Source organism: Paenibacillus sp. JCM 9796 (assembly GCF_055379675.1).
In genome coordinates, this window is record NZ_AP043723.1 from 2,356,750 (window position 1) to 2,472,092 (window position 115,343).

Annotated in this window: 116 protein-coding genes, 12 tRNA genes, 6 rRNA genes, 2 pseudogenes and 1 other annotated feature (2 of these 137 only partly in view); of the genes and pseudogenes, 12 read left to right on the forward strand and 124 right to left on the reverse strand. The window is 51.1% G+C overall.

Features of this window, described 5'->3' with window-relative positions; all coding sequences use genetic code 11:
• The 3 genes from ACZ439_RS11215 to ACZ439_RS11225 form a co-directional block, all read right to left on the reverse strand.
• On the reverse strand, positions 1-59 hold the 5' end (the start) of the coding sequence (locus ACZ439_RS11215; protein ID WP_236595706.1) for a carbohydrate ABC transporter permease. The gene continues 592 nt to the left of window position 1, outside the view; the window shows 59 of its 651 coding nt (coding positions 1-59); it begins with the start codon at positions 57-59; the stop codon falls past the left edge of the window.
• Between the two features lie 213 nt (positions 60-272).
• A complete protein-coding gene (locus tag ACZ439_RS11220; protein WP_127607701.1) occupies positions 273-1,148 on the reverse strand; it encodes a carbohydrate ABC transporter permease in 876 nt (291 codons plus the stop codon).
• A gap of 55 nt (positions 1,149-1,203) precedes the next feature.
• Entirely contained in the window at positions 1,204-2,514 is a 1,311-nt protein-coding gene (locus ACZ439_RS11225; RefSeq protein ID WP_201317659.1) for an ABC transporter substrate-binding protein, read from the reverse strand.
• A gap of 615 nt (positions 2,515-3,129) precedes the next feature.
• On the opposite strand from ACZ439_RS11225, the gene ACZ439_RS11230 reads away from it, so the two are divergent.
• The gene (locus ACZ439_RS11230; RefSeq protein ID WP_127607698.1) at positions 3,130-3,990 is read left to right on the forward strand and encodes a helix-turn-helix transcriptional regulator; all 861 of its coding nucleotides are present in this window, start codon (positions 3,130-3,132) and stop codon (positions 3,988-3,990) included.
• 77 nt (positions 3,991-4,067) lie between these two features.
• Here ACZ439_RS11230 and ACZ439_RS11235 read toward each other — a convergent pair whose 3' ends face one another.
• Positions 4,068-5,939: a beta-L-arabinofuranosidase domain-containing protein gene (locus tag ACZ439_RS11235; protein WP_236595707.1), complete on the reverse strand. Its 1,872-nt coding sequence runs from the start codon at positions 5,937-5,939 to the stop codon at positions 4,068-4,070.
• Between the two features lie 201 nt (positions 5,940-6,140).
• On the opposite strand from ACZ439_RS11235, the gene ACZ439_RS11240 reads away from it, so the two are divergent.
• Complete coding sequence (locus ACZ439_RS11240) at positions 6,141-6,986, forward strand: AraC family transcriptional regulator (protein WP_372814731.1); 846 nt, start codon at positions 6,141-6,143, stop codon at positions 6,984-6,986.
• Positions 6,987-7,029: 43 nt separating this feature from the next.
• On the opposite strand, the gene ACZ439_RS11245 is transcribed toward ACZ439_RS11240, so the two are convergent.
• Positions 7,030-8,868 carry a sigma-54-dependent Fis family transcriptional regulator gene (locus tag ACZ439_RS11245; protein ID WP_127607694.1) on the reverse strand — a complete coding sequence of 613 codons (1,839 nt, stop codon included), beginning with the start codon at positions 8,866-8,868 and terminating at the stop codon, positions 7,030-7,032.
• Positions 8,869-9,125: 257 nt separating this feature from the next.
• On the opposite strand from ACZ439_RS11245, the gene ACZ439_RS11250 reads away from it, so the two are divergent.
• Entirely contained in the window at positions 9,126-10,127 is a 1,002-nt protein-coding gene (locus ACZ439_RS11250) for a 4-hydroxythreonine-4-phosphate dehydrogenase PdxA (protein ID WP_464621024.1), read from the forward strand.
• A gap of 338 nt (positions 10,128-10,465) precedes the next feature.
• Entirely contained in the window at positions 10,466-10,657 is a 192-nt protein-coding gene (locus tag ACZ439_RS11255; RefSeq protein WP_372814734.1) for a hypothetical protein, read from the forward strand.
• A 1,122-nt stretch (positions 10,658-11,779) separates the two neighbouring features.
• On the opposite strand, the gene ACZ439_RS11260 is transcribed toward ACZ439_RS11255, so the two are convergent.
• The 13 genes from ACZ439_RS11260 to ppc all read right to left on the reverse strand — a co-directional run bounded on the left by ACZ439_RS11260 (position 11,780) and on the right by ppc (position 26,976).
• The gene (locus tag ACZ439_RS11260; RefSeq protein ID WP_372814853.1) at positions 11,780-12,079 is read right to left on the reverse strand and encodes a hypothetical protein; all 300 of its coding nucleotides are present in this window, start codon (positions 12,077-12,079) and stop codon (positions 11,780-11,782) included.
• 96 nt (positions 12,080-12,175) lie between these two features.
• Positions 12,176-12,511 carry a helix-turn-helix domain-containing protein gene (locus ACZ439_RS11265; RefSeq protein ID WP_054800317.1) on the reverse strand — a complete coding sequence of 112 codons (336 nt, stop codon included), beginning with the start codon at positions 12,509-12,511 and terminating at the stop codon, positions 12,176-12,178.
• 325 nt (positions 12,512-12,836) lie between these two features.
• Positions 12,837-13,067 carry a DUF5348 domain-containing protein gene (locus ACZ439_RS11270; RefSeq protein ID WP_054798676.1) on the reverse strand — a complete coding sequence of 77 codons (231 nt, stop codon included), beginning with the start codon at positions 13,065-13,067 and terminating at the stop codon, positions 12,837-12,839.
• A gap of 4 nt (positions 13,068-13,071) precedes the next feature.
• Complete coding sequence (locus ACZ439_RS11275) at positions 13,072-13,875, reverse strand: ExeA family protein (protein ID WP_054798675.1); 804 nt, start codon at positions 13,873-13,875, stop codon at positions 13,072-13,074.
• Positions 13,872-15,257 carry a transposase gene (locus tag ACZ439_RS11280; protein ID WP_464620503.1) on the reverse strand — a complete coding sequence of 462 codons (1,386 nt, stop codon included), beginning with the start codon at positions 15,255-15,257 and terminating at the stop codon, positions 13,872-13,874. Before ACZ439_RS11280 ends, ACZ439_RS11275 begins: the two co-directional genes overlap by 4 nt.
• Positions 15,258-15,431: 174 nt before the next feature.
• Positions 15,432-16,034 carry a DUF6431 domain-containing protein gene (locus tag ACZ439_RS11285; protein WP_464620502.1) on the reverse strand — a complete coding sequence of 201 codons (603 nt, stop codon included), beginning with the start codon at positions 16,032-16,034 and terminating at the stop codon, positions 15,432-15,434.
• 241 nt (positions 16,035-16,275) lie between these two features.
• Positions 16,276-18,105, reverse strand: a complete 1,830-nt coding sequence (gene glmS / locus ACZ439_RS11290; protein ID WP_054800318.1) for a glutamine--fructose-6-phosphate transaminase (isomerizing) — start codon at positions 18,103-18,105, stop codon at positions 16,276-16,278.
• Positions 18,106-18,765: 660 nt separating this feature from the next.
• Positions 18,766-20,106, reverse strand: coding sequence for a phosphoglucosamine mutase (glmM, locus tag ACZ439_RS11295; protein WP_464621025.1), 1,341 nt, complete (start codon positions 20,104-20,106; stop codon positions 18,766-18,768).
• 141 nt (positions 20,107-20,247) lie between these two features.
• Complete coding sequence (locus ACZ439_RS11300) at positions 20,248-21,516, reverse strand: CdaR family protein (RefSeq protein WP_054800319.1); 1,269 nt, start codon at positions 21,514-21,516, stop codon at positions 20,248-20,250.
• Complete coding sequence (cdaA, locus tag ACZ439_RS11305) at positions 21,516-22,334, reverse strand: diadenylate cyclase CdaA (protein WP_054798260.1); 819 nt, start codon at positions 22,332-22,334, stop codon at positions 21,516-21,518. Before cdaA ends, ACZ439_RS11300 begins: the two co-directional genes overlap by 1 nt.
• Positions 22,335-22,468: 134 nt before the next feature.
• A complete protein-coding gene (locus ACZ439_RS11310) occupies positions 22,469-23,080 on the reverse strand; it encodes a zf-HC2 domain-containing protein (protein ID WP_054798261.1) in 612 nt (203 codons plus the stop codon).
• A gap of 80 nt (positions 23,081-23,160) precedes the next feature.
• Positions 23,161-23,718, reverse strand: a complete 558-nt coding sequence (sigW, locus tag ACZ439_RS11315; RefSeq protein ID WP_155615828.1) for an RNA polymerase sigma factor SigW — start codon at positions 23,716-23,718, stop codon at positions 23,161-23,163.
• 465 nt (positions 23,719-24,183) lie between these two features.
• Positions 24,184-26,976, reverse strand: a complete 2,793-nt coding sequence (ppc, locus tag ACZ439_RS11320) for a phosphoenolpyruvate carboxylase (protein WP_127607608.1) — start codon at positions 26,974-26,976, stop codon at positions 24,184-24,186.
• A 369-nt stretch (positions 26,977-27,345) separates the two neighbouring features.
• Here ppc and ACZ439_RS11325 point away from each other — a divergent pair.
• From ACZ439_RS11325 to ACZ439_RS11335, 3 genes and pseudogenes are all read left to right on the forward strand, one after another.
• Positions 27,346-27,620: pseudogene (locus tag ACZ439_RS11325) on the forward strand (alpha amylase N-terminal ig-like domain-containing protein).
• Positions 27,608-28,003 carry an alpha-amylase family glycosyl hydrolase gene (locus tag ACZ439_RS11330; protein ID WP_464621026.1) on the forward strand — a complete coding sequence of 132 codons (396 nt, stop codon included), beginning with the start codon at positions 27,608-27,610 and terminating at the stop codon, positions 28,001-28,003. Before ACZ439_RS11325 ends, ACZ439_RS11330 begins: the two are co-directional and overlap by 13 nt.
• Before the next feature lie 322 nt (positions 28,004-28,325).
• Positions 28,326-28,811: a hypothetical protein gene (locus ACZ439_RS11335; protein ID WP_464621027.1), complete on the forward strand. Its 486-nt coding sequence runs from the start codon at positions 28,326-28,328 to the stop codon at positions 28,809-28,811.
• Positions 28,812-28,832: 21 nt separating this feature from the next.
• On the opposite strand, the gene ACZ439_RS11340 is transcribed toward ACZ439_RS11335, so the two are convergent.
• The 5 genes from ACZ439_RS11340 to solA all read right to left on the reverse strand — a co-directional run bounded on the left by ACZ439_RS11340 (position 28,833) and on the right by solA (position 33,950).
• Positions 28,833-30,020: an acyl-CoA dehydrogenase family protein gene (locus tag ACZ439_RS11340; RefSeq protein ID WP_054800320.1), complete on the reverse strand. Its 1,188-nt coding sequence runs from the start codon at positions 30,018-30,020 to the stop codon at positions 28,833-28,835.
• On the reverse strand, positions 30,017-30,811 hold the full coding sequence (locus ACZ439_RS11345; protein WP_054800321.1) for an ATP-binding cassette domain-containing protein: 795 nt from the start codon (positions 30,809-30,811) through the stop codon (positions 30,017-30,019). The genes ACZ439_RS11340 and ACZ439_RS11345 overlap by 4 nt, the downstream gene beginning before the upstream one ends.
• Positions 30,812-30,830: 19 nt before the next feature.
• Positions 30,831-31,631, reverse strand: a complete 801-nt coding sequence (locus ACZ439_RS11350; RefSeq protein ID WP_054798267.1) for an ABC transporter permease subunit — start codon at positions 31,629-31,631, stop codon at positions 30,831-30,833.
• Between the two features lie 69 nt (positions 31,632-31,700).
• Positions 31,701-32,759 (reverse strand): sulfonate ABC transporter substrate-binding protein, encoded by a 1,059-nt coding sequence (locus ACZ439_RS11355; RefSeq protein WP_054798268.1) that lies wholly within the window; start codon positions 32,757-32,759, stop codon positions 31,701-31,703.
• A 33-nt stretch (positions 32,760-32,792) separates the two neighbouring features.
• Entirely contained in the window at positions 32,793-33,950 is a 1,158-nt protein-coding gene (gene solA / locus ACZ439_RS11360) for an N-methyl-L-tryptophan oxidase (protein WP_196427007.1), read from the reverse strand.
• 131 nt (positions 33,951-34,081) lie between these two features.
• Here solA and ACZ439_RS11365 point away from each other — a divergent pair, with 131 nt between their 5' ends.
• Entirely contained in the window at positions 34,082-34,465 is a 384-nt protein-coding gene (locus ACZ439_RS11365; RefSeq protein WP_155615827.1) for a winged helix-turn-helix transcriptional regulator, read from the forward strand.
• Between the two features lie 50 nt (positions 34,466-34,515).
• Positions 34,516-35,020: pseudogene (locus tag ACZ439_RS11370) on the forward strand (glutamine amidotransferase-related protein); the annotation flags it as partial.
• 103 nt (positions 35,021-35,123) lie between these two features.
• On the opposite strand, the gene ACZ439_RS11375 reads toward ACZ439_RS11370, so the two are convergent.
• The 17 genes from ACZ439_RS11375 to ACZ439_RS11455 all read right to left on the reverse strand — a co-directional run bounded on the left by ACZ439_RS11375 (position 35,124) and on the right by ACZ439_RS11455 (position 42,429).
• Positions 35,124-35,197 (reverse strand) — tRNA-Gly (locus ACZ439_RS11375).
• A gap of 28 nt (positions 35,198-35,225) precedes the next feature.
• A tRNA-Pro gene (locus ACZ439_RS11380) sits at positions 35,226-35,302 on the reverse strand.
• A gap of 25 nt (positions 35,303-35,327) precedes the next feature.
• Positions 35,328-35,404, reverse strand: a tRNA-Arg gene (locus ACZ439_RS11385).
• Positions 35,405-35,424: 20 nt separating this feature from the next.
• A tRNA-Gly gene (locus tag ACZ439_RS11390) sits at positions 35,425-35,499 on the reverse strand.
• Between the two features lie 7 nt (positions 35,500-35,506).
• Positions 35,507-35,589: transfer RNA gene (locus ACZ439_RS11395), tRNA-Leu, on the reverse strand.
• 14 nt (positions 35,590-35,603) lie between these two features.
• Positions 35,604-35,679: transfer RNA gene (locus ACZ439_RS11400), tRNA-Lys, on the reverse strand.
• 5 nt (positions 35,680-35,684) lie between these two features.
• Positions 35,685-35,759, reverse strand: a tRNA-Gln gene (locus tag ACZ439_RS11405).
• 13 nt (positions 35,760-35,772) lie between these two features.
• Positions 35,773-35,848: transfer RNA gene (locus tag ACZ439_RS11410), tRNA-Thr, on the reverse strand.
• Between the two features lies 1 nt (position 35,849).
• Positions 35,850-35,925: transfer RNA gene (locus ACZ439_RS11415), tRNA-Val, on the reverse strand.
• Positions 35,926-35,929: 4 nt separating this feature from the next.
• Positions 35,930-36,004 (reverse strand) — tRNA-Glu (locus tag ACZ439_RS11420).
• Between the two features lie 3 nt (positions 36,005-36,007).
• Positions 36,008-36,083, reverse strand: a tRNA-Thr gene (locus ACZ439_RS11425).
• A 1-nt stretch (position 36,084) separates the two neighbouring features.
• Positions 36,085-36,160 (reverse strand) — tRNA-Asn (locus ACZ439_RS11430).
• Positions 36,161-36,193: 33 nt separating this feature from the next.
• A 5S ribosomal RNA gene (gene rrf / locus ACZ439_RS11435) occupies positions 36,194-36,310 on the reverse strand.
• Between the two features lie 122 nt (positions 36,311-36,432).
• Positions 36,433-39,353, reverse strand: a 23S ribosomal RNA gene (locus tag ACZ439_RS11440).
• Between the two features lie 205 nt (positions 39,354-39,558).
• A 16S ribosomal RNA gene (locus tag ACZ439_RS11445) occupies positions 39,559-41,099 on the reverse strand.
• Together the 16S, 23S and 5S rRNA genes with 12 tRNA genes alongside form the textbook arrangement of a ribosomal RNA operon.
• A 315-nt stretch (positions 41,100-41,414) precedes the next feature.
• Positions 41,415-41,633 (reverse strand): hypothetical protein, encoded by a 219-nt coding sequence (locus tag ACZ439_RS11450; protein ID WP_054797107.1) that lies wholly within the window; start codon positions 41,631-41,633, stop codon positions 41,415-41,417.
• A 184-nt stretch (positions 41,634-41,817) separates the two neighbouring features.
• Positions 41,818-42,429 carry a stage II sporulation protein M gene (locus ACZ439_RS11455; RefSeq protein ID WP_054797106.1) on the reverse strand — a complete coding sequence of 204 codons (612 nt, stop codon included), beginning with the start codon at positions 42,427-42,429 and terminating at the stop codon, positions 41,818-41,820.
• A 119-nt stretch (positions 42,430-42,548) separates the two neighbouring features.
• Here ACZ439_RS11455 and pdaB point away from each other — a divergent pair, with 119 nt between their 5' ends.
• Positions 42,549-43,334 carry a polysaccharide deacetylase family sporulation protein PdaB gene (gene pdaB / locus ACZ439_RS11460; RefSeq protein WP_054799664.1) on the forward strand — a complete coding sequence of 262 codons (786 nt, stop codon included), beginning with the start codon at positions 42,549-42,551 and terminating at the stop codon, positions 43,332-43,334.
• Positions 43,335-43,353: 19 nt separating this feature from the next.
• Here pdaB and ACZ439_RS11465 read toward each other — a convergent pair whose 3' ends face one another.
• Complete coding sequence (locus tag ACZ439_RS11465; RefSeq protein WP_127608830.1) at positions 43,354-43,953, reverse strand: KinB-signaling pathway activation protein; 600 nt, start codon at positions 43,951-43,953, stop codon at positions 43,354-43,356.
• A 138-nt stretch (positions 43,954-44,091) separates the two neighbouring features.
• Between ACZ439_RS11465 and gerD the strand changes: the two genes are divergently transcribed.
• The gene (gerD, locus tag ACZ439_RS11470) at positions 44,092-44,823 is read left to right on the forward strand and encodes a spore germination lipoprotein GerD (protein WP_054799665.1); all 732 of its coding nucleotides are present in this window, start codon (positions 44,092-44,094) and stop codon (positions 44,821-44,823) included.
• Positions 44,824-44,846: 23 nt separating this feature from the next.
• Here the strand turns inward: gerD and ACZ439_RS11475 are convergent, their stop codons facing one another.
• From ACZ439_RS11475 to ACZ439_RS11820, 70 genes are all read right to left on the reverse strand, one after another.
• Positions 44,847-45,965, reverse strand: a complete 1,119-nt coding sequence (locus ACZ439_RS11475) for an Mrp/NBP35 family ATP-binding protein (RefSeq protein WP_236595710.1) — start codon at positions 45,963-45,965, stop codon at positions 44,847-44,849.
• Between the two features lie 66 nt (positions 45,966-46,031).
• Positions 46,032-46,793 (reverse strand): N-acetylmuramoyl-L-alanine amidase CwlD, encoded by a 762-nt coding sequence (cwlD, locus tag ACZ439_RS11480; protein WP_127608827.1) that lies wholly within the window; start codon positions 46,791-46,793, stop codon positions 46,032-46,034.
• 73 nt (positions 46,794-46,866) lie between these two features.
• Positions 46,867-48,042: a sulfate adenylyltransferase gene (gene sat, locus ACZ439_RS11485; protein ID WP_054799666.1), complete on the reverse strand. Its 1,176-nt coding sequence runs from the start codon at positions 48,040-48,042 to the stop codon at positions 46,867-46,869.
• Between the two features lie 44 nt (positions 48,043-48,086).
• On the reverse strand, positions 48,087-48,779 hold the full coding sequence (locus ACZ439_RS11490) for a phosphoadenylyl-sulfate reductase (RefSeq protein ID WP_054799667.1): 693 nt from the start codon (positions 48,777-48,779) through the stop codon (positions 48,087-48,089).
• A 212-nt stretch (positions 48,780-48,991) separates the two neighbouring features.
• On the reverse strand, positions 48,992-49,384 hold the full coding sequence (rpsI, locus tag ACZ439_RS11495; protein ID WP_054797104.1) for a 30S ribosomal protein S9: 393 nt from the start codon (positions 49,382-49,384) through the stop codon (positions 48,992-48,994).
• Positions 49,385-49,402: 18 nt separating this feature from the next.
• Positions 49,403-49,840 carry a 50S ribosomal protein L13 gene (rplM, locus tag ACZ439_RS11500; RefSeq protein ID WP_054799668.1) on the reverse strand — a complete coding sequence of 146 codons (438 nt, stop codon included), beginning with the start codon at positions 49,838-49,840 and terminating at the stop codon, positions 49,403-49,405.
• Positions 49,841-49,972: 132 nt separating this feature from the next.
• The gene (gene truA / locus ACZ439_RS11505; protein ID WP_127608826.1) at positions 49,973-50,749 is read right to left on the reverse strand and encodes a tRNA pseudouridine(38-40) synthase TruA; all 777 of its coding nucleotides are present in this window, start codon (positions 50,747-50,749) and stop codon (positions 49,973-49,975) included.
• Positions 50,750-50,856: 107 nt separating this feature from the next.
• On the reverse strand, positions 50,857-51,225 hold the full coding sequence (gene rplQ, locus ACZ439_RS11510) for a 50S ribosomal protein L17 (RefSeq protein WP_054797102.1): 369 nt from the start codon (positions 51,223-51,225) through the stop codon (positions 50,857-50,859).
• An 18-nt stretch (positions 51,226-51,243) separates the two neighbouring features.
• Positions 51,244-52,188 (reverse strand): DNA-directed RNA polymerase subunit alpha, encoded by a 945-nt coding sequence (locus ACZ439_RS11515; protein WP_054797101.1) that lies wholly within the window; start codon positions 52,186-52,188, stop codon positions 51,244-51,246.
• 127 nt (positions 52,189-52,315) lie between these two features.
• Positions 52,316-52,711 (reverse strand): 30S ribosomal protein S11, encoded by a 396-nt coding sequence (gene rpsK / locus ACZ439_RS11520; protein WP_013921137.1) that lies wholly within the window; start codon positions 52,709-52,711, stop codon positions 52,316-52,318.
• 21 nt (positions 52,712-52,732) lie between these two features.
• The gene (gene rpsM, locus ACZ439_RS11525) at positions 52,733-53,101 is read right to left on the reverse strand and encodes a 30S ribosomal protein S13 (RefSeq protein ID WP_127608825.1); all 369 of its coding nucleotides are present in this window, start codon (positions 53,099-53,101) and stop codon (positions 52,733-52,735) included.
• A 15-nt stretch (positions 53,102-53,116) separates the two neighbouring features.
• Entirely contained in the window at positions 53,117-53,230 is a 114-nt protein-coding gene (gene rpmJ / locus ACZ439_RS11530) for a 50S ribosomal protein L36 (RefSeq protein ID WP_003333770.1), read from the reverse strand.
• A 159-nt stretch (positions 53,231-53,389) separates the two neighbouring features.
• On the reverse strand, positions 53,390-53,608 hold the full coding sequence (infA, locus tag ACZ439_RS11535) for a translation initiation factor IF-1 (protein WP_009676800.1): 219 nt from the start codon (positions 53,606-53,608) through the stop codon (positions 53,390-53,392).
• Positions 53,609-53,610: 2 nt separating this feature from the next.
• The gene (locus ACZ439_RS11540) at positions 53,611-53,919 is read right to left on the reverse strand and encodes a KOW domain-containing RNA-binding protein (protein WP_054797098.1); all 309 of its coding nucleotides are present in this window, start codon (positions 53,917-53,919) and stop codon (positions 53,611-53,613) included.
• A 6-nt stretch (positions 53,920-53,925) separates the two neighbouring features.
• Complete coding sequence (gene map, locus ACZ439_RS11545) at positions 53,926-54,678, reverse strand: type I methionyl aminopeptidase (protein WP_141336121.1); 753 nt, start codon at positions 54,676-54,678, stop codon at positions 53,926-53,928.
• Positions 54,678-55,328 (reverse strand): adenylate kinase, encoded by a 651-nt coding sequence (locus ACZ439_RS11550; protein ID WP_127608823.1) that lies wholly within the window; start codon positions 55,326-55,328, stop codon positions 54,678-54,680. Before ACZ439_RS11550 ends, map begins: the two co-directional genes overlap by 1 nt.
• A 169-nt stretch (positions 55,329-55,497) precedes the next feature.
• Positions 55,498-56,799 carry a preprotein translocase subunit SecY gene (gene secY, locus ACZ439_RS11555; protein WP_054799670.1) on the reverse strand — a complete coding sequence of 434 codons (1,302 nt, stop codon included), beginning with the start codon at positions 56,797-56,799 and terminating at the stop codon, positions 55,498-55,500.
• The gene (rplO, locus tag ACZ439_RS11560; protein ID WP_054797097.1) at positions 56,799-57,239 is read right to left on the reverse strand and encodes a 50S ribosomal protein L15; all 441 of its coding nucleotides are present in this window, start codon (positions 57,237-57,239) and stop codon (positions 56,799-56,801) included. Before rplO ends, secY begins: the two co-directional genes overlap by 1 nt.
• A gap of 33 nt (positions 57,240-57,272) precedes the next feature.
• Positions 57,273-57,461 (reverse strand): 50S ribosomal protein L30, encoded by a 189-nt coding sequence (gene rpmD / locus ACZ439_RS11565; protein WP_054797096.1) that lies wholly within the window; start codon positions 57,459-57,461, stop codon positions 57,273-57,275.
• A 10-nt stretch (positions 57,462-57,471) separates the two neighbouring features.
• Entirely contained in the window at positions 57,472-57,969 is a 498-nt protein-coding gene (gene rpsE / locus ACZ439_RS11570) for a 30S ribosomal protein S5 (protein WP_127608821.1), read from the reverse strand.
• A 29-nt stretch (positions 57,970-57,998) separates the two neighbouring features.
• The gene (gene rplR / locus ACZ439_RS11575) at positions 57,999-58,367 is read right to left on the reverse strand and encodes a 50S ribosomal protein L18 (protein WP_127608820.1); all 369 of its coding nucleotides are present in this window, start codon (positions 58,365-58,367) and stop codon (positions 57,999-58,001) included.
• A gap of 64 nt (positions 58,368-58,431) precedes the next feature.
• A complete protein-coding gene (gene rplF / locus ACZ439_RS11580) occupies positions 58,432-58,974 on the reverse strand; it encodes a 50S ribosomal protein L6 (RefSeq protein WP_155615614.1) in 543 nt (180 codons plus the stop codon).
• Between the two features lie 31 nt (positions 58,975-59,005).
• Entirely contained in the window at positions 59,006-59,404 is a 399-nt protein-coding gene (gene rpsH, locus ACZ439_RS11585; protein WP_054797092.1) for a 30S ribosomal protein S8, read from the reverse strand.
• A gap of 33 nt (positions 59,405-59,437) precedes the next feature.
• A complete protein-coding gene (locus tag ACZ439_RS11590; protein ID WP_113022649.1) occupies positions 59,438-59,623 on the reverse strand; it encodes a type Z 30S ribosomal protein S14 in 186 nt (61 codons plus the stop codon).
• A gap of 49 nt (positions 59,624-59,672) precedes the next feature.
• Positions 59,673-60,215 carry a 50S ribosomal protein L5 gene (gene rplE, locus ACZ439_RS11595; RefSeq protein ID WP_054797111.1) on the reverse strand — a complete coding sequence of 181 codons (543 nt, stop codon included), beginning with the start codon at positions 60,213-60,215 and terminating at the stop codon, positions 59,673-59,675.
• Between the two features lie 32 nt (positions 60,216-60,247).
• Positions 60,248-60,601 (reverse strand): 50S ribosomal protein L24, encoded by a 354-nt coding sequence (gene rplX, locus ACZ439_RS11600; protein ID WP_218029647.1) that lies wholly within the window; start codon positions 60,599-60,601, stop codon positions 60,248-60,250.
• A 94-nt stretch (positions 60,602-60,695) separates the two neighbouring features.
• Positions 60,696-61,064, reverse strand: coding sequence for a 50S ribosomal protein L14 (rplN, locus tag ACZ439_RS11605; protein ID WP_054797090.1), 369 nt, complete (start codon positions 61,062-61,064; stop codon positions 60,696-60,698).
• Positions 61,065-61,105: 41 nt separating this feature from the next.
• The gene (gene rpsQ, locus ACZ439_RS11610; protein WP_054797089.1) at positions 61,106-61,369 is read right to left on the reverse strand and encodes a 30S ribosomal protein S17; all 264 of its coding nucleotides are present in this window, start codon (positions 61,367-61,369) and stop codon (positions 61,106-61,108) included.
• Between the two features lie 24 nt (positions 61,370-61,393).
• A complete protein-coding gene (rpmC, locus tag ACZ439_RS11615) occupies positions 61,394-61,594 on the reverse strand; it encodes a 50S ribosomal protein L29 (protein ID WP_013921153.1) in 201 nt (66 codons plus the stop codon).
• A complete protein-coding gene (rplP, locus tag ACZ439_RS11620; RefSeq protein ID WP_054797088.1) occupies positions 61,584-62,018 on the reverse strand; it encodes a 50S ribosomal protein L16 in 435 nt (144 codons plus the stop codon). The genes rpmC and rplP overlap by 11 nt, the downstream gene beginning before the upstream one ends.
• A gap of 2 nt (positions 62,019-62,020) precedes the next feature.
• On the reverse strand, positions 62,021-62,686 hold the full coding sequence (gene rpsC, locus ACZ439_RS11625; protein ID WP_054797087.1) for a 30S ribosomal protein S3: 666 nt from the start codon (positions 62,684-62,686) through the stop codon (positions 62,021-62,023).
• Positions 62,687-62,699: 13 nt separating this feature from the next.
• Positions 62,700-63,035 carry a 50S ribosomal protein L22 gene (gene rplV / locus ACZ439_RS11630; protein ID WP_054797086.1) on the reverse strand — a complete coding sequence of 112 codons (336 nt, stop codon included), beginning with the start codon at positions 63,033-63,035 and terminating at the stop codon, positions 62,700-62,702.
• A gap of 48 nt (positions 63,036-63,083) precedes the next feature.
• Positions 63,084-63,362 (reverse strand): 30S ribosomal protein S19, encoded by a 279-nt coding sequence (gene rpsS, locus ACZ439_RS11635; RefSeq protein ID WP_054799674.1) that lies wholly within the window; start codon positions 63,360-63,362, stop codon positions 63,084-63,086.
• 39 nt (positions 63,363-63,401) lie between these two features.
• Entirely contained in the window at positions 63,402-64,232 is an 831-nt protein-coding gene (gene rplB / locus ACZ439_RS11640) for a 50S ribosomal protein L2 (protein ID WP_141336120.1), read from the reverse strand.
• A gap of 32 nt (positions 64,233-64,264) precedes the next feature.
• Positions 64,265-64,555: a 50S ribosomal protein L23 gene (rplW, locus tag ACZ439_RS11645; RefSeq protein WP_127608817.1), complete on the reverse strand. Its 291-nt coding sequence runs from the start codon at positions 64,553-64,555 to the stop codon at positions 64,265-64,267.
• On the reverse strand, positions 64,555-65,178 hold the full coding sequence (gene rplD / locus ACZ439_RS11650) for a 50S ribosomal protein L4 (RefSeq protein ID WP_054799675.1): 624 nt from the start codon (positions 65,176-65,178) through the stop codon (positions 64,555-64,557). The genes rplW and rplD overlap by 1 nt, the downstream gene beginning before the upstream one ends.
• A gap of 24 nt (positions 65,179-65,202) precedes the next feature.
• Positions 65,203-65,829, reverse strand: a complete 627-nt coding sequence (rplC, locus tag ACZ439_RS11655) for a 50S ribosomal protein L3 (RefSeq protein ID WP_054797084.1) — start codon at positions 65,827-65,829, stop codon at positions 65,203-65,205.
• Positions 65,830-65,880: 51 nt separating this feature from the next.
• Positions 65,881-66,189, reverse strand: coding sequence for a 30S ribosomal protein S10 (gene rpsJ, locus ACZ439_RS11660; RefSeq protein ID WP_013921163.1), 309 nt, complete (start codon positions 66,187-66,189; stop codon positions 65,881-65,883).
• A gap of 239 nt (positions 66,190-66,428) precedes the next feature.
• Positions 66,429-67,619: an elongation factor Tu gene (gene tuf, locus ACZ439_RS11665; protein ID WP_127608816.1), complete on the reverse strand. Its 1,191-nt coding sequence runs from the start codon at positions 67,617-67,619 to the stop codon at positions 66,429-66,431.
• Positions 67,620-67,653: 34 nt separating this feature from the next.
• The gene (gene fusA, locus ACZ439_RS11670; protein ID WP_127608815.1) at positions 67,654-69,729 is read right to left on the reverse strand and encodes an elongation factor G; all 2,076 of its coding nucleotides are present in this window, start codon (positions 69,727-69,729) and stop codon (positions 67,654-67,656) included.
• A gap of 35 nt (positions 69,730-69,764) precedes the next feature.
• Entirely contained in the window at positions 69,765-70,235 is a 471-nt protein-coding gene (rpsG, locus tag ACZ439_RS11675; RefSeq protein WP_054797082.1) for a 30S ribosomal protein S7, read from the reverse strand.
• A gap of 49 nt (positions 70,236-70,284) precedes the next feature.
• Positions 70,285-70,704, reverse strand: a complete 420-nt coding sequence (gene rpsL / locus ACZ439_RS11680) for a 30S ribosomal protein S12 (RefSeq protein WP_054797081.1) — start codon at positions 70,702-70,704, stop codon at positions 70,285-70,287.
• 133 nt (positions 70,705-70,837) lie between these two features.
• On the reverse strand, positions 70,838-71,089 hold the full coding sequence (locus ACZ439_RS11685) for a ribosomal L7Ae/L30e/S12e/Gadd45 family protein (RefSeq protein WP_127608832.1): 252 nt from the start codon (positions 71,087-71,089) through the stop codon (positions 70,838-70,840).
• A gap of 154 nt (positions 71,090-71,243) precedes the next feature.
• Complete coding sequence (gene rpoC / locus ACZ439_RS11690; protein ID WP_141336118.1) at positions 71,244-74,867, reverse strand: DNA-directed RNA polymerase subunit beta'; 3,624 nt, start codon at positions 74,865-74,867, stop codon at positions 71,244-71,246.
• A gap of 119 nt (positions 74,868-74,986) precedes the next feature.
• A complete protein-coding gene (gene rpoB, locus ACZ439_RS11695; protein ID WP_127608813.1) occupies positions 74,987-78,541 on the reverse strand; it encodes a DNA-directed RNA polymerase subunit beta in 3,555 nt (1,184 codons plus the stop codon).
• A 371-nt stretch (positions 78,542-78,912) separates the two neighbouring features.
• Complete coding sequence (locus ACZ439_RS11700) at positions 78,913-79,509, reverse strand: class I SAM-dependent methyltransferase (protein ID WP_464621028.1); 597 nt, start codon at positions 79,507-79,509, stop codon at positions 78,913-78,915.
• A gap of 88 nt (positions 79,510-79,597) precedes the next feature.
• A complete protein-coding gene (gene rplL / locus ACZ439_RS11705) occupies positions 79,598-79,960 on the reverse strand; it encodes a 50S ribosomal protein L7/L12 (protein ID WP_054797080.1) in 363 nt (120 codons plus the stop codon).
• A gap of 65 nt (positions 79,961-80,025) precedes the next feature.
• On the reverse strand, positions 80,026-80,535 hold the full coding sequence (gene rplJ, locus ACZ439_RS11710) for a 50S ribosomal protein L10 (RefSeq protein ID WP_054797079.1): 510 nt from the start codon (positions 80,533-80,535) through the stop codon (positions 80,026-80,028).
• Positions 80,536-80,695: 160 nt separating this feature from the next.
• Positions 80,696-80,860, reverse strand: a sequence feature (ribosomal protein L10 leader region).
• A gap of 57 nt (positions 80,861-80,917) precedes the next feature.
• On the reverse strand, positions 80,918-81,610 hold the full coding sequence (gene rplA, locus ACZ439_RS11715; RefSeq protein WP_054799676.1) for a 50S ribosomal protein L1: 693 nt from the start codon (positions 81,608-81,610) through the stop codon (positions 80,918-80,920).
• A 92-nt stretch (positions 81,611-81,702) separates the two neighbouring features.
• Positions 81,703-82,128 (reverse strand): 50S ribosomal protein L11, encoded by a 426-nt coding sequence (rplK, locus tag ACZ439_RS11720; protein ID WP_127608811.1) that lies wholly within the window; start codon positions 82,126-82,128, stop codon positions 81,703-81,705.
• A gap of 41 nt (positions 82,129-82,169) precedes the next feature.
• The gene (gene nusG / locus ACZ439_RS11725) at positions 82,170-82,703 is read right to left on the reverse strand and encodes a transcription termination/antitermination protein NusG (protein ID WP_127608810.1); all 534 of its coding nucleotides are present in this window, start codon (positions 82,701-82,703) and stop codon (positions 82,170-82,172) included.
• Positions 82,704-82,731: 28 nt separating this feature from the next.
• Positions 82,732-82,944, reverse strand: coding sequence for a preprotein translocase subunit SecE (gene secE / locus ACZ439_RS11730; protein ID WP_127608809.1), 213 nt, complete (start codon positions 82,942-82,944; stop codon positions 82,732-82,734).
• Between the two features lie 18 nt (positions 82,945-82,962).
• The gene (gene rpmG / locus ACZ439_RS11735) at positions 82,963-83,112 is read right to left on the reverse strand and encodes a 50S ribosomal protein L33 (RefSeq protein ID WP_014372565.1); all 150 of its coding nucleotides are present in this window, start codon (positions 83,110-83,112) and stop codon (positions 82,963-82,965) included.
• 243 nt (positions 83,113-83,355) lie between these two features.
• Positions 83,356-84,000 (reverse strand): RNA polymerase sporulation sigma factor SigH, encoded by a 645-nt coding sequence (sigH, locus tag ACZ439_RS11740; RefSeq protein ID WP_127608808.1) that lies wholly within the window; start codon positions 83,998-84,000, stop codon positions 83,356-83,358.
• Between the two features lie 114 nt (positions 84,001-84,114).
• Complete coding sequence (locus ACZ439_RS11745; protein ID WP_054797077.1) at positions 84,115-84,630, reverse strand: NYN domain-containing protein; 516 nt, start codon at positions 84,628-84,630, stop codon at positions 84,115-84,117.
• A gap of 37 nt (positions 84,631-84,667) precedes the next feature.
• A complete protein-coding gene (rlmB, locus tag ACZ439_RS11750) occupies positions 84,668-85,408 on the reverse strand; it encodes a 23S rRNA (guanosine(2251)-2'-O)-methyltransferase RlmB (protein ID WP_054797076.1) in 741 nt (246 codons plus the stop codon).
• A 16-nt stretch (positions 85,409-85,424) separates the two neighbouring features.
• Positions 85,425-85,910 (reverse strand): Mini-ribonuclease 3, encoded by a 486-nt coding sequence (locus ACZ439_RS11755; RefSeq protein ID WP_464621029.1) that lies wholly within the window; start codon positions 85,908-85,910, stop codon positions 85,425-85,427.
• Positions 85,911-85,954: 44 nt separating this feature from the next.
• Positions 85,955-87,370 (reverse strand): cysteine--tRNA ligase, encoded by a 1,416-nt coding sequence (gene cysS / locus ACZ439_RS11760; RefSeq protein ID WP_054797075.1) that lies wholly within the window; start codon positions 87,368-87,370, stop codon positions 85,955-85,957.
• A complete protein-coding gene (cysE, locus tag ACZ439_RS11765; protein ID WP_127608806.1) occupies positions 87,360-88,028 on the reverse strand; it encodes a serine O-acetyltransferase in 669 nt (222 codons plus the stop codon). Before cysE ends, cysS begins: the two co-directional genes overlap by 11 nt.
• 404 nt (positions 88,029-88,432) lie before the next feature.
• Positions 88,433-89,884: a glutamate--tRNA ligase gene (gene gltX / locus ACZ439_RS11770; protein ID WP_127608805.1), complete on the reverse strand. Its 1,452-nt coding sequence runs from the start codon at positions 89,882-89,884 to the stop codon at positions 88,433-88,435.
• Positions 89,885-89,924: 40 nt separating this feature from the next.
• Complete coding sequence (gene ispF / locus ACZ439_RS11775; protein WP_054797074.1) at positions 89,925-90,410, reverse strand: 2-C-methyl-D-erythritol 2,4-cyclodiphosphate synthase; 486 nt, start codon at positions 90,408-90,410, stop codon at positions 89,925-89,927.
• Complete coding sequence (gene ispD / locus ACZ439_RS11780; protein WP_054799678.1) at positions 90,407-91,063, reverse strand: 2-C-methyl-D-erythritol 4-phosphate cytidylyltransferase; 657 nt, start codon at positions 91,061-91,063, stop codon at positions 90,407-90,409. Before ispD ends, ispF begins: the two co-directional genes overlap by 4 nt.
• A gap of 150 nt (positions 91,064-91,213) precedes the next feature.
• Complete coding sequence (locus ACZ439_RS11785) at positions 91,214-92,311, reverse strand: PIN/TRAM domain-containing protein (RefSeq protein ID WP_127608803.1); 1,098 nt, start codon at positions 92,309-92,311, stop codon at positions 91,214-91,216.
• A 151-nt stretch (positions 92,312-92,462) separates the two neighbouring features.
• Complete coding sequence (gene pssA, locus ACZ439_RS11790; RefSeq protein ID WP_127608802.1) at positions 92,463-93,200, reverse strand: CDP-diacylglycerol--serine O-phosphatidyltransferase; 738 nt, start codon at positions 93,198-93,200, stop codon at positions 92,463-92,465.
• Between the two features lie 76 nt (positions 93,201-93,276).
• A complete protein-coding gene (disA, locus tag ACZ439_RS11795) occupies positions 93,277-94,326 on the reverse strand; it encodes a DNA integrity scanning diadenylate cyclase DisA (protein ID WP_054799679.1) in 1,050 nt (349 codons plus the stop codon).
• Between the two features lie 48 nt (positions 94,327-94,374).
• A complete protein-coding gene (radA, locus tag ACZ439_RS11800; RefSeq protein ID WP_054797073.1) occupies positions 94,375-95,742 on the reverse strand; it encodes a DNA repair protein RadA in 1,368 nt (455 codons plus the stop codon).
• A gap of 167 nt (positions 95,743-95,909) precedes the next feature.
• A complete protein-coding gene (gene clpC / locus ACZ439_RS11805; RefSeq protein ID WP_127608801.1) occupies positions 95,910-98,354 on the reverse strand; it encodes an ATP-dependent protease ATP-binding subunit ClpC in 2,445 nt (814 codons plus the stop codon).
• Positions 98,355-98,426: 72 nt separating this feature from the next.
• Positions 98,427-99,503: a protein arginine kinase gene (locus ACZ439_RS11810; RefSeq protein ID WP_054797072.1), complete on the reverse strand. Its 1,077-nt coding sequence runs from the start codon at positions 99,501-99,503 to the stop codon at positions 98,427-98,429.
• Positions 99,504-99,532: 29 nt separating this feature from the next.
• On the reverse strand, positions 99,533-100,051 hold the full coding sequence (locus ACZ439_RS11815) for a UvrB/UvrC motif-containing protein (protein WP_127608800.1): 519 nt from the start codon (positions 100,049-100,051) through the stop codon (positions 99,533-99,535).
• Positions 100,052-100,087: 36 nt separating this feature from the next.
• The gene (locus tag ACZ439_RS11820) at positions 100,088-100,549 is read right to left on the reverse strand and encodes a CtsR family transcriptional regulator (protein ID WP_054797071.1); all 462 of its coding nucleotides are present in this window, start codon (positions 100,547-100,549) and stop codon (positions 100,088-100,090) included.
• Between the two features lie 511 nt (positions 100,550-101,060).
• On the opposite strand from ACZ439_RS11820, the gene pdaA reads away from it, so the two are divergent.
• On the forward strand, positions 101,061-101,816 hold the full coding sequence (gene pdaA / locus ACZ439_RS11825) for a delta-lactam-biosynthetic de-N-acetylase (protein WP_236595711.1): 756 nt from the start codon (positions 101,061-101,063) through the stop codon (positions 101,814-101,816).
• A gap of 155 nt (positions 101,817-101,971) precedes the next feature.
• Here pdaA and rrf (ACZ439_RS11830) read toward each other — a convergent pair.
• The 13 genes from rrf (ACZ439_RS11830) to ACZ439_RS11890 form a co-directional block, all read right to left on the reverse strand.
• Positions 101,972-102,088 (reverse strand): 5S ribosomal RNA (rrf, locus tag ACZ439_RS11830).
• 123 nt (positions 102,089-102,211) lie between these two features.
• Positions 102,212-105,134: ribosomal RNA gene (locus ACZ439_RS11835) — 23S ribosomal RNA — on the reverse strand.
• Between the two features lie 203 nt (positions 105,135-105,337).
• Positions 105,338-106,879, reverse strand: a 16S ribosomal RNA gene (locus ACZ439_RS11840).
• A 350-nt stretch (positions 106,880-107,229) separates the two neighbouring features.
• The gene (gene lysS, locus ACZ439_RS11845; RefSeq protein ID WP_141336476.1) at positions 107,230-108,726 is read right to left on the reverse strand and encodes a lysine--tRNA ligase; all 1,497 of its coding nucleotides are present in this window, start codon (positions 108,724-108,726) and stop codon (positions 107,230-107,232) included.
• A 119-nt stretch (positions 108,727-108,845) separates the two neighbouring features.
• Positions 108,846-109,322, reverse strand: coding sequence for a transcription elongation factor GreA (gene greA / locus ACZ439_RS11850; protein WP_127610092.1), 477 nt, complete (start codon positions 109,320-109,322; stop codon positions 108,846-108,848).
• 199 nt (positions 109,323-109,521) lie between these two features.
• Positions 109,522-110,514, reverse strand: coding sequence for a tRNA dihydrouridine synthase DusB (gene dusB / locus ACZ439_RS11855; RefSeq protein WP_054800164.1), 993 nt, complete (start codon positions 110,512-110,514; stop codon positions 109,522-109,524).
• Between the two features lie 28 nt (positions 110,515-110,542).
• On the reverse strand, positions 110,543-110,773 hold the full coding sequence (locus ACZ439_RS11860) for a helix-turn-helix domain-containing protein (protein WP_127610090.1): 231 nt from the start codon (positions 110,771-110,773) through the stop codon (positions 110,543-110,545).
• Entirely contained in the window at positions 110,755-111,279 is a 525-nt protein-coding gene (gene folK, locus ACZ439_RS11865) for a 2-amino-4-hydroxy-6-hydroxymethyldihydropteridine diphosphokinase (protein ID WP_141336467.1), read from the reverse strand. Before folK ends, ACZ439_RS11860 begins: the two co-directional genes overlap by 19 nt.
• A gap of 3 nt (positions 111,280-111,282) precedes the next feature.
• On the reverse strand, positions 111,283-111,645 hold the full coding sequence (folB, locus tag ACZ439_RS11870; RefSeq protein ID WP_054797903.1) for a dihydroneopterin aldolase: 363 nt from the start codon (positions 111,643-111,645) through the stop codon (positions 111,283-111,285).
• A gap of 22 nt (positions 111,646-111,667) precedes the next feature.
• Entirely contained in the window at positions 111,668-112,507 is an 840-nt protein-coding gene (gene folP / locus ACZ439_RS11875) for a dihydropteroate synthase (RefSeq protein ID WP_054800163.1), read from the reverse strand.
• On the reverse strand, positions 112,500-113,405 hold the full coding sequence (pabC, locus tag ACZ439_RS11880) for an aminodeoxychorismate lyase (protein ID WP_054800162.1): 906 nt from the start codon (positions 113,403-113,405) through the stop codon (positions 112,500-112,502). Before pabC ends, folP begins: the two co-directional genes overlap by 8 nt.
• Entirely contained in the window at positions 113,402-113,983 is a 582-nt protein-coding gene (pabA, locus tag ACZ439_RS11885; RefSeq protein ID WP_054797902.1) for an aminodeoxychorismate/anthranilate synthase component II, read from the reverse strand. Before pabA ends, pabC begins: the two co-directional genes overlap by 4 nt.
• Positions 113,980-115,343 carry the 3' portion of an anthranilate synthase component I family protein gene (locus ACZ439_RS11890; protein WP_054797901.1) on the reverse strand. It continues 199 nt past the right edge of the window, so 1,364 of the gene's 1,563 nt are visible here — the last part of the coding sequence; its start codon lies beyond the right edge, outside the window; the stop codon is at positions 113,980-113,982. Before ACZ439_RS11890 ends, pabA begins: the two co-directional genes overlap by 4 nt.

Consider the following 115,343-nt stretch of genomic DNA (forward strand, 5'->3'; position numbering starts at 1 on the left):
GAAATGATTGTCAGTACGATTGTGTTGAACAAATACGTTTGAAACAAGCCGTTGTTCATGCCCCAGATTTCCTGATAATGCTCAAAGGTGATCGAGGACGGGATCCATTCCGGAGGAGTTTTAATAATTTCCTTTGACTTCTTCAGCGATGTGCTTAGCGTCCACGCGAACGGAAGAAGAAATAAGACAGAAAGTACGATATTGAATAAGTATTTGAATTTGTGCCGCTTCAATGTATCGAGAAAACGAATCAAAGCCATAAAGTCCCACCTTTAATAATTTACCGGATTCCGCAGTATACGCATTTGAATTAAACTTAATATAATTAGGATAAAGAGCAGAACGAAGGTCATCACCGAGCCATATCCCAGATGGAAATATTTGAATGACGTTTTATAAATCAAGTGAACGACGGTTGTCGTCGTGTTAGAAGGCCCGCCTTGAGTCATGATAACAAACTGCTCGAAAGCAAGCACCGAACCGATTACCGATAATATCAAAGCTAAGGCGAACGAAGGACGCAGCAAGGGAAGGGTAATATACCGAAGCACTTGCCAGCGGCGTGCGCCGTCCACATTAGCAGCCTCATAAATGTCCTGAGGTATAGATTGCAGTCCAGCGAGCAATATGATCATCGTAAAGCCCGAGGTTTTCCATGCGATCATAAGCACGATAGCCGGCAACGATGTGCTTGCATCGCCCATCCAAACAATAGGCTGCTGAATCAAGCCCCACTCCAGCAAATAGTAGTTCAGCAGACCATATAAGTCATTGTATATCCATAGCCAAACCAAGCTGGAGGACACCATAGAAATCACGACGGGTGTGAAATAAACGGAACGAAAGAAGATAATTCCCGGCAATCGTTTATTTATAAGGAGCGCTAGGCCAAAAGCAACAATAAAGATGAGCGGAGTTACCATAAGCGTATACTTCAGGGTGAACCATAAGGTACTCCAGTAAGTTTTATCCTTGAACAAATCGATGTAATTATCCAAACCAATAAACGTTTTTTCCCCCAGCACCGGCCAGTTATAAAAGGACATGATGAGGGAACGGATTAGTGGATAAATAAAAAAGATCAGATTCAACAAAACAGCAGGAAGTACGAATAGCAGATGGACTGGTTTGATGCGGATTTTAGTCATGTGTCCTCCACAGCAAGGAAAGGGGAGGTCTCTCCCCATTCCGTTGCATTATGTTTTATTTCTTTTGCAGGATGGCGTCCATGTCTGCAGCGGCTTTCGTGAACGCATCTTTAGCTGGTGTTTTACCTAGAAGCGCCGATTGAACGTTACTGAGAATCGGATCATATAGTTCATTGTACTTCGTGGTAAAAGGCGTTACCGCCACATCAAGTGACTGTGCGAACATCTTATACTTCGGTTCTTTATCGAAATAAGGATTGTTGTAGAAGTCCTTGCGTACCGGAATAGATCCATTTTTCGCGAACGTCTCGACCTGAACTTCTTTGGACAACGCGAACTCGATAAATTTCCACGCTTCTGGCAGCTGTTTTGAACCGGACGTGATTGCGATAAGCTCTCCTCCACCGAAGGAAGCGTGGCCTTTGCCCTCATTTTTCGGGATCATTCCGACACCGTACTCGATATTGGAAAACTTCAGATTCAAATCAGACACTCGGAAGTTACCATTGACCATCATGCTCGCCTTGCCAGACGTGAAGGCGTCAAAGGCTTGTTGGGACGTATAGGTCGGCGATCCAGGAGGAACCACTTTATCCTTATTGGTAAGGTCCGATAAAAATTGCAGCGCTTCGATCGCTTGAGACGAATTCACCATCGCCTTGGTACCATCTTTGTTGAGGAACTCCCCACCGTTGCCCCAAACGTAAGGCATGAAAGTAAACATGAGTGTACCGGCAGTACCACCGCCATACACGTATCCAAAACGGTCTTTATTCGTTAATTTTTTCGAGTACTCTTGAAGCTCCTTCCAGGTAACCGGCGGTTTTTCCGGATCAAGTCCTGCATCCCGGAAATGTGCCTTGTTGTAAATAAAAGCAGAGACGTCTGCGTTAAACGGTAAAGCGAACTGTTTGCCATCCTTCTGTCCCTGGTTCAGCATACTCTTGCTAAGCTGGTCCTTAAAGCTTAGACCATTATACTGCTGTGTGATATCTTTGAACGCACCAATTGATGAGTAATAGGGAGCCAGAACAAGATCAACGGATACGATATCCGGAACCGAATTGGACGATAACGCAGCGGTAAATTGCTGATTAAAGCTCTCGGTAGGAATCGATGTGACTTTGATTTCTACGCTTTTATTTTCCTCGTTGTATTTTTTAACTGCTGCTTCTAATAACCGGGCGCCATTCTCACGAGTCCACATCGTTACGACTTTTTTGGCTCCACCTGAATCCGGAGCAGCTTTCGCTCCGTCATTCACCTTTTCCCCACCATTCGTTGCGGCCGGTTGTCCGGAGCAACCGGTCAAAGCGAGTACGAACAAGCTGGCAAGCAGTGCTGCATTCACTAGTTTTTTTTGCATACATAAAACCTCCATTGATATATCTTTTGGGCATTTGGATTTGCTTGTTGAAAAGGATCTAAAAGCTCCCCGCTTCAATTACATCCCTGCCGATTCGATTAGCAACCGCTTACATAAGTACTTTAAGAGCGTCTCCTTATTGCAGTTCTCAAGTATATCGAAGATCGTATTTTCTTGTGTGCGAATCTCTTACCGCTCACATCAAGCAATATCTTAAAGGACGTTTTACCACAGTTCTTGCACATTGTACATATTTAGAAGCGGAGATGCACTCTCCGACTCGATATGGTATCAGTTTTTGATAATAGGCTGATACTACCATTGCACTCCAAAAACATCAATACGATAATCCGAGTTTTATATAAGAAGACGATTTACAAATTTCAACTTATTATCTTCGGTAAAAACTGACACACCCTTTTCAGCTCGATAACTACAAGGTTAGCGTTTACACTCCTAAAATGAGGAAAACTAACGATAACTCCCCCCTTTGATTCTGCTCCTTAGTTTACTAATGCTAACAATTTCAAGTATATTAATAATAGTGAATGTGAAACAGTATAATGTTGACCCAATTTTAGCACAATATGACACAATATAATTTAGGTGATAGACTTGAGTTATTTCCATTTTGAATCACCACCGTTACCTCATTTCGTCGCTTGTGGGGAAGCTACTTATGCGATTGGAAGAAGCCATGCCGAACGTTCAAACATCGGTGTGTTCGATATGATTTTCGTCACTCGTGGAAGCCTACTGATGATGGAAAGTGATACACAGTGGAGGACGGGACCGGGTGAATGTCTAATTTTGCGGCCCGATGGTTATCATTTTCAGTTGAATCCATGTGATGAAGAAACCCATTTTTATTGGCTTCATTTTCAAAGCATCGGCAAATGGATCGAAATACAAGAGCAGAATCGCGGCTTCTTAGGTGTGCAAAGCCATTTCATGCTTTCTTTTAATGTTTCGATACCCCGATATTGGAAATTGCTAAATCCGACCAATGCTTACGAGCAAATACGCAATCTACTCACATTAAAGGGCCAGCCTGCTTATTCGTCCCGTTGGGAAGAGCAAACCATTTTTCAAAAGCTGTTCTTTGATCTTCATATTGAACAAGAGCCTTTATCCTCCGCCGTCAGTAGATTGGCCGATGATACGGCCCGATATTTACGGCAAAATTCCCCAGAGCAAATTACTTACGAACAGCTCGGGAAAATTTTTAACTTTCATCCCTCCTACATCACGCGCTGTATGAAAAAAGTGTACGGTTGCACACCTGTGGAATATTTAACGATTGTTCGGCTCGACCAATCGAAAATTTTACTGCTTAATACCGATTTACCGATTGGGCGCATTGCCGAGGAAGTCGGCTTTCACAGCAGCTCCTACTTCACGAAATGCTTTTGCAAAGCCGAAAAAATTACCCCCCACAAATTTAGACAGCAATTCAGATATAAAGGCGGAAATTAGAGAATAACTCAAAAAATCCGCAAGCATCGACCGAGGTCGAGCTTGCGGATTTTTGTATAGTAATTATTGTGTTCGCGTTACTTTTGCACTACCGGGAATTCACCAATACGTAAACGGGCACTGCCATAAGGGACCAACTCCAGATCTACGACTGGCTGCGTCGGATCCAGCTTTGGCTGCATCGGCGGCGTTGCCGCGGAATGCATGTCAAAGCCCCAATTGGGCAGCAGTTGTCCTTTTAGTATTACGCGCACCGGGGCATTGGATGCCTGATAGGGTTGATAAGGTATTTCATCTTCACTGATGGTGATACGTGTGTCCGTCCCGTCAATTAGACCGTATTTCCAAGGAGAAGCTGGATATACCTCCCAATCACTGAAACGTTCCCGGTTGCGCATGCAAGTCCAGCTTTCGGTAATAGGCAGCACGTACACCAAAGGCCCTCTTTCCACGCTTGCCGCGAAGTTGCTGCGGCGAGATTGCTTTACTTCCATCGGAAGCGACAAGTCAATCTCGTCGCCGTCACCCCATTCGCGTTCGATGCGTGCATAACCATCCTTCGTGGTGAACGTTTGACTGCTTCCGTTGATCTTCAGGACGGCACCTTGGCACCAAGCTGGAACCCGCAGGTAAAGCGGGAATGTCTCGCTGCCCTGCAGCGAAAGCCGGATGTGAATGCTTTCTTTAAAGGGATAATCGGTGATCACCTCAGCAGTGATTTGCTTGCCGCTACCCGTCGTTGTACGAACGAAGCACGGTGCGTAAGCAACAGCAGCAATCCCGCCATCCTGTGTGGACATCCAAAGATGAGACACAAGCTTGGGCCAGCCTTGATGCATATTTGCTGTGCAGCATCCGAAATTCGGGGCTAGTCCGAACGTATTGGCATCATCCCGATTCACCCAGTTACGTTTGGCCACATTACACACAACCTGATTCACCTGCTGATCGTATTGATGTGAAGTCCAATCCGCCGAGATCGTAGCCGGCAGAGCGTTATAGGCAACTTTCTCCAAGGTGTCTCCGAATCTCCCGTCCCCAAGGATGCTGGCAACATGCTCCAAGCTGAACATGTACTCAACCACGGCGCATAGTTCGACCCCCTGGCTTGGATGGGTACCGGATAACCACTCATCGCCGGAGAACATCCCGTGGGCTTGCCCATGATACTTCATTAGGCTTTCCAGTCCTCTGTACACAGCCTCCCGGTGTTCCTCCTGTCCGGTCAACCGATAGAACAACGCCGGCGTTTTCAGTGCCATAGCCACATTCACTACATGTGTGCGATGATCGAACTTCCCTTCATATTTTCGCCAAAATGGGAAGTCATTGAAGATGCCTGGCCAATCCAACGTTTGCTTTCTTATTTTATCTGCAATCTGAAGCAGGAACTCTTCATTTGTCCGTTGATGCAACCAGAGTATGGACAGCATCAAATCTGCTCCGCGTGCTTGTGCCCAACCCTCTAGAGGCATCTGCTCGATCACCCCGTCAAGATACCGGAAAAACCGCGTTAAGAATGGAATGACCCGCTCATCACCGCTGGCTTCTTGATGCTGGGTCAGTACCTTCAGCATAATGGTAAAATGCCACCAGTCATGTCGTTTATTCACATCATTATTAACGGTCGTGATGTGATTGGGGCCAAACATGCCGTCTTCCCTTTGACTGGATAACGCCCATTCCACCCACTTCATGGCTTTGCGGATGAGTGTCTCATCTTCCAGTAAGTAGGCGAGCGGAAGAAGCCCGTCTACATAGTAAGGACCACGCTCCCAGCTTTCTCCTTTGCCGCCCAACCATCCATTGTCTGAACCGACGTCTTCCCAATGCTCCTCCAAATGTCCAGTTAGTCCATCTGCCTGTATGTTCAATTGGTTGCGAATCCACCCAGATGGTTTGATACTCCCCAGCGGCAAAGGGGTAAAAATCGGTTGTTTTAACATCATGCCATCCCATCCTCCCAAGAATATTGAAATCATGTCCCCCCACATTGTAGTGGATGCTAGGAGTGTCAAAAAACTACATTCCCAACTATTTTTAGTCCGATTTAAACCAACGAGCTGGATTTACAATCAAGATAATAAAGGTTACGATGAGGGGCGAAGTAGAATAATGCTAACGTTCCGATGAAGAAGGGGCCTGCTCACATGAACTCATTTCAATTGGTATGTCCGCCTTTGCCGCACTTTCTAATTTGTGGAGAAGATGTGTATGAAAGGGGACAGCGACATCCCAGCCGTCATTCCATTGGCGTGTTTGATTTGCTCGTGGTAACTCGCGGTTGCTTATATATTGGAGAAGAAGAACGCCAGTGGCGTTTAGAGGCCGGTACCTTCCTGCTGCTTCGCCCGGATCGATACCATTATGCGACACAAGGCTGTGAGGAGGAAACCCATTTTCACTGGCTGCATTTTCAACCGATGGGTGAATGGTCAGAGGTTCCAGAGGGGGCCGCTATTCCGCAGCCCTTCCCGGAAGAATCGCAGTTCGTTGCATTCATCCCCCGCTTTGGCCGACTGTCACTAGACAGCAGTGTTTATCAGCAGCTGGAGTCGTTACTTGGCATGGTGCGTCGTTCCAGTGTGCAGTGGAAGCATCAGATTGCTTTCCAGCAGCTGCTTCTGGCGTTGGGTCAGGACAAGTCGGACAGCCATACGTCTTCCGTTTACCGCATTGCCGAACAAACCGTCACCTACTTGCGGATGCATTACCGTGAGCCGTTTCGCAACGAACTGCTTGGAACGAGCCTACGCTTTCATCCGATGTACATCACTCGCTGCATGAAAATGGTGTACGACTGTACTCCGTTGGAGTACATCACAAGATACCGTATTGAACAGGCGAAGCGGATGCTTATGAATACGGATCTGCCAATCGGGCGAATTGCCGAGGAATCCGGATTTGAGACCTTTTCTTTTTTCAACAAATGCTTTCGTAGGACTACGGGTACCAGTCCGCGAGATTACCGCAAGCGAATGTGGACACCTGATTGATATTAATAACGATCAGGCGAATGAAGGAGTTTGGGACATCCCGTTATGTCTGTCCTTGTAGATGCTCTTTTATTTTTCTGTACAGAGTAGCGCGGTTAATGCCTAACCGTTTTGCAGTTCTGGACTGATTGTACTCCTCTTGCTCGAGTACCATGAGAATAATGTGTCTTTCAATTTCCTCCAGGGTCATATCTTTAGTTAAATCAGGGACAAGCTGGTTTCTAGGATTTATCGAGAATTGCTTATCAAGAATGGGCTTCGCAATTTCCATTGTAACGAACATCGAATTCGCCCTTTCAATTAATTCGCACAGGACGTGTTTTAGCTCCGTCAGGTTACCGGGCCAATGATAAGACTTTAATTTTTTAAGAACATCCGGCTTAAAGCCTATGACTTGCTTGTTTATCGTCATGCTAACTTCTGCAAGATACCAACGAATGATGTCATCCAGGTCTTCAATCCGTTCGCGCAGAGAGGGAATCGAGATACATTGCGGCCGCAATTGGTAGTAAAGCTCCATATGGAATCGGTTAGCGTGCACTTCCGAAAGTAAATCGATGGAGCTCGAAGTCACCAATCGGAAACGGGACGATTGATTTAGCAATATTTCGCTTAATTTCGACTGAGCTGTGAGTGGTAATTTACCTATTTCTTTAATGTAAAGCATTCCTTCGCGGGCCTTTTCAATTAACCCTTCCGTTTGCTGATTCTCTGTCCCGAAAAGGCGGTTAACCACTACTTCAGGTGGCGATACGAGATGCTCGTCAAAAGCAATAAAAGGGCCTCGATTAAATTGGGAGTTATGATATAAAGCCTTTGCGAGTACGCCTTTATTGGTGCCTGCCTCTCCACAAATAAGAACGGGTTTGCAAGCCCGATCCCACGCTTCTAAGTTACTCAAATCCCCCTCGGCTACTCTCAGCTTTTTCATGACCTGTTTAAGGGTTACTTTTCCTTCCGGCAATAAGGTGTCACCGTTTAGCTTTCGTCTCAGTATTCGCTCGAGATCTAAAATTTGCTCTGTCTCTTGCAAGGTAAAAATAAGTTCATCCTTTGAGGATGGGCATTTTTGAAGGATAAGCCATTTTTGATTCCAATTTATTAAACGATGCTTCCGGCTCGTGAGCCCGGCTAAGTCGTCCAACTGCCATTTTTCTAGCCACTCTTTCCATGTTAATTGGGTGATTGATTCTTTAGGTAGATTAAGTAATTCCTCCGTTTTATTATTAATCAGGATGATACGGTTATTGGAATCAATGATAAATATCCCTTGATTTAACTTATCCAGCAAGGATGAGAACCTGATATTTCCATCCTCGATCTGATTATAGAAATAATACAGGTCCGTAACTTTTTTTAAGGCACCATCAATAGCTTCCTTGCCTGATGCGATCATGACGGTTTGGATCCCTTTGGACTCGGCCAGAGAAGCCGTAAGCGCATCTCCGATAATAACTTCAACCCCCTGCCTAATGGCCTCCATGACCGCTTGCTCAAATTGTTCGAAAGTCTCAATTGTTTGCGCCAGCACCTCTATTTCCAATAACTCCGTTATCAGTTTGACATTTTGGAGCACGTTGGCGGAACCGATCATCCCCATTTTACCTTTAAATCCTTTAAGTATCGTAAGCGTGCGGAGTATGTCATAGCTTGTAATTTCTATCTCAATAACTGGAATTTGACTATGCTTCTTAAATAACTCAAAGGTTGCTCCTCGGCAAATGACGACATCATACCCGTGATACTCTACATGATTAAGAAGCTCCTCACCCCTTCGGATATTCCCAATCTCTACATCGATTCTAAAAGGGTAGTTTTCTCTTATATTAAGAATCATCTCTTTAAAGCCCTCATACGGTGCTATGACAAAACACTTAAACATATATGGTATCTCCTTTGTTTATTTCTAAAGCCGGCATTTTTACTGGATAAGTATATATTACAACCTTTTATATTTGTACATAACCATTGGAGGTCACTAATGTTTAATTTCAATAAAATTTTAGTACACTATGCTATATTTTGCATCACATCTCTCTTCTTAGCGTGTTGTATTATGAAACTTCGAAAAATATAATGATTTCAGATAGGCAAAACGAATGAGAAATTACATCCACTATATCGAAATGGGGAGATTAAATGAGCGGCAATCGCAAGGTTACGATGGGGCTTCTGTACGGTGATGCGACGGGTATAGGATCTGAATTGGTGGCAAAAGCCCTGCAAAATCAGGACTTATTTGAAGACGTTACTTGGGTATTAATTGGAGATGAGAGGGTCTTTCAATTAGGGGCGGAAATTGCTAATTGTTCGCTCCAATACAGAAAGATTGAGAGCATAGACCAGATCGACCCGAATGAAGAAACGACTTGGCTCATAGATACGGCAAACACCGATCCCCTTACGTTACCGTTAGGTAAACTTTCCGCTGAGTCCGGCAAAGCAACAGGCGATAACTTGACACTCGCAACTCGACTCGCCCAAAACAAGAAATTGGATGGTGTAGTTTACGCTCCATTAAATAAAGGCGCGCTTTATAAAGGCGGGTATCAATTTGAGGACGACATTCACTTACTTGCGTCGCTGTTTGACTATAAATCGGGTTTCGGTGAAGTCAACGTCCTAGAGGATTTATGGGTAACAAGAGTTACATCCCACATCCCCATGAAGGAAGTCGCGCAACATATTACTAAATCAAGAGTACTGGAAGTAATTCGGTTCGCGAATGTAATTCTCAAAAAAGCTGGTTTTACGAACCCGAGGATTGCAGTATCTGCATATAACCCACATGCAGGAGACAGTGGTTTGATTGGAATGGAAGAGATTGAGGAAATTATTCCTGCAGTTGAGGCTGCTCAACAAGAAGGACTTAACGTAGTAGGACCATTTCCAGCAGATACGATTTTCCTTCGTTTAAAGGAAAACCCGTTTGACTGTTTAGTATCCATGTACCATGATCAGGCACAGACGGGGATGAAGTTAATAGGATTCGATAAAGGTGTCACTGTAAACGGAGGACTTCCCGTTGTATTGGATACGCCTGCCCATGGAACGGCATTTGACATCGCCGGTAAAGGAGTAGCCAATCCTGGCGCTATGATCACTGCGATGAAATTGGCGGTTAAAATGGTTCGAGAATAAATCCCGGGGTCATGGCAAGGGCTATAAAAACATCTCCGGCCGCTTTTGGACCGGAGATGTTTTTACCCCTCGGAACTTCTGCGGAGCAATTCGAAAGCAACGAGGCCATGTTGTTTTTTCCGAAAAAATGAATAGAGGAGCCAAGAAACGGATGAGCGAATTAGGCATCATTGCCGATGACTTAACCGGGGCTTCCGACTCCGGTACGCAGTTTTCGCGGCTTGGCCGGAATGTGAAGGTTATCTGGGATATAGGCAGATTGGAGCAGTCACCGACCGGCCGAAGTGATTGTAAAAGCTTTGTCAGATCAGGTTGTTTATGAGAAGTGCAGACCTTTTGTGATTGGGGACATCAAACGGCTGCAAAAGGCGGAAGCTATATTGAAAGCGGGTTTGGTTATCCGTTCCATTCAGCCGCCGGATGACGCCGACTTCCGCTTCGGAACCGTGGACTGCCTGGATCTTGATCTGCTGCCTGTTGACCTGCCGTTCGGTGCAGTTTCCGCTGAGGCGGGGAACGCGGGGTTCTAATATTCGGTAACTGCGATGCCGCTTCCGGGGGTGACGACTCGACGGCAGCGCTGCTCTATATGCTTTATGGCTATAATGTACCAAAGGAAAAAATAACTCTTTTTCATTCTCGCGTGGATGGTCCCCCCGAAAATGAAGTCTTCTTCGGTTGGCCTGAAACCGAGTCGTATCTGGAATATCTTAGTCGTTACTTTGATTTGCCTCTTATTATTGCTTGGGGGAAAAGGGGTTTCTAAAACGAATTGAAGATAGGGGAATGTTTCCGGACAGTTCCGCGAGGTACTGTACATCTTATCTCAAGAGAGATGTGTACTTGAAATATGCGAGGACCAGGAGCGGAAACATTTTATGCGTTACTGGCGATGATAAGAAGCCTGCCATAAAGCTGTTGTTCCGACATGAGATGTTGCATTAATGTTTGCTCCTCGGTCTAGTACAAATTGTACTTCTTAAATATTCCCCCTTCTAGCTGCACCAACAATTGCGGGGCAATGTGAATCATTAAGTTCCGCTCCATTATTAATCAACAACTTTACTATTTCAAAGTCATATTCGCGAAATCCACACCAACAGTAATCTAAATATGTTCCAGTTCCTGGGGCTCAATAATTCAAATCGATCCCTGAAGAGATTAATGATTTAACAGCCACAATATCTTTATTTTTAAACGCATTTATCAACTCTTGATTCATCACTGAGTATTCACCATCCTAAGATTTATACCATACAAATGCAATATATTTGTAATAATTCCATCCTTACAATCATTATTCTGCCAGTTAGTTTAATAAAAAGAACGCTTCCCGCGCCTTCGCTTGGGCTACGTCCTCCTCATTACATTCCATTTCCAATTACCTATTATTGGACATACGCGAGTAGCATGTATTGCTTAAACAGGGGTCTCATCTTAACCTAAGCACTAAGAAAATACTTTATTTTCTCAGTCTAGAACTTTATTTTCTTCGAACATTTAGGAAAAGTAAGATTATCAGTTTTTTTTAGTCTAATGGTTTATTTTCTTTTACCACCATGAAGAAAATATTCTAGAATGACTTAGACGAACGGGCGGGGGGCAGGAAAAATAAAGAAGCACCCACATAAGCGAGTGCCTTGATAATGCTGTTATGGATTATAGGTAAATTTATTATAACCATTTTTACGATTACGAATATATTCGGACATTGCTGACTTTGATTCAGCCGTTTGCCCTCCTGATTGAGCTAAGATACCAACAGGATCAATGATCTGAGCTTCTTTAAAATTAACTGTTCCGATAGTAACACATAAAGGCTGTCCATTTGGATTTATTCGGATACCAAACAATAATTTTCCAATCATAAGACTATTATAGTATACTCTAATCCAGTGGTTTGATACAACACCATCAATGCCAAATTCTGCGCGTTGGTTTAGCTGCGCCACTTTATTTTTTCAGTCTTAGTACTTTAATTTCTTGGAACACCATTTTCTAAAGTGGACACCAGTATTATCAGGACTCCTTCGCCATCGCTACTGAGCCTAGTCAGTAGTTCTTAATCTCGCTTTCAACAGTGCAATCTCAATAATTTCCCTTTTATCATAATCATTAAGATTCCTAAAAACCTCAATTAATTTTTCTTCATAATAGTCGTCATATGTATCCCCATCATTCGAATCAACTCCGGTTAACAACCAGTTTAGGTTCACATTATATTGGGTTCTAATTGAAATTAGTGTTTCCGCAGACGGGTTACTATTTCCTTTTTCATTTTCACTCAGGTTACCTTGGGAAATCCCTATACTTTTCGCGAATTGAGATTGGTTCTGTTTGTTTTCTTTTCGGATACACTTTATTCTATATCCAATTTCATTCATACATCTCACCAGCTCTCTCTACAAAAATTAAAGAGGGTAGCCTTGGAATATTCCATCAGCTACCCTCTTCGATGTAGATAAAAAAGTTCACTTTCCGACTTTCTTAACTACTTTCCAACATTCTTTACTACTTTCCAACATTCTTTACTACTTTCCAACATTCTTTACTACTTTCCGACTTTTTGTCATCAGCCACTTTCTTTGACGGTGAATTCGGAACCGCCAATGACGGTGGCTTTTTGTTAATGCCACCGTCACTTTCTTAGCGATCGGTATTTGTCTATTGCCTAGCGGCATTAAAAAAACCTGCTCTGAGGAACAGGTTTCAAAAGATCGGCTGTACGCGGTATGTAGCCTTCCGGTGTAACCAGAACTTCGTATCGCCAAATTTCACGTACCATTCACTATCAACTTCCAGATTAGACGGGATGAAGAACTTTCCTACCTGAAACATCATCGCATCTCCGCAGTGTAGAGGGTAAAGCAACTCTGTGCCACTGTACACCCTCCATCGACGGGTTCCTTTATGGAACCGCATTTCGTATGCTTCCATCATCGCTTCACTGCTCCTTAAATTCCGTCAAGACGCGGCTTATGTGAACGGCATCAATCAATTTATCCTTCCGCAGAACAGCTTCGAGAAGGGCGGCTGTACATACGTTGTTCACCTCACGGCTAATTCCCCTCGTATGCGCATAGATCGCGTCCATCGCTTCGGTCGTAAACACCGGATGCGTGCTGCCAGCTACTTCAAGCTGGTGCCCAATGTAATCCCTCGTTTCTTGTAAAGATAGTCCTTCCAGGTGAAAGCGGATGTTCATCCGCTGGGTAATCGGCCGAAATATGCGAAGCTGTAGTGTCGCCTGCAGTTCCGGCTGCCCGATCAAAAGCAGCGCAAGCGGCGACACCGAATCCATATTAAAGTTCGTTAGGAATCTGACCTCCTGCAGCATATCGCCGGACAGAAGGTGTGCTTCATCAATTACAATAACGGTCACTTTCTGCTGGTTTTCATAGAGATCCCATACCAGGTGCTGAAACTGCCGCTTTGCTTCGCTGCGTAAAAATTTCGGTGTCAGCCCAAAGTGGTGAAGCAGTTCCCGGTAGAAGTCCCGGGGCTTCAGATTCGCGTCAGACAAGTAGAGGAACCGGTATTTGTTTGCATCGAGCTGGTCTTTTAGACAACGGACGGCTGTAGATTTTCCGCAGCCGATCTCGCCTGTGACACAGCCAATCGACCTTGTCATGACCATGTACTGCATCCGCGCAACGCACTCCTCAAAGCGCTGGGAGCGATGAAGGTGCCGGATCTCAATCTCCCTTGTAAACGGGTTTCGCTCCCATCCAAAGAAGCTTCGAATCATGGCTGTTTTACCTCCTTCATAGCGAGCGAAAGAGCCGCCCCTTGTGTTTCGCGATGCTGTCTCTTTTGTTCTTCAACCAGGAGCTCGACATAGTTCAGTCCCGTCTTGGGAGGCACCGGGTTGGCTGTTTCCATCTCAGACTTCTTTGGTTTTTGCTTCGGATCCCGGAGCTTCAGCGGTTTGGCATCCTCATAACGAACTTCATCTTTCCATACTTGGATCAAGCTCAGATCGTGCGGATCAAATCGGACCTGCACCTGGCTGCCGGCCAGCTTCGTTTCCACCTCGAACGTTTGCCCTAGTAACGAAATACAGCCGGTTTTATCCGCTTTGCGGGTTTCCTCGAGTAGAAAGACCTCCACGAGCTCATGCGGCGGGATTGTACGAATCGGGTGATCATCTTTCTGGTAGCGGTCGATCGGGCGCTGTTTGAAGCTGTTGTGAATTTTCTGGTGGTAAGCGATCTCGAGCCATGCAGAGAAAAACCGATTCAAGTCGGACAGCGTTCGAATCTTGTCTTGCTCGATCAAAGCGTAAGCTTCCGGGACAAAGCTTTGGTCAACGAACCGGAAGAACTTTTCTTGTTTTCCGCGTCCTTGGGGGCGGCCGGGCTTTGTGTGCTTGAGCTCCGTCCTTAGACGCCCGCAGATCCGCTCAAAGTGATGCGAGGAATAAATTGCACCATTGTCTACATAAATCGATTCGGGAACGCCGTGCTTCAGAATGGCCTTCTTTAAGCAGTCCTCGAGCCGGGCCACACGCTCCTCGAAGTAGAATTGCCCGTGTACGACAAACCGGGAATAATCGTCGATGAAGATGACCAGATAAGCCATTGCTTTTTTGCCCGGTTTATCCGGATGCGGCAAATGGAGCGTATGCTGTACATCACCTTGCCACATGGCGTTGCGGTGTGTTGCTTCAAATCGGCGAAACTCGCTCCAGCCACTGCTCATAAGCTGCTTTCGCGTCATGCCGTGGCGTCTGAGCTGTTTGCTAAGCGTACTTTCTTTCAGAACTCCCGGCTCTACGAACCGGGCGAGCTCCAAAATCGCGATGATCTGTCTGACGCTGCGGCCGGGATGCTCTTGCTTGAGGGCTTTCGCCTTCTCAAGCACATCGTCCGAAGTCTCTCTTGCTTGCAACTTATCTGCCCGTACCGAGGGAAGCAGAGCCTCCCAGCCACCTTCCCGGTAATCGTGGACATATCGTTCCAGCGTTCGTAAACTGATCCGCTTCTCCCGTCCGTCTGGCGTGTTGTACACGTGGCTTACAATGTCCCGCATTAAAGCCATTTGTTCGCCCGTCTCCAGTTTCCGGCTGACGAGCGGTGCGATCAAGCCATAACGAAAGTTGGCGATCGCCTGTCGTTCTTGTTCATTCATAACATTGTCTCCTCTCTATCCAGGTCTCAGACAGTATCCCATGGGCACGATGGTCTTGTGCAGGAGGCATATTTTGTGGGATTCGGGCCAAACCGCCAGAATGTTCCCTTTTTCGACAGGCGTCCATGCGGCGTTTGATGTTTTTCTGGATTTTGGCGGAGACGAAAAGGGGGGTTAGAGAAATTCAGCACCGGGCAGCCTTGAATTGAGCAGCGCAAAGACCCCTTGTCTCCAAGAATAGACAGGGAAGTAACAGGACAGGAGTTGCCTTAGCCAAATGAGGGTATCTGCGGGTTTTTTAGCTGCGCCTGGAGGATACATACGGAGAAGATCTCCTTCGACCCCCGCAGAGATAAGCTGCCCTGCGACCCATAAGGCGACAGAAGAAGCTATCCGGATGTGCCGCTTCCACCATCGCTTCATCGTACTATGGGAATAACGAAGAGCAGGCGTGGTTGTGGTTTTCCTCGCCTGTCGATACGAAAGCCCTTGGAATTTCCGGGTGATCGCCGCCTCCCGCACCCATGTCGCAAAACGGGCCCACGGTACCAAGAAATCTGGAAGAAGAGATATGGTTTTCCCGCAGTCAGGGCAGTAAAGCCGGTAAATGGGAATCCGGTAAAGGTTATGCTTCGTCGTCACCGACCGGTAGTAACGTCCGTGCTTATGAAGGGATCGCCCGCATGCTTCACAACAAAGCTCGATCTCAGGGGCTCGATCCTCGTACAAACGTAAATAGGCCTTGCAAGAACGTCCAAAATGGAGTATTTTATACATGAGTTTTGAGAGAAGTGTTCCCGGGGATCCTCGCCAAAGGTTCGGGAGCACTTTTTCTTTTTTTTAACTAAAATAGCCTAATCCTCCGTCATTGTACAGAAGGAATTAGGCTATTGGCGGTAAAACAATGGGGTAGCCGCCGCCATCCCGAATGGCAAATTGTTGCGCTTTTGCCGACAAATAATCCGGCGGCGAACAACTTTTTTACATAGGGACAAGGGGGCTGTGCCCCCTCTTCTCTTTACTCTACCGTTACACTCTTCGCCAAGTTACGCGGTTTATCCACATCATGGCCCAGCGCCAAGGACGCATAGTAGCTAAGCAGCTGCAGCGGCACAACAGTCAGCGCCGGTGCAAGCAGCGGGTGCGTCTGCGGAATCGCGAATACTTCGTCAACGGCTTTCGCCAGCTCGGTATCGCCTTCCATGTGGATGCCAAACACTTGAGCGCCGCGCGCTTTCACTTCCTTGATGTTGCTCACCGTTTTCTCAAACAGCGCGTCTTGCGTCGCTAAGGCGATAACCGGGATGCCTTCCTCGATCAGCGCGAGCGTACCGTGCTTCAATTCGCCGGCGGCATAAGCCTCCGAGTGAATGTACGAAATCTCTTTCAGCTTCAACGAGCCTTCCAGCGCTACCGCATAATCGAGCCCGCGGCCGATGAAGAACAAGCTGTGATGCGTCGAAATTTGCTCGGCTACTTCCTTGATCGCCTCGGATTGCTCCAGGATGCGCTCAACCTTCTCCGGAAGCTCCTGCAGTCCGCGGAGCACTTCCTCGATATAAGTCGCTTCTGCTGTTCCTAGCGTTTGAGCCAAGTATAGGCCGAACAGATAGAACCCGATCAATTGGGACGTATAAGCCTTGGTAGAAGCTACGGCAATCTCCGGACCGGCCCACGTAACAATCACATCGTCCGCCTCGCGCGCGACGGAGCTGCCCACTACGTTCGTGATGGCGACAACCCGAGCACCGCAGCGCTTCGCTTCACGAAGGGCTGCCAGTGTATCGGCCGTCTCACCGGACTGACTTACAACGATCACAAGCGTTTCCGGCGTAATGATCGGGGAGCGGTAGCGATACTCCGAAGCAACATCGGTTTCTACCGGAATGCGCGCCAAGTGTTCAATGACGGACTTCCCAACCAAGCCTGCATGATACGCCGTGCCGCAAGCTACAATGTGCACTTGACGAATCGAGCGAATTTGTTCCGGGGTCATCCCAATCTCCGGGAGTACAACCTTCGATGCGGCCGCATCGATCCGGGCTCCCATCGTATCGCGGTACGCCTTAGGCTGCTCGTAAATTTCTTTCAACATAAAGTGATCAAAACCGGCCTTTTCCGCCGTAACAATATCCCAATCGACATGAAATAATTCCCGGGAAATAAAATTGCCTTCCAACGTCATCAACGTAACGTCGTCTTTTGTCAGAAGAGCCATTTCCCCGTCGTTTAAAATATACACGTTGCGCGTGTATTCGAGAATGGCCGGGATGTCGGAACCGATGAAGTTCTCGCCTTCGCCCACACCGATAATCAACGGGCTGGACAAACGAACAGCGACCAATTTATCCGGCTCGTACTCGGTCAGCACGCCCAGTGCAAAAGCGCCTCTCATGCGCGTTACGGCCTTTTGCACCGCTTTAACGATATCGCCTTCGTACAAGCTCGCGATCAGGTGGGAAATAACCTCTGTGTCCGTTTCCGATACGAACACATGGCCTTTTGCCGTCAGTTCTTCTTTCAATTGCATATAATTTTCAATAATGCCGTTGTGTACGACCGAGAACTTGGACGAATTGTCCGTATGCGGATGCGAGTTCACATCCGACGGTTTGCCGTGCGTCGCCCAGCGGGTATGCCCGATGCCGATGTTGCCTTCGAGCGGCGCTTCATCGAGCTTCGATTCCAAATTGGCCAAGCGCCCCTTGGATTTCTTGATTTGCAGTCCGTCCTTCGTATAAACCGCCACACCAGCGGAGTCGTAACCGCGATATTCCAGTTTTTTCAAGCCGTCAATCAATATATTCTGGGAATTCCGTTTACCTACATAACCAACAATACCGCACATATGTCGTGATCCTCCTAATTTAGAAAAGCTCTATCGCCTTTCTTCGAAAGATGCACATATGTTTCCCACGGAAGCTTCAACTTCGTGCAGAAATAAAGCTTCATCCGCGCCCTTACAGCGCACAATATTCAGTTTTCAGCACGATCCAAAAAGCTTTCCGGCTCGGCTCTCTCGAAGATGGCGTCCCATGGAAAGAAGCTTTTCTTTCGTTTTCGATTTGTCGTTGATCCCGCCGAACATTTGTCTGTCCGGTCACCCGGACGATTTGTAGTTCGACTTACGGTTCGGATCGCACACCGGAAGGTCCCCGCCGAATGTTTCGAACACCTTCACCTCGTCAACTGGCCGAATTCAGCTGTCTTCCACCCGCTCCGCGTTGTCTGGGAAATAAGAGAAGTCCTCCTGACGGATGACTTAAGACCGATTCACAGGCAAGCTGAAAGCTGCTTCATTCCGCTCCAGTTCTGGCGCTTTATAGGGTTCCTGCCTCTGCCCACCTTTCTGTTTAGAATAAGACATAATCACATCTTATTCATTTTGACCGTAAAGTGCAACAAGTAATTTTCATTATGTTTTCAAAACACCGTCGCTTATGCAAAAATCCCCGGATGCCTGCATGAATCAGCCCCGGGGACCTCATGTTCGCTTGTTTGCCCTGCGTTATACCAGTTCGCGCTCGATCACGTCGGCAATTTGCTGTACGTACGCCTCGACCAGCTCTTTGTCCGGCCCTTCGGCCATGACGCGAATTAACGATTCCGTACCGGAAGGCCTGACGAGCACGCGGCCGTTGTCGCCAAGCTGCTCTTCCACTTTGGCGATCTCCGCTGCTACAGCGGCATTGTCCTTGAGCTTGCTCTTGTCGCCGACACGCACGTTCACGAGCTTCTGCGGATATTTACGCATAATCTGTTTCAGCTCGCTGAGCGGTTTGCCTGCTTGCACGAGCGTGTCCACCAGCTGAAGCGCCGTTAGAATGCCGTCTCCGGTCGTGTTATAGTCGAGGAAAATGACGTGACCCGACTGCTCGCCGCCAAGATTGTACCCGCCTTTACGCATTTCCTCCATGACGTAGCGGTCGCCGACGGCCGTCTTCGCCGCTTTCATGCCAACCGCTTCAATTCCTTTAAAAAAGCCGATGTTGCTCATCACCGTGGTGACGATGGTTTGCTCCTTCAGCTTACCGGCTTGGTTCAACGCATGCCCGCAAATGCTAAGGATGAAGTCGCCGTCAACCTCATCGCCCTTCTCGTCAATAGCGATTAAGCGATCGGCATCGCCGTCAAAGGCAAGCCCGATATGCGCCTTCTGCTCCACGACGATGCGCTGCAGCGCTTCCGGATGCGTCGATCCGCAGTTATCGTTGATGTTGCGTCCGTTCGGCTGCGCCCCTACCATGATGACTTCCGCGCCCAGTGCCTCGAACACTTTCGGCGCCAGCTCGTAAGCCGCGCCGTGTGCGCAATCGAGCGCCACACGAATGCCTTGGAAGGATGAACGAACCGTGGATTGGATATACTCCAAATAAGCAAACTTCGCTTCCGGATTGTCGGTCACCGTACCGATATCGCCTCCGGTTGGACGAGGAAGCTCGTCGAGCTCGGCATCCATCAGACGCTCGATTTCCAGCTCCGTCTCGTCAGACAGCTTGAAGCCGTCCGCGCCGAAAAACTTAATCCCGTTGTCTTCAACCGGGTTATGGCTGGCGGAGATCATCACACCTGCATCAGCCTTCAAAGCCCGCGTCAAATAAGCTACGCCCGGAGTCGAAATAACGCCTAAGCGGATCACATTCGCCCCGATGGACAGCAATCCCGCTACGAGCGAGGCCTCCAGCATAGGACCCGAAATACGCGTATCCAAGCCAATGACCACATTCGGCTTCTCCACTTGACCGGCCAGTACATACCCGCCGCAGCGGCCAATCTTGTAGGCAAGCTCCGGCGTCAGTTCCTGATTCGCTACGCCGCGCACGCCGTCCGTTCCAAAATATTTCCCCATTTGTTGTCCTCTCCCCCAAGCCAATACCTACTGTCAATACACTATTCTCATTATCTCTGATTCGTTACGGAGGGTCAAATTTCGACGCCGAGCCAGAATCATCCAAGCTCCTGTCGAAGCCCGTTGTTACTGGGTCGGCGACTACGGCGCGGCAGGTGTCGCCGCAGCCGGATTGACCGCTTCTGCTTTCGCACTGATTTCGACCGTTGCCTTGAAGTCCTGCGTCGGCCCCTTCTTCACGAAGGTCGGCAAGTTCCAAGTGACCGATACTTCATGCTTGCCCGGCGGCAAGTTGCTCACATCGAGAATGGCCTGCACATCCTGCGGCTTCAGCTTCTCGATGATCGAGGGCGCGCCTTCCACCGTCAAGTTGAGCTGACCTGACTCCGGCAGCACGACCTTCGTATTGAAGCCGTCATTCTGCCCGACGAACGATAACGGTATGGCCTCCAACGTTTTCGTCACCGACGGCACAATGCTCACATTGACTGTTACTTTATCCGGATCCAGCTGCTTCACGTCATTGCGCAGCGGAATCGTCAGCGTGAATTCCTCGTCCGCTTTCAAGTTCGTCAAGTCCACCTGCGGTCCTTCGTAAAACTCCATCCGATCCAGCACATTCTGCGCCCCGTAAACCGTTACCTTGTCGGTGCTTTGCCGTACAGAGGCTACACCAAACCCGCGCGGGGGCTCGCCGACCAGCTTGATCTGCAGCGGCACCAGCGTGAACGGACTCGTAATCGGCACTTCGACGTCCACGACTGCGGGACTGATCGTCGCCGTTTCGATGACATTGCCGTCTTTATCGAATGCCTGCAGCGTGGCATGTTTCGTTACGGCCGATGTCGCCTTCTCCACGTTCACATCAGCGCGAACCGAGTCCACTTTGTCATAGATGCGGCTCGGCACGGATACCGTCACCTGCTTCGGCTTCACAACCGGCTGCCCCGCTTTCAGGCCGACGCCCGGGATCCCCGTGACGTTAATCGTAACCGGCATCGATTTGTTCCCCTTCTCATCGATCACGACTCTCACCGTAGCCGGGGTTACTTTCACCGTCACATTCGACGGAAAGCCGACCGGTGTCAAGGGCAGCACATGCTCCCCTTTCCCCACCTTCGTCAGATCAAGCTCGACGGAGAAATTGCCGGTATTCATCACTTTCTTCAATACAGACTCACGCCCGGATAACGTGACCGTCACTTGGGGCGGATCGATCGATTCGACAAAGAACGTACTGTTGTCGTATTTCGGGGTCACCGAGACGTTCCCGATTTGCTGTTCGACGATCTCGAGACCGGTCGATCCCGTAACCGAGCCCCCGTCCATCCGGACGACCGCCCAGAGCAGAATGCCGATTGCCAGCGCCACAATTTTGATGACATTCGTATTGCGAAGCCACTGATCCATTAGTTTCGCCGCCTCCATTTCCACATGGAGCTTATCGCGCTCTTTTCCTTCGTCTTTGCCTTAGGCTTCAATTCCTCGAACATTTTCGATAACAAGGCATCTTCCTTAATATCCCGCAAAATGTGCCCGTTCATCGTCACCGATACTTGTCCCGTTTCCTCCGAGACGATAATGCACATCGCATCCGATACCTCACCCATCCCGATTGCCGCCCGGTGACGGGTCCCAAGCTCCTTGCTGATGAACGGATTCTCCGACAACGGCAAATAACAGCCGGCCGCCATCAACTGATGCCTGCGTATAATAACCGCACCGTCGTGCAGCGGCGTGTTCGGGATGAAAATGTTAATCAGCAGCTCCGAGCTGATGTGCGATTCGATCGCAATCCCCGACTCGATGTAATCGTTAAGCCCCGTCTCCCGCTCGAACACGATAAGCGCTCCGATTTTCCGCTTCGCCATGTAATCGATCGCTTTCAGCACCTCGTTAATCTTCCGGTTGACGTCCTGGTCTTCTTCCGGCGTCGACCGGCTGAACAGCTTGCCGCGCCCGAGCTGCTCGAGCGCGCGCCGAAGCTCGGGCTGGAAGATGATGATCACGCCGACGAGACCGAACGTGAACATCTGGTTCATCACCCACTGCAGCGTGTTCAATTTGAACCATGAGCTGAACGCCCACGTTACGACAACGACCAGAATCCCTTTCAACAACTGAATGGCCCTTGTTCCCCGTACGACCAGAATCAGTTTGTAGATCACATAACTCACAATTAATATATCAACGATATCTAAAATACGGATGTCCGTAATCCAATCCATCGCGTTAGCCCCCAAACCGTACCGCAGATGTTTGTCTCTCTAAGCGTGCTTCTTTATAATACCATATTTGCAACAAAAAACCCTCCCCTCTCTACAAGAGAACCGGGAGGATTACAGGAATGGGGTCGCATCATCTATTTAACGTCCGAGACTTGCGCAAGCCAGGCGTTCATTTTGTACCAAGCCCAACTGAATACTTCGTCGATTTGTTTGATTTGACCGGAGATGTGTGCGGTGGAAGCATAATTCACCGAACCGTCGATCACAACCACATTGCCTTTCACATCGCCGTCCACTTGCAATTTCCCGTTCTCCACCGTCAAATCGCCGGCCACTATACTGCCTGCCGGCACGTAAACCGTGTCCCCTTTGATGACAACCGATTGCAGATCCGGGCCTTTCACCGCCAGCACTTGATCGTCATTCCACGTCGATAGGAAGGACGAAAGCATCACCATGGCGAAGACCGCGGCAACCGACGCCGCCGGATGCTTGCGAATAAAGCGGTATAACGCATTGTGTCGTTTGACCGGGGGCAGCGCCCGCATAATCTTCTCGGTCAAATCGTCAGGTACGCTGGGCGGGGTCCAGGCGTGGACCAGCGCTTCCATCTTTTCGTACTCCTGCAGACGCGCCCGGCAATCCGCACATCCAAGCAAATGCTCCTTCAACTGCGAGGACTGAGCAGCGCTCAAGCCTCCGTCCAAGTATTCGTGCAACAAAGGGAGGGCTTCCTTGCAATCCATCTTGAGCCACTCCTTTCTTCTGTGTCCCTAATCCGTCGTGTAATACCATACGCAGCAGCAACGAAGTCGTTTCAAAAAAACTAAATCAGCGTTTCCAATTTTTTTCGCAAGTATTCCCGGCCCCGATGCAGTCTTGTCTTAATCGTCGTAACCGGCATCGACAGTGCCTCGCTGATCTCCTGTAGCGACAAATCCTGCAAGTACCGCAGCACGACGACCGCCTTATATTTCTCCGGCAGCGTATCGATCGAATCGCGAATTTGCGCCTGCGTCTCCGATAGCTCCACATGCTGGTCCGGCGTTTGATCGTTGCTCGCCAGCGTGGAATACCAGTCGTTGCCTTCTCCGTCGTTCATCTCTGCATCCAGCGAGTAAGTGATCTTCCTCTTGCGGAGCCTGTCAATGCACAGATTGGTGCCGATCCGGTAAATCCAGGTGGAGAACTTCTGCTGATCGTCATACCGCTCTAAATTTGTATACACTCGCAAAAACGTCTCCTGCACGATTTCCTCCGCTTCATGGCGGTTGTGCAGCATCCGGTATGCGAGATGATAAATTTTATCTTTATACAGCTCCACCAATTCGGCGAAAGCCGCTCGATCCCCGCCTCGGGCGAGCTTGGCGAGCCGGGTGTCCATATGATTCACCGATCTACCTCCACTCCGAACGTTGCCTCGTCTGAGCTCCAGGTCCGTTCAGATTGTTCAGGACGACGCCGTTCTTTCCGCGTTCACTATTCCTGTCAATATGCACAGCATACCAAACCACTATACCCCCTGTACAGTCTCATGCAAAAGAAAATACACCGACACGGCCGCAGCTGCCGCCGCCGCGGGCCTGTTCACGAAAAGCCACACTTCCGACATAATCATCAATACGGCGGTCAGGTAGCTAAGTTTCAGCCGGCGACGGATAACGATCGCGCCTATCGCACCGTCATCCAAATACATGGAAATAGCAGCACGTCGCCGGTGACACATCAAGCTTCGTCAAAGCGGTCTATACTATATGGTACACAGCATAGAAAGGCCGGGTGGCATGATGGAATCAAGCTCCCGGCCCTGTCGTATGTTATTTCAAAATGACGGGAGATCCTCCGTCGATCAACCCGTATTCCGCAAGCCGGCCGCAATGCCGTTAATAGTCAGCAGCACCTCGCGCAGCAGGAGCGGATCGTCTTCGCCGCCGTCCTCGCGCGTTGCGCGAAGCTCCGACAACAAGTCGACCTGCATGTAAGAGAGCGGGTCTACATAAGGATTACGAAGGCGAATCGACTCTTGGATAACCGGCACGTTATCGAGAATTTCCTGTTGTCCGGTAATTTGCAGGATCAAATCGGAGGTTCGCCGGTACTCCTCCTCGATCAGCTCATATATACGCTTCGCGACCTGCTGGTCCTTGATCATGCTGCCGTATTCCTTGGCAATCAACAGGTCCGCTTTCGCTAAAGCCATCTGCAAGTTGTCGATTAAGCCGCGGAAGAACGACCAGTTGTTATACATATCCTGCATGGTAGCCAAGTGTTCCGGCTTTTCCTGATAGTAGCTGTATAATCCGGTGCCGGCCGCATACCAGGCTGGCAGCAAATAACGGCACTGCGTCCATGCGAACACCCATGGGATCGCGCGTAAGTCTTCGAAACGATCGCTGTTCTTCCGTTTCGAAGGACGGGAACCGATGTTCAGCTCGCCGATCTCCGGCAGCGGCGTCGATTCCTTGAAGAACGACATGAAATCCGCATCGCGGAAAATCAAATCCTGATACTTCTGCTGCGCCTTCTCCGAGATCCCCCGCATAATGGATTCATACCGCTCCTCCGAAGCGTCTTGCTGCGGATTGCGGGCCCACAGCGCGCTCGTAATGAGCGCCGAGGTTGCCTGCTCCAAGCTGCGGTAGGCGATGCCTTTAATCGAATAACGGGACGAGAGCACTTCGCCCTGCTCCGTAATTTTGATCCCGCCGCCGACCGTGTCCGCCGGCTGGGCCAGGATGCTGCGGTTCAGCGGCATGCCGCCGCGACCGAGCGCTCCCCCGCGGCCGTGGAAGAACTTCAGCTTCACGTCGTATTTCTTCGCTGCGGCCGTGATGCTGCGGAGCGCTACGCGCAGCTCCCAGTTAGCGGTAATAACGCCGCCGTCCTTATTGCTGTCGGAATAGCCGAGCATAATTTCCTGCAGGTTGTTCCTGCTTGCCAGGCTTTTACGATACGCCGGAATTTGATACAGCGTGGACATAATGTCCGGCGCGGCATGCAGGTCGTCGATCGTCTCGAATAACGGTACGGACTGCAGCGTGCAGGTGACGGACCCGTCCGCTTCGTGCAGGTACAATCCCGCTTCTTTGGCGAACACCAGAACTTCAAGCAAATCGCTCGAGCCTTGGGTCATACTGATCAAGTAGCTGGAAATGCAAGCACGGCCGAATTCGGCTTGCGCCTTCTGAATGACGCGGTACACGTCCAGACACTCTTGCGTCGACTCGCTGTATTTGATATACGGCGATGTAATCGGCCGCGGCTCGTTCAACAGCGCTGTCAGCAGCTCGATCTTTTCCTGCTCCGACAGCGCGGCATAGTTCGGACAGATGCTCATGCCGGCTAAAATTTCCGTCATCGCCGACTCGTGCTCCTTGCTGTGCTGGCGCACGTCAAGAGTGGCCAGATGGAAGCCGAACAGCTCCACTTGGCGAATCAGTTTCTGTACATATGCATCGGCGATGAAATCTGCATAGTGATTGCGCAAGCTGCGCTCAATCACTTGCAAATCGGCCATGAATTGATCCGGATTCGTATATTTTTTCTTGTCCGCTATATTGGGGTTTCCGCTGTTGCGAATTTTCTCGATCATGAACCGCACCTTGATGCGGTAAGGCTCTTTCTCATTGCGCCAGCCTTCGTCGTTCGACAAATCTACCGTTTTACGGTCCTGCTCGATCGAGTCGAGAAGCTCGCCGGTCACTTCGACGATATTTTTGCTGAAGCTCATATGGGCCATCAGCTTTCGCAGCTCTTCCTCATATTTCTCGAGCGCCAGCTTGCGGTGCATGGTTAGGGTTTGCCACGTAATATCCGACGTCACGGAAGGATTGCCGTCCCGATCTCCGCCGATCCAGGAACCGAACTTGAGGAAGGTCGGCACGTGCCACGATTCCTCCGGATAATATTTCAACAGGCAGCGCTCCAACTCCTGATACACCTGCGGGAGCACGTCGAACAACGTCTCGTCAAAATAATAAAGTCCGTTGTTCACCTCGTCAATGACGGTCGGTTTGCGATCGCGCAATTCATCGGTCTGCCAGAGGGTGATGACTTCACCGAGCAACTGCTCGCGAAGCTGCTCCCGTTCACGGAATGTGAGATTCGGATTATCGAGCTCCTCCACGTCTTTGGCGATGCGTTGGTGAATGTCGAGCACGGCCCGTCTCGTCGCCTCCGTCGGATGCGCAGTCATCACCAGCTCGAGCGAAATGCCGGAGATCATCTCTTGCACTTCCGGGGCGGAGATGTTCAAGCTTTTCAACTCGCGCACGACGTCCTCGATCGACCCCGGCTGCACATTCTCGCCGGCGGTACGCTCATAATCGCGCTTACGGCGAATGCGGTGATTTTGCTCCGCTATATTGATTAATTGGAAATAAATCGCGAAGGCCCGAATCACCTGGTGGCGAATTTCCGGAGCCAGTCCGCTCACCGTTTCCTTTAATTCCTTGTACATTTCCGGCGTGTATTGGGCACGCAGAGCTTTACTCATCTCTCTGATTTTCTCTACGATGGTAAACAGCGTATTACCGCCCTGATGCACAAGCACCTCGCCCAAAATATGCCCCAAAAACCTTACGTCTCGGCGCAGCAAATTGTTGGACGTGTTTTTGTTGATAATTGCAGTTGAGTCCGACATGGTTTTCCTCCATCCTAAACAAGCAAGTCATAACCTCTATTTTAACACAACCCTGGACAAGCATGTAGTCCATTTATGCGCTAAAGCGAAAAAAACATCTTATTCCGATTCGGATTACCCGCACTCCCAAATTATTCGTTCTCCGATGATGACTTTGGAATGCTTACGGTCTTCAAGTTGCTTGGATAGGGTTACTTTCATGTTTTACCCATTCTCCCTGTTTATAACCACCGATCTTCGGTTTCATAAGTCCGTAGTGATTTCATATACGATGAACGCAGGGGGCTGCTATGCTGCGGGAATGTCTGTATCACGCGACTCGCAATAATTTGGGGTCATGCGTATGACGAGGAAACCGTCCACCTCCGGCTGCGGACGAAGCGCGGCGATGTCGAGGAAGCAGTGCTTATCGCGGGGGACAAGTCGAGTGGGATTTGACTTACATCGAGCAGAACATGACGCTCATCGCTTCGGATGCACGGTTCGATTACTGGGAAACCGCAGTAAAGCCCGCTTTTAAACGATTTTCCTACGGGTATCGGGTAAGTGCGGCCGATGAAACGGCATGGCTCGTGGAAACGGGTGTTCATGGTGAGCTGCCTGTCCCGTCTGGAGGCTATTATGACTTTCCGTGCCTAAATTAAACACGGTTCACCCGGAGGTCAAAGACTACTTGCTGGAAGGCGCTGATTATTGGATTCGCGAGGTCGGCATCGACGGCTGGCGTCTTGCTGTGGCCAACGAGATTGACCACCGGTTTTGGCGGGAATTTCGCACGAGGGTCAAGGATGCAAAGCCGGACGCGTTCATTGTCGGAGATGTGTGGAGCAATGGCTCGAGATGGCTTGGCGGCGATCAGTTCGACTCGGTGATAAACTATCCTTTCCGTTCTATAGCAATTGCGTTTCTCTCCGGCTCCGGGATGGACGGACAATTGTTCGCCGGCAGCATTAACGCCAGGAAATTTGACTTTCAAGTCCTGAGTCTGCATATCAAAGCGGATAAGCCTGAATATTATAGCACCTAAGTATTTTATGCCAATTATAATTTGGTATATTAACTTTCCATTTTCGGCAGCATGGAGGCAAACGTATCAGGAGTGGCCTCTAATGAAGCTGAGTGAAGCAAGCAAACGAAAGGGGATTTCGCAATCAAAGCATGGTCGGGAGATCCATGTTTCCTTGAAGCACTACCCAAACCTTGAATATGGGACACCTAATCCGACCGTGACAATAGCCCTTCATAATATGCGAGATTCTTAAAGTGGACCTTCGAACGATTGACGAGTGGAACGACCGTAGGCAACCGTCTTGACGGGCTGGTATTATCCCCTCGAAGAAGACTGGAATGTGGACAGCGGTGATGCGCTGCGCAAAAACGCCCGCGCGGCGGATATCGTAAAGGAAGCGACTCCCGCGAAGCTTCCACGGACGCCGCACGTGCTGCTGCATGGCGGAGAGAACAGAGAGCAGACGGTAGCGGCGCTTCCCGAGATTATCCGTTACTACAAGGCTCGGGGCTACCGTTTCGCGAAGCTTGACGCGGACGTAGAGCCGGTACAGTTCCGCTGTAGCCCCGGATCACTCGCAGTCCGGCCGATGACGGAGGAGCGGTTCGCTGGTCTGCTTTCGGAGGCGCGACAGGTCGCAGCGGCAAGGGAAGTCGGTACAGAGGTCCCTCTGATATCGGAGGGCTTGGAGACAGAGGGGCCGCCGCCTGCGGCTGGAGCGGCCAACGACCGGCTCCAAGGGCTCCTGTGGGCCCAAGCGGCGGTCGTGCTCGCGACGCCGGTTATCGTCGGGCTGTCTTCCTATACTGGATATCGCTCGCGATGAATATAGCCGGCTTCCCGCAGGTCATCGCCATTCCGTTTCTTCCGCTTCCCTAACGGCCCGTTTCCCGAGCTGGACAATCACCAAGTCCTCCATCGGAGGGTTGTGAAGGCCGAACCGTACGTCGCGGTATAAACGCTGCAGCGGATGAGATTGTGCAAGCCCGTGAGCGCCGACGATCCGCATCGCCTTGTCAACGACGGACTGCGCCGTCTGCAACGCGAACGCTTTGACCGCTGCCAGCTCCGGAATAAGCGTAGACGCCTCCGGTCTTCCCCGCAGCTCGTCCCAACGGGCGGCTATCGCGTATAAATAATGACGGCTCACGGATAGCTCCAAGTCAATCTGGCCCAACTGCTGCTCGACATTCGGCGCGTATAGAATAGCGTGCGGCAGCGAGTTCGGTTGATAGGCCTTGGCGAACTTCAGCGCTTCCTTGCGAGCGGCCAGCGCGATCCCCAAGTAACAAGCCGGGATGTGCAGCAGATACGGACTGGGAGACTGATGGTAAGCTTTCTTCGCTGTATAGACCAGCGCATCCTCCGGAACGGTCACATCTTCCAGGACGAGATCATGACTGGCAGTGCCCCGCATCCCGACCATCCGCCAAGTCGGATCGATCGACAGCCCAGCCGTTTCGCGCGGTACGAGGAATTCCGTCTCCGAATCGTCCAGCACAGCCGTTACGATAAAATAGTCGAGCACCGGCGACAGCGTCGTAAACGTCTTGCGGCCGTTCAACCGGTAAGCGCCGTCTGGCAGACGCTCCGCCGTCGTACGAGGCTTGCCGCCCCGTGCCGGACTGCCTGAATCCGCTTCGGTAGCAGCCCGGTTGACGAGCGCTCCGCGCTCGACCACGTCGCGGCACAGAGCGGCGTAGACTTCATCGTTCCAGGGGCGCTTCTCGTTGAGATCGAATATGACTCCAAGATGCCAGCCCATGCCCAGCGCGATCGCCGCATCGCCTTGTGCCAAGCGCTCCTGCAAAAGCACGAACTCGTACAAGGAGATATCGAGTCCGCCCCATTCGGAAGGAACAGTGTAAGCCGGGAAACCAGCCTTGCGCAGCGCATCGATGTGCGGGTAAGCGAAGCTGTTGCTCTCATCAGCTGCCTGGGCCCCTTCGATGAACGTATCGGCCAGTTCGCCGATCAGCGAGAACCGCTCCTCTTGCTCCGGCGTTCGTATAAACATCCGTTCTAGTCCACTCATATGACGTCAGCTCCAGTCGATTCGGTTGTGATTCTCATGATGCGATCCAACACCTTTTTCTCTAATTGGCTGAACACCGGATCCGCGGTCGTCCTTGGACGGGGCAGCGGATTCGCCAGATCCAGCGCGACCGCTCCGTCTTCGATCAGAATGATGCGATCCGCGAGATTGATCGCTTCCGTCACGTCATGCGTGACGAGCAGCGTCGTGAACCGCTGCTCCTGCCACAGCCGCTCGATCAAGTGCTGCATATCCAGTCGGGTTAGCGCATCAAGCGCGCCCAGAGGTTCGTCGAGCAGCAACAGACGGGGGTTGCGGATAAGCGCCCGGGCGAGGGCCACCCGCTGCTTCTGGCCGCCCGACAGAACGGAGGGCCACTCCTCGGCGCGGCCTTCCAGACCGACTTGCCGGAGCCGCGCTTCCGCCCGCTTCCGCCAATCTCCCCTCAAGCCGATGCCGACGTTGTCGATCACCTTTTTCCACGGAAGCAGTCTCGCCTCCTGGAACATAACCGTCGTGCCCGGCGATATTCCCGACAACGGCTCGCCATCGATGAACGCCAGACCCTCCGTTTGCCGCTCCAAACCGGCGATGAGCCGCAGCAGGGTGCTCTTGCCGCTTCCGCTGCGTCCGATGATAGCGACGAACTGTCCGGGCTCCAGTGAGAGATCCAGCCCGCGAAGCACTGCGGTGTCGTTAAAAACCTTGCCCAATTGCCGCAGCTCAATCTTCGCGCCCGACTTGCCGCGAGGCGCTTCCTCCGGGTAGACCGCTTCAGCTGAGATAGCCATATGCATCCCTCTTCCTTGGTTAGGGTTGATAAGCTGCATTCCAGCGCAGCAAACGTCGTTCGAGCAGCTTGGCCGCCAGATCGGCCACCTTGCCGAACAGCGCATATAGAATAATGCTGAGGATGATGATGTCGGCTTGCATGAATTCACGGGCATTCATGGCTAGGTAGCCGATGCCTTCATTTGTGGCGATCGTCTCGGCGACGATCAAGGTCAGCCACATGACGCCAAGCGCATAGCGCAATCCGACGAAGATCGAAGGCAGCGCGCCCGGCAGAAGGATGTGGAGGAAAATCTCCCAGGGCTTCAGTCCGTAGACATTGCCCATCTCGATATAATCGCCGCCAACGCTCCGGATGCCGTGATATGTATTGACGTAAACCGGGAACAGAACGCCGATCGCGACAAGAAATACTCTCGACGTTTCGCCGATCCCGATCCAGATGATGACGAGCGGAACGAGGGCCAGATGGGGGATGTTCCGAATCATCTGGATCGTCGTATCGAACAGCCTGTACGACGTCTTAAAGATCGCGTTGACAACACCGAGCAGGAAGCCGAGACCGCCGCCGATCAGCAAGCCGACCAGCGCCCTTTGCAGGCTGATGCCCATGTGATGCGACAACTGCCCCGAGGATAGCAGCTTCCAGCCGGCCTCGGCGATCGTCAGCGGCGACGGAAACAGCTTGGCAGATACGAATTGAAGCGAAGAAACAATTTGCCAAGCGATGACGATCAGGACCGGAACCAGCCAGGGGAGCATCACGTCCACCGCTATACGTCGGTAGTCCTGGCGATTTTGTCGCGAGTTCGGTTTCATGCAGATCCCTTCTTTCCGTTTATCGCATCGGTAAGTTTAAGTTCGGAATTAACCCTGATAGTAGTTTTCTTACTTGCTTACATTCGGCTTCCACGGCACGTCTACGGGCATCAGCTTGCTGACATCCAATTTTTCCGGAATCAGACCGATGCGGTAGAACGCGTCCGCCAGCTGCTGCTGGGGCGCGATGGTATCCCGCGTGATCGCTTCGACGCCGAACGTGCGCCGTCCGACCGCGGTGCGGATCGCCTGCTCGTCGATGCCGAGCTCCTGCGTCAGCAGCTTGACAACTTCCTCTTTGTTGCCGTTCGCCCACTTGTCGGAGACATCGGTTTCCTCGAGGATCATCTTGACCAGACCCGGGTACTTGCTTGTGAACTCACTGGTCGAATAGTAGAAGGTGCGGTTGGGCGAATAATCCGCGCCGTCGGTTAGCGTGACCGGCTTCAAGTCGTTTTGCACGGTGGCGAAGAAAGGATCCCAGGAACCCAAGGCATCAACCTGCTTCGTCTCGAATACGGCGCGTCCTTCGGAAGCGTCTTTGACGTACACATATTGGACGTCGTTGGCCTTCAAGCCGACTCTTTCCAGCGCCAGCACCGTCAGGTAGTGGTGGTTGCCCCCCTTGATGACAGCGACCTTCTTGCCCTTCAGATCCGTGATCGTTTGGATCGGCGAATCCTTGAGCACCATGATGCCCATACCTTCCGGGTTCGGCAGATCATTGCCCACGTAGACGAAGGTCTTGCCGCCCGCCTGAGCAAATACGCCTGAGCCGTCCGCCGCGTTGCCGTAGTCGATTTGGCCGGCAGCGAGAGCCTCCATGACGTTATTGCCGCCGGGGAAGACGTTCCATTCGACGGAAATGCCAAGATCTTTGAGCCGCTTATCGAGATTTCCGTGCGCTTTGAGGATGTTCAGCGTATTGCCTTTCTGATAGCCAATCCGGATGACCTTCGGATAGTTACTCGCCGGGGCGGATGCGCTTGGTGCGGTCGAAGCCGCAGGGGCTGTAGAAGCTGCCGATTGCGTATTCTTATCTCCTCCGCAGCCCGTCAGAGCGGTTACCAGCAGCAGGGCGGCGCCGGCAAGCAGCGAGGAAAAGCGGGATTTTTCGAAAATCGCCATTGCGATAAAAAGTCCATCGTGAATACACGCTCCTTATGAATGTAATGAGAAAGCTTGCCAATCCAACTCCGGGCTCGTCTCGCCGGACGCGAGTGTCGTGCCCAACGCTTCGCCGATCGCGCTGGCGAACTTGAAGCCGTGGCCCGAGCCGCCTCCGGCAAACCACAAGCCTGATCTCCCGGGGACTTCCCCGATCAGAAAACGTTCCCCAGGCGATCGCTCATACAAGCAGACCTGCCCGCTGCGCAAACGGCGGACGTCCGGGAGAAAACGATTCAGAGCGTAGCGCAGCTCTGATTCATCCTCGGCGTAAGCGCCGAAAGCCGGCAGCGGATTTCCATATACCGCCGTTACGCCACCGTCGTGGCGTCCGATCTTCAGACCACCGCCGTCCAGGTCCGGGAATCCGAAATACTCCTCATCCCCGCCATTATTGATAATAAATGCGGGCAGTTGCCCGCTTCCGTACTGTTCGCGGGGAGCTTCGAACCAACCGACCGCTTTGCGAATCGGCGTTACTGCCTCCAGTTGCGGAAGCAGTCTGCCGATCCAGGCTCCTCCGCTTGCCAATACCCGCTTGGCGTAATAATCTCCGCCCGTCGTCCGGATGACATAGCCATCCGGCGTCGCTTCAATCGACAGCGCCTCTGTATAGGGGAGCAGCCTCGCGCCATGCCGAAGTGCCAGCTCGCGGTAGACGCGAAGGATGCGCTCGCTGTGCAGTACGCCGGCATTCGGCTCATAGAGAGCTTCCATCGAATCGGGAACGAACAGACCTGGCCACTCTTCTCTTGCTTCTGCCGCGGTCAGCCGCCGGTGCGCGATGCCGAATTCGATGCAGCTCTCAAGCTTGCTTCGGATGAAGCGGGAGCTGATCGGACCGATACTGACGACTCCCGTACATTCGAACAACGGCCCCGAACTGAAATCCTGCTCCGTACGCAGGCTTGCATAGTCCTGCTCCAATTCATGCCAGAGAGCGTTAGCCCGCAGAGCCAGACGGACGTACGCGGCGCCCATCGTATAAGCCGCCCGGAATATCCGGGTTCCGCCATGGTGGCTGCCGAGGGTATGAGGCGGGTCGCCTGAGTCGATCATCAGAACGCGCGCACCCGCCTTGGCTGCGTAATATCCTGCGCTCATGCCGAACGATCCGGCCCCCGCCACGATCACGTCATAATCGGCATGCATGTTCATTCACCTCCGAGATGCCTCTTTACAGTTCTGATATTTAAAATTATAATTCCTATGTGAACACTTGGAAATAGCGCACTTTCTCGAAACCTGGTTTCCAAATAGATACCGATTTAGGAGGGGACGGCATGAGCTTGCCCAAAAAAACGTTCTTATGCGAAAAGGAATTGACGATATCGGTTATCAGCGGCAAATGGAAGCCAATGATTCTCTGGTACCTGGGTCAACAGGAAACAAGGCGGTTCTGCGAGCTGAAGAAGATGCTTCTGCCCGTCACGCAAAAAATATTAACGAACCAGCTACGGGAGCTGGAGGAAGACCTGCTGATTCACCGCGAAGTGTATCCGGTGTATCCAGCGAAAGTCGAGTATTCTCTCACCGAACACGGCAAATCGATTATCCCTATATTGGAAATGATGAAAAAGTGGGGCGACAACTACAAGCAGTCTGTCGTCGGCTACGAGGTGGAGATCAAGGACCCGAACTGGGAGCAGATTGCCGAGCAGTCTTAATCTCCGCCGATCTTGACGCTTTTTTCGCATTTGGATATTTAGGGAGGGTTATTGGCGGCCCGTACAACCAAATTGACCGGGTGCCGGATCCTTGACCTCGGCGTTCTACAGCGAGCTGCTGCCTTATTCGACGTCGATGGACAAGCACGCGAGTTTGAACCCAGGGTATCGTCTTCCCCGGCTGTCCATCGAGCGTCAACGGCGAGGACTCGCCGAAGGTCGATCCGGGTGTTTACGAGCTGGGCGTGCCGTTGCTCGATATCTGCTGCGGCATGCAGCTGATGTCGTACCAACTGGACGGTAAGGTCGAGTGTGCGGACAAGCGCGGGTACGGAAGAGCGGAAGGCGATTTCAAGCCGCACAGACGGCAGACGTGTATCTTTATTGACCACGGCCTGCTGCGCAATGGTGAAGCGGAAGGCGTCATGGAGACGTCTGTTTATCGGGGAGATCGATATGAAGGTCGTCAAGATCGTGCGCGACCGGTTGCTCGGCAAGCATGCCGGCGTATCCGATCCGGAGAACAAGCGCAAAATTACGGGCCACGAGTTCGTCTCCAACGTTTAAAATCCACTGATTTTATCCTCAAAGAAAGTTTGGCTCCCTGGAAAAACAAAAAAAACCTTCATCATACAAAGGTTTTTGGCGCTTAAAAGTATGGAGCGGGTGATGGGAATCGAACCCACGCTACCAGCTTGGAAGGCTGGAGTTCTACCATTGAACTACACCCGCATATTGCTTCAACATTGAAGTTAAAAAATGGTCGGGACGACACGATTTGAACATGCGACCCCCTGGTCCCAAACCAGGTGCTCTACCAAGCTGAGCTACGTCCCGTTGTAATAATCCTATGAATTGAAAATGGCGTGCCCTGAGAGATTCGAACTCCCGACCTTTTGATTCGTAGTCAAACGCTCTATCCGGCTGAGCTAAGGGCACATATACATGAGTGAAAAAAATGGAGCGGAAGACGGGATTCGAACCCGCGACCCTCGCCTTGGCAAGGCGATGCTCTACCCCTGAGCCACTTCCGCAACAATATGGTGCGCGTAGAGGGACTTGAACCCCCACGGTCTCCCGCCAGATCCTAAGTCTGGTGCGTCTGCCAATTCCGCCATACGCGCATGCGTGATCTTAATGGTGAGCCATGTAGGACTCGAACCTACGACACCCTGATTAAAAGTCAGGTGCTCTACCAACTGAGCTAATGGCTCACGCATGGCTGGGGATCTAGGATTCGAACCTAGGCATGACGGAGTCAAAGTCCGTTGCCTTACCGCTTGGCTAATCCCCATTGTGATAAAAGCTGGTGCCGCCGAGAGGACTTGAACCCCCAACCTACTGATTACAAGTCAGTTGCTCTACCAATTGAGCTACAGCGGCATGGTGGAGGCTGACGGGATCGAACCGCCGACCCTCTGCTTGTAAGGCAGATGCTCTCCCAGCTGAGCTAAGCCTCCATGATGGTGACCCGTAGGGGATTCGAACCCCTGTTACCTCCGTGAAAGGGAGGTGTCTTAACCCCTTGACCAACGGGCCTCGTGGAGCTTCCAACCGGGATCGAACCGGTGACCTCATCCTTACCATGGATGCACTCTACCTACTGAGCTATGGAAGCATGGCTCCCCGAACAGGACTCGAACCTGTGACAACTCGATTAACAGTCGAGTGCTCTACCAACTGAGCTATCAGGGAACGTTACGAATGATAATAAATTTACTTGCATCCGCTTGGCGACGTTCTACTCTCCCAGGACCCTGCGGTCCAAGTACCATCGACGCTGGAAGGCTTAACGTTCGTGTTCGGGATGGGTACGCGTGGTTCCCTTCCGCCATCATCACCAAACGGATGTTGATGCTTCTGCCGCGAAACATCAGATCTTGCCATTCAAGGCGGCTTGCACCTTGAAAACTGGATACGAAACTTAGCATGCTGAATGCTTTGACTTCACAATAGTGAAAATCTTTTTGGATAAGCCCTCGACCGATTAGTATTCGTCAGCTCCACACGTTGCCGCGCTTCCACCCCGAACCTATCAACCTCGTCGTCTACAAGGGGTCTTACGAATTGGGAAATCTCATCTTGAGGGGGGCTTCACGCTTAGATGCTTTCAGCGCTTATCCCGTCCGTACTTGGCTATCCAGCCGTGCTCCTGGCGGAACAACTGGTACACCAGCGGTACGTCCATCCCGGTCCTCTCGTACTAAGGACAGCTCCTCTCAAATTTCCTGCGCCCACGACAGATAGGGACCGAACTGTCTCACGACGTTCTGAACCCAGCTCGCGTACCGCTTTAATGGGCGAACAGCCCAACCCTTGGGACCTACTTCAGCCCCAGGATGCGATGAGCCGACATCGAGGTGCCAAACCTCCCCGTCGATGTGGACTCTTGGGGGAGATAAGCCTGTTATCCCCAGGGTAGCTTTTATCCGTTGAGCGATGGCCCTTCCATGCGGTACCACCGGATCACTAAGCCCGACTTTCGTCCCTGCTCGACCTGTTTGTCTCGCAGTCAAGCTCCCTTATGCCTTTGCACTCTTCGAATGATTTCCAACCATTCTGAGGGAACCTTGGGGCGCCTCCGTTACTCTTTAGGAGGCGACCGCCCCAGTCAAACTGCCCACCTGACACTGTCCCCGTACCGGTTCACGGTACCAGGTTAGAACTCCGATACGATCAGGGTGGTATCCCAACGGCGCCTCCACCCACGCTGGCGCGCAGGCTTCCCAGGCTCCCACCTATCCTGTACAGATCGTACCAAAGTCCAATATCAAGCTGCAGTAAAGCTCCATGGGGTCTTTCCGTCTTGTCGCGGGTAACCTGCATCTTCACAGGTATTAAAATTTCACCGGATCTCTCGTCGAGACAGCGCCCAAGTCGTTACGCCATTCGTGCGGGTCAGAATTTACCTGACAAGGAATTTCGCTACCTTAGGACCGTTATAGTTACGGCCGCCGTTTACTGGGGCTTCGGTTCACAGCTTCGGGTTGCCCCTAACCGCTCCCCTTAACCTTCCAGCACCGGGCAGGCGTCAGCCCGTATACTTCGCCTTGCGGCTTCGCACAGACCTGTGTTTTTGCTAAACAGTCGCTTGGGCCTTTTCACTGCGGCCCCCTCGGGCTATTCACCCTACCGAGGCACCCCTTCTCCCGAAGTTACGGGGTCATTTTGCCGAGTTCCTTAACGAGAGTTCTTCCGAGCGCCTTAGCATGCTCTGCTCGCCTACCTGTGTCGGTTTGCGGTACGGGCACCTTCTCCCTGGCTAGAGGCTTTTCTTGGCAGCCTGAACTCATGACCTTCGGTACTTAAATTTCCCTCCCCATCACAGCCCAGCCTTACGGTGTGCGGATTTGCCTGCACACCAGCCTCACTGCTTGGACGAGCATCCATCAGCTCGCGTCACTATCCTTCTGCGTCACCCCATTGCTCATAACGGTTCACGGTGGTACAGGAATTTCAACCTGTTGTCCTTCGACTACGCCTTTCGGCCTCGCCTTAGGTCCCGACTTACCCTGAGCGGACGAACCTTCCTCAGGAACCCTTAGGCTTACGGCGGATCAGATTCTCACTGATCTTTTCGTTACTCATACCGGCATTCTCACTTGTATGCAGTCCACCAGTCCTCACGATCCAGCTTCTACCCGCATACAACGCTCCCCTACCCCAGCGCAAGTAATTGCGCTCGTCATAGCTTCGGTGGTGTGTTTAGCCCCGTTACATTTTCGGCGCAGAGTCACTCGACCAGTGAGCTATTACGCACTCTTTCAATGGTGGCTGCTTCTAAGCCAACATCCTGGTTGTCTGTGCAACTCCACATCCTTTCCCACTTAACACACACTTGGGGACCTTAGCTGATGATCTGGGCTGTTTCCCTCTTGACAATGGATCTTAGCACTCACTGTCTGACTCCCGGGATAACGTCTGTGGCATTCAGAGTTTGACTGGACTTGGTAACCCTTGGCGGGCCCCGCACCCAATCAGTGCTTTACCTCCACGACGCATCTCCCGAGGCTAGCCCTAAAGCTATTTCGGGGAGAACCAGCTATCTCCGAGTTCGATTGGAATTTCTCCGCTACCCCCACCTCATCCCCGAATTTTTCAACATTCGTGGGTTCGGGCCTCCAGTGCGTGTTACCGCACCTTCACCCTGGACAGGGGTAGATCACACGGTTTCGGGTCTACGCCTACAAACTATTTCGCCCTATTCAGACTCGCTTTCGCTGCGGCTACGGCTTCTCACCTTAACCTTGCTTGCAAACGTAACTCGCCGGTTCATTCTACAAAAGGCACGCCATCACCCATGAACGGGCTCTGACTTCTTGTAAGCACACGGTTTCAGGTTCTTTTTCACTCCGCTCCCGCGGTTCTTTTCACCTTTCCCTCACGGTACTGCTTCACTATCGGTCACCAGGGAGTATTTAGCCTTGGCAGATGGTCCTGCCGGATTCAGACGGGGTTTCACGTGTCCCGCCCTACTCAGGATACGCCTAGGGTGTTCGCAGACTTTTGGTTACGGGGCTTTTACCCACTATGGCCGGCCTTTCCAGGCCTGTTCGCCTAACCTGCTGCACCCACGACGGCGTCCTACAACCCCAAGGAGCAAGCTCCTTGGTTTGGGCTAATCCGCTTTCGCTCGCCGCTACTGACGGAATCACTTTTGTTTTCTTTTCCTGAGGGTACTTAGATGTTTCAGTTCCCCTCGTATGCCTCCTATGCAGCTATGTATTCACTGCATGGTACGTGAGTATTACCTCACGCGGGTTCCCCCATTCGGACATCCCCGGATCAATGCCTGCTTACGGCTCCCCGAGGCGTTATCGTTGTTCGCCACGTCCTTCTTCGGCTCCTGGTGCCTAGGCATCCTCCGTGTGCTCTTTATAGCTTATCCAGCTATCACTTGTACGACCGAAGTCGTACCGGATTTTGTTTCAACATTTGTTGCTTTGTTTCGTTTATCCAGTTTTCAAGGAACAAACTTTACTGAAAGGCTATTGCGCCTTTCAAAACTAAACATCGAAGTGAGTGCTTCTGTATACAGCAGTGGTGCTGCTGTAGATTTGTCCGCCACCCTGCAGGTGACTTGGACTCCATAGAAAGGAGGTGATCCAGCCGCACCTTCCGATACGGCTACCTTGTTACGACTTCACCCCAATCATCTACCCCACCTTCGGCGGCTGGCTCCTTGCGGTTACCCCACCGACTTCGGGTGTTGTAAACTCTCGTGGTGTGACGGGCGGTGTGTACAAGACCCGGGAACGTATTCACCGCGGCATGCTGATCCGCGATTACTAGCAATTCCGACTTCATGCAGGCGAGTTGCAGCCTGCAATCCGAACTGAGACCGGCTTCTAAGGATTCGCTCCATCTCGCGACTTCGCTTCCCGTTGTACCGGCCATTGTAGTACGTGTGTAGCCCAGGTCATAAGGGGCATGATGATTTGACGTCATCCCCACCTTCCTCCGGTTTGTCACCGGCAGTCAACTTAGAGTGCCCAACTGAATGCTGGCAACTAAGTTCAAGGGTTGCGCTCGTTGCGGGACTTAACCCAACATCTCACGACACGAGCTGACGACAACCATGCACCACCTGTCTCCTCTGCCCCGAAGGGAAGGTACATCTCTGTACCGGTCAGAGGGATGTCAAGACCTGGTAAGGTTCTTCGCGTTGCTTCGAATTAAACCACATACTCCACTGCTTGTGCGGGTCCCCGTCAATTCCTTTGAGTTTCACTCTTGCGAGCGTACTCCCCAGGCGGAGTGCTTATTGTGTTTACTTCGGCACCAAGGGTATCGAAACCCCTAACACCTAGCACTCATCGTTTACGGCGTGGACTACCAGGGTATCTAATCCTGTTTGCTCCCCACGCTTTCGCGCCTCAGCGTCAGTTACAGTCCAGAAAGCCGCCTTCGCCACTGGTGTTCCTCCACATCTCTACGCATTTCACCGCTACACGTGGAATTCCGCTTTCCTCTCCTGCACTCAAGTCTCCCAGTTTTCAGTGCGAACCGGGGTTGAGCCCCGGGCTTAAACACCAAACTTAAAAGACCGCCTGCGCGCGCTTTACGCCCAATAATTCCGGACAACGCTTGCCCCCTACGTATTACCGCGGCTGCTGGCACGTAGTTAGCCGGGGCTTTCTTCTCAAGTACCGTCACCCTCAGAGCAGTTACTCTCCGAGGCGTTCTTCCTTGGCAACAGAGCTTTACGATCCGAAAACCTTCATCACTCACGCGGCGTTGCTCCGTCAGGCTTGCGCCCATTGCGGAAGATTCCCTACTGCTGCCTCCCGTAGGAGTCTGGGCCGTGTCTCAGTCCCAGTGTGGCCGATCACCCTCTCAGGTCGGCTACGCATCGTCGCCTTGGTGGGCCGTTACCCCACCAACTAGCTAATGCGCCGCAGGCCCATCCATAAGCCACAGGTTGCCCCGTGTTTCATGATTCCCCCATGCGGAGAAACCAGCTATCCGGTCTTAGCTACCGTTTCCGGTAGTTATCCCGATCTTACAGGCAGGTTGCCTACGTGTTACTCACCCGTCCGCCGCTAACCTATCCCGAAGGATAAGTCCGCTCGACTTGCATGTATTAGGCACGCCGCCAGCGTTCGTCCTGAGCCAGGATCAAACTCTCCATTAATGTAGAAAGCTGACTTGCTCATTGTTGAAGCTAGCTGAGATATTGCTATCTCTTATTTAAAGCACTCACTCGATGTTCAGTTTTCAAAGGGCAATTGACTGACAAAGCCGCGTCGTTACGCCATTTCTTCTTTGTCATATATTGTCGCTTCGTTTAGCGGCGACTTTTATAATATACCACATGTGCCTAGTCGATTGCAAGCATTATTTATTTTCCAGTTTCAACCGGATTTCATCATGCTTGCTTCCGATTCGACAACGAGTAATAAAATATCATATCCATCTGGATCATGTCAAGCCTAAGTCTAATGTTTCTTTAATGGTACATCCGATTCCGCGCATACCTGGAGATTTCCTTCGGAGAAGCCAGTCGTGCATACATTCTGAAAATAATTTTGTATCTGGACTCGATGGCAATCTTAATATCAGCATCGATTCGCTTATCATTCAAATCGAACAACATTTCGTCGAGTTCCTTGCGCAAGACGTAATCCAATTCTCTGCATTCGCGTTCGTTAAATAAAAATCCTAGCATGATTGAAGTTGGACTCCTTTCCCGAATCGGAAATCGTGAGACGCAAAAAAGGTATACCGCAATAGAGCTAAGACCAAGTGAGTCCCGGCGCCTATTGCAGCATACCATTACCTCAAAACGCCTCACTCGCTTTACTGTTATGCACAGTTTTGGGCATTTTTATGAGTGTAGGAATCGATATTTTTTAACCTTGAACAAGCGAGAACGTAATTGTGCTTTCAATGAGGGCTGCAATCAAAAGAGTAACTACAATGAGTATGCTCAAGGGAACGACTGTTCGGAAATAGATTTTAAATTGATCCGATACGAGCTTATTCCGAGTCGGACTTGCGAATGAAATGAGCCATTTGGCCGCCAAAATGCCGAAACGGAGCCCTAACGCACAGGCTACGATAATCGCAGGCAGCTCCAAAATCCCGTGAGGCAGAATACCTTTTACGGCGCTAAAGAGCGAGTCCTGCTGGGCTACATTAGCGGATACATAGCCTAACAAAATGCCGTTCATGACAAGCAAAAACAACGGATAGATTCCGAAAAATGCGCCGGTAACGATGACCAGCAGAGCCGCTCTGGCATTATTTAAGAAGATTGTCCAAAATAACGACAACTGTGCATTCGGTTGTTCGACCGCGTCCTGAGCAATTTTCTTAATCGCTTCGATGCCGAAATCGATCATAAATTGAAAGCGTCCCGGGTCGTACGCCCCCATCAACATCGATGCGAAAAACACTAGCGCTGAGGCAATCAAGTAGTGTTTCAGATTACCCAATTGCACCAAAGCTTGTTTAAAGTTCATTCGGAATCCTCCCTATCGGGCATAAGTTAGTGGTACGAGCATACATTTAGACTAAGAACGTAAACAAGCCTTTCTTTCGAACATGAATGGATAGGCAACGGGCAGAGGAGGCCAATCCGGTGAACTTCTTTTATGTTATGAACGGTAAAAAGTTGAAGCAAGCCCTCATCATTTGCGTCGCGGTCCTATTTGCGGCCGGCATTATTTACTCTGAGCGCGGGAATGTCTCGGTCTTCTCGCAAAACGAGCCTGCCGCGGTATACAACGTGCCTACAGAAAAGAAGCTCATCGCATTGACCTTTGATATCAGCTGGGGCGACAAACGGACCGAACCGATTCTGAAGGTATTGGAGGATAAAGGGGTGAAGAACGCCTCCTTCTTCTTATCCTCGCCCTGGAGCGAAAGCCATCCGGACATCGTGAAGCGTATCGTTAAGGCCGGATGGGAAATCGGCAGCCACGGTCATAAGCATGTGAATTACAGCAGCCTTAGCGATGAAGAGATCCGCACCCAAATCAAAACGGCTCATACTATTCTCAGCGAAGTAACCGAGAAAAATCCGAATTTAATCCGGTTGCCGAACGGCGACTTCGACAAGCGCGTGCTGCGTATTGCGAACGAGTTGAATTACACGGTTATTCAGTGGGATACCGATTCGCTCGATTGGAAAAACCCCGGTGTTGAAAACATTGTCAACCGTGTGGTTACGAAAGCACATCCCGGCGATATTGTACTTATGCATGCGAGCGATTCATGTAAAGAAACGCATGAAGCGCTGCCTGTTATTATCGACAAGCTTCGCGAAAAAGGTTACGAATTCGTCACCGTCAGTCAATTAATGAAGCAAACGCAAGTCGACAACAAGCCTCCGGTCGAAGATCAAACGATGAAACGCATCGATTAATGGACGAATTGACGAGCCGCTACTGCGGCTCTTTGCTTGTTTGCAATACTTTTTGCAGGATTAAGATTTGCCATGCATTACAAGCCAGCAGCGGGATAATCATAAAAATGGTTGAGGCCGCATCATCCTCGCGAATCGCAGGCAGAGCTTCCAGCGCCGTGACGACGATCATAAAAAACAAGGTCGGAATCCATGCCGACGGATTCGTCCACCTGACCTTGAACCAAGCGACAACGAACGAAACAACTGTAATAAATAGGGGAAGCCAGAGGTACGGTACGAATGATACTTCACCTTCCGCACTCGTATATCGCAAATAAACAAGGTCGATCAGTACGATGACAATCAGGATGATTTGCAGGTAATCCCATATCCACTTCTTGGGCATCATGCCCATAAAAATATACCGGACGATTAAGTAAGCGAAAAAGCCCATTTGACTGAGCACGCTAAAGGTCGCGCTGACCAATAAGGAAACAATGAGCGTGTGACTGATCGATTTGCCGCTTAACACCGCTTCCTGATCGGTCAACTGCATCGTAAGACCGGTAAGTGTTCCAACCACAACTCCGACAACCAGAGTTGTCCAGAACAAGTAAAACCATTTTCTTATCGTCACTTTCGTTTAACCTCCATCACTAGTCGTATCAACAGTTAATTCTACCAACGTTCACAATAAAATGCTAACGACATTTGTGTTAAATGAATACCTTGTGACGAATACTACGCTTAAACCAATTGAAGGGAGCTTGACCGGATGAGAACGCGACGTAGCCGTTACTTAATACCCGCTGTCCTGATCGCCGGCCTCTTGACAGCCTGTGGTTCGGATACTCAAGCTTCAGGCGCCAACGGAAATGCCTACAAAGACACCAAATCGATGGTTCTCGATATTTTAAAAACCGAAGACGGCCGAAAAGCCATTCAAGAAGCGACTATTCATGAGAACAGCAGACTGCAGCTGTTATCGGCCGGTGATACCCAGCAGCTGCAGTTGGCCGTTAAAGATGTGCTTGTCGATACGCAAAGCAACCAGTTTCTGCAAAACATGATCAGCGATCCGAAATTCGCCGGCCAATTCGCCAAAGCGATCGAAAAAGATACGAAGAAACTTCAAAAAGATCTGATGAAGGACCCCGAATATCAGAAGCAGATGCTTGATGCCATGAAAAGCCCGGATTTCGAAACGATGCTTTTGGATACGATGAAAACGACTCCCTACCGGACGCAAGTAAAGACAGTCATCCAGGAATCGCTGCAAAGCCCGCTGTTTCGGCTTGAGCTGATGGACTTGATGAAGAAGGTGCTTCAAGAGGAATCGATGCCGAAGCAGCAGGCACAACAAGCGGGCCAGAACGGCGGTGGTGGCGGCGGTAACAGCGGAGGTGGGGATGACGGCAAAGAAGAGCAAGGCGGCTCCGATGACCAAAAAGACGGTGAAGATGACTCTAACGATTCCGGAGGCCAGAAAAAAAAGCAGCAGCAATAACCTACGCGAAAAAGGATCGGCGGTTACGCCGATCCTTCTTTATTAATTCCATCGATAACACGGCCGGCAACTTCCAAATAGATACGTCCGGTTTCACTATTCGCTTTATATACGGACGGCGAGTAATCCGGTTCGGCTACATGGTTGTCCGGTACGCCGAGCGGGATTTGCGCCAACAGCGGGGCATGAAGCTCTTCCGCCAATTTTGCGCCGCCGCCGCGACCGAATACGTAATCCTTTTGTCCACAAGCACTACAGGAGTAGTAGGACATGTTCTCGACGATACCGAGAATTTGATGATTCGTATGCAGGGCCATAGCGCCCGCTCTGGCCGCTACGAAAGCAGCCGTCGCATGAGGCGTCGTCACGATGATCTCCTTGCTCTGCGGAATCATCTGGTGAACGTCGAGCGCTACATCTCCGGTACCCGGCGGCAAATCAAGCAGCAAGTAATCCAGTTCGCCCCACTCGACTTCATTGAAGAAGTTCCTCAGCATCTTGCCGAGCATCGGTCCGCGCCAAATGACCGGCGTGTTCTCCTCAACGAAAAATCCCATGGAAATGACCTTAACGCCAAAGCGTTCGACGGGAATGATTCGATTATCGACCAATTGCGGACGATCCTCGATGCCCATCATATCCGGTACGCTAAAGCCGTATATATCGGCATCAACTAGACCCACCTTCTTCCCGAGGCGAGCCAACGCTACCGCTAAATTAACGGTTACGGTTGATTTTCCGACACCGCCCTTTCCGCTGGCAATTGCGATGAATGTTACACCTGAATGCGGATCCAACACATTGACGCCGGGTGACGGGGTGTTAGGCGCCGCTGCAGGCTGTGACTGCTCGATGTGATCGTTCGCGGGACGCTTACGTTCCGCCTCGCTGCGTTCAAAGTCCGAGATCTGACGGAAGCGTAAATGCACATGGTCCGCTCCACTGCCTTTGAACGCCTGGGTGATTTGTTCTTGCAGGCGATTCTTATAAGCATCGTCCTCTACCGACAGAAGCACGGTAGCCGATACTTGGTTTTCCTTCACCATCATATCGCGAATAAAGTTCAATTCGACAAGCCCGAGTCCGAAAACAGGATCTCGCAGTTCGCTTGCCGATGCAAGTAATTGTTCTCTGGTCAGCACAGTGTCACCTCAGCCGTTCTATTCAAATTTAATGGATCGATACACTGAGGCTATTATACCACATTTTTATGGGCTTCCCACTTTTTCACCGGAATAGTAACGAATGATGCCTTGGTATATCGATGCGGCTACCTTCTTCTGATACGTCGGATCTCCAAGCTGTTTGGCTTCGGCCGGGTTGGAAAGGAATCCGACTTCTACTAGCGCGCTCGGGATTTTCATTGCTTTCAGCAAATAAATTTCCTTGTCCGCTTGTTTCGCGATCCGATCGGTATTTTTCAAATTTTTCTTAATCTCTTCCTGAATCAATGTGGCAAGGGTATGGTTATCCGCATGATTACCTCGATAAAAAAACGTTTGCGCCCCAGTCCATTTCGTCGAAGGGATGGCGTTCATATGTATACTGATGAACATATCAGCCTTTTGCTGTGAAATAAATTGTGCACGGTTCAGCAGGTCTTCGGTTTTTCTTTTGCTGTACCCTTTGGTTGAAGGATCGGCCAAGTCGCGATCGTCCTCTCGCGTCATGACCACTAACGCCCCCGCTTGTTGCAAATAATCGCGCAAGTTAAGCGTTATCGCCAGATTCACTTCCTTCTCCACCAAGCCTTCCTTACTGCTAGCGCCTCCGTCCGGTCCCCCATGTCCCGGGTCCAAGGCGATGATTTTGCCGGAAAGGGGCGTCGTCCAGTAGGTCCACGTTTTGCTTGCGGGCAGTTCATATGTAAACATAAATAGCATTAACGCCACTAGCAGCGCGGACATGACGATTTTCAGCCCGCTGTGCATGGTTAGCCAGACAACGACCCTCTTTCTTCTTCGGAACATGAAAAATCCACCTCGCCTTCCCATAGACTCTCTTTCATCTATATGGGACGAGGTGGACAATTATACCTTATGCTTATACCTGATACTCAGGCTCTTTCATGCCTTCGATCAGCACTTCCGCCACTTCCGGACGGGTGAACTGCGGCGGCGGACATTGACCGTCGCGCAGCAGCGCGCGAACCTTGGTACCGGAAAGATGCAGATGATCCGATGACGGATGCGGGCATGTTTTGCTGGAGGCCATGTTGCCGCACTTGGTGCAGAAGAAGCTATGTTCGAAGAACAAAGGAGTAATCCCAAGCTCTTCAGCCGTAAAGTTGCTGAAAATTTCCTGTGCTTCGTAGGTGCCGTAGTAATCGCCAACGCCGGCGTGGTCCCGGCCGACGATAAAGTGCGAGCACCCGTAGTTTTTGCGAACCATAGCATGGAAGATCGCTTCACGCGGTCCCGCATAGCGCATAGCGGCAGGGAACACACCCAAAAACACGCGGTCTTGCGGATAATAGTTTTCCAAGAGAACCAAGTAACTTTTCATCCGAATCTCAGCGGAAATATCATCGGACTTCGTTTCCCCGACTAGCGGATTCAGGAACAGCGCATCGACGATCTCCATGGCGCTTTTCTGAATGTATTCATGCGCCCGGTGAACCGGATTACGCGTTTGGAAACCGACAACCGTCTTCCAGCCTTTCTCTGCGAAAATACGGCGAGTTTCCGATGGATCGAAGTAAAAATCTTCGAACTTTTCCGGCTTCGGACGATTCAATACTTGAACCGGACCCCCGATATAAGTGGACGGCTTGGTGAAAAGCTTCTGCACGCCCGGATGAGCCGGGTCGTCGGTCTTGAAGACTTTGACCGCTTCGTGGTTCTGATCGACTTGGTAGATGCTCTCTACCTTAATGAGTCCGTACGTAATACCGTCAGATTCGCCTACAAGGGCAACCTCTTGGCCGATTTGCAGCGATGCAGCTTCCTTCTCATCTATGCCCAGCGTGATGGGGATGCTCCAAACCGTCCCGTCGGCCAGTCGCATGCGCTCTACGACCGAATGATAATCCTGCTCAACCATAAATCCGGTTAAGGGCGAAAAAGCACCGACACCGATCAAGTCCAGATCGGAAATAGCCCAAGTGTTAATGCGCAGCTGATGCAGTCCTGCCGCCCGGTTTAAAAGCTGTTCTCTTTCGCCGCCGTCTACAACACGATTAATCAACGTGCCGCCATGCGGTTGTATCGTTGTTCCCATGATTCCGCTTCCTCCTGCCGAATGATCGTTATTCTAAGTATACGTTATTTGTGCAGACCGCACTCGGTCTTCTCGAAGCCCGCCCAACGGCCTGCTCGCGGATCCTCGCCTGGCGCTACCGGTTTGGTGCAATGCTCGCAACCGATGCTAGGGTAGTTTTGGTCGTGCAGTTGGTTGTATATGATGTTGTTGGAGCGAATATAGTTCCATACGTCTTCAGAGGTCCAATCGGCCAGCGGGTTAAACTTCACCAGTCCGAACTTCACATCATATTCGACTTTCTTCGCATTCGCGCGTGTTGGCGCTTGATCGCGGCGAATGCCGGTGATCCAGGCGTCGTAGTTTTTCAAGATGTCCGTCAACGGTTCTACTTTACGAATGTTGCAGCATTGAGTCGGGTCGTTCTTCCAAAGTTGATCTCCATGCGCGGCAGCTTGCTCCTCAAGCGTCAGTTTCGGCAGTACTTGTACGAATTCAAGGCCGTAATGCTGCTGCAAACGGTCACGCGTTTCATAGGTCTCTTTGAAGTGCACATTCGTGTCCAGGTAGAAAATGTCCGTCTTCGGACTAACTTTTTGGAGCATGTCGACGAGGACGACGTCTTCAGCTCCGAAACTACAGGCTAAGGTGATATTCGGGAATCTTTCTACCGCCCAGGCTAAAAGTTCCTGTGGAGTCTTGTTCTCAAATTCTTCGGCAGCTTTAGTAATCAATGCTTCTTTTTCAAACAAATTCATAGTCTGATGAACCTCCCGCGAGATAATTCCGAGTATAATAATAAGATTTTAGTGATTTATTAATAATTATAATTGATACGGACTTTTTGTCAATTTAAAATTTTTGTACTTCGCCATTTTGCATCATATTAGGGATTTGCCTAAACGGTGCAAGATGGGATTGAAAAAAGCCTTTCCGATGAAGATAATCGGAAAGGCTTTGCTGTTGCAAATTAACGTTTCGAGAACTGAGGAGCGCGACGAGCGGCTTTCAAGCCGTACTTTTTACGCTCTTTCATACGAGGGTCGCGAGTCAGGAATCCGGCTCTTTTCAGAAGACCGCGGTATTCCGGATCTGCTTTCAAAAGCGCACGGGAAATTCCGTGACGGATCGCGCCGGCTTGTCCGGAGATCCCGCCGCCATGAGCAAGAACCAAAACGTCGTATTTCGACAACGTCTCTGTCAAGTTCAACGGTTGTTTTACGATCAGTTTCAATGTTTCCAAGCCGAAGTATTCGTCCAGCTCGCGTTTATTGATTACGATACGGCCTTCGCCCGGTACTAAACGTACGCGTGCTACCGAGTGCTTACGACGGCCGGTGCCATAATATTGTACTTGTGCCACAAGACAGTCCTCCCTTTATTAACCGCGAAGTTCCCAAACTTCAGGTTGTTGTGCTTGATGCGGATGTTCCGAACCGGCATATACGTTAAGCTTTGTTTTCAGACGGCTGCCCAAACGGTTTTTCGGAAGCATGCCGTGGATCGCCGACTCCAATACGCGCTCAGGCTTCGTATTCAGAAGCTCTTGTGCGGTAGCTACTTTCAAACCGCCCGGATACAGGGAGTGACGATAGTATTTTTTGTTTTGGAGCTTTTTGCCTGTCAGGTGAATTTTCTCAGCGTTGATGACAATAACGAAATCGCCAGTGTCCACATGCGGAGTAAATTCAGGTTTATGTTTGCCGCGCAAAATGGCAGCCGCTTCGCTGGCAAGACGGCCAAGCGTTTTGCCGGTCGCATCGATGATGTACCATTTGCGTTCTACTTCATTTGGCTTCGCCATATATGTGGTACGCATGTAAATGTTCCTCCTAGATCTATCTTCATCACATTCATTCATATACTTATTCATCGGTTTCAAGACCCGGGGCCGTGGGGTAGCCAGTCAAAGAAACACCATCTAATAATATACTATATCCCATCCAAGGAATCAAGTAATTATCGGCGAATCCTCATAAAAAACTTCCCACAGCATAAGACCGTGCGCCATTGCCGTCGGACCGGCCAAACCGCGATTTCTGGCTTCGAGAATCGCTTTCATGTGCGAAGCTTCCCGCTTGCCTTCACCGATCTGCATCAACGTCCCGACAATGATCCGAACCATATTGTATAAAAAACCGTTCCCGGTCAAATAAATATGGAACACGCTGGATTGCAGGTGCTTGTCCGCCTCTTCTGTCTCCAGCCGCGCTTCGTATATCGTTCGAATACGGCTCGGAGCCACCGTTCTGATAGAGCAGAAAGAAGTGAAATCATGCTCGCCCTCTACGTAGGTCAGCGCTTCTCTCATCGCGTCTATGCGAAGCGCTGTAGGGTGATAAAACTCCATATGACGTCTTAGCGGGTCCATATACTTACCGACGCGTATCGAATAACGATACGTTTTCCGCTTGGCCCATCTCCGGGAGTGAAAATCGTCCGCTACCTGCCTCGCATCCCAAACCCGTATATCATCCGGAAGTCTGGCATTAATGGCCATGCACCAACGGTTCAGCGGAATTTGGGAAGATGTTAGAAAGTTAAACACCTGTCCTCGTGCGTGCACCCCGGCATCCGTACGTCCGGATGCCGTTATTTTGACCTCTTCGCCCGCCAGTAAAGCAATGGCACGCTCAAGTCGGTCTTGTACCGTGTTTAGTCCTGGCTGCGATTGAAAGCCGTTGTAAGACGTTCCATCGTAGCTTACCGTCATGCAAATATTTCTCACGACGAGCCCTCCGTGAACTGGGACTGGAATCAAGGCGCACATACGTACAAAAAAAGGGTTTCATCAGAATCAAAAGATCCCGTCCACCCTTTCACAACCTTTTTCTCTTATGCCCGGTCAACCAGTTCCAAGTAAACCATAGGCGCAGCATCACCGCGACGCGGTCCAAGCTTCAGGATACGTGTGTATCCGCCTTGACGCTCAGCGTAGCGAGGAGCCAAATCGGAGAAAAGTTTTTGAATCGCGTCTTGATTTTCGTTCGCTTGTTCACGACGAACGAAAGTAGCGACTTGACGACGAGCGTGAAGATCTCCCCGTTTAGCCAACGTGATCAATTTTTCTGCGATCGAACGCAACTCTTTTGCTTTCGCTTCTGTCGTTTGAATGCGCTCATGTATAAATAAGTCGGTTACCAGGTCACGAAACAATGCTTTACGCGAGCTGGAGTCACGATTTAACTTTTTGTATGCAGCCATCTGTGCAACCTCCTTCTGTTAATCTTCCATTCTTAGTCCAAGTCCGAGCTCTTCGAGCTTTTCTTGAACTTCTTCGAGAGATTTGCGTCCCAAATTGCGGACCTTCATCATATCTTCTTCCGTTTTCGTAATCAATTCTTGTACCGTATTGATGCCGGCACGCTTCAGGCAGTTATAAGAACGAACGGACAGGTCGAGTTCCTCGATCGTCATCTCGAGTACTTTCTCCTTCTTGTCCTCTTCTTTCTCAACCATAATCTCGGCGTCTTTCGCTTCATCGGTCAGACCGACGAAGAGCATCAGATGCTCCGTCAAGATTTTGGCGCCCAAGCTTACCGCTTCTTCCGGTCGAATACTGCCGTCAGACCATACTTCAAGTGTGAGTTTGTCATAGTTGGTAACTTGGCCGACGCGCGTATTTTCTACGCTGTAATTGACACGAGTAATCGGAGTATAGATCGAATCGATCGGAATCACGCCGATCGGCTGATCCTCTCTCTTGTTCTTGTCTGCCGATACGTATCCGCGGCCGCGGTTCGCATGAATTCGCATGTGAAGCCGTGCATCGGAGGACAGCGTAGCAATGTGCAGATCCGGGTTTAAGATCTCCACATCGCTATCGCCGCGAATATCGCCAGCCACAACAGCCCCTTCACCTTCGGCGTCGATCTCAAGAACCTTTTCCTCATCGGAATGGATCTTAAGCGACAAGCCTTTAAGGTTCAGGATGATTTCCGTAACATCTTCCATGACACCCGGAACCGTGGAGAACTCGTGCAGGACGCCGTCGATTTGAACGGAATTAACCGCCGCACCCGGAAGGGAAGACAGCAATATTCTGCGTAATGAGTTGCCGAGCGTAGTTCCATAGCCTCTTTCCAAAGGTTCCACGACAAATTTGCCATATGTGCCGTCATCACTTAATGATACGGTTTCTATTTTCGGCTTTTCGATTTCGATCATTGTAAACCCTCCTTCAAACGTCGTTTCCTTCTGGATAACTTAAGACGCATAAAACGTGCAGTATACCTATCCAAATAGTATAGACACCATTTGGATATTTATACCACCCGGGCTTAGCGATCCTGGATTAGACACGACGACGTTTCGGAGGACGGCAACCGTTGTGAGGGATCGGAGTCACGTCTTTAATCAGGTTTACTTCAAGACCTGCAGCTTGAAGCGAACGAATCGCTGCTTCACGGCCTGCACCTGGTCCTTTAACCATGACCTCTACGGCCTTCATCCCATGCTCCATTGCCGCTTTCGCTGCAGACTCAGCTGCCATTTGTGCGGCGAACGGAGTGCTTTTACGGGAACCTTTAAAACCGAGGTTACCGGCGCTTGCCCAAGAAATCGCATTTCCGTGCGGGTCAGTGATGGTAACAATCGTGTTGTTGAATGTAGAGCGGATATGAGCTACTCCACTGTCGATATTTTTCCGATCGCGACGTTTCGTACGAACTACTTTTTTAGGTTTAGCCATTTTAAGCGTTACCCCCCTTTACTATTTTTTCTTATTCGCTACCGTACGACGAGGACCTTTACGCGTACGAGCATTTGTTTTAGTACGTTGACCGCGAACCGGCAAGCCGCGGCGGTGGCGAACGCCACGATAACATCCGATCTCAATCAGACGTTTGATGTTCAACGAGATTTCACGACGCAGGTCGCCTTCCACTTTCAGCGTTTTGTCGATAACCTCGCGGATTTTGCTCACTTCGTCTTCTGTCAGATCGCGAACGCGAGTGTCCGGATTGATACCGGTTTGAGCGACGATTTTCGCAGCCGTTGTGTTGCCGATCCCGAAGATGTAAGTCAAAGCGATGATCACGCGTTTGTCACGGGGTAAGTCTACACCAGCAATACGTGCCATTAAACGAGCACCTCCTTAGCCTTGTTTTTGTTTATGTTTCGGATTTTCGCAAATTACCATAACGTTGCCTTTGCGGCGAATGACTTTGCATTTTTCGCAAATCGGTTTGACCGACGGTCTAACCTTCATGGTGGTTACCTCCTCAAAGCTTTCCGTAAGGAAAGCTGCTTCGTAAGCATGGTCTTAGTTTTCCGCAGGAAAACTGACTTCGTAAGGATTTTGCTCAGCTTTCCGCGAGGAAAGCTGCTTCGTAAGCATATGGTTTAACTTCTCTTGCTACAAGTTCATCTATTTAAAACGATAGGTTATACGGCCTCTGGTCAAATCATACGGCGAAAGTTCAACCGTCACTTTGTCACCCGGCAAAATGCGGATAAAGTGCATTCTGATTTTTCCGGATACATGAGCAAGTATCTTATGACCGTTCTCCAGTTCTACCTTGAACATTGCATTCGGAAGAGGTTCAATCACTGTACCTTCAACTTCAATTACATCTTCTTTGGCCACAGTCATTCTCCTTTCTCTTGCGCATCGTGCGATAAATGGTTCACTGCCTGAGTCAAAGCAAATCGAAGCTTTCCGTTGGTAACTCGGCCCGTCTCGCGGAGACTGTCGGCCACTTCGGAGCTAATTGCCGGAAGAAGCTCGAGATGAATGAGATTTTTCTTCTTAGGTTCATCGAATTTCCGTTTGCCGCCGTCTGCAATCCACACGTATCGTTGGTCTACGACGCCGATTATGACGGCGTACTTCCCGGAATCCCGTCCCCGATTCACCCTTACGATTTGTCCGATATGAGGTTCATTCGTTGGTTCCATCCGCTTCTAAGCACCAGGCAACGTTAAAATCTCGTAACCGTCTTGCGTTATGGCGATGGTGTGTTCGAAATGTGCGCACAGTGTGCCATCCACCGTGACCACCGTCCAATTGTCTTCAAGCGTTCGGACGTAACGTTCACCCACATTAACCATCGGTTCGATCGCAAGCACCATCCCCGGCTTCAAGCGCGGTCCATGACCGGCGATGCCATAGTTCGGTATTTGCGGCTCCTCATGGAGCTCCGTTCCGATGCCGTGACCTACATACTCTCGAACAATCGAAAATCCTTCATTCTCTGCGCATCTTTGAATGGCATTGGATATCGTATACAGCCTGACGTCGGGTCCGGCTACTGCCAGCCCTGCGAACAACGAGCGTTCCGTGACGTCGAGCAATTTGCTCGCCGTTTCGGAGATCGTGCCGACGCCATATGTCCAGGCGGAATCGCCATGATATCCTTTATATTGAGCACCGATGTCGATACTGATGATGTCACCGTCTTTCAGCTTGCGCTGACCGGGAATACCGTGAACCAATTCATCATTCACCGAAGCGCAGATGCTTCCGGGAAAACCATTGTAGCCTTTAAAAGATGGAATTGCACCCTGACTGCGAATAAAGTTTTCTGCGATCTGATCGAGCTCTTTCGTTGTAATATCGGGCTGAATGGCTTTTTGCAGCAAACGATGCGTCTCGGCCACAATACGGCCCGCCTCGCGCATGAACTCCAGTTCAGCTGCTGATTTACAAATGATCATTACGCTTGCCCTCGCAATAGTGAACTGATTTGTGCAGTGACCGTGTTAATTTCTTGCTCACCGTTAACCTCACGCAATATTCCCTTGTTACGATAATACTCCAGAAGAGGAGCGGTTTTATTGATATACTCGTCCAAACGAGTCCCTACTTTTTCTTCGGTATCATCCGAACGCTGATACAATTCACCCGAACATTTGTCGCAAACATTGTCACGCGCAGGTGGGTTAAACAAGACATGATACGTTGCACCGCAAGATTTACAAATACGACGACCCGTCAAACGGGCGAGCAGCAAATCGCGATCGACCGCGAGGTTAATCACATGATCGATGCTTTTGCCAAGTTCCGCGGCAATCCCGTCAAGCGCTTCGGCTTGAGAGATCGTTCTCGGAAATCCGTCGAGTAAAAATCCTTTATCGCAATCTGGCTGAGACACTCGATCACGGACAATACCGATCGTGATCTCATCCGGTACAAGCAACCCTTGATCGACATACTTCTTAGCTTCGACGCCAAGCGGCGTTTCTTGCTTCATGGCAAGCCGGAATGCATCACCGGTGGAGATATGCGGAATCTGGAACTCATCAACGATTCGTTCCGCTTGCGTTCCTTTACCTGCACCAGGAGGCCCCATAAAGATGATATTCACCGTGACTTCCTCCCCCACTTGCATCGTTCGATGCTAACAGCACAATAGGTGCCGATAGCTCTCATCAAATTCGCGTTACCGTGAATTTCCTTCAACCCATGCGACGCCGATGAACGTTGGTTCGTCAGCGTCATAGGTATTATATGAGTTCACTATCAGAACCTATTTGCTATTTATTAATGAAGCCTTTGTAATGGCGTTTGATCAATTGGCTTTCGATGGTTTTCATCGTTTCCAAACCTACACCGACTACGATAAGTAAGGAAGTACCGCCAATTTGAACCGACTGCGGCAAACCGGCGATTGCGGCGAAAATCATCGGAATAATCGATACCGCGGCCAAGAACAACGCACCGGAAAGGGTGATTCGAGTCATCACTCGGGTAAAGTACACTTCCGTGTTTTTCCCCGGGCGAATGCCTGGAATGTATCCGCCGTTCTTTTTCATCTGCTCGGCCATTTGTACAGGGTTAAACTGCACGAACGTGTAGAAGTACGTAAAGCCGATAATCAGCAGAACGTACAGTACCATGCCGAGAGGTGCCGTATGGCTCAAGTTTGTAATGATCCATTCCGCGACGCCATTCCCTCTCCAAAAGCTTGCAATGGTTGGAGGGAATACAAGCAGCGACAACGCGAAGATGACGGGAATAACGCCCGCAGCATTCACTTTAAGCGGAATGTGCGTGGATTGTCCGCCGAACATTTTACGTCCGACTACGCGTTTAGCGTATTGAACAGGGATCTTACGAACTCCTTGCTGAACGAAAATGACACCGGCAATCAACGCGATAACGACGATGAGAATGATCAGCACCTTAAGAATATTAAGGAACAGCGCATCTCCGGCATCGGCAAATTGCGTTTGGTAAATTTGGCCGATACCTGTCGGAATCGCAGCGACAATACCCGCGAAGATGATAATGGAAATACCATTTCCAATGCCATTTTCGGTGATTTGTTCCCCTAACCACATCAGAAATGCTGTACCAGCCGTGAGCACGATGGCGATTAAAGCATATGTCGTGAAATTCGGGTTAATAACCAGACCCGTGTAAAGCCGGTTAAAACCGATCGCAAAACTAAATGCTTGTATAAGCCCTAACACGATGGTCCCGTAACGGGTAATTTGACTAAGCTTCTTGCGGCCCACTTCGCCTTCTTTGGCCCATTGGGTGAACGTCGGGATGACATCCATCGACAACAGCTGAACGATGATCGATGCCGTAATATACGGTGTAATCGTCATCGCGAAGATCGAAAATTGGAACAGCGCACCACCGGAGAAAGTGTTCAACAACGCGAACACTCCACTCGTGCTGGCTTGATCTTGAAGCTTTAGAATCTCTGTGTTGATGTTAGGTACCGGAATAAAAGCACCAATTCTGTAGACGATCAACACAAGCAGCGTGAACAGGATCCGTTTCCTCAGATCGTCTACTTTCATAATATTGGATATGGTACGGAACATTAAATCACCTCGGTTTTACCGCCGGCAGCTGTAATTTTCTCTACCGCAGATTGGGAGAATTTGCTCGCCTTTACATTCAGTTGAACCGTGATTTCGCCGTTTCCTAAAATTTTGATGCCGCTCAACGGGTTTTTAACAACGCCGGATTCCATCAAAAGCTCAGGAGTGACTTCCGTACCGCTTGCGAACTTGTTCAAGTCCTCAACGTTTACAGTTGCATACTCTTTGCGGAACTGGTTGGTAAATCCACGTTTTGGCAAGCGACGATAAAGCGGGTTTTGACCGCCCTCGAAACCAGGACGAACACCGCCGCCGGAACGAGCATTTTGACCCTTATGACCGCGAGTTGACGTTTTACCCATGCCGCTACCGATACCGCGGCCTACACGCTTACGGGATTGACGGGAACCAGGGACAGAAGTAAGTTCATGCAATTTCATCGTTTGCACCTCCTCTAGCTATATGTTCAAATCTTAAGCTTCGATTTCTTTAACTTCGACCAGGTGATTCACTTGGCTGACCATACCGCGGATTGCCGCATTGTCTGCTTGTGTTACCGATTGATGAAGTTTGCGAAGTCCAAGTGCCGCAACCGTACGACGTTGTGTCTCAGGACGGCCGATCAGACTGCGTTTGAGGGTAATTTGCAATTGCTTAGCCATGGTATCCCTCCTAACCTAAAAGTTCTTCTACGGTTTTACCGCGAAGCTTAGCAACATCTTCCGCACGCTTCAGGCGCTCTAAGCCTTCCAGGGTAGCGTTAACCATGTTGATGGAGTTCGAGGATCCAAGCGACTTCGTCAAGATGTCGCCTACGCCCGCCAGCTCAAGCACCGCACGAACCGGACCGCCTGCAATAACTCCTGTACCTTTGGAAGCAGGTTTCAAAAGAACTCTACCTGCGCCAAAATGTCCGGTCACCAGGTGAGGAATTGTTGTTCCGACGATAGGAACATGGATCAGGTTTTTCTTAGCATCTTCGATACCTTTACGAATCGCATCAGGTACCTCGGAAGCTTTACCGATTCCAGCGCCTACCCAACCTTTGCCATCGCCCACAACAACAAGTGCGCTAAAGCTAAAACGACGACCGCCTTTTACAACTTTAGCAACGCGGTTAATGTGAACGACTTTTTCAGTCAGCTCTAAAGTATTGGGATCAATACGCAAGTCTTTTACCTCCTTATGTGTAGATTGGTTTAGAATTCAAGACCTGCTTCGCGAGCAGCGTCTGCAAGTGCTTTAACACGACCATGGTACAAGTATCCGCCGCGGTCGAAAACGACCTTCACAACGCCGGCTTTTTTCGCACGTTCTGCGATTAAAGAACCGACTTTAGCTGCTGCGTCTACGTTGCCGCCGTTGCCGAGGCCTTCTTTCAGCTCTTTATCTTGTGTGGAAGCGGCAGCGATTGTTACGCCCTTCACATCGTCGATCAATTGAGCGTACATATGCTTGGAAGAACGGAAAATGTTGAGGCGTGGGCGCTCAGCCGTTCCTTGAATTTTCTTACGAACGCGAAGATGTCTTTTCAAACGCGCTTTGTTCTTGTCGCTTTTAGTAATCATTCGAGGTCACTCCTTTCGAGATCGATGTCGAAGCAATCGGTTCAGCTTAGACTCTTAAGCTGCCTTATTTCTTCTTACCGGCTTTACCTTCTTTACGAAGAATACGTTCGCCTTCGTACTTAATCCCTTTGCCTTTATACGGCTCAGGTTCACGTACGGAACGGATTTTAGCTGCGGTAGCACCGACCAGCTCTTTATCGATTCCTCTTACGATGATTTTCGTGTTGGTTGGCACTTCGAACTCAATGCCATTTGCCGGCTCGATTTCAACCGGGTGAGAGTAACCAACGTTCAAAACCAGCTTGTTGCCGGATTTGTTCGCACGGTAACCTACGCCAACGAGATCGAGATTTTTGACGAAACCGTCAGTTACCCCGCTCACCATGTTCTGAACGACGCTGCGCGTCGTACCATGAAGGGAGCGATGCAATTTATTGTCAGAAGGACGCTCTACGTTGATGACGTCTTCTTGAACACTTACTTTCATATCTTTGTGCAGTTCACGGCTCAAAGTTCCTTTCGGTCCTTTAACCGTAATCAATGTGTTGTCAAGTGTTACGTTAACTCCGCTAGGGATCGTGATTGGTTTGCGACCAATACGGGACATGTTGTGCACCTCCGTTCTTTAAAAATCGATATTACCAAACGTAGCAGATAACCTCTCCGCCAGCTTTCGATTGACGAGCTTCTTTATCTGTCATAACGCCCTTGGACGTCGAGAGAATCGCGATGCCGAGGCCGCCCAGTACGCGAGGTACTTCTTGGCTTTTCGCATAAACGCGAAGACCTGGTTTGCTGATTCTTTTCAATCCTGTGATAACACGCTCATTGTTGGAGCCGTATTTCAGGAACAAGCGAATGATACCTTGCTTGCTGTCTTCGATATATTCAGCGTCACGGATGAAGCCTTCCTTCTTGAGGATCTCAGCGATCTCGCGCTTGATCTTCGAAGCCGGAATTTCCACAGTCTCATGACGAACAACGTTAGCGTTGCGAATGCGTGTAAGCATATCTGCAATTGGATCGGACATAACCATGTGTTGTAAACCTCCTTCCCGAAACTTTGAGTTTTACCAGCTTGCTTTTTTAACGCCAGGAATTTGACCTTTGTATGCCAATTCGCGGAAGCAAATTCTGCAAATTTTGAATTTACGCAATACCGAATGGGGACGACCGCAGCGTTCGCAGCGCGTATATGCCTGCACTTTAAATTTCGGAGCACGCTGCTGCTTAATCTTCATCGAAGTTTTTGCCACTCTCGTTAACACCTCCATAGGTTCCAGTGAAACCCGTATCGTAAGCTAATTATTTCGCGAACGGCATGCCGAGCTGCGTCAGCAATTCGCGGGATTCTTCGTCTGTTTTCGCCGTTGTGACGATTACGATGTCCATACCGCGGACTTTGTCCACTTTGTCATACTCAACTTCAGGGAAAATGAGCTGCTCTTTCAAGCCAAGCGTGTAGTTACCGCGGCCGTCGAAAGCTTTCGTGGATACGCCGCGGAAGTCACGTACGCGCGGAAGGGCCACGTTGAACAGTTTGTCCAGGAAGTGATACATACGCTCGCCGCGCAGCGTTACTTTCACGCCGATTGGCATATTTTCACGCAGTTTAAAGCCTGCGATGGATTTTTTCGCTCTTGTGATAACCGGTTTTTGACCGGCGATCAACTGAAGATCGGAAACGGCGGTATCAAGCACTTTGGAGTTGGAAACCGCTTCGCCCACACCCATGTTGATAACCACTTTCTCGATTTTCGGAACTTGCATAACCGTGGTGTAGTTGAACTTTTGGATCAACGCTGGTGTAACTTCGTTCAGAAAACGATCTTTCATTCTTGCTGCCATGAGTTTGTGTACCTCCTTTCTTACCTTCTCAATTAATCGATAATCTCGCCGGATTTTTTCGCAACGCGAACTTTTTTACCGCTATCCAATACTTTGTAACCAATACGAGTCGGTTGGCCGCTTTTCGGATCAACCAGCATCACGTTGGAAACGTGAATTGGAGCCTCTTGCGTAAGAATTCCGCCTTGCGGATTTGCTTGCGAAGGTTTCGCATGTTTCTTGATCATGTTTACGCCCTCGACCAGCACGCGGTTTTGACGCGGGTAAGCTGCGATTACGCGGCCTTTCTTCCCTTTGTCTTTACCTGTGATAACAAAAACCGTGTCGTCTTTCTTGACGTGCAATTTATTGTTGTGGGACTCGAGTTTTTTCGGTTGTTTTGGCATTTGGATTTACACCTCCTACAGGCTTTCGTTAGAAAACCGCTTCGTAAGAAAAATCTTAGGCTTTCGATTGAAAGCCAGCATCTGTTTCGATCAATTAGATAACTTCAGGCGCCAGAGAAACGATTTTCATGAAGTCTCTGTCACGAAGTTCACGAGCTACCGGTCCAAAGATACGTGTGCCGCGCGGGCTCTTATCTTCTTTTACGATAACCGCTGCATTCTCGTCAAAGCTGATGTAGGATCCGTCCTTACGACGAGCACCGCGTCTCGTGCGTACCACTACAGCTTTAACAACGTCACCCTTTTTGACAACGCCGCCTGGTGTTGCTTCTTTCACCGAGCAGATGATCAAATCGCCAATGTTAGCTGTACGACGACCCGTACCACCCAACACACGGATACACATCAGCGACTTCGCACCAGAGTTGTCAGCTACGTTCAATCGAGTAAATGGTTGAATCATTGTGTATTCCCTCCTTCCGGAATTGATGCCAGATGCATATATTAAACGATAACCGCTTTTTCAACCACTTCAACCAATCTCCAACGTTTATCCTTGGAGAGCGGACGAGTTTCCATGATTTTTACAACATCGCCGATTTTAGCTTCGTTGTTCTCATCATGCGCTTTGAACTTTTTCGTATATTTAATGCGCTTGTGATACAAATCGTGTTTTTTGTAAGTTTCTACAGCAACAACGATGGTTTTATCCATTTTGTCGCTCACGACTTTGCCCACTTGCGTTTTACGCTCGTTGCGTTCAGCCATTGCGAGATCCTCCTCTCAAATTCATTAACTAGTGATTCCCAATTCTCTTTCACGCAAAACAGTCTTTGCCCGAGCAATCTCTTTGCGTACTTTTTGAATCTGTACGGGATTATCCAGTTGACCTGTAGCCAGTTGAAAACGGAGGTTAAAGAGTTGCTCTTTAAATCCGGCAATCTTTTGTTCGATCTCAGCAGTGGTTAAGTTGCGAAATTCACTAGCTTTCATTTGCTTCACCACCCAGTTCTTCTCTTTTCACAAACTTCGTCTTGATCGGCAGCTTGTGAGAGGCGAGACGCATAGCTTCACGGGCGATTTCTTCGCTAACGCCGGCAAGTTCGAACAGAACTTTACCTGGTTTTACGACTGCAACCCATTTCTCTACGTTACCTTTACCGCTACCCATCCGAACTTCAAGCGGCTTTTGGGTAATCGGTTTGGAAGGGAAAATTTTGATCCAAACTTTACCGCCCCGCTTAATATAACGAGTCATCGCGATACGGGCAGCTTCGATTTGACGGTTGGTTACCCAAGCCGGTTCCACAGCTTGCAAACCGTATTCGCCGAAATGTACTTCCTGACCGCCTTTTGCGCGACCGCTCATGCTGCCGCGGTGCTCTTTGCGGTGTTTTACACGTTTAGGAACTAACATGATTAGTTGCCTCCTTCCGTAGCAGCCTTTTTCTTAGCCGTTGGAAGAACTTCGCCACGATAGATCCAAACTTTTACGCCGATCCGTCCGTACGTGGTGTGAGCTTCAGCCGTTCCGTAGTCGATGTCCGCACGCAGCGTGTGCAGCGGCACCGTACCTTCGCTGTAGCCTTCCGTTCTGGCGATTTCCGCTCCGCCCAAACGACCGCTAACCGATGTTTTAATCCCTTTAGCGCCGGATCTCATTGATCTTTGAATCGCTTGTTTCAACGCACGACGGAACGATACGCGACGCTCCAATTGTTGTGCAATGCTCTCAGCGACCAGAATCGCATCCAGGTCAGGGGATTTTACTTCACTGATATTGATGTGTACTTTCTTGCCGTTCGTCAGCTTGGACAGGTAGGCGCGGATCACTTCTACTTCGGAACCGCCTTTACCGATAACCATACCTGGTTTCGCCGTATGAATCGTAACGTTCACGCGGTTAGCCGCACGCTCGATTTCGATGCGGGAAACGGCGGATTCTTTCAATTTTTGCTTCAAATATTCGCGAATTTTAACGTCTTCCATCAACAAATCGCCGAAATCTTTGCCGGCATACCATTTGGACTCCCAATCGCGAATAATACCGATTCTAAGTCCTACCGGGTTTACTTTTTGGCCCACACGTTGTCCCTCCTTATTTCTCAGATACCACTAATGTAATGTGGCTGGTACGTTTATTGATGCGGCTCGCACGACCCATAGCGCGAGGACGGAATCTCTTCAAAGTCGGTCCTTGATCGACAAACACTTGGGAAATCACCAGGCTGTTAGGATCCAGGGAGTAGTTATGCTCCGCATTCGCAACGGCCGAGTTCAGCAGCTTCTCGATGATCGGAGATGCCGACTTAGGCGTATGACGCAAAATTGCAATCGCTTCGCCCACTTGCTTGCCGCGGATCAAGTCAACCACGAGCTGAGCTTTACGGGGAGCAATGCGTACGTATCTTGCAATGGCTTTAGCTTGTTGCATGGATGTACCTCCTCTCGTTCACAAACTGAATCTATGTCACGTTCAATCTTAGCGTTTACCCGTTTTCTTATCGTCGTCGTGACCTTTGTACGTACGGGTTGGCGCGAATTCACCAAGCTTATGTCCTACCATATCTTCCGTTACATAAACCGGAACATGCTTTCTACCGTCATAAACGGCAAATGTGTGTCCGATGAATTGCGGGAAAATAGTGGAGCGGCGGGACCAAGTTTTGATCACTTGTTTCTTGGTTGCTGCATTCATGTCTTCCACTTTCTTCAAAAGATAGCCATCGATAAACGGCCCTTTTTTCAAACTGCGACCCATGCTTCGTTCCTCCCTTCTTTAAGCCAAACGGTAAGTCTATTACTTCGTACGGCGACGTACAATGTATTGGTTGGAAGCTTTGTTCTTCTTCCGTGTTTTGTATCCGAGCGTCGGTTTGCCCCATGGAGACATTGGAGATTTACGACCGATCGGGGAGCGGCCTTCACCACCACCGTGCGGGTGATCGTTCGGGTTCATGACGGAACCGCGAACTTCCGGTCTTTGACCGAGCCAACGGGAACGTCCTGCTTTACCGATTTTGACAAGTTCGTAATCTTCGTTACCTACGGAACCGACCGTTGCGCGGCAAACTTTGAGGATTTTTCTCATTTCGCCGGAAGACAAACGAATCGTTACGTATTGATCTTCTTTACCGAGCAACTGAGCTTCTGTACCAGCAGCGCGAACCAATTGGCCGCCTTTGCCAGGTTTCAACTCAATATTGTGGATAACCGTACCGACCGGGATATTCTCGAGCGGAAGCGCGTTACCTACTTTGATGTCTGCATCCGGACCGGATACGACTTGGTCGCCCACTTTCAAACCTTTAGGAGCGATGATGTAGCGTTTTTCGCCATCCACGTAATGGATCAGCGCGATGTTAGCGGAACGGTTCGGATCATACTCGATTGTAGCAACGCGACCTGGTATTCCATCTTTATTCCGTTTGAAATCGATAATGCGGTATTTACGCTTATGTCCGCCGCCTTGGTGACGAACCGTAATTTTACCTTGGTTGTTACGACCCGCTTTTTTGCTCAGAGGAGCCAAAAGCGATTTCTCCGGCGTCGATGTTGTGATTTCTTCGAATGTCGAAACCGACATCGCACGTCTGGCCGGGGACGTAGGCTTATATTTTTTGATTGGCACGTGGATTCCCTCCTTACTTCAAAAATTATGCTTTAGACGGACTCGAAAAATTCGAGTTCTTTGCTGTCTGGCGTAAGAGTAACAATCGCTTTTTTCCACTCGGACGTATATCCGGAGTAACGACCGTAACGCTTAGGCTTAGCCGGCATTCTCAATGTATTTACATTGGTTACTTTCACTTTGAAAATTTGCTCGATCGCTTGTTTGACTTCCGTTTTGTTGGAACGGATATCAACCTCGAACACATATTTCTTCTCAGCCATCATTTCGCTGGTACGTTCAGTAATGATCGGGCGCTTAATAATATCGCGAGGGTTTTTCATTACGCAAACACCTCCTCTACTTTTTGCACCGCATCTTTCGTAATGATCAGCTTGTCGTACACCATAACGTCAAGCACATTAATACCTTCAGCCGCGACAAACTTCACGCCTGGGATATTACGCGCGGACAACGCTACGTTCTCGTCATAAGCTGCCGTTACGACCAAAGCCTTACGTTCTACTTTCAAGTTGTTCAAGATCGCTGCGAAATCTTTCGTTTTTGGAGCTGCCAATTGAAGCTGATCCAATACGATAATCTCACTTGCCAGCACCTTGGAAGACAACGCGGATTTAATCGCCAGGCGACGTACTTTCTTTGGCAATTTGAACGAATAGCTGCGAGGTGTCGGTCCGAAAACGACGCCGCCGCCTTTCCATTGCGGAGAGCGGATACTACCTTGACGCGCACGACCCGTACCTTTTTGTTTCCAAGGCTTACGACCGCCGCCGCGAACTTCGGAACGCCCTTTAACTTTATGAGTTCCCATGCGAAGCGAAGCGCGTTGCAAAAGCACCGCCTGGTTTAACGCGTAAGCATGCGGTTCGATACCAAACACGCTATCCGCCAATTCCAATTCGCCAACTTGCGAACCACTAACATTAAATACTGCTACTTTTGGCATTTGTTATCCTCCTTTCTTGCTTTCTTACTTCTTCACCGTAGATTTAACGGTTACGAAGCTATTTTTAGGACCCGGAATGGAGCCTTTAATCAAGAGCACGTTACGCTCAGCATCGACTTTAACCACTTCAAGCTTCTGGATAGTTACAGTTTCCGTACCCATATGTCCTGGCAGGTTTTTACCCTTCGGAACACGGTTAGCTTGGATCGAACCCATGGAACCAGGACCGCGGTGATAACGGGAACCGTGAGCCATTGGACCTCTGGATTGGTTATGTCTTTTGATATTACCTTGGAACCCTTTACCTTTGGATGTTCCAGTTACATCAACGAATTCGCCTTCGGAGAATAGATCGGCTTTGATTTCCTGGCCAACTTCATAACCAGCAATCTCAATACCGCGAATCTCTTTAATGTAGCGCTTAGGTGTTGCTCCAGCTTTCTTCGCATGGCCCAACTCCGGTTTATTCGCTCTGTGTTCTTTCTTCTCTTCAAAACCGATTTGGATGGCTTCGTAACCGTCATTCTCCGCATCTTTCTTTTGCAGCACGGTGCAAGGACCTGCCTGGATTACGGTAACCGGTACAACCAATCCTTCGGGAGTAAACACTTGAGTCATCCCAAGTTTCTTACCTAAGATACCTTTAGTCATCGTTGACACCTCTTTTCCTCTCTTGCTTTAAGTTTATCCACAATGTGTATATTACAGTTTGATTTCGATGTCCACACCGGACGGCAGATCCAAACGCATCAACGCATCAACGGTTTGCGGCGTCGGATTGACGATATCGATCAAACGCTTATGCGTACGCATTTCGAATTGCTCGCGCGAATCTTTGTACTTGTGTACCGCGCGCAAGATCGTGATGATTTGCTTCTCGGTTGGAAGCGGAATCGGACCAGACACTCCAGCACCGGAACGCTTGGCTGTGTCCACAATTTTCTCAGCGGATTGATCCAAAACTCTGTGATCATAAGCCTTCAAACGAATACGAATCTTTTGCTTTGCCATAGTATTCCCTCCTTCTATCGCCCAATTTAGTATCGGACATACTCCGTGAAAATCTCCTGACGACCGCCCCTATGGCAAAGGAGCCGGGTGTGTCAGCAACCTCTCACATCATCGCAACGTCACAGACCAACGTTCACTATTATATTAAATATTGAAACAAAAAGCAAGAAGAAAAGCGACTTTTGCCTAAAAATAAATAATCCCTTCATCTATTTAGATGAAGGGATTGGAAACTGCAATTATTTTTGGATGGAAGCAACGGCACCGGCGCCAACTGTACGGCCGCCTTCGCGAATTGCGAAGCGAGTACCTTCTTCGATAGCGATTGGCGAGATCAGCTCAACCGTTACCGTGATGTTGTCGCCAGGCATAACCATCTCTGTGCCTTCCGGCAAGTTGATGATACCCGTAACGTCAGTTGTACGGAAGTAGAACTGCGGACGGTAACCTGTGAAGAAAGGCTTGTGACGGCCACCCTCTTCTTTAGTCAGAACGTAGATTTGAGCCGTGAAGTTCGTGTGAGGCTTAACCGAACCCGGTTTAGCCAATACTTGACCACGCTCGATATCTTTACGGTCTACACCGCGAAGCAATGCGCCAACGTTGTCGCCAGCTTGTGCGGAATCAAGCAATTTACGGAACATCTCTACGCCCGTAACAACGGATTTGCGAGTGTCTTCTTGAAGACCGATGATTTCGACCTCATCGCCGACTTTAATTACACCGCGCTCTACACGACCTGTAGCAACGGTACCACGACCAGTGATCGTGAACACGTCCTCTACCGGCATCAGGAAAGGCTTGTCTGTATCGCGCTCAGGCGTTGGGATGTAAGTGTCGATGTGCTCGAACAGCTCAACGATTTTGTCAGCCCAAGGACCGTCTGGGTTTTGAAGAGCTTCACGAGCTGCGCCGCGAACGATCGGAGTGTCGTCGCCAGGGAACTCATACTCGTTAAGAAGGTCGCGAACTTCCATTTCAACCAGTTCAAGCAACTCTTCGTCTTCAACCATGTCGCATTTGTTCAAGAATACGACGATGTAAGGCACGCCTACTTGGCGGGACAACAGGATGTGCTCGCGAGTTTGCGGCATAGGGCCGTCAGCTGCGGATACAACCAGGATCGCGCCGTCCATTTGTGCTGCGCCGGTGATCATGTTTTTAACATAGTCGGCGTGGCCTGGGCAGTCTACGTGTGCGTAGTGGCGGTTAGGCGTTTCATATTCAACGTGCGCAGTGGAGATCGTGATACCGCGCTCGCGCTCTTCTGGAGCTTTATCGATTTGGTCAAATGCTACAGCGGCACCGCCGTATTTTTTCGACAATACAGTTGTGATTGCCGCTGTCAACGTTGTTTTACCATGGTCAACGTGACCGATCGTACCAATGTTAACGTGCGGCTTATTGCGTTCAAATTTCGCTTTTGCCATGAGTGGATTGCCTCCTTAGATAATGGGATTTATATTAGGCACCTTTGTTTTTTGCGACGATTTCTTCCGCAATCGACTTAGGTACTTCTTCATAGTGCGAGATTTCCATCGAGTATACGCCACGGCCTTGCGTACGGGAACGCAAAGTTGTGGAGTAACCGAACATTTCGGACAAAGGCACCTTGGCACGAATGATTTGTGCGCCGAAACGCGCATCCATACCTTCGATACGCCCGCGGCGGGAGTTCAGGTCGCCCATAACGTCGCCCATGTACTCTTCCGGAACGGTAACTTCGACTTTCATGATCGGCTCAAGCAATACCGGTTTACACTTCTCAGCCGCTGCTTTAAGTGCCATCGAACCGGCAATCTTAAACGCCATCTCCGAGGAGTCGACGTCATGGTAAGATCCGTCAACGACGGTAGCTTTGATATCCACAAGCGGGAAGCCTGCGTATACGCCGTTTTTCATAGACTCTTCAATACCCGCTTGGATCGGAGCAACGAATTCCTTAGGAATCGATCCACCCACGATTTTGCTTTCGAACTGGAAGCCAGTTCCCGGCTCAAGCGGTTCGAACTCCACCCAACAATGTCCGTATTGACCACGGCCACCGGATTGGCGAACGAACTTGCCTTCGACTCTAGCCGGTTGACGGAACGTTTCACGGTAAGCAACCTGCGGTTTACCCACGTTAGTTTCTACCTTGAACTCGCGAAGCATACGGTCAACGATAATCTCAAGGTGAAGCTCACCCATACCGGAGATAATCGTTTGGCCTGTTTCTTCGTCCGTGTGTGCGCGGAAAGTCGGATCTTCCTCGGAGAGCTTGGCCAAAGCAACGCCCATTTTATCTTGGTCGGCTTTTGTTTTCGGCTCAACTGCGAGCTGGATAACCGGCTCTGGGAAGTTCATGGATTCGAGAACGACCGGGTTTTTCTCATCACACAGCGTATCGCCGGTAACGGTATCCTTCAAGCCTACGGCAGCTGCGATATCACCGGAGTAAACTTCGCTGATTTCTTGGCGGCTGTTCGCGTGCATTTGGAGAATACGGCCGATCCGCTCACGTTTGCCTTTCGTTGCGTTCAATACGTAGGAACCGGAGTTCAATACACCGGAATATACGCGGAAGAACGTCAATTTACCGACAAACGGATCCGTCATGATTTTGAACGCAAGTGCCGCAAACGGTTGATCGTCAGAGGATTTGCGAACAACTTCCGTACCGTCGTCCAGCGTACCTTTGATGTCCGGTACATCGAGTGGAGACGGCAGGTAATCAATAACTGCATCCAGCATCATTTGAACGCCTTTGTTACGGTAAGACGAGCCGCAGATGACCGGGAAGATACTAACGGAACAAACGCCTTTGCGCAATGCACCTTTAATTTCTTCGATCGTCAGCTCTTCGCCTTCGAGGTATTTCATCATAAGCTCTTCGTCCAGTTCTGCAACTTTCTCGACAAGCTCAGAGCGAAGCTCCTCGACTTTATCTGCGTATTCCGCAGGTACATCAGACTCAATAGGATCTTTACCCAAATCGTCTTTGTACACATAGGCTCTACGCTCGATCAAATCGATAACGCCTTTGAAATCATTCTCGGCACCGATCGGCAGTTGGATAGCAACTGCGTTCGCACCAAGCTTCGCGCGCATCGATTCGATAACTTGCAAGAAGTCTGCGCCGATGATGTCCATTTTATTGACATAAGCAATCCGTGGAACACCATAACGGTCCGCTTGTCTCCAAACGGTTTCCGATTGCGGCTCAACGCCTTCTTTGGCACTGAATACGCCTACTGCTCCGTCCAATACGCGGAGGGAACGCTCAACCTCAACTGTGAAGTCAACGTGTCCCGGGGTGTCGATAATATTGATGCGGTGATCTTTCCATTGAGCTGTTGTAGCAGCGGAAGTAATCGTGATTCCGCGCTCTTGCTCTTGCTCCATCCAGTCCATCGTAGCTGCACCTTCGTGAACTTCACCGATTTTGTGCACGCGGCCTGTATAGAACAAGATACGCTCAGTTGTAGTCGTCTTACCAGCATCGATATGCGCCATAATCCCGATGTTACGCGTATCTTTCAAGGAGAACTGTCTAGCCATCAGGTTGTCTCCTTCCTAAAAATAGGAATTGTATTTTACCAACGATAGTGTGCGAACGCTTTGTTGGCTTCAGCCATTTTGTGCGTATCTTCACGTTTTTTCACGGAAGCACCAGTGTTGTTGCTGGCATCCATGATTTCGGCCGCCAATCTTTCTTCCATCGTCTTCTCACCGCGAAGACGGGAGTAGTTGACGAGCCAACGAAGTCCCAAAGTGGAGCGGCGCTCCGGGCGAACTTCGATCGGCACTTGATAGTTGGCGCCCCCCACACGGCGAGCTTTGACTTCGAGGACAGGCATGATGTTCTTGATGGCTTGTTCAAACACTTCCATCGGATCTTTACCTGTACGCTCTTGAATCAGATTGAAGGCATTGTACAGAATAGATTGTGCTACTCCTCTTTTACCGTCAATCATGATGCGGTTGATCAAACGAGTAACCAACTTGCTGTTGTATACCGGATCTGGCAATACGTCTCTGCGAGTAACTGGACCTTTACGAGGCATAGTTATCCCCCTTTCTCAAAAAGTGCATTCGATTTTTTAAAATAAAAAATTACTTTTTCACTTTCGGGCGTTTCGCGCCGTACTTGGAACGAGCTTGCTTACGGTTGTTCACGCCTGCAGTATCGAGCGCGCCGCGAACGATGTGGTAACGTACCCCTGGAAGGTCTTTTACCCGACCGCCGCGGATCAGAACGACGCTGTGCTCTTGCAGGTTGTGTCCGATACCCGGGATGTAAGCTGTTACCTCAACACGGTTAGTCAAACGAACACGCGCATATTTACGAAGTGCGGAGTTCGGTTTTTTCGGTGTCATTGTACCTACACGAGTACATACACCGCGTTTTTGAGGGGAGCTGATATCCGTTTGCTCTCTTTTCAAAGCGTTGAAGCCTCTTTGAAGAGCTGGGGATTTGGATTTAACTACTTTCGCTTGGCGTCCTTTACGAACGAGCTGGTTAATTGTTGGCATTGTGGCCACCTCCTTCAAAATGAATGTTCTTCCGTTTTTTCAAGCCCACAGATCCAGGCGAATCGTAAATGAACATAGGAAACGTTTTTGCCCGGGAGTTTGTTGCATTTTCCCGAACAAAAACGTCGGCTCTTTATTCATTCACTACAGCCGCCATAGCGGCGCCTACTTCGATGCCACACGCTTTACCTAACATATTCATGGATTCCACGTAAGTGACTTTAACCCCCATTTTCTTGCAGAGGTTAACCATTTTTATCGTGATCCGCGGATCTGCATCTTTAGCAATAAAAACTTCCGTGGCCTCTCCTAGCTCCACCAGCTTCATCGCTTGCTTGGTGCCTATTGTCAATTTCGCAGCCTGCTTTACTTTATCGAGACTCAGGTTGAATCCCCTCCGAATGACAGGTGACGAGGCATGTAAAATGGCACACTTTGATATATTAGCACTTCGCTTATATCGTGTCAAGAATCGCCGCTCGCTTTCTCGCAATTTTTACAGATGGCAAGAAAGCAAACGGCGCATTTCAATTCATAATCTATTCAACAGTTACTGCTTCCGGCGCCTCGTCGGTCTGTTCATCCTCCGGCTCGGCATTCGGATCGGTGATCCGAATATTGCGGTAACGGCTCATTCCCGTACCTGCCGGAATCAGTTTGCCGATAATGACGTTCTCTTTCAAGCCGAGCAACTGGTCGACCTTCCCTTTGATGGCAGCGTCCGTAAGTACGCGAGTCGTCTCTTGGAAAGATGCGGCCGACAAGAAGGAGTCGGTTTCGAGCGACGCTTTCGTAATCCCGAGCAATACGGGTTTGGCTACAGCCGGTTCTTCGCCTGCAAAGAGCGCCACCTTGTTCGCTTCTTCATATTCATGAATATCGACGAACGAACCTGGAAGCAGCGTGGTATTACCGGCATCTACGATGCGAATTTTGCGCAGCATCTGACGGATCATAACCTCAACGTGCTTGTCGTTGATTTCTACCCCTTGATTCCGGTAAACGCGTTGAACCTCTTGCAGGATATAGTTTTGCACACCGCGAATCCCTTTGATGCGCAGCATTTCTTTCGGGTCGATGGAGCCTTCTGTCAGCTCGTCGCCGGCTTCTACGTTCTGGTTCACGGTCACGCGAATCCGAGAGCCGTACGGCACCGCATACGTTTTGGATTCGGCTTCGCCCTGCACTTCAATCTCGCGGCGGTCTTTCGCTTCGCGAATTTCCTTAACCACGCCGTCGATCTCCGAAATGATCGCTTGCCCCTTCGGATTCCGAGCCTCGAACAACTCCTGAATCCGTGGCAAACCTTGTGTAATATCGTCGCCGGCAACGCCGCCGGTATGGAACGTACGCATCGTGAGCTGGGTACCCGGTTCGCCGATGGATTGGGCGGCAATAATACCGACCGCTTCCCCGATTTCAACGTGTTGACCCGTAGCCAGGTTGCGTCCGTAACATTTTTTACATACGCCATGCTTGGAACGGCAGCTCAGTACGGAACGAATTTGAATACGTTCTACGTTCGCCGCGATGATTTTATCAGCGATCGAGGCTTCGATCAGCTCATTGCGGGATACCAGGATTTCGCCGGTTTGCGGATGGCGAACCGTTTCAAAGGAATAACGGCCTTCAATCCGGTCGTACAGATCTTCAATGATCTCTTTCCCGTCGCGAATCGTGCTGACCATGAAACCTTTGTCCGTACCGCAGTCTTCATCGCGAACGATAACGTCCTGCGCCACGTCGACTAGACGACGCGTCAGGTAACCGGAATCCGCCGTACGAAGCGCCGTATCCGCCAAACCTTTACGCGCTCCGTGCGTGGAGATAAAGTACTCCAAGACGGTCAGGCCTTCGCGGAAGTTCGATTTGATCGGCAACTCCATGATTTTACCCGACGGATTCGCCATCAGACCGCGCATACCGCCCAGCTGGGTGATCTGCGATTTGTTACCCCGTGCTTTGGATTCCACCATCATGTTGATGGAATTGTATTTGTCGAGCGATTTCATCAGAATATCGGTAATTTCGTCCTTCGCCTTGCTCCAGATCGCGATGACACGGTCATAACGCTCGTCATCGGTGATCAAACCGCGGCGGTACTGGTTCGTCACGACTTTGACTTTCTCGTCGGACTCAGCCAGAATCTGATCCTTCTCAGTAGGTACCGTAACGTCGGCTACCGCGATCGTAATCCCCGCACGCGTCGAGTACGTGAACCCAAGCTGTTTAATATTGTCGAGAATGATCGATGTTTGGGTCGTATGATATCGACGGAAGCATTCTGCGATGATCGTACCGAGGTAGTCTTTACCTACGGCTTTCGTCTCCGGCAGCTCTTCCATCTTGGCGCGGATGTCTCCGCCCTTCTCGAACACGAAATAGTTGTCGGATACACCGTTCAACAAGTTCGCTTTCGTCGCTTCGTTGATATACGGGAAATCTTTCGGATAAATCTCATTGAAAATGATTTTACCGACCGTAGTAATCAATATCGCTTCCTGCTGCTCTGGCGTAAAGCTGGTTTTACCCAGCGCTTTCGCCGGGATCGCAACACGGGCATGAAGCGAAGCGTCGCCGCGATGATACATCGACACCGCTTCCGCTACCGTACGAATGATCGTTAGTGAGCCCTTTGAGTTTTTGTTCTCCGTTGTCAGATAGAAGCTTCCGAGAACCATATCCTGCGAAGGCGTAACAACCGGCTTACCGTCTTTCGGGTTCAAGATGTTCCCGGACGCCAGCATCAGTACGCGGGCTTCGGCCTGCGCTTCCGCCGACAACGGCACGTGCACCGCCATTTGGTCGCCGTCGAAGTCGGCATTGTATGCCGTACAGACGAGCGGGTGAAGCTTAATGGCGCGGCCTTCGACCAGAATCGGTTCGAACGCCTGAATGCCCAAACGGTGAAGGGTAGGGGCGCGGTTCAACAGAACCGGATGCTCTTTAATGACTTCTTCGAGCACGTCCCAAACTTCCGGACTTACGCGTTCCACTTTGCGCTTCGCGCTCTTGATGTTATGCGCAAGACCTTTATTAACAAGCTCCTTCATGACGAAGGGCTTAAACAATTCAAGTGCCATTTCCTTAGGAAGACCGCACTGGTACATCTTCAGGCTCGGCCCAACTACGATAACGGAACGACCGGAATAGTCTACCCGTTTACCGAGCAGGTTTTGACGGAAACGTCCTTGCTTCCCTTTCAGCATATGACTGAGGGATTTCAACGGCCGGTTCCCCGGACCCGTTACCGGACGGCCGCGGCGGCCGTTGTCGATCAAAGCGTCAACGGCTTCCTGGAGCATCCGTTTCTCGTTCTGCACGATGATGTCCGGCGCGCCGAGATCGAGCAGACGCTTCAACCGGTTGTTCCGGTTAATCACGCGGCGATACAAATCGTTCAAGTCGGAGGTCGCAAAGCGGCCGCCGTCCAACTGAACCATCGGACGAAGCTCCGGCGGGATGACCGGCAGTACGTCGAGCACCATCCACTCCGGCATATTTTTGGAATTCCGGAACGCCTCCATGACTTCAAGACGCTTAATCGCACGGTTACGGCGTTGACCTTGGGCCGTCTTAAGCTCTTCCTTCAGCATATCGACTTCTTTCTCGATATCGATATCCTGCAGCAGCTTCTTAACGGCTTCCGCGCCCATACCGGCTTGGAAGGCGTAGCCGTATTTCTCGCGATAGCTGCGGTATTCCTTCTCAGACAACAGCTGTTTTTTCTCCAGCGGCGTATCACCCGGATCGGTGACCACATAGGAAGCGAAGTAAATGATTTCTTCCAAGGAACGCGGAGACATATCGAGCGCAAGCCCCATACGGCTAGGAATACCTTTGAAGTACCAAATATGCGATACCGGAGCGGCAAGTTCGATATGCCCCATCCGCTCGCGGCGAACTTTCTGGCGCGTCACTTCAACGCCGCAGCGATCGCACACGACCCCTTTGTAACGGACACGTTTGTACTTACCGCAATGACATTCCCAGTCCTTGGTCGGTCCGAAAATTTTCTCGCAAAACAGACCTTCTTTTTCCGGCTTCAAGGTTCTATAGTTGATTGTCTCCGGCTTCTTCACTTCGCCGCGGGACCACGAACGGATCTTGTCCGGGGAAGCCAAACCGATTTTCATGAACTCAAAATTGTTGACGTCGATCAAGGAGCAACCCTCCTCCATGTTTTGTCTGTCAAAACGCTATCGGACGCATGCGCCGTATCGATATGTGCCTTAGATGCCGGTTAGCACCCAAGGCACAATGCTTATTCTGCTGGCAGAGCTTACTCTACACCCATCTCTGCGCCTTCTAAATTCAAGTTCAGCTTGTCGCTTGTCACTTCGTCTTCGTCGTCCATTTCTTTCATTTCGATCTCTTCTTCGTTCTCGGAGAGAATCTTCACGTCCATCCCCAAGCTTTGAAGTTCCTTGATCAAAACCTTGAACGACTCCGGTACGCCAGGTTCCGGCACATTCTCGCCCTTGACGATCGATTCGTACGTTTTCACGCGGCCGACGACGTCATCGGATTTAACGGTCAATATTTCCTGCAGCGTATAGGCGGCACCATAGGCCTCAAGCGCCCATACTTCCATCTCCCCGAAACGCTGGCCGCCGAACTGGGCCTTACCGCCAAGCGGCTGTTGCGTAACGAGCGAGTATGGACCTGTGGAGCGCGCATGGATTTTATCGTCAACCATGTGCGCAAGCTTGATCATATACATGACGCCGACGGTAACTTCCCGTTCGAACGGATCGCCGGTGCGGCCGTCAAACAGAAGCGTCTTACCGTTGCGCTGCATGCCGGCTTCTTCCATCGTATCGAACACGTCGTATTCGCGAGCGCCGTCGAATACAGGCGTAGCGGTATGGATGCCGAGATATCTCGCAGCCATGCCCAAGTGAACCTCAAGAACTTGACCGATGTTCATCCGCGAAGGAACGCCGAGCGGGTTCAAAACAACTTCAACAGGCGTACCGTCCGGAAGGAACGGCATGTCCTCTTCCGGTAAGATGCGGGCAACGACACCTTTGTTACCGTGACGACCGGCCATCTTATCGCCCTCGGAAATTTTCCGTTTTTGGGCAATATAGACACGAACCAGTTGATTGACGCCCGGCGGCAGCTCGTCTCCGTTCTCGCGGGTAAACACCTTCACGTCAACGACGATACCGTCCGTACCATGCGGCACGCGGAGGGACGTGTCGCGAACTTCACGCGCCTTCTCGCCGAAGATCGCATGAAGCAAACGTTCTTCCGCCGTCAGCTCGGTCACGCCTTTCGGCGTTACTTTACCGACCAGGATATCGCCTGCGGCGATTTCCGCGCCGACACGGATAATTCCGCGTTCGTCAAGGTTCTTCAACGCATCTTCCCCGACGTTCGGGATATCGCGCGTAATTTCTTCCGGTCCGAGCTTCGTGTCACGCGCTTCGGATTCGTATTCTTCAATGTGAATGGAAGTATACACATCTTCCTTCACCAGTCGTTCGCTCAGCAAAATCGCATCCTCGTAGTTGTACCCTTCCCATGTCATGAAGGCTACGACCACGTTGCGGCCAAGCGCCAATTCGCCTTGTTCCGTCGAAGGCCCGTCGGCTAGAATGTCGCCGACACGGACTTGCTCGCCTTTATGGCAAATCGGACGTTGGTTGATGCAAGTCCCTTGGTTAGAACGTAAAAATTTATGCAATTTATGTTTAATGATATCGCCATTAACGACGCGGCCATCTACAATTTCCTGACGGCGCACCCAGATCTCGTTGGCGGAAACCTTCTCTACAACCCCGTTCACTTTAGAAACGATACATACACCGGAATCTTTCGCCGACTTATGCTCCATTCCCGTCCCGACGAGCGGCGCCTTCGGAATGAGCAAAGGTACGGCCTGACGCTGCATGTTCGATCCCATGAGGGCACGGTTCGAGTCATCGTTCTCCAAGAACGGAATGAGCGCCGTCGCGACGGATACGACCTGTTTCGGAGAAACGTCCATATAGTCGACGCGGTCTTTGGCAATTCTCAAGTTATCGTCTTTGTAACGAACAATGACCGTATCGTTGGCAAATTTGCCGTCTTCGGTCAGTTCGGCATTCGCCTGAGCGACAACGTAGTTATCCTCTTCATCGGCGGTCAAATACGAAATCTCATCCGTAACGACTCCCGTGTTGGGATCGACGCGACGATAAGGCGCCTCGATAAATCCAAACTCATTCACGCGCGCGAACGTCGACAAGGAGTTGATCAAACCGATGTTCGGACCCTCTGGCGTCTCGATCGGGCACATCCGTCCATAATGGGAGTGATGCACGTCGCGGACTTCAAAGCCTGCGCGCTCACGGGTCAAACCACCTGGTCCGAGAGCGGATAAGCGCCGTTTATGCGTCAGTTCGGCCAACGGATTCGTTTGGTCCATAAACTGGGACAACTGCGAGCTTCCGAAAAACTCTTTAATCGACGCAATGACCGGACGAATGTTGATCAGCTGCTGCGGGGTAATCGTGTTGACGTCTTGAATGGACATCCGTTCACGAACGACACGCTCCATCCGGGACAAACCGATCCGGAATTGGTTCTGGAGCAGCTCGCCTACGGAGCGGAGACGACGGTTCCCGAGATGGTCGATATCGTCGGTGCTGCCGATTCCATGCAGCAAGTCCATAAAGTAATTAATAGACGCAATGATGTCGGCAGGTGTAATGTGCTTGACGGTTTTGTCGATTTTACCGTTAGCAATCACTTTCACGACTTTGCCGTCTTCGATCGGCGAGTAAACATTGATGCACTGCAGCGGGATTCGATCATTCTCCACCACGCCATTCGTGATGTTGTACTCTTTGAAGCCTACGCTATCTTCCAGGAATGGAAGAATCGTGTCGAGCAATCGTCGATCGATCAACTGACCGGCTTCCGCAATGATTTCGCCTGTGCCCGGGTCAACGAGCGTTTCAGCTAAACGCTGATTGAACAAGCGATTTTTAATATGAAGCTTCTTATTAATTTTGTAACGGCCTACGTTAGCCAGATCGTATCGCTTCGGATCGAAGAAACGCGCGACCAGCAAGCTTCTGGCGTTATCGAGCGTAGGCGGCTCACCCGGACGAAGACGCTCATAAATTTCGATCAGAGCCTTGTCGGTAGAGTCCGTATTGTCTTTATCCAAGGTGTTGCGAATATATTCATCGTCGCCGAGCAAATCGATAATTTCCGCATCCGTTCCAAAGCCGAGTGCGCGAAGCAATACGGTAACCGGAATTTTCCGCGTACGATCGATCCGAACATAAATAATGTCCTTGGCATCCGTCTCGAGCTCGAGCCATGCGCCGCGGTTCGGAATGACTGTAGCCGTATAGGTTTTCTTCCCGTTTTTGTCGACCTTGGTGCTGAAATAGACGCTGGGGGATCGAACCAGCTGACTGACGATAACCCGTTCCGCACCGTTAATAATGAAAGTTCCCGTTTCGGTCATCAGAGGGAAGTCTCCCATGAACACTTCCTGTTCTTTAACCTCTCCGGTTTCTTTGTTGATCAGGCGCACTTTCACTCGAAGCGGCGCTGCGAAGGTCACATCACGTTCCTTGGACTCATCCACCGAATACTTCGGCTCTCCGAGAGAATAGTCGATAAATTCCAACACCAAATTCCCCGTAAAATCCTGAATCGGGGAAATATCTTGAAACATTTCGCGCAATCCCTCATCCAAAAACCATTGATATGATTTTTGTTGAATTTCAATAAGGTTTGGCACTTCCAAAACCTCATGAATCCGAGCGTAAGACCTGCGTTTACGTCGACCTAATTGAACAAGATGACCCGCCAACTTAGATTCACCCCTCATGTCTACTCAATAGAACAAAATAAAAGCCTCTGCGGGAAGCCTTCTCGACTCAAGCACTCGCGAAGTCAAACTTCTTGTAGAAGCTTCTAATCCTGATGCAAATTAATAGACCTTTTTTTCACTTCATTGTTACCACAATTTTCTACATACCTTGTAGGGTTTACGTAAAATCTAAACATTATACGTCAGATGTTTAAATTTTATTCAACCGAGGCATAAAAAACTTCTTGACATTTTAGTGAACTAAAGACAAATTACCCAATCATAATGCTGACATTTTACTATAATAACACAGTGCAAAATACAAGTCAACATAATTCCCATCATCGGCGAAAAACGGAAAGATGCGATTGCACCAGCTCGTTCTATCGCTATTTCGTCGCCTTGATGATCCAATAGCCGCGGTCCCGTTCCACTTCTTCCACTTGCGAAAAGAGAGATTCGAGCTTCGCGTAAGCCGAAGGCGCGCCCTGCTTCTTCTGAATGACGACCCATAGCGCCCCGCCTTCCAGCAAGGCTTCATGCGCCTGCGCGAATATGCGATGCACCGTCTCTTTTCCTGCACGAATCGGAGGATTCGTAAGCACCGCATCGAAAAACTGGCCTTTCACCGCGGCAAGCAGATCGCTTTGTACAATCGTCACATTGGCAATGCGGTTATGCTCCGCATTCCTTCTAGCCAAAGATATCGCTCGTTCGTTGATATCCAGCATCGTGACATGACCTTGCGCCGCGATCCAAGCAGCGGCTAGACCTATCGGCCCGTATCCGCATCCAACATCCAGCACTTTAGCTTGGGGCGTCAATTCAACCGTCTCCACGAGAAGCTTCGATCCGAAATCGACACCTTTTTTGGAAAATACGCCCGCATCCGTCATAAATACAAACTTATGCCCGCGCAGCGTCTCCTCAATCCGATGCAAATCGTGCTCTACACTTGGCTTAGACGTGTAATAGTGTTCCGCCATGCGCGAATCCTCCCATTCTTTTTTTGCAGACAAAAGCAAAACCCCTTGCAGAGGTCGTCCTCGAACAAGGGGTGCGTTTGGAAGTTAATTACTTCACTTCTACGGAAGCGCCTGCTTCTTCCAATTTTGCTTTTACAGCTTCTGCTTCTTCTTTAGATACTTTCTCTTTCAACGCTTTCGGAGCGTTGTCTACGAGATCTTTTGCTTCTTTCAAGCCGAGGCCTGTGATTTCGCGAACAACTTTGATAACGTTGATTTTGGATGCACCAGCGTTGTTCAAGATGACGTCGAATTCAGTTTGCTCTTCGACTGCTGCTGCGCCAGCGCCTGCAACGACAGCTACTGGAGCTGCTGCAGTTACGCCGAATTCTTCTTCGATTGCTTTAACCAGGTCGTTCAGTTCCAATACTGTCATGCCTTTAATGGCTTCCAAGATTTGCTCTTTGCTCATGGTTAAACCTCCATTATCTTAATTAAGATGTTTTAGTTTGTGGTCTTGCACAGGTACGGCTTGTATTACGCTTGCGCGCCGCCTTCTTGCTTCTCAGCGACAGCTTTAACCGCAAGGGCGAAGTTGCGCACTGGAGCTTGGAGCACGCTGAGCAACATGGACAGAAGACCTTCGCGGGAAGGCAGTTCAGCCAATGCTTTGATTTGATTGAAGTCTACAACTTTGCCTTCAACCACGCCTGCTTTAACTTCCAATTTATCGTTCTTCTTAGCAAAATCCGTCAGGATTTTGGCAGGAGCGATAATGTCGTCTTTGCTGAATGCAATTGCGGTAGGACCGCTCAAGAACGAGTCCAGTTCCGTCAATTCTGCAGTTGCTGTCGCGCGGCGTACCAACGTATTTTTCAATACTTGGAACTCAATGCCGGCTTCACGCAATTGTTTACGAAGCTCAGTCACTTGAGCTACGTTCAAACCGCGGTAGTCCGCAACAATCGCGCAGGAGCTTGCTTTCAGTTTTTCGGATACTTCCGTCACCTGAGCCGCTTTTTGCTCAATGATTTTTGCGTTTGCCATTTTTGCACCTCCTACAAGTTTTCGTCAGAAAACTGCTTCGAAAGCATCTGCCAAGTTTTCGATAGAAAACCGTAACCGTCTTCCTAAGCATTCTCCTTGTAACCCGAAACTTATCGTAAACATCGTCCGCACTAGCCGAGCGTCTGTCGAAAACATCTTCGCCTGAAAACGAAAATGCCTTCGCAGACAACGCGAAGGCATGATGATTCCCATATTCACTAGCCGTAAAGCTTCGAATATCGAACGTTTATCATAACACCTCGGCAGGAGATTAAGCTTGGAGCATCCAAGCACCTGCTGTCTACGGTAAGCATATTCACTTGTTATTGAACCTAATTAGGTTAGCACGCCTGACCTTGAAAGTCAACTGGCAAGCTGTTCCTTATCGTTGGTTCGCTACGTTGATGCGAGCGCTCGGACCCATCGTCGAGGATACCGCGATGTTCTTCAGGTATACCCCTTTGGCAGCTGCCGGTTTCGCTCTGTTCAACGCGTCGATCAGGGCTTTGAAGTTTTCTGCGAGCTTCTCGGCGTCGAAGGAAACTTTCCCGATCGGAGCATGGATTTGTCCGGCTTTATCCAGACGGTATTCGATTTTACCAGCCTTGATTTCCTGAACGGCTTTCGCTACGTCAAACGTAACAGTGCCCGCTTTAGGGTTAGGCATCAAACCTTTACCACCCAAGATACGACCGAGTTTACCGACTTCACTCATCATGTCCGGCGTAGCTACGCAGACATCGAAGTCGAACCAACCTTGTTGGATTTTATTGATCATGTCTTGATCGCCTACGAAATCAGCGCCAGCCGCTTCCGCTTCTTTAGCTTTTTCGCCTTTTGCGAATACAAGAACACGTTTGGTTTTACCTGTACCGTGAGGCAATACAACCACGCCGCGAACAGCTTGGTCTTGTTTTCTCGGGTCTACGCCCAAGCGCACAGCCACTTCGACGGTTTCGTCGAATTTGGCTACCGCCGTTTTCTTAACCAACTCGATAGCTTCGAGCGGCTCATAGAACGTGTCGGCGTTGATCAACTTGGAAGCTTCCAAGTATTTTTTGCCGTGTTTAGCCACTTTGCAGTCCTCCTATGTGGTATTAGCGGAATATCCTCCCACTGGTTGAAGTTCTCCTCCGACGAGGAAAACTTAAGCATGGCAGCCTTCGATTAGTCCTCGATGACTACGCCCATGCTGCGAGCCGTACCTTCGATCATACGCATAGCAGCCTCGACGGATGCAGCGTTCAGGTCAGGCATTTTTTGCTCGGCGATTTCGCGCACTTGCGAGCGTTTTACGGTTGCGACTTTCTTCTTGTTCGGTTCGCCGGATCCTTTTTCGATCTTTGCAGCTACGCGCAAAAGAACGGCAGCCGGAGGCGTTTTTGTCTCGAACGTGAAAGAACGGTCTTCGAAAACCGTGATTACGACCGGAATGATCAAACCTGCTTGATCTGCGGTACGAGCGTTGAACTCTTTGCAGAACGCCATGATGTTAACGCCTGCTTGACCGAGTGCCGGACCGATCGGCGGCGCCGGATTCGCTTTACCTGCTGGAACTTGCAGTTTTACCATTTTGATAACTTTTTTTGCCATTGTGTGACACCTCCTCGTTCGTAGTATGACAGACGATCATGTTACAGCTTTTCCACCTGATGGTAGTCAAGCTCCAACGGCGTTTCCCTGCCAAACATATTGACGTGCACCTTCAGCTTGCTTTTGTCGACCAGAATTTCTTCCACGGACCCAACGAAGTTGGCGAACGGACCGACCTTCACGCGAACCGTCTCTTTCAGTTCGAAATCGATCTTCGGTTTCGGTTCTTCCATGCCCATATGCTTGAGAATCGACTCTACTTCTTCAGGAAGCAAAGCCGTCGGTTTCGAACCGGAACCGGTCGACCCGACAAAGCCGGTAACGCCAGGCGTATTGCGCACAACATACCAGGAATCGTCCGTTTGGATCATCTCCACCAGTACGTATCCCGGGTATACTTTACGCATTACGGTCTTTTTCTTACCGTCTTTGTTCACAAGCTCTTCTTCCATAGGCACGAGCACGCGAAAGATCTTGTCCTTCATGTCCATGGATTCCACACGTTTTTCTAAATTGGCCTTCACCTTGTTTTCATACCCGGAATAGGTATGTACGACGTACCATCTTTTTTCCATTCCCATTAGCGCCACCAATCAGCCTGAATTATTGAAACACGAGGCGAAGCAGCTCAGAAATCCCTAAGTCCAGAACGTAGAAGTACACCGTCACGAAGATGACCGTAAACAACACGACCAGCGTGTAACTAATCAGCTCTTTACGGCTGGGCCATTTCACTTTTTTCAACTCGGACCAAGCGTCCCCAAAAAAAGAAAACGTGCTGCCGAATCCCTGCTTCACTTTAGCTAAAAAGGACACAACTACACCTCCAAAAAACTAGCGAGTTTCGCGATGAGCCGTTTGTTCATTGCAAAATTTGCAATATTTCTTGAGCTCCATGCGGTCAGGATGGTTGCGCTTATTTTTGGAAGACGTATAGTTTCTCTGCTTGCAGTTTGTGCACGCTAACGTGATGATCACCCGCATGATGTACACCTCCTACGGACCAGCCTTTGATTTACAACCTTATGCGACCAGCAAAAAAACGCCTACTCGTTTTAAGGCTACCTGAACACTTTAGCACACGGCATACTTCATGTCAAGGAAAAAGGATTGCACCTGTCATGCTCGTTATTACCAGTATGGACCGTCAACGGGGCTGTTAAACCACCCGCAGCGGTCAACGGCACAAAAAAGGGCACCTTCTCGGGTAGAGGAAAGGTGCCTACTTTATGCGTCGCGAACTTCCAAATATCTCTCCAATTTGCGTTTAACGCGCTGCAGGGCGTTGTCAATAGACTTGACATGGCGATCCAAATCTACAGCAATTTCTTGATAGGATCTTCCGTCCAAATACAGCATCAGCACTTTGCGCTCGAGATCGCTCAAAATCTCGCCCATCTTGTCTTCCAGACCGCTGAATTCCTCTTGATTAATAATCAGTTCTTCCGGATCGGATACGCGGGAACCGCAAATGACATCCAGCAACGTTCGATCTGAATCTTCATCGTAGATCGGCTTGTCCAAGGAAACGTAAGAGTTAAGTGGGATATGCTTCTGGCGGGTGGCTGTCTTGATAGCCGTGATGATCTGACGGGTAATGCAGAGCTCGGCAAATGCTTTGAAAGAGGCAAGCTTATCGCCGCGGAAGTCGCGAATGGACTTGTACAGCCCGATCATGCCTTCCTGTACGATATCTTCTCGATCGGCTCCGATCAAAAAATAAGATCGTGCCTTGGCGCGTACGAAGTTTCGATACTTGTTAATCAAGTATTCCAGCGCATCGCTATCGCCTTCGCGGACCGCTTCGACTACATCTTCGTCTGCCTTGAGGTCGTATTCGTACATTCTCAATTCTTTGAAGTCGACACTCACCACAATCCCTCCGGCCTGCGCTTGAAAGATAGGATTAGTATACATTATGTAACCTAACATCGTCAATAAAATTCGCGCTAGCAAAAGCTTCAAAGCCCACGGCGTTACGCTATTTTATCGCTCACGCCGCCAATCCTCGAGCCGTTTGCGCTGCTCGTCGCTTAAGCGGCTGTCGAACGTATTTCGCTTGGTTTCGGCCTCATCCTTGATCTTACGCCGGATTTCCTGACGCGCAAGGCGAACCTTCACCAGCAGCTCGCTGGCCGGAACCCGGTAGGCTCCCTTGCCGAAGATGACGTGCTGCTCGGTCATATCCGAAGTCGCTACATAAATCTGCTTACGCCGCCCGATATGGGTGACCACCAATCTTTCAATCAGCTCGTCCGCTGTTTCTTTCTCTTTCGTAAAATAGATGGGGAGCTTGCTCTGTGTGTATTTACCGCCCAGCCCGGGTACAAAGTAAGCATCAAAGACGAGAATGACCTTCATCCCGGAGTACGACTGGTATTCCGCCATGATCTGAATCAACCGGTCCCGCGCTTCTTCGAGCCGGATTTCCTTCAGCTTCTGCAGCTCCGGCCACGCTCCGATAATGTTGTACCCGTCCACAATCAAAATTTCTTGGATCATGCCGACCACCCGCCGAGATCAAACCGGCTGTGGCCGCTCACTGTGCCGCAAGCCGTTGGCGCACCACTTCGTACATAAAGACGGAAGCGGCAACCGACGCGTTCAGTGAATTGATTTGACCGAACATCGGCAGCTGCAGAAGAAAGTCGCACTTTTCCCGAATGAGCCGGCCGATGCCTTTGCCCTCGTTGCCGATCACGATCGCCAGCGGCAAATTTAAGTTCGTCTGGTAAAGCGGAGCCTTGGCGCCCACGTCCGCACCGGCGATCCAGACGCCCTGCTGCTTCAACTGCTCGATCGTCTGCGCCAAGTTCGTGACCCGCGCAACCGGCACGTATTCAACGGCGCCGGCCGATGTCTTGGAGACGGTCGCTGTCAATCCGACGGACCGCCGCTTCGGAATAATCACGCCATGTACGCCCGTGCAGTCGGCCGTCCGCAGAATCGAACCGAGATTGTGCGGATCTTCGATTTCGTCCAAAATGAGCAGGAACGGCGTCTCATTCTTCTCCGCCGCGCGCGCAAGCAAATCCTCGACGTCTACGTAGTCGTACGCAGCCACCTGCGCGACGACGCCCTGATGCTGAATGTCCCCGGCCATTTGATCCAGCTTCCGCTTATCGGCGAACTGGACGATAACCCCTTGCTGCTTAGCCTCCGCGATGATCGGCTGCGTCAGCTGTTTTTGCGCCTGCTCGGCCACCCATATTTTATTGATCGTGCGGCCGGAACGCAGCGCTTCCAACACGGAATGCTTGCCCCCAATGATTTCTTCCATGCAGGTCGTCCTCTCGTTATAGTTTAGATTTCTTGAGTTCAGCTTCTTCTTCCCGCTCCAACGACAAGTTCAGCAAGAACAGCAGCCGTTCCCAACGGCGCATGTAATATAAATAACCGATCAAGCATTCGAACGCGGTGCTGTGCCGGTATTCGAGCACGTCCGCGTTCTTCGCCTTCGTAGCGGACTTGGCGTTGCGGCCGCGCTTGACGATGTCCGTCTCCTCCTCCGTCAACAGAGGAAGCCACCGCGTTAACGATTTGGCCTGCGCTTTGGCCGATACGTACCGAGTCGCGAGCCGATGCAAATGATTCGGCTTGTGGTTCGTTTGCGACACCACATATTGCCGGATAAACACCTCGTACACGGCGTCTCCCATGTACGCGAGCACCAGAGGGTTCAACAGCCGCGGCTCGCGGGCCGGCGGAAACGCAAACAGGTTAACGCCGAATGGATCCGGTTCCGGTCCTGGATCACGTTTCGATTCAGTGTTACTTCTCAATTCACTTCCAACTTCAGGCTTCAACTCGTCTCGTCCGTTCCCCGTCATTTGCGCCGCCAACGAATGCCCTGAGCCGTATCTTCCAGCACGATGCCGCGTTCAGTCAATAGATCGCGAATTTCATCCGCACGAGCCCAGTTCTTGCTTTTGCGGGCTTCGGTACGGTCGGCGATCAGCTGCTCGATTTCTTCGTCAAGCAAATCGTCCGCTTCGGGCGCCAGAATGCCGAGCACATCGTCCATCGCCGCAAACTGCTGCAGCAAAAGCTCCAGCGTAGCCGCATTCACTTCCTCGCGGTTAGCGTAAGGGTTGGCCACATTGACTAATTCGAATACGGCGGTAATCGCATCCGGCGTATTGAAGTCGTCGTTCATTTTCGCTTCGAATTGCGCCTTCACGTCCTGAACCGCTGCTGCAATCGCGGGATCCGCTGCAGCGGGAGCGCCCCCCGTTTCCGCCGCTGCGGATTTCAGGCGATGCTTCAGCGCGGAGATACAGTTTTCAATGCGGGCTAAGCTGCCTTTGGCCTGCTCCACGGCCTCGTCGCTGAAATTGAGCGGGTTGCGGTAATGGCCCGACAGCATGAAATAACGAATGACTTGCGCGGGAATCGTCTTCAAGAGCTGGTGTACGGTTATGCCGTTGCCGAGCGATTTCGACATTTTCTCATTATTGATATTGACGAACCCGTTATGCATCCAGTAATTAGCCATCTGATGCCCGGTTAAACCTTCGGATTGCGCGATTTCGCATTCGTGGTGCGGGAATGTCAAATCCTGTCCCCCGCCGTGAATATCGATCGTCTCGCCCAAATATTTGCGAACCATGGCGGAACACTCGATGTGCCACCCGGGGCGGCCGTCGCCCCAAGGGCTCGACCAGCTGATTTCACCGGGCTTCGCCGCTTTCCAGAGCACGAAATCTTGCGGGTTCTCTTTGCGCTGATCGACATCGACACGGATACCGAACTGCAGTTCGTCGAGATTTTGCTGCGACAGCTTGCCGTATTCCGCAAACTTCGACGTGCGGAAGAATACGTCGCCTCCCGCTTCATAGGCAAGCCCTTTGGCTTCAAGGCCCGAGATGAACGCAATAATCTCGCCCATATTTTGGGTCACGCGCGGATGCACGGTCGCTTCACGAACGCCGAGCCCTTTCGTATCTTCATAATACTTCTGCACGAACAAGTCGGCTACTTCAGGAACCGTCGTTCCCATTTCTGCCGCCTTCTTAATCAGCTTATCGTCCACATCCGTAAAATTAACGACATACTTCACGTTGTACCCGATCGATTCGAGATATCGACGCACCACGTCGAAGAAGATGACCGGCCGTGCATTGCCGATATGAATATAGTCGTAAACCGTCGGCCCGCATACGTACATGTTTACTTGTCCCGCTGTGAGCGGCTTAAACTCATCCTTGTTGCGGGTTAACGTATTGTAAATCTTAAGCGTCATGAGATTCGCTTCCTCCGTTCTTTCGTTCCGATTCCAGGTGCGTCACTTTCGTTTTCAGTTCATCGACCTGCTCCTGCAGTTGGCGGAACATCTCGATGACCGGATCCGGCAAATTGTTGTGCTCCAGCCGTCCGACGCGCACCCCGTCCCGCTTCACGATCCGTCCCGGGATGCCGACCACCGTACTGTTCGGCGGCACTTCCGACAGCACGACCGCGTTCGAGCCGATCCTTGAATTTTCTCCGACCGTGAAGGAGCCCAGAACCTTGGCTCCGGCCGAGATGACGACATTGTTACCAAGTGTCGGATGCCGTTTGCCCTTCTCTTTCCCCGTACCCCCGAGCGTCACCCCGTGATACAGCAGCACGTCGTCCCCGATCTCGCACGTTTCCCCGATCACCACACCCATGCCGTGGTCGATGAAAAACCTTCTGCCGATCTTCGCCCCCGGATGAATCTCTATGCCTGTCATGAAGCGGCTGACTTGAGAAATGATTCGTGCGATCGTAAACCAGCGCTTCTTATAAAACCAATGCCCCACCCGGTGCGCCCATAGCGCATGCAAACCGGAGTAAGTAAATACAACCTCGAACCAGCCTCGCGCGGCAGGGTCATTCTCAAATATCGTATCGATGTCTTCTTTCATTCTGCTGAACATAGCTGGGACCCCACTTCCCCTGAACCTTGATAAAATGCCGCAATAACAAAAAACCCCTGCAGCCCGATTCGGCTGCAGAGGCGTTGTTCTTCGCGGTTCCACTCTGCTTGGTTGAACGAACCCGCAGCTTCGCGCGGCCCGTCACTCCCATCTTCATCGTTCGTATCGTGAACGCTACGGTAAAAACTACCCTGATGAGCGACAGCGGATAACCCTGGTCTCCGCTGAAAGTCAGATCGTCTTTACGGCTCCCGGGTGCACTTCCGCCGAATAAGGAATGGACAACTCGCAGCCGGCCGTCTAAGCCGGTCGTCCTCTCTGGGAATCCTCATATCTGCGTACTTTCCCGTTCGTCGCCGTTGGCATATGGTATTGTTTAAGATGTTAGCAGAAAACTAGACGCATTACAATAACTTCTTCAGACGTGCAAGCACGGTATCCCGGCCCAGAAGACGGATCGTCATATTCAGGTCCGGACCGTGCATTTGGCCGGTCAAAGCGACGCGGATCGTCATAAAGAGAGGTTTGCCTTTATAGCCGGTTTCCGTCTGGACCGCTTTGACCAAGGCTTTAATCGTGTCCACACTGAAGTCAGATGCGCCTTCCACCTGCTTCTGGAAGCTGCCGAGCACGATCGGGGCGTGTTCTTCGGCGAGCATAGCCTTCGCCTCGTCATCCAGCTGCACGTCCTCGCGGAAGAACAGCTCGGAGACCGGTACGATTTCCGCCGCGTACCGAAGTTGATCCTGATACAGCCCCACCAACGCGCGGACCCACTCGGCCTGTTCGTCGCTCAGCGTCGCGGGCAACCGTCCGGCCTGCTGCAGATGCGGCAGTGCGAGCGTTACGATTCTCTCCGGATCGGCTTTTTTAATATATAAATTATTCATCCAGTTAAGCTTATCCATATCGAACACGGCCGGGCTTTTGGACACGCGGTCCAAGTCGAACTGGGCAATCAGCTCGTCCTTGCTGAAAATTTCCTCTTCGCCTTTCGGGGACCAGCCCAACAGCGCGATAAAGTTCATCACCGCTTCCGGCAGGTAGCCGAGCGCTTTGTACTGCTCGATGAATTGAATGATCGACTCGTCGCGCTTGCTCATTTTCTTGCGGTCCTGGTTCAGAATGAGCGATAAATGCGCGAATTCCGGCGTCGGAAGTCCAAGCGCTTCGTACATCATAATTTGACGCGGCGTATTCGTCAGATGCTCCTCGCCGCGGATGACGAGCGTGATTTTCATCAAGTGATCGTCCAGGATCACGGCAAAGTTATAGGTCGGAATCCCGTCCGGGCGGACGATAATAAAGTCGCCGATACCCGCGGACTCGAACTCGACATGCTCCCGGATGCGATCTTCGAACGCAATCACTTTATTGGCCGGCACGCGAAAACGGATGGACGGCTTGCGCCCTTCGGCCCGGTAAGCTTCCGCTTGCTCCGCTGTCAAGTGACGGCATTTGCCCGAATACATCGGCATATGGCCGGCCGCTTCCTGCTCGGCGCGCTCCGCCTCCAGCTCGGCCTCCGTGCAGAAGCAAGGATAGGCGTTCCCTTCGCGCAGCAGCTGCTCCACGAACGGTTGATACAGATCGAGCCGTTCGGTCTGCCGGTAAGGCCCGTACGGTCCGCCGATGTCGACGCTCTCGTCCCAATCGATGCCGAGCCAGCGCAGGCCTTCCAACTGACTATCCACACCGGACTCCACGTGCCGACTCTGATCGGTATCCTCGAAGCGTATAATGAACTGCCCCTCATGCTTGCGGGCATATAAATAGTCGAACAATGCGGTACGGGCGCCCCCGATATGTAAATGTCCGGTCGGACTCGGCGCATACCTTACGCGAATATTTGCCATGACCCCATTCTCCTTCCGTCTCCCTTGAAACTAATACTCGTTATGATAGCACACCTTGAACCAGACAGACAATCGCCTGCGCGGCGATGCCTTCCCCTCGTCCGGTAAAGCCGAGCTGCTCGGTGGTCGTCGCCTTGACGTTCACCTGCGACGCTTCCGCGCCGAGCGCAGCGGCAATCCGTTCCACCATAGCCGGAATGTATGGAGCCATCTTCGGCTTCTGCGCGATGATCGTACAATCCGCGTTGCCGAGCCGATACCCCGCTTCCGTCGCCAGCTTCCATATGTGCAGCAGCAGCTTGTAGCTGTCCGCATCCTTGAATTCCGCATCCGTATCCGGAAAATGCTTGCCGATATCCCCCATCGCCAGAGCGCCGAGAATAGCGTCGCTTAACGCATGCAGCAGCACATCCGCATCGGAATGACCGAGCAGTCCTTTCTCATAAGGAATTTCGACGCCTCCGATGATGCATTTGCGGCCCTCGACCAATTGGTGCACATCAAACCCTTGCCCTACGCGAATCATTGGCTTCCCTCTCCCCTGACGTTTCGTAGTATCCACGCCGCCCAAGGCAAATCCTCCGGCGTCGTAATCTTAATGTTATAATAATCGCTTTCGACAACCGATACCTGCCGCCCGAGCCGTTCCACCAGCATCGCGTCGTCCGTACCCGTGAAGCCTTCTTCTCGCGCTTTCGCATGCGCCTCCAACAGCAAGGCAAGACGAAAAGCTTGCGGGGTTTGAATCGCCCACAAGCTGCTGCGGTCCGGCGTCGCCTCTATGACGCCTTCTCTGTTCACGATTTTGATCGTATCCTTCACCGGTACGGCAAGCACCGCCGCTTCCGTCAATTCGGCTTGCCGCAAGCAAGCCCGAACATGCGTTTCCGCTGCAAACGGGCGCACGCCATCGTGAACGAGCACCCATTCGACACGGTCCCCCAGCGCCGCCAGCCCTTGACAGACGGAATCTTGGCGTTCCTTCCCGCCTGCGAGGATTGTGGTTACTTTAGAGAGACCGTATGCCCTCACATATGACCGGCAGCGGTCTACATCGCCCGCTCCCGTCACCAGCACGATTTCGTCCACGAACGGCATCCGATCGAACGCCGATAATGTATGAACCAGAATCGGTTTGTCGTCTAACTGCAAATATTGTTTGCTTTCCCGCGTGCCCATGCGCGTACCTTTACCGGCCGCCACAATGACGACGCCAACGCCTGTGTTCAAACCGTCCACCTGCCCAAACCGTCTGGCGTTTTCCTCGCAGCCCGCATTCTCGCTTCATCTGCTTACCCTGGAAAAACGCATCCTCTCTATCATAACGCTTTAGAGCGCTTTTTCCAATAGTTTCGGTTTGGCGAAAATCATCCGGCCTGCCGACGTCTGCAGCACGCTTGTCACCAGCACATCCAGCGTCGTTCCGATAAAATCACGTCCGCCTTCCACGACAATCATCGTGCCGTCATCCAAATAAGCGACGCCTTGACCGTGCTCTTTACCGTCCTTAATCACCTGAACGAGAATCTCCTCGCCCGGCAGCACGACCGGCTTGACCGCATTGGCCAAGTCGTTAATGTTCAGCACCGAGACGCCCTGAAGCTCGCACACCTTATTCAGGTTGAAATCGTTCGTAATCACTTTGCCCTGCAGCACTTTCGCCAGCTTCACCAGCTTGCTGTCCACTTCGGAGATTTCTTCGAAGTCTCCTTCATAGATCAATACCTTAACGTCGAGCTCCTTTTGAATTTTGTTCAAAATATCAAGCCCTCGGCGTCCCCGGTTGCGCTTCAGCAAATCGGAGGAATCGGCAATATGCTGCAGTTCCTCCAGTACGAATTCGGGTATGACCAACGTCCCCTCAATAAAACCGGTCTTGCAGATGTCGGCGATTCGCCCATCGATGATGACGCTCGTATCTAAAATTTTGTGTTCCTCAAAACCTTTCACTTCACCAGGGGCCCGGCGTGTCCGATCCCCGGCGCGCTTTTCCAGCATAGCCACGAGCTCTTCTTTTTTGACCGTCCCCAGCCTATAGCCGGCGTACCCCAGCACGCCGATACACAGCATATGCAGGAGCGGATTGGAAAAGCCCGAGCGCTCAAGCGGCTGCAAGATCAGCGAAGACACGAGCAGTCCTACGCCCATACCGGTCGTACCGGCTAACAAATCGGTAACCGGCACGTGAGCGACACGCTCTTCTCCGCTGCGGATCATCCGCAGCAAATATGCGAGCGTCCATCCGCTTACGGAATAAAACACAAGCGCGCCGATCGCGAACATCCAAACGGCTTGTCCTTGGATCGTTTCTATCCCGATGACTGATGCTATGACTTCAAAAAAAGGTTTACCTAACGTATCACTCCACCCGTTCCCCAATGCTCCCCCGACGACGGCAAACAAGAGCTGGAACCATTTTTTCATCATAGTCTTCACCTCCATAAAATCCTATTTTGCATTCTAGTTACAATTATGAACCAAAAGCTCTCTGCCTAATCGTAGCCAAGGTAAGAAAATGCAAAAAAGCATTTATTTCCCTTTCGGAAAATAAATGCTTTTCATTTTCGCTTTGTTCCGTTTAGATGGCCGTGGTCTTGGACTCCGGCTCATCTACCGCTTTTTTTCGTTTGCGGCGGAGGAAGAAGAAGACTCGATCAACGTTTTTTTTTAGCCCGTACAGCGCATATAACAGCAGCGGTACGAAGATCATCTTGGATAAGGTACCCGGGAATTGAATCGCCAGGACGACGGCGGCAATCACGACGACCGGCGTAATCCAAATCGCCGCTTTCGGGATACCGATTTTCTTAAAGTTCGGATACTTCACGGTGCTGATCATTAAATAGGACAAGAGCAGCGTCGACAACGCAAGCACGATCGTATTCAGTTCTTGGTGAAACAGCGCAAGCGTACACAGAACGCCGCCTGCAGCTGGAATCGGCAAGCCGATAAAGTAACCCGGCGTTCCGGCAACTACATTGAAGCGAGCGAGACGCAAAGCCCCGCAAATGGGGAAGATGGCGGTGACGATCCAAGCGGCAGCTGCATTCAGCTCCGTGAAAGCGACGACATACATAATGAATGCCGGGGCAACGCCGAACGAGATGACATCGGACAACGAATCCAGTTCTTTGCCGAATTCGCTTTGCGCATTAAGCGCCCTTGCTACGCGACCGTCCAAACCGTCAAGCAGCATCGCCACGATCACCATGATAGCCGCAAGCTCAGGTTTATTGTTAAATACGGAGATAATCGCGATAATACCCAGAAAAAGATTCCCAATCGTGAACAGGTTCGGGAGAGATTTTGCTATCATGTATTTGATCCACCTCTGGTTTTACTGTGCCCCAATACCAATATGTATATGAGGCCACCTTATGATTGTATGCAAGTTAGATATGTCTGTCAATGAGTACCTGATCTTGGATACGCTTCAAGCCTTCTTTTATGGTCCGGGCCCGCACTTCGCCGATCCCGTCCACTTCATCCAGCTCATCGATGGTCGCCATCATAAGGTGCGGAAGCTGCCGGAAGCGTTCAATCAGATTATTGATGATAATCGACGGCAGCCGAGGAATTTTGTTCAACACGCGGTAGCCGCGCGGCGACACGATTTCTTCCGCGCCGGCGGAAATATGCGGATAGCCGAGCAATCTTGAGATCTGCGCATGATCGAGAATTTCATCGCTGGCAAGCCGTTTCAACTGTGCGAACACGTCCCTGACCTTCTCTTCGTTGCATTCCTTAATATAATCTTTGACGAGCAAATAAGCCTCGCGTTCTGTATTGCCTACCAATTCCTCGAGCTGCATGCTGATCAAACGCCCCTCGTTGCCGAGTTCGTTGATATATCGATTAATCTCCGCTTTAATCCGCAGCACCATTTCAATCCGTTGGATGACGCTGGTGACGTCGTGCAGCGTAACGAGCTCCTCGAATTCGGAAGCTCCCAGATTCGTCATATCCTGATCGAGCACAGACTTATATTTCTCAAGCGTTTGGATCGCCTGGTTGGCCTTCGTTAGTATGACGCCGATGTCCTTCAACGCATACCGAAGATTTCCTTGGTACAACGTAATGACATTACGCCGCTGGGAAATGGACACGACGAGCTTCGAGGTTTGCTTCGCTACCCGTTCGGCCGTACGATGCCGGATCCCGGTTTCCGAAGAGGAAATCGAGGAATCGGGGATAAGCTGCGTGTTGGCATACAAAATACGTTTCAAGTCCTCGCTGAGAATGATCGCGCCATCCATTTTAGCCAATTCATATAAATAATTCGGGGAAAAATCACAGTTAATGGAAAATCCCCCATCCACAATTTCCATGACCTCCGGACTGTAGCCGACTACGATCAACCCGCCCGTTTTGGCGCGCAGCACATTCTCGAGTCCGTCCCGAAACGGGGTGCCCGGCGACACCAGTTGCAATAATTGGCTCATTACGTCGCGTTTTAGATCTTCCTTGCTCAAAGATGTCCCTCCTGACGACTAAACTAAAGCGGCGGACAGCGCTTCCGCAACGGTCTGCACGCCAATGATTTCGATCCCCTTCGGGGGTGTCCAACCTTTTAAACTTTTCTGAGGCATAATGACCCGTTTGAAGCCAAGCTTCTGGGCTTCACGGACGCGCTGATCGACGCGGGACACGCCGCGCACTTCCCCGGTCAATCCCACTTCACCGAATACAACATCGAACGGCTGGGTAGGCTGATCGCGAAAACTTGATGCGATGCTGACGGCAACCGCCAAATCGACGGCCGGCTCATCCAGCTTCACCCCGCCCGCCACGTTCAGATATGCGTCTTGATTTTGGAGAAACATGCCCATCCGCTTCTCCAGTACGGCTATAATTAACGAGAGCCGGTTGTGATCATATCCGGTCGCCATACGCCTCGGGGACGGAAAGTTCGTCGTTGAAATCAACGCCTGCAGCTCCACAAGCACAGGCCGGGTCCCCTCCATGCTGGCGACGACCGTCGAGCCGGCAACGCCGAGCGGGCGCTCGGACAAGAACAGCTCGGACGGATTGTCGACTTCGACCAACCCGCTTTCGCGCATTTCGAAAATCCCGATTTCGTTCGTCGAGCCGAATCGATTCTTAACGGCCCGAAGCACCCGGTATGAATGATGCCGCTCTCCTTCAAAATACAGAACGCAATCGACCATATGTTCGAGGAGACGAGGCCCAGCGATAGCCCCTTCCTTAGTAACATGGCCAACAAGTACGGTTGCGATACCTTTAACCTTGGCGATCCGCATAAAATGCCCGGTGCACTCGCGAACTTGGGAGACGCTTCCCGGTGCTGACGCCACGGCCGGATGGTACACGGTCTGAATCGAATCGATAACGATAAAATCGGGCTGCACCTCTTCGATCGCCGCCTCGATAAATTCCACATTCGTCTCGCTCAGCACGAACAGAAGGGGCGATACCGCCTGCAGGCGATCCGCGCGCAGCTTGGTCTGCCGTACCGATTCCTCGCCCGAGATGTACAGCACCTTTAACATCTGCGCCGTGAGCTCATGCGAGGTTTGAAGCAGCAGCGTCGATTTCCCGATACCCGGATCGCCTCCGACCAAAATTAACGAGCCCGGCACCAAGCCTCCGCCGAGCACCCGGTTCAACTCCTTGTTCCGCGTGACAATCCTGGCTTCTTCACTGCTTTCTATGTCTATGATCGAAATCGCTTTTTCTTTCTTATTGGTAATCGAAGTGTGCGAGCCCCTGCTCTTGCTGACCGTCTCCACTTCTTCGACGAACGTATTCCATGCTTCACAGCCAGGACACTTGCCCAGCCATTTCGGCGATTCATACCCGCATTGCTGGCAATAAAATTTCGTTTTCGTTTTGCTCATATTTCTTCTCCCGACTTAAGTTCCATTACAAAGTTTACCATGCCTAAGAATCCTTGAAAACCCTTATAGCCTTGTCAGGCAAAATAAAAAAAGCTTTCGTCCAAAGCTGTATGCAAATAAAGAAAAAACCCGCTGCCGGTATACCCGACAGCGGGAAAATCTGTTTCCTAGGCTTCCGTGCCTACGCTTTGATTTCGTTGAACGACAAGTTCGCCATCCTTCTCATCAATCGTTAATGTATCGCCTTTCGAGATGTTTCCGCGAAGCAGCTCTTCGGACAAGCGGTCCTCGATATGCTTCTGAATGGCCCGGCGCAGCGGTCTGGCTCCAAAGCTTGGATCGAAGCCCTCTTTAGCCAAGAACGCCTTCGCGGAGTCCGTCAGCACGAAGTCGACGTCCTGCTCCTTAAGACGTTTACGCAGCTCGTCGGCCATCAAGGTTACGATTTGCGCGATATGCGTTTCGTCGAGCGAATGGAAGACGATGATTTCGTCGATCCGGTTCAAGAATTCCGGACGGAAGCTTTTCTTCAGCTCGCCCATCACTTTGTCTTTCATGTTATTGTAGTCTCTGCCCGCATCGTGCGCCGCGGTAAAGCCCAGCGTCGAATTTTTCTTAATGACGTCCGCGCCGACGTTGGAGGTCATAATAATCAACGTATTGCGGAAGTCGACCGTACGGCCTTTGGAATCGGTCAGACGGCCGTCCTCGAGCACTTGAAGCAGGATGTTGAACACTTCCGGGTGCGCCTTCTCGATCTCGTCGAGCAGGACAACCGAGTACGGCTTGCGGCGGACCTTCTCGGTCAACTGGCCGCCTTCCTCATAACCGACATATCCCGGAGGCGCGCCGACCAGACGGGATGTCGAGTGCTTCTCCATGTACTCGGACATGTCGATCCGGATTACCGCGTTCTCGTCGCCGAAGAGGGACTCGGCCAGCGCACGCGCCAGCTCTGTTTTCCCAACCCCGGTCGGGCCAAGGAAGATGAACGAGCCCATCGGGCGTTTCGGGTCTTTCAGACCGGCTCTCGCACGGCGGATCGCACGGCTGACGGCTTTCACCGCTTCGTCTTGACCGATAACGCGGTCATGCAGAATCGATTCCATTTTGAGCAGGCGTTCCGTTTCCTCTTCGGCCAATTTGACTACCGGGATGCCGGTCCAGCTGGCGACCACCTGTGCAATATCCTCCGGCGTTACCTCGGAATCGGTGCGGCCTTGCTTCTCTTTCCACTCGTTCTTCGTGGAATCGAGCTCTTCGCGCAGCTTTTGCTCGGTATCGCGGAGGGATGCCGCCTTCTCGAACTCTTGGCTTTGCACCGCAGCATCCTTCTCTTTGCGGATATCCTCGAGCCTATTTTCCATATTTTTCAAATCCGGCGGTACCGTGTATGAGCGAAGTCTTACTTTGGAGCTCGCTTCGTCAATCAAGTCGATTGCTTTGTCCGGTAAGAACCGGTCCGTAATGTAACGATCGGACAGTTTGACCGCTTGCTCAATGGCTTCGTCCGTAATTTTCACGCGGTGATGCGCTTCATAGCGATCGCGCAAACCGTGCAGGATTTGGATCGCTTCTTCCGGCGAAGGCTGATCGACCGTAATCGGCTGGAAGCGTCTTTCAAGCGCCGCGTCCTTCTCGATATATTTGCGATACTCGTCAAGCGTCGTCGCGCCGATGCATTGCAGCTCGCCGCGAGCCAGCGCCGGCTTCAGGATGTTGGAAGCGTCGATCGCGCCTTCTGCACCTCCTGCGCCGATGAGCGTATGCAGCTCGTCGATGAACAGAATGATGTTCCCGGCTTGACGAATTTCGTCCATGATTTTTTTAAGGCGATCTTCAAATTCACCGCGGTATTTCGTTCCGGCCACCACCGAACCCATGTCAAGGGTCATGACGCGTTTGTCTCGCAGTGTCTCCGGAATTTCATTAGCCACTATTTTTTGCGCGAGGCCTTCGGCAATCGCCGTTTTACCCACCCCGGGCTCCCCGATCAAGACCGGGTTGTTCTTGGTCCGGCGGCTCAGCACTTGGATGACGCGCTCAATCTCTTTGCTCCGGCCGATAACCGGATCCAGATTGCCTTCCTTCGCGTAAGCCGTCAAATCGCGCGCCAGGCCATCCAGCGTCGGCGTATTCACGTTAACGGGATTGCCGTGGCTCGGCGATACGACCTCGCTGCTGCCCAGCAGCTGCAGCACTTGCTGACGCGCCTTGTTAAGGCTGACGCCGAGGTTGTTAAGCACGCGCGCCGCCACGCCCTCGCCTTCGCGAATCAGGCCGAGCAGAATGTGTTCGGTGCCGACATACGTATGGCCGAGTTTGCGGGCTTCGTCCATCGACAGCTCAATTACCTTTTTCGCACGAGGCGTGTAGGCGATATTGGTAGGTTGTTCTTGACCGCGGCCGATGAGCGATTCGACTTCGTCTTGAATTTTCTCCAGGCCGAGGCCGAGCGCGATCAAAGCTTTAGCCGCGATCCCTTCGCCTTCGCGAATCAGTCCGAGTAAAATATGCTCGGTTCCGATATTGTTATGACCCAATCGGACTGCTTCCTCTTGAGCCAAAGAGAGCACTTTCTGCGCACGTTCCGTAAATCTGCCAAACATCATGAGTAACACCTCCAAGATTGGTATACATTTTATTTATGCTGCGTTATCCACAAGACGAGGCTTATCCTGATGTCAGCGAGCTTCATCCGATTCGGACATTTTATCCCGGATCAGCTGCGCTCTTCTAATGTCTCTTTCTTCAGGCGATAGCTTTTCTCCTGCTGTTTGCTGCAAAAAACCTGGTTGCGTCATCACCAGCAGTTCATTCAGAGCCTGAGGAGACACTTTCTTGATAAAGCCCATATCAATGCCTAGCCGCACATCTGAAAGCCGCTGGGCCGCTTCCTTGGAATCCATAATAGCCGCATACGATAAAATTCCGAAAGAACGGCTTACCCGGTCGAGCAGCTTCGCTCTGCTTTCTTGCGCCAGCTTTTGGCGTGCCGCCCGTTCATGCTCAATGATTTGCCGGACGACACTGTGCAGGTTATCGATAATTTCTTCTTCCGATTGACCCAGCGTAATTTGATTCGAAATTTGGAATAAATTGCCCAGTGCCTCGCTGCCTTCCCCGTACAGTCCTCTCACCGCCAGCCCCACCTGTGTGATGGCCGACAAAATCCGGTTAATTTGCTGCGTTAGCACAAGCGCCGGCAAATGAATCATGACCGAGGCTCGAATGCCGGTTCCCACGTTAGTCGGACAGCTTGTCATGTAGCCCCGTTTCTCATCAAACGCGTACTCCAGATGGCTTTCGAACAAATCGTCGATCTGATTCGCCAAGTCCCACGCTTCCTTAATCTGAAAACCGGGGCACAAGCATTGTATTCGAAGATGGTCCTCTTCATTCACCATGATGCTGATCGATTCATTGTCGGACAAAATGACCGCGCCGTTCCGCGACTCGTTAGCGAGCGCCGGACTGATCAAGTGTTTCTCCACGAGCACCCTTCGCTTCAACTCATCCAATTCGGACAACGGGAGCAGCGTAAACCGGCTGATCGTATCGAGTTCTTCGTTCCCAAGCACTTCGGATACTTTATCGAGCACTTCCTTGGATTGTTGGTTCGTCGCCAGCATAGGGAACGGGTACGCTCTCACGTTGCGGGCGATACGGATTCGGCTGCTGATGACGATATCCGAGTCCGGGCCATCTCCCTTCATCCAATCGCTTAACGCATTTTCCGTAAAGCGGTGCACTTCCGCCATTAGGAATCCTCCTCTCTATCGTCCATCGTTTAAGCTTCTGATATTTTTCGTTCCAATTCCCGAATTTGATCTCGAATCTTTGCCGCTTGCTCAAATTCTTCTTTCTCAATGCGCACAAGCAGTTCTTTCTTCAGCGAGTCGATTTCGCGTTTATATTGAATTAACCCGCCTGATCGTTTCGGAACCTTGCCCGTGTGCACAATATTGCCGTGAACCCGCTTGAACAACGGATCCAGTTTCTCTGTAAAATGCTTGTAACACTCGCTGCAGCCGAATCTTCCGACTTTGCTGAACTGACTGTACGTCAAGCCGCAGTGTTCGCAGCGTGTAGGTTGAATTTTAGAAGCAGACGCATTGTGCGAAGACGGCTCGAAATCAAGAAGCCCGCTCAGCAGGTTGTGGATTGAAAATCCGTTCGGAGTGCCCGGAATGAGCTCCCCCTTCTCTCTGGCGCATGTTTCGCAAATGTGAAATTCGGTTTTTTCGCCATTCAGTATTTTCGTAAAGTGAAGCGTCGCTTGTTTCTTTCCGCATTCCTGACAGATCAAGACGGCCCCTCCTTCAGTTCATGAATTGAAGGTTAATTATTTGCCCAGCAGCGATATCAGCATCGCTTTCAACAGCTTGGCGCGAATTTCGTCCCGCAGCGGCAGCTTTAAGGCCAACACTTCACGGGCCATCGCCGCTTTCATCAAGCATGCTTCCCGCCGGGTAATGTACTTGCCTTCCTCGAGTTGATACAAGAGCCCTTCAGATGCGGTCTGGTCGATGTGCGTGCCTATATTCTGGAAAATAAAGTCGAGCACCGTACCCTGCGAATGCAGCCCGATTTTCTGAATGCGTATGTACCCTCCGCCGCCGCGCTTGCTTTCGACAACGTAACCTTTCTCCAAGGTAAAGCGGGTACTGATCACATAATTGATTTGCGATGGAACGCAATTGAATTGATCGGCCAGTTCATTGCGCTGGATCTCGACCACGCCGTCGGGGCTCTGCTGCAAAATTTGCTTCAGATACTGTTCAATGACTTCTGAAACATTGCGCATCCATTTGACCTCCACGACTAAAGTTGAAGAAAACGTCAAAGGTTTAGTCTTGTTTCTGACTTTGACTTTCTTTGACTTTAAAAACATTATAGCAGATTTACACAAGAATGCAACTATTCCCTAACGCCTTAAACCTCATGCGCTGATGCATATTCTGACCTCATTTCGGACCTCATCGATCTACAGTTATTATGTTTAAATTCAGTGGGATTATGTTTTCATTATTTACATGGCTCTCCACGATATACATCAAGGACTCAAATCGGCTATCCACATCTATTTCCGTCATCTGATTACCTGGGTGGTTCAACCTTCGATCCCCCCTCAGCAATACCCAGACTATGGGAAATCAACCACTACACCCCCTCGGCACCTTTAGCGGATAACACATATCCGTTCCAGACGGTGGCACAATACAGTGTATGAACGGCGTGGCAGCTTTGTCTACGTTGCTAATCTGACCGTAAGGAGTGAACCTATTTTGAAACGGATCTGCTACTTCGTCCTCACTGTGGCACTGGCCCTGGTTAGCCAGTTCTCGATCTCAGCCATTCCAGCCTATGCTGACGGACCCTATCATTTCGGATTTAAAAAAAGCGTAAACGGCCAGTTACCCTCCATCGATGAAGAAGGCTTTAAATCATTGCTGCAAAAATATGAAGCGATCTTCACCGGAGATACTTCCCAAAAAGAATTATATTTAACTTTTGATAACGGCTATGAGAATGGGTATACGTCCCGAATTCTGGACGTGCTGAAACAAAAGCAAGTGCCCGCCATTTTCTTTGTCACAGGCCACTACGTCACAAGTCAACCCGAGCTGCTGAAGCGGATGGTGCAAGAAGGTCATCTGATCGGTAATCATTCTTGGCATCATCCCGACATGAGTCAAATTTCTGCGGACCGCATTCGTGAGGAATTAACGAAGGTCAAGACAGAGGTTACCGCCGTAACAGGGCAACAGGAAATGCGATATTTACGTACCCCACGGGGTATATTTAACGAACGGACGTTGGATGTAAGCAAACAGCTCGGCTATATCAACGTATTCTGGTCGATCGCCTACAAGGATTGGGACACGAAGGATCAGAGAGGGGCGAAATACGCCTATGATAAAGTGACTTCGCAGCTTCATCCTGGAGCGGTTATCTTGCTTCATTCGATTTCCAAAGATAACACGGATGCGTTGGCCAGCATTATCGATGAAGCGCGTCGGCAAGGTTATGTGTTCAAAAGTTTGGGGGAAATGAGTGTTCGAACGCCTTAAGCAAGACAAGGAGCCAGCGAGAACGGGGCTGTATTACGCTCATGCTGGCTCTTTGTCTTTTTATTCATAGCTGAATCATGATGCGTGATCTCCGCTATTTGCGGTAAAATAAATAAAAGCCCGGTTGGATAAACTCCAAACGGACTTTTATGGATGCTTGGCGACGTTCTACTCTCCCAGGACCCTGCGGTCCAAGTACCATCGACGCTGGAAGGCTTAACGTTCGTGTTCGGGATGGGTACGCGTGGTTCCCTTCCGCCATCATCACCAAACGGATGTTGATGCTTCTGCCGCGAAACATCAGATCTTGCCATTCAAGGCGGCTTGCACCTTGAAAACTGGATACGAAACTCAGCATGCTGAATGCTTTGACTTCACTAAAGTGAAAGTCTTTTTTGGATAAGCCCTCGACCGATTAGTATTCGTCAGCTCCACACGTTGCCGCGCTTCCACCCCGAACCTATCAACCTCGTCGTCTACAAGGGGTCTTACATACTGGGAAATCTCATCTTGAGGGGGGCTTCACGCTTAGATGCTTTCAGCGCTTATCCCGTCCGTACTTGGCTATCCAGCCGTGCTCCTGGCGGAACAACTGGTACACCAGCGGTACGTCCATCCCGGTCCTCTCGTACTAAGGACAGCTCCTCTCAAATTTCCTGCGCCCACGACAGATAGGGACCGAACTGTCTCACGACGTTCTGAACCCAGCTCGCGTACCGCTTTAATGGGCGAACAGCCCAACCCTTGGGACCTACTTCAGCCCCAGGATGCGATGAGCCGACATCGAGGTGCCAAACCTCCCCGTCGATGTGGACTCTTGGGGGAGATAAGCCTGTTATCCCCAGGGTAGCTTTTATCCGTTGAGCGATGGCCCTTCCATGCGGTACCACCGGATCACTAAGCCCGACTTTCGTCCCTGCTCGACCTGTTTGTCTCGCAGTCAAGCTCCCTTATGCCTTTGCACTCTTCGAATGATTTCCAACCATTCTGAGGGAACCTTGGGGCGCCTCCGTTACTCTTTAGGAGGCGACCGCCCCAGTCAAACTGCCCACCTGACACTGTCCCCGTACCGGTTCACGGTACCAGGTTAGAACTCCGATACGATCAGGGTGGTATCCCAACGGCGCCTCCACCCACGCTGGCGCGCAGGCTTCCCAGGCTCCCACCTATCCTGTACAGATCGTACCAAAGTCCAATATCAAGCTGCAGTAAAGCTCCATGGGGTCTTTCCGTCTTGTCGCGGGTAACCTGCATCTTCACAGGTATTAAAATTTCACCGGATCTCTCGTCGAGACAGCGCCCAAGTCGTTACGCCATTCGTGCGGGTCAGAATTTACCTGACAAGGAATTTCGCTACCTTAGGACCGTTATAGTTACGGCCGCCGTTTACTGGGGCTTCGGTTCACAGCTTCGGGTTGCCCCTAACCGCTCCCCTTAACCTTCCAGCACCGGGCAGGCGTCAGCCCGTATACTTCGCCTTGCGGCTTCGCACAGACCTGTGTTTTTGCTAAACAGTCGCTTGGGCCTTTTCACTGCGGCCCCCTCGGGCTATTCACCCTACCGAGGCACCCCTTCTCCCGAAGTTACGGGGTCATTTTGCCGAGTTCCTTAACGAGAGTTCTTCCGAGCGCCTTAGCATGCTCTGCTCGCCTACCTGTGTCGGTTTGCGGTACGGGCACCTTCTCCCTGGCTAGAGGCTTTTCTTGGCAGCCTGAACTCATGACCTTCGGTACTTAAATTTCCCTCCCCATCACAGCCCAGCCTTACGGTGTGCGGATTTGCCTGCACACCAGCCTCACTGCTTGGACTGAGCAATCCATAGCCCAGCGTCACTATCCTTCTGCGTCACCCCATTGCTCATAACGGTTCACGGTGGTACAGGAATTTCAACCTGTTGTCCTTCGACTACGCCTTTCGGCCTCGCCTTAGGTCCCGACTTACCCTGAGCGGACGAACCTTCCTCAGGAACCCTTAGGCTTACGGCGGATCAGATTCTCACTGATCTTTTCGTTACTCATACCGGCATTCTCACTTGTATGCAGTCCACCAGTCCTCTCGATCCAGCTTCTACCCGCATACAACGCTCCCCTACCCCAGCGCAATTGCTTGCGCTCGTCATAGCTTCGGTGGTGTGTTTAGCCCCGTTACATTTTCGGCGCAGAGTCACTCGACCAGTGAGCTATTACGCACTCTTTCAATGGTGGCTGCTTCTAAGCCAACATCCTGGTTGTCTGTGCAACTCCACATCCTTTCCCACTTAACACACACTTGGGGACCTTAGCTGATGATCTGGGCTGTTTCCCTCTTGACAATGGATCTTAGCACTCACTGTCTGACTCCCGGGATAACGTCTGTGGCATTCAGAGTTTGACTGGACTTGGTAACCCTTGGCGGGCCCCGCACCCAATCAGTGCTTTACCTCCACGACGCATCTCCCGAGGCTAGCCCTAAAGCTATTTCGGGGAGAACCAGCTATCTCCGAGTTCGATTGGAATTTCTCCGCTACCCCCACCTCATCCCCGAATTTTTCAACATTCGTGGGTTCGGGCCTCCAGTGCGTGTTACCGCACCTTCACCCTGGACAGGGGTAGATCACACGGTTTCGGGTCTACGCCTACAAACTATTTCGCCCTATTCAGACTCGCTTTCGCTGCGGCTACGGCTTCTCACCTTAACCTTGCTTGCAAACGTAACTCGCCGGTTCATTCTACAAAAGGCACGCCATCACCCATGAACGGGCTCTGACTTCTTGTAAGCACACGGTTTCAGGTTCTTTTTCACTCCGCTCCCGCGGTTCTTTTCACCTTTCCCTCACGGTACTGCTTCACTATCGGTCACCAGGGAGTATTTAGCCTTGGCAGATGGTCCTGCCGGATTCAGACGGGGTTTCACGTGTCCCGCCCTACTCAGGATACGCCTAGGGTGTTCGCAGACTTTTGGTTACGGGGCTTTTACCCACTATGGCCGGCCTTTCCAGACCTGTTCGCCTAACCTGCTGCACCCATGACGGCGTCCTACAACCCCAAGGAGCAAGCTCCTTGGTTTGGGCTAATCCGCTTTCGCTCGCCGCTACTGACGGAATCACTTTTGTTTTCTTTTCCTGAGGGTACTTAGATGTTTCAGTTCCCCTCGTATGCCTCCTATGCAGCTATGTATTCACTGCATGGTACGTGAGTATTACCTCACGCGGGTTCCCCCATTCGGACATCCCCGGATCAATGCCTGCTTACGGCTCCCCGAGGCGTTATCGTTGTTCGCCACGTCCTTCTTCGGCTCCTGGTGCCTAGGCATCCTCCGTGTGCTCTTTATAGCTTATCCAGCTATCACATGTACGACCGAAGTCGTACCGGATTTTGATTCAGCATTGTTGCTTTGTTTCGTTTATCCAGTTTTCAAGGAACAAACTTTACTGAAAGGCTATTGCGCCTTTCAAAACTGAACATCGAAGTGAGTGCTTCTGTTACAGCAGTGGTGCTGCTGCAGATTTGTCCGCCACCCTGCAGGTGACATGGACTCCATAGAAAGGAGGTGATCCAGCCGCACCTTCCGATACGGCTACCTTGTTACGACTTCACCCCAATCATCTACCCCACCTTCGGCGGCTGGCTCCTTGCGGTTACCCCACCGACTTCGGGTGTTGTAAACTCTCGTGGTGTGACGGGCGGTGTGTACAAGACCCGGGAACGTATTCACCGCGGCATGCTGATCCGCGATTACTAGCAATTCCGACTTCATGCAGGCGAGTTGCAGCCTGCAATCCGAACTGAGACCGGCTTCTAAGGATTCGCTCCATCTCGCGACTTCGCTTCCCGTTGTACCGGCCATTGTAGTACGTGTGTAGCCCAGGTCATAAGGGGCATGATGATTTGACGTCATCCCCACCTTCCTCCGGTTTGTCACCGGCAGTCAACTTAGAGTGCCCAACTTAAGTGCTGGCAACTAAGTTCAAGGGTTGCGCTCGTTGCGGGACTTAACCCAACATCTCACGACACGAGCTGACGACAACCATGCACCACCTGTCTCCTCTGCCCCGAAGGGAAGGTACATCTCTGTACCGGTCAGAGGGATGTCAAGACCTGGTAAGGTTCTTCGCGTTGCTTCGAATTAAACCACATACTCCACTGCTTGTGCGGGTCCCCGTCAATTCCTTTGAGTTTCACTCTTGCGAGCGTACTCCCCAGGCGGAGTGCTTATTGTGTTTACTTCGGCACCAAGGGTATCGAAACCCCTAACACCTAGCACTCATCGTTTACGGCGTGGACTACCAGGGTATCTAATCCTGTTTGCTCCCCACGCTTTCGCGCCTCAGCGTCAGTTACAGTCCAGAAAGCCGCCTTCGCCACTGGTGTTCCTCCACATCTCTACGCATTTCACCGCTACACGTGGAATTCCGCTTTCCTCTCCTGCACTCAAGTCTCCCAGTTTTCAGTGCGAACCGGGGTTGAGCCCCGGGCTTAAACACCAAACTTAAAAGACCGCCTGCGCGCGCTTTACGCCCAATAATTCCGGACAACGCTTGCCCCCTACGTATTACCGCGGCTGCTGGCACGTAGTTAGCCGGGGCTTTCTTCTCAAGTACCGTCACCCTCAGAGCAGTTACTCTCCGAGGCGTTCTTCCTTGGCAACAGAGCTTTACGATCCGAAAACCTTCATCACTCACGCGGCGTTGCTCCGTCAGGCTTGCGCCCATTGCGGAAGATTCCCTACTGCTGCCTCCCGTAGGAGTCTGGGCCGTGTCTCAGTCCCAGTGTGGCCGATCACCCTCTCAGGTCGGCTACGCATCGTCGCCTTGGTGGGCCGTTACCCCACCAACTAGCTAATGCGCCGCAGGCCCATCCGTAAGCCACAGGTTGCCCCGTGTTTCATGATTCCCCCATGCGGAGAAACCAGCTATCCGGTCTTAGCTACCGTTTCCGGTAGTTATCCCGATCTTACAGGCAGGTTGCCTACGTGTTACTCACCCGTCCGCCGCTAACCATCCCCGAAGGAATGGTCCGCTCGACTTGCATGTATTAGGCACGCCGCCAGCGTTCGTCCTGAGCCAGGATCAAACTCTCCATTAATGTAGAAAGCTGACTTGCTCATTGTTGAAGCTAGCTGAGATATCGCTATCTCTTATTTAAAGCACTCACTCGATGTTCAGTTTTCAAAGGGCAATTTTCAGTCATTTTCGACTTCATTTTACATTTCCGTCAAAAGTGACTTTTATATAATATCACATCTGCCTACTGAATTGCAATAGTTATTTTTCAACTTTTAACTTGCAGTCCGTTAGTTCAGAAGCGACAAGGAGTAATATATCAAATCTGCAGCCGGAATGCAAGTGTTTTTTCGACAAAATAATTAAAAATGCTGAATCTGCGCAAAAAAAGCGCGCGGCCTGTGTCTAAGCCGCGCGCTTTTCTATATAAGGCTACTCCCCTTGCCGCTCGCGCATCAGCGGGAACAGCAAGACGTCCCGGATCGAAGGCGCATCAGTCAGCAGCATGACCAAGCGGTCGATCCCGATACCTAGTCCGCCAGTAGGCGGCATACCGTACTCCAGCGCGCGGATGAAATCTTCATCCATCTCATGCGCCTCGTCGTTCCCCTGCTCCTTCTCAACAAGCTGCGCTTCAAAACGCTCCCGTTGATCGATCGGATCGTTCAGTTCGGTAAACGCATTGGCATGCTCGCGCGCCACAATGAACAGCTCGAAGCGATCCGTGAACCGCGGGTCCTTGCTGCTTTTTTTCGCGAGCGGCGAAATCGCTACCGGATGTCCGGTAATAAACGTAGGCTGAATCAGGGTTTCTTCCACGAACGTTTCGAAGAACTGGTTCACAATATGACCGAACGTCATCATCGGCTCCACCGGAACCTTATGCTCTTTCGCCAAACGATGGGCTTCTTCGTCGCTCATCTCCACGCTAAAATCGACGCCTACCACTTCTTTAATCGCGTCGACCATCGTCACGCGGCGCCAAGGCGGAGCGAGATTAATCTCTTGACCTTGGTACGAGATCGTCGTCGAGCCGAGAACTTCCTGCGCGATATGCGCAATCATTTCTTCCGTCAACTTCATGATATCTTGGTAATCAGCATAGGCTTCGTACAGCTCGATCATTGTAAATTCCGGATTGTGACGCGTCGAAATACCCTCGTTCCGGTATACACGTCCGATTTCGTACACTTTCTCCATGCCGCCGACGATCAAACGTTTCAGATGGAGCTCAATAGCAATCCGCATGTAGAGCTGCATGTCCAATGCGTTATGATGCGTAATGAACGGCCGAGCCGCAGCCCCGCCTGCGATCGCGTGCAAAGTTGGAGTCTCGACCTCCAAATAGCCCCGGGAGTCCAAATAGCGCCGCATGGATTGAATGATTCTGGAACGGGTAATAAACGTTTGTTGAACGTCCTGATTCATGATCAAGTCCACATAGCGCTGACGGTAGCGCAGTTCGACATCCTTCAAGCCATGGTATTTCTCGGGCAACGGCAGCAGCGATTTCGACAATACTTCGACGGACTTCGCCTTAATCGAGAGTTCGCCCGTTTTTGTCTTGAATACGGTGCCGCGTACGCCGATTAAATCGCCGATATCGAGGAGATCGTAGGCTTTGTATGGCGTTTCGCCAACCGTATCCGCGCGGACATAGATTTGAATTTTACCCGTGATATCTTGAAGATGGGCAAAGCCGGCCTTGCCCATTTCGCGCTTCTGCATAATGCGTCCGGCAATGCTCACTTCGACGCCGAGCGCCTCCAGCTCTTCTTTGCTCTGGGACTCATAGGCTTTCACAATATCCGCCGCATGATGGGTGCGATCGAACTTTTGTCCGAACGGGTCGACTCCGAGCCCGCGCAGCTCGTCCAATTTGTTGCGTCTAATTTGAAGCAGTTCATTTAATTCCAATTCCACTGTCATCATCTTCGCTCCTTGCTTGTTGAATAACCGGAAGCCGGGAGCCGACGCGACAACAGCGGGGCACCCGGACTATAGGCAAAAAAGCTTCCCGTGGAAGCTTCTTGTCGTTACTTCAAATTTCACTTCTTAATATCGACGATTTCATACTGAATGACGCCTGCAGGAACGTTAACGTCCACGACGGCACCTTTACGTTTGCCTAGAATAGACTTGCCAACCGGGCTTTCGTTGGAGATTTTATTCTGAAAGGGATCGGATTCCGCCGTTCCTACGATCGAATACTCGACAATATCTCCAAATTCGAGGTCTTTCAAGATCACTCGGGAGCCGACGTTAACCGTATCGGTGTCGACTTCGTCGTTATTGATGATGCGCGCGTTGCGAAGCATCTTCTCTAACGTGATAATACGACCCTCAACGAACGCTTGCTCGTTCTTGGCATCTTCATACTCGGAGTTTTCGCTGATGTCTCCGTATCCGATAGCCACTTTAATCCGTTCTGCCACTTCGCGACGCTTGACGGATTTCAGATGTTCTAGCTCTTCTTCGAGCTTTTTTAAACCTTCCTGCGTGAGAATGACTTCTTTTTCACTCATTGCAACCTGTCTCCCGTCATGTGAAAGATTTTCATAAAGGAACCGCTAAATCGAATATGAGTTCACTGATTACTACTATATGAACGCGCAGGAACATCATGACTCCTGCCGACCTTGATGACTATTGACTGATTATATTTCAAGCCTATCTAAATGTCAATGTAAGCCATTTCGCGTCCATAACTCTCCATTTAGGGCCTTATTGCACCGTTGCAGCCCGGTCTTCCAGCGATTGTACGAAGTCGTTCAGCAGCTCTACCATGGCATCCCGCTTCGTCTGCTCCATAATCGCATCTTTGATCCGAGCGCCTCCATGCAAACCTTTCAAATACCAGGCCAGGTGCTTGCGCATCTCTTTCACGGCAACCGACTCGCCTTTCAACGCCGTCAATCGGTCCAAATGCAAAATTGCGATGCGGATTTTCTCTTGCGGGCTTGGTTCCGGCGGAAGCTCCCCGTTCGTCAAGTATTGAATCGTCCGATACAGCATCCAGGGGTTCCCGAGCGCCGCCCGGCCGATCATCACCCCGTCCACGCCGGTATGGTCGAGCATACGCTTCGCGTCTTCCGGCGTAAACACGTCCCCGTTGCCAATCACCGGAATCGAAACGGACGATTTAACTTCTTTAATGATATCCCAATTGGCTTGACCAGTATACATTTGCACCCGGGTGCGTCCGTGGACCGCAACCGCGGCGCCTCCGCCGTTCTCAACGGCCTTCGCGTTCTGCACTGCGTACACGTGCTCGTCGTCCCAGCCGATCCGCATCTTCACGGTAACCGGCTTGCTTACGGCCTTGGATACCGTAGACACCATCTGTTCGATTTTGCCGGGATCGAGAAGCCAACGGGCTCCGGCGTCGCATTTGGTGATTTTCGGCACGGGACAGCCCATGTTGATGTCGATGATGTCTGCGTTCGTATGCTCATCCACATACTTCGCCGCTTCCACCAACGTCTCCGTGTCGCCGCCGAAAATTTGCAGACTGAGCGGTTTCTCCCGCTCATCGACGAAGAGCATCTCCATCGTACGATGGTTACCGTGTAAAATCGCCTTATCGCTGACCATCTCTGCACAGACAAGGCCACAGCCGAATTCCTTCGCAATCAAGCGGAAGGCGGGATTGCAGACGCCGGCCATAGGAGCCAGCACGACCTTATTGGGCGCAGTAACATTACCGATTTGCAGCACTAGAGTTCACTCCTTCCTGATGAAAGCACTAGGCTCGATCGCTTCTTAAGGACGTCATGGCCGGAGCCAGCTCCTCGGGGTCGATGCCGAGCGTTTCGGATATTTTCAGAATGATCTTGGGATCCGCCTTGCGGGTTCCCCGTTCGATCGAACCGAGCACGGCAATGGATACGTCGAGCCGTTCGGCAAGTTCGTTTTGCGTGAAGCCTTTCAATTTACGAAAAGCGCGGATGCGCTGGGCTAGCATGTTTTTTTCCATAATAAAACGCCTTCCTTTCCTTCCACCAGCTCGAGCCGTTCGCGAAACGACTCGGCTCGAAGCGGTTCCCGTTGCGTCATCACATCGACAAGGGGCACCAGTACAAATGCCCGCTCCATCATCCGGGGGTGAGGTAAAATCAAATCCGGCCGATTCTGTACCCGGTCTCCAAAAAGCAGTAAATCCAAATCGATCGTCCGCGGCCCCCAGCGAATCTCCCGCTTGCGGCCAAGCTCGTGCTCCACCCGCAGCATCTCATGGAACAAAGCTTCCGGGCTTAACGTTGTGCTGACAGCGACGACCATGTTCAAGAAAGCCTCCTGCTCTACATATCCGACAGGTTCGGTTTCGTACAAACCGGAACATCCGGCGGCGACGATCTGCGGATGTTCCGTAAGCAGGCGAACTGCCTCCAGCAAGTAATGTTCCCGATCCCCGATGTTGGAGCCGAGACCGAGATAGGCGAGTTCCTGCGGCTCGCGCGTGTGCGCGTCCGTTTCGTTCATGCGTTATGCCCGCTTTCTGTGAATCTCCGCCGTAACGCCGTCAAAAAGAATAGCTACCGGCGGGTGGGGTTTCGTCACCCGAACTGTAATTGCATGTATACCAGTATAAGTTCGAAGCACCTCGGATGCAATATGTTCCGCAAGCGCTTCAATCAGTTTGAACGTTTTCTGTTCGACAATGGCTTTAACGAGCTCATGAACTTCGGCATAATTGACCGTGTCCTCAAGAGCGTCTGAATGACCGGGCTTGTCTAACGGCATGTACAGCTCCGCATCGACATAGTACCGCGCACCCAGCTTGTTCTCTTCCGCGTACACGCCGTGATAGCCATAAAAGGCCATCCCTTTCATGATGATTTTATCCAAAAGGAACGCGCCTCCTCCCCGTTTATGTTTCAACCTTGTGCCGTACGATAGCGTCCGTCATGTCGGCAACGCGGCGCATCGCCTGCACGTCGTGCACGCGTACGATTCCGCAGCCTTGCGCGATGCCCAGCGCAACCGTTGCCGCGGTCCCTTCGACGACGTCGTCCGCAGGGAGGTTCAGCGTCAACCGAATCATGCTTTTGCGGGAGGTGCCGAGCAGAACGGGGTAACCGAGAGCCCGAATGCGATGCAGCTCATTCATCAGCTGGAGATTCTGTTCGTACGATTTGGCGAAGCCGATGCCCGGGTCAAGGATGATCTGCTCATCCCGAATGCCCGCAGCCTGGGCCCGGCGGATCGTTTCCTGTAAATCAGCCAGCACGTCATGCATAAAATTAGCATACACCGCTTCCTTGCGATTATGCATCAGCACAATCGGGCAGTCAAACTCTACCGCCACCTTGGCCATCTCCGCGTCCCTCTGCAAGCCCCATATATCGTTCAGCATCGACGCACCGGCCAGCATCGCCTTCCTTGCGGTCTCGGCCTTGTAGGTATCGATGGAGATGGGCGCCCCAATGCCCGCTTCGCGGATGGCACGAATGACCGGCAGCACCCGGCGCTGCTCCTCCTCGGCGCTTACCGGCGCAAAGCCCGGACGTGTAGACTCGCCGCCAATATCAAGGATATCGGCGCCTTCGGCAATCATCTGCCTGGCGCGGGCAACCGCCGCTTCCGGTTCGATATACGCACCGCCGTCGGAGAAAGAATCCGGCGTCACGTTCAGAATGCCCATGACTAGCGTGCGGGCTCCGTAATCAAGCCGGACGGCGCCGGAAGCAATGGTTTTCGTTTTATTCATTTACCCACTCTCTCCCTTCTGAAACAACCCTATTTATGCTGTTCCGATAATGGCGCTGCAGCCGTTCGGTAACCGGCCCGACGCGGCCGCTGCCAAGTTTGAGACAATCGCCTGTTTCTTCGTACAGCTTCGTCACCGGAACAATCTCCTGGATCGAATTCGTCATGAACGCTTCGTCCGCTTCCGCCAGCTGCTCCCAGCCGAATCGGCCTTCTACGACATCGAACCCCAGCTCATGCGCAGAGGTAAGGATAAAGCGGCGCGTTATCCCCGGGAGCAAGCCCGTATCGACCGAAGGCGTATACAGCCGGCTTCCCCGGGCAAAGAAAAGATTGCTCACTAAGCCCTCGCACAGGTGGCCTTGTCCATCGAGGAACAGTCCCTCGGCTCCCGCTGCCCACGGGTAACGGCGCATTTCTTTCTTCGCCAGCAGGTTATTCATGTAATGCAGAGATTTCAAGCGAACGGCGCCCTCCGGCGTATTTCGCCGCAAGACAAGACGCTGCAGCGCTTTGCCCTCCCGGTGCAGCGCCGGATCAACGGGCGGCAGCGGCTTTACGTATATAACCTCGTTCGGCTTCTCATAAGCGCCGGCCGGCAGACCTAGCGCTTCAGGCCCAGCCGTTACCGTCAAACGAAAATAGGCATCGTGCAGTCCGTTGCTGCGGAGCAGCGCGTCGATACGCCGCTCAAGCGCAGCCCTGTCCGGCTTGTAGCGGATGTCGAGCTCGTCGCAGCCTTCCTGAAGCCGCTCCAAGTGCCAATCCAGCAAAAATGGCCGGCCTTCGTAGGTACGAAACGTCTCGAATAAACCCATGCCGTAAAGAAAGCCGTGGTCGTATACCGAGACCACGGCTTGACTTTCTTCGATCAGGCTACCGTTCCAGTCCATGATCATGCCCGGTTCACAACCGTCTCCTGCAGGAAATTCCGCAAAATTTGGTGCCCATAATCCGTAATGATGGATTCCGGATGGAACTGCACACCCTCAATCGGGTATTCCTTATGCCGCAGCCCCATAATTTCGCCTTCGGCCGTCTCCGCGCTGATCTCCAGGCAATCCGGCAGCGTTTCTTTCTTGACGATCAATGAATGATACCGGGTCGCGGTAAAAGGCGAAGGAAGGCCTTTAAATAACGTGCGGCCGTCATGAATAATCTGGGATGTCTTGCCGTGCATCAACCGCTCGGCGCGAATGACGTCCCCTCCGAAAATTTGTCCGATCGACTGGTGACCGAGACATACGCCCAAGATCGGAATTTTCCCCTTAAAGTGATCGATCAGCGACAAGCTGATCCCCGCTTCGTTCGGCGTGCAAGGACCCGGGGAAATAAGGATATGATCCGGCTTCAGCGCTTCGATGCCCGCAAGATCGATCTCGTCGTTACGGCGAACGACGATGTCCTGTCCGAGCTCGCCGAGGTACTGTACCAAGTTATACGTAAACGAATCGTAGTTGTCGATTACTAAAATCATCGCTCTTTACCTCCTGCGGCACATTGGCTCCGCTCACTGTATTGGATGGCCTTCCACATCGCTTTGGCTTTGTTCATAGCTTCCGTATATTCCCGTTCCGGCTGCGAGTCGATTACGATTCCTGCGCCGGCCTGTACGTAACCTATGCCGCCGGCTGCGACCAACGTGCGGATAATTATATTAAATTCCATATCGCCGTTATAGTCAATCCAACCCATGGAACCCGTATACGGTCCGCGCCGCACCGGCTCGAGCTCCTCGATGATTTCCATCGTGCGAATCTTCGGCGCGCCCGTTATCGTTCCTCCGGGAAATGCAGCGCCGATGACGTCAAAAGCATCTTTTCCGGGAGCAAGCCGCCCCTCCACCTCCGAGACGATGTGCATCACATGAGAGTAATATTCAATGACCATGAAGTCGCTGACTCGAACGGTTCCATATGCGGAGATGCGGCCGAGGTCGTTGCGCTCTAGATCGACGAGCATAATGTGCTCGGCCCGCTCCTTCTCATTATCGATCAGCTCGCCCGCCAGGCGGCGGTCTTCATCCGCATTCGCCCCCCGCGGGCGCGTGCCCGCGATCGGCCGCGTGCGGACGACGCCCCGCTCCAGCTGTACAAGCAGCTCGGGCGAACCCGAAACGAGCTGAAAGTCGGCGAAACGCAGCAGCCCCATGTAGGGAGACGGGTTAACCGCCCGCAGCCACTCGTAAATATCGTCCGGCGACGACCTGAGCAGTTGATGTTGACGCAAGGACAAGTTGACCTGGAAGACATCGCCCGCTCCGATATAATCGCGAATGCGGTCGACCGCCGCCATGAACGCTTCCCGCGAGAAGTCGGGCGTTACGCCCTGCATGGCCTCAAGGTCGATTTCCAGCCGGTCCTCCTCTATGCTGCGGCGCTTCCTGTCCAACTCAAGCGCGATTTCGGGTTGATGCCGACTTGCGTCGATACGGTCCCATTGCGCTTTCATCGCATCCACCGCTCGCGAAGCTTCGTCATAGCGCGCCTTCAGCCACGATTCGTCTTCCTGCCGTTCCCGTGGACAGTGGACATTATAAGCGCAATAGAGCTTGCTTTCCTGTTGATCGATAATCCACAGCTCGTCCATCCGCACGAATGCATAATCCGGGACCGGCAAATCGGCCGCCGCCCGATCGGGCAGCCGCTCGATTGTACGCACCACGTCATAGCCCCAGAAGCCGACGCACCCGCCAATCCATTTCGGCGCCCCATCGACTGCAGGCCCACGGAACGGAGCCATCCAACGTTTGACCAGCGCAAGCGGGTTGCCATGCAGGCGAAGCGGCTCCTTCCCTCGCTCGAGCACTGTCGCTTCCAGGCCGGTTCCCCGAATTT

Bases quoted from the DNA above. Each gene is read 5' to 3' on its own strand.
- ACZ439_RS11220 (WP_127607701.1), bottom strand. From the start codon at position 1,148: ATGACTAAAATCCGCATCAAACCAGTCCATCTGCTATTCGTACTTCCT.
- ACZ439_RS11225 (WP_201317659.1), bottom strand. From the start codon at position 2,514: ATGCAAAAAAAACTAGTGAATGCAGCACTGCTTGCCAGCTTGTTCGTA.
- ACZ439_RS11235 (WP_236595707.1), bottom strand. From the start codon at position 5,939: ATGATGTTAAAACAACCGATTTTTACCCCTTTGCCGCTGGGGAGTATC.
- ACZ439_RS11240 (WP_372814731.1), top strand. From the start codon at position 6,141: ATGAACTCATTTCAATTGGTATGTCCGCCTTTGCCGCACTTTCTAATT.
- ACZ439_RS11245 (WP_127607694.1), bottom strand. From the start codon at position 8,868: ATGTTTAAGTGTTTTGTCATAGCACCGTATGAGGGCTTTAAAGAGATG.
- ACZ439_RS11250 (WP_464621024.1), top strand. From the start codon at position 9,126: ATGAGCGGCAATCGCAAGGTTACGATGGGGCTTCTGTACGGTGATGCG.
- ACZ439_RS11265 (WP_054800317.1), bottom strand. From the start codon at position 12,511: ATGAATGAAATTGGATATAGAATAAAGTGTATCCGAAAAGAAAACAAA.
- ACZ439_RS11270 (WP_054798676.1), bottom strand. From the start codon at position 13,067: ATGATGGAAGCATACGAAATGCGGTTCCATAAAGGAACCCGTCGATGG.
- ACZ439_RS11275 (WP_054798675.1), bottom strand. From the start codon at position 13,875: ATGATTCGAAGCTTCTTTGGATGGGAGCGAAACCCGTTTACAAGGGAG.
- ACZ439_RS11280 (WP_464620503.1), bottom strand. From the start codon at position 15,257: ATGAATGAACAAGAACGACAGGCGATCGCCAACTTTCGTTATGGCTTG.
- ACZ439_RS11285 (WP_464620502.1), bottom strand. From the start codon at position 16,034: ATGTATAAAATACTCCATTTTGGACGTTCTTGCAAGGCCTATTTACGT.
- glmS (WP_054800318.1), bottom strand. From the start codon at position 18,105: ATGTGCGGTATTGTTGGTTATGTAGGTAAACGGAATTCCCAGAATATA.
- glmM (WP_464621025.1), bottom strand. From the start codon at position 20,106: ATGGGGAAATATTTTGGAACGGACGGCGTGCGCGGCGTAGCGAATCAG.
- ACZ439_RS11300 (WP_054800319.1), bottom strand. From the start codon at position 21,516: ATGGATCAGTGGCTTCGCAATACGAATGTCATCAAAATTGTGGCGCTG.
- cdaA (WP_054798260.1), bottom strand. From the start codon at position 22,334: ATGGATTGGATTACGGACATCCGTATTTTAGATATCGTTGATATATTA.
- ACZ439_RS11310 (WP_054798261.1), bottom strand. From the start codon at position 23,080: ATGGATTGCAAGGAAGCCCTCCCTTTGTTGCACGAATACTTGGACGGA.
- sigW (WP_155615828.1), bottom strand. From the start codon at position 23,718: ATGGACACCCGGCTCGCCAAGCTCGCCCGAGGCGGGGATCGAGCGGCT.
- ppc (WP_127607608.1), bottom strand. From the start codon at position 26,976: ATGTCGGACTCAACTGCAATTATCAACAAAAACACGTCCAACAATTTG.
- ACZ439_RS11340 (WP_054800320.1), bottom strand. From the start codon at position 30,020: ATGAGTGGACTAGAACGGATGTTTATACGAACGCCGGAGCAAGAGGAG.
- ACZ439_RS11345 (WP_054800321.1), bottom strand. From the start codon at position 30,811: ATGGCTATCTCAGCTGAAGCGGTCTACCCGGAGGAAGCGCCTCGCGGC.
- ACZ439_RS11350 (WP_054798267.1), bottom strand. From the start codon at position 31,631: ATGAAACCGAACTCGCGACAAAATCGCCAGGACTACCGACGTATAGCG.
- ACZ439_RS11355 (WP_054798268.1), bottom strand. From the start codon at position 32,759: ATGGCGATTTTCGAAAAATCCCGCTTTTCCTCGCTGCTTGCCGGCGCC.
- solA (WP_196427007.1), bottom strand. From the start codon at position 33,950: ATGCATGCCGATTATGACGTGATCGTGGCGGGGGCCGGATCGTTCGGC.
- ACZ439_RS11365 (WP_155615827.1), top strand. From the start codon at position 34,082: ATGAGCTTGCCCAAAAAAACGTTCTTATGCGAAAAGGAATTGACGATA.
- ACZ439_RS11450 (WP_054797107.1), bottom strand. From the start codon at position 41,633: ATGCTAGGATTTTTATTTAACGAACGCGAATGCAGAGAATTGGATTAC.
- ACZ439_RS11455 (WP_054797106.1), bottom strand. From the start codon at position 42,429: ATGAACTTTAAACAAGCTTTGGTGCAATTGGGTAATCTGAAACACTAC.
- gerD (WP_054799665.1), top strand. From the start codon at position 44,092: ATGAGAACGCGACGTAGCCGTTACTTAATACCCGCTGTCCTGATCGCC.
- cwlD (WP_127608827.1), bottom strand. From the start codon at position 46,793: ATGTTCCGAAGAAGAAAGAGGGTCGTTGTCTGGCTAACCATGCACAGC.
- sat (WP_054799666.1), bottom strand. From the start codon at position 48,042: ATGGGAACAACGATACAACCGCATGGCGGCACGTTGATTAATCGTGTT.
- ACZ439_RS11490 (WP_054799667.1), bottom strand. From the start codon at position 48,779: ATGAATTTGTTTGAAAAAGAAGCATTGATTACTAAAGCTGCCGAAGAA.
- rplM (WP_054799668.1), bottom strand. From the start codon at position 49,840: ATGCGTACCACATATATGGCGAAGCCAAATGAAGTAGAACGCAAATGG.
- rplQ (WP_054797102.1), bottom strand. From the start codon at position 51,225: ATGGCTGCATACAAAAAGTTAAATCGTGACTCCAGCTCGCGTAAAGCA.
- ACZ439_RS11515 (WP_054797101.1), bottom strand. From the start codon at position 52,188: ATGATCGAAATCGAAAAGCCGAAAATAGAAACCGTATCATTAAGTGAT.
- rpsK (WP_013921137.1), bottom strand. From the start codon at position 52,711: ATGGCTAAACCTAAAAAAGTAGTTCGTACGAAACGTCGCGATCGGAAA.
- rpsM (WP_127608825.1), bottom strand. From the start codon at position 53,101: ATGGCACGTATTGCTGGTGTAGACTTACCCCGTGACAAACGCGTGATC.
- rpmJ (WP_003333770.1), bottom strand. From the start codon at position 53,230: ATGAAGGTTAGACCGTCGGTCAAACCGATTTGCGAAAAATGCAAAGTC.
- ACZ439_RS11540 (WP_054797098.1), bottom strand. From the start codon at position 53,919: ATGGAACCAACGAATGAACCTCATATCGGACAAATCGTAAGGGTGAAT.
- map (WP_141336121.1), bottom strand. From the start codon at position 54,678: ATGATCATTTGTAAATCAGCAGCTGAACTGGAGTTCATGCGCGAGGCG.
- secY (WP_054799670.1), bottom strand. From the start codon at position 56,799: ATGTTCCGTACCATATCCAATATTATGAAAGTAGACGATCTGAGGAAA.
- rplO (WP_054797097.1), bottom strand. From the start codon at position 57,239: ATGAAATTGCATGAACTTACTTCTGTCCCTGGTTCCCGTCAATCCCGT.
- rpmD (WP_054797096.1), bottom strand. From the start codon at position 57,461: ATGGCTAAGCAATTGCAAATTACCCTCAAACGCAGTCTGATCGGCCGT.
- rplR (WP_127608820.1), bottom strand. From the start codon at position 58,367: ATGATTACTAAAAGCGACAAGAACAAAGCGCGTTTGAAAAGACATCTT.
- rplF (WP_155615614.1), bottom strand. From the start codon at position 58,974: ATGTCCCGTATTGGTCGCAAACCAATCACGATCCCTAGCGGAGTTAAC.
- rpsH (WP_054797092.1), bottom strand. From the start codon at position 59,404: ATGGTTATGTCCGATCCAATTGCAGATATGCTTACACGCATTCGCAAC.
- rplE (WP_054797111.1), bottom strand. From the start codon at position 60,215: ATGGCAGCAAGAATGAAAGATCGTTTTCTGAACGAAGTTACACCAGCG.
- rplX (WP_218029647.1), bottom strand. From the start codon at position 60,601: ATGCCAAAACAACCGAAAAAACTCGAGTCCCACAACAATAAATTGCAC.
- rplN (WP_054797090.1), bottom strand. From the start codon at position 61,064: ATGATTCAACCATTTACTCGATTGAACGTAGCTGACAACTCTGGTGCG.
- rpsQ (WP_054797089.1), bottom strand. From the start codon at position 61,369: ATGGCTGAACGCAACGAGCGTAAAACGCAAGTGGGCAAAGTCGTGAGC.
- rpmC (WP_013921153.1), bottom strand. From the start codon at position 61,594: ATGAAAGCTAGTGAATTTCGCAACTTAACCACTGCTGAGATCGAACAA.
- rplP (WP_054797088.1), bottom strand. From the start codon at position 62,018: ATGTTAGTTCCTAAACGTGTAAAACACCGCAAAGAGCACCGCGGCAGC.
- rplV (WP_054797086.1), bottom strand. From the start codon at position 63,035: ATGCAACAAGCTAAAGCCATTGCAAGATACGTACGCATTGCTCCCCGT.
- rpsS (WP_054799674.1), bottom strand. From the start codon at position 63,362: ATGGGTCGCAGTTTGAAAAAAGGGCCGTTTATCGATGGCTATCTTTTG.
- rplW (WP_127608817.1), bottom strand. From the start codon at position 64,555: ATGAAAAACCCTCGCGATATTATTAAGCGCCCGATCATTACTGAACGT.
- rplD (WP_054799675.1), bottom strand. From the start codon at position 65,178: ATGCCAAAAGTAGCAGTATTTAATGTTAGTGGTTCGCAAGTTGGCGAA.
- rplC (WP_054797084.1), bottom strand. From the start codon at position 65,829: ATGACTAAAGGTATCTTAGGTAAGAAACTTGGGATGACTCAAGTGTTT.
- rpsJ (WP_013921163.1), bottom strand. From the start codon at position 66,189: ATGGCAAAGCAAAAGATTCGTATTCGTTTGAAGGCTTATGATCACAGA.
- tuf (WP_127608816.1), bottom strand. From the start codon at position 67,619: ATGGCAAAAGCGAAATTTGAACGCAATAAGCCGCACGTTAACATTGGT.
- fusA (WP_127608815.1), bottom strand. From the start codon at position 69,729: ATGGCTAGACAGTTCTCCTTGAAAGATACGCGTAACATCGGGATTATG.
- rpsG (WP_054797082.1), bottom strand. From the start codon at position 70,235: ATGCCTCGTAAAGGTCCAGTTACTCGCAGAGACGTATTGCCAGATCCG.
- rpsL (WP_054797081.1), bottom strand. From the start codon at position 70,704: ATGCCAACAATTAACCAGCTCGTTCGTAAAGGACGCCAAGCGAAAGTA.
- rpoB (WP_127608813.1), bottom strand. From the start codon at position 78,541: ATGAGGGGTGAATCTAAGTTGGCGGGTCATCTTGTTCAATTAGGTCGA.
- ACZ439_RS11700 (WP_464621028.1), bottom strand. From the start codon at position 79,509: ATGGCGGAACACTATTACACGTCTAAGCCAAGTGTAGAGCACGATTTG.
- rplL (WP_054797080.1), bottom strand. From the start codon at position 79,960: ATGAGCAAAGAGCAAATCTTGGAAGCCATTAAAGGCATGACAGTATTG.
- rplJ (WP_054797079.1), bottom strand. From the start codon at position 80,535: ATGGCAAACGCAAAAATCATTGAGCAAAAAGCGGCTCAGGTGACGGAA.
- rplK (WP_127608811.1), bottom strand. From the start codon at position 82,128: ATGGCAAAAAAAGTTATCAAAATGGTAAAACTGCAAGTTCCAGCAGGT.
- nusG (WP_127608810.1), bottom strand. From the start codon at position 82,703: ATGGAAAAAAGATGGTACGTCGTACATACCTATTCCGGGTATGAAAAC.
- rpmG (WP_014372565.1), bottom strand. From the start codon at position 83,112: ATGCGGGTGATCATCACGTTAGCGTGCACAAACTGCAAGCAGAGAAAC.
- ACZ439_RS11745 (WP_054797077.1), bottom strand. From the start codon at position 84,630: ATGATCCAAGAAATTTTGATTGTGGACGGGTACAACATTATCGGAGCG.
- rlmB (WP_054797076.1), bottom strand. From the start codon at position 85,408: ATGGAAGAAATCATTGGGGGCAAGCATTCCGTGTTGGAAGCGCTGCGT.
- cysS (WP_054797075.1), bottom strand. From the start codon at position 87,370: ATGACGCTTAAGATTTACAATACGTTAACCCGCAACAAGGATGAGTTT.
- cysE (WP_127608806.1), bottom strand. From the start codon at position 88,028: ATGTTCAGCAGAATGAAAGAAGACATCGATACGATATTTGAGAATGAC.
- gltX (WP_127608805.1), bottom strand. From the start codon at position 89,884: ATGGCAAATATTCGCGTAAGGTATGCGCCGAGTCCGACCGGACATTTA.
- ispF (WP_054797074.1), bottom strand. From the start codon at position 90,410: ATGATTCGCGTAGGGCAAGGGTTTGATGTGCACCAATTGGTCGAGGGC.
- ispD (WP_054799678.1), bottom strand. From the start codon at position 91,063: ATGGGCACGCGGGAAAGCAAACAATATTTGCAGTTAGACGACAAACCG.
- ACZ439_RS11785 (WP_127608803.1), bottom strand. From the start codon at position 92,311: ATGATGAAAAAATGGTTCCAGCTCTTGTTTGCCGTCGTCGGGGGAGCA.
- pssA (WP_127608802.1), bottom strand. From the start codon at position 93,200: ATGATAGCAAAATCTCTCCCGAACCTGTTCACGATTGGGAATCTTTTT.
- disA (WP_054799679.1), bottom strand. From the start codon at position 94,326: ATGAGCCAATTATTGCAACTGGTGTCGCCGGGCACCCCGTTTCGGGAC.
- radA (WP_054797073.1), bottom strand. From the start codon at position 95,742: ATGAGCAAAACGAAAACGAAATTTTATTGCCAGCAATGCGGGTATGAA.
- clpC (WP_127608801.1), bottom strand. From the start codon at position 98,354: ATGATGTTTGGCAGATTTACGGAACGTGCGCAGAAAGTGCTCTCTTTG.
- ACZ439_RS11810 (WP_054797072.1), bottom strand. From the start codon at position 99,503: ATGGCGGAAGTGCACCGCTTTACGGAAAATGCGTTAAGCGATTGGATG.
- ACZ439_RS11820 (WP_054797071.1), bottom strand. From the start codon at position 100,549: ATGCGCAATGTTTCAGAAGTCATTGAACAGTATCTGAAGCAAATTTTG.
- lysS (WP_141336476.1), bottom strand. From the start codon at position 108,726: ATGACAGTGGAATTGGAATTAAATGAACTGCTTCAAATTAGACGCAAC.
- greA (WP_127610092.1), bottom strand. From the start codon at position 109,322: ATGAGTGAAAAAGAAGTCATTCTCACGCAGGAAGGTTTAAAAAAGCTC.
- ACZ439_RS11860 (WP_127610090.1), bottom strand. From the start codon at position 110,773: ATGGAAAAAAACATGCTAGCCCAGCGCATCCGCGCTTTTCGTAAATTG.
- folK (WP_141336467.1), bottom strand. From the start codon at position 111,279: ATGAACGAAACGGACGCGCACACGCGCGAGCCGCAGGAACTCGCCTAT.
- folP (WP_054800163.1), bottom strand. From the start codon at position 112,507: ATGAATAAAACGAAAACCATTGCTTCCGGCGCCGTCCGGCTTGATTAC.
- pabC (WP_054800162.1), bottom strand. From the start codon at position 113,405: ATGATCATGGACTGGAACGGTAGCCTGATCGAAGAAAGTCAAGCCGTG.
- pabA (WP_054797902.1), bottom strand. From the start codon at position 113,983: ATGATTTTAGTAATCGACAACTACGATTCGTTTACGTATAACTTGGTA.